Below are 114,595 nucleotides of genomic sequence, written 5' to 3' on the forward strand. Positions count from 1 at the left end.
TGGCGCAGCGGCGCTGTTCGGCGGCGCTGGCGTCTTCGCTGAGGAACGCGAACGGCTCCACCGAGGCTTGCGCGCGCGCGACCGCCTCGCGCACCTGACGGGCGAGGCCGTCGAGTTCGCGCCAGTCGCAGAGTTTGCGTTTCCAGGCCAGCAGGTACGCCGCCAGTTGCGGCTCCTGCGGCGCCAGCGAATAGGCGTGGGCATACGAGGCCAGCGCGCCCTCGGCGTCGCCGACGTCTTCCAGCGCATGGCCCAGCCACAGCGCCATGCCCGGATGCCGCGGCGCGGCGCGGGTGGCCGCGCGCAGGCTGTGCACCGCTTCGTCGCGGCGGCCGAGCATCCATTGCGCGCGGCCCAGTCGCGCCAGCGCTTCGGGATGGCCGGGGCGCAGCTCCAGCGCGCGGCGCGCGGCGATTTCGCCGGATGCGGCGTCGCCGGCGTCGAGTTCGTGTTCGGCCAGCATCACCCAACCCATCGCATCGGCGGGATGGGCGCGCAGGGATTGGCGCAGGGCGACGCGCGGATCGGTCATGGCGCGGGGCTCGGCGCGATCAGGCTTGCGCCAGCGGCAGTTGGTAACGCTGGGTGCCGTCGTAGCGTTGCCAGCCGGCGCTGTCGTAGAGCGCCTGGGCCTGGGCGTTGTCGTGATCGGTTTCCAGCTCCAGGCGCGCGGCGCCGTCGGCGCGGGCGAATTCGGCCGCGGCGTCGAGCAGCGCGCGGGCGACGCCGCGGCGGCGCGCGGTCGCCTCGACGTAGAGATCGTTGAGCACCCACACGCGCGCGGCGCGCACCGACGAGAAGGTCGGATACAGCTGGACGAAGCCGGCGCCGTCGGCGCCGTCGAGCGCGGCCAGCAGCACCGTCGAGTCGCCGCGCCGCAAGCGCTCGCCGATGAAGGCGCGCGAGGCCGCTTCGTCCTGGCGCTGGGTGTAGAAGTGTCGGTAGCGGTCGAACAGCGGCGCGACGAGGTCCAGATCGGCGGCGACGGCGCGGCGGATGGCGAGGCTCATGCGGAAGTCGGCGAGGGCGGGGGAGGGGCCGATTATGGCCGCAGGCCGGGGGCAGCGTCATGACTTGCGACGGCCGATCGGGGCGGGGCGTGCGCGGGCTCTCAGTTCGCGCCGGATGCGGGCGATCTACCTGTAGGAGCGGCGCGAGCCGCGACCGCGGCAACGCAGCTACGCCGAAAGGTTCGCAATGGTTGCGTTGTCGCGGTCGCGGCTCGCGCCGCTCCTACAGGGGGCTGTTGCGACTGCGGACTCGATGGGGCGGTTGTCGCGCCAGCTCGCCGACGCCCGCGACGACGCACTCAACCGGCCGACAAGCGCGCCAATTCGTCGGCCTGATGCTCGTGCACCAAGCGCCCGATCAACCCGTCCAATTCCCCGGCGATCACGTTCGGCAGGTCGTATAAGGTCAGCCCCTCGACCCGGTGATCGGTGATCCGGCCCTGCGGAAAGTTGTAGGTGCGGATGCGCTGGCTGCGGTCGCCGCTGCCGACCTGCAGGCGCCGGTCCTGCGCCTGCGCGGCGGCGGCCTTGGCCGCGGCGGCGTCGGCCAGCATCGCTTGCAGGCGCTTGAGCGCCTTGTCGCGGTTGGCGTGCTGGCTGCGCTCGGTCTGGTTTTCGACCACCACGCCGCTGGGGAGGTGGGTGATGCGGATCGCCGATTCGGTTTTGTTGACGTGCTGGCCGCCCGCGCCGGAGGAACGGAAGGTGTCGATCTTCAAATCGGCCGGATTGATCTCGATCGGCTCGCCTTCCGGCTCCACCGCGATGATCGCCACGGTCGCCGCCGAGGTGTGGATGCGGCCTTGCGATTCGGTCTCCGGCACGCGCTGCACGCGATGGGTGCCGGACTCGAACTTGAGCTTGGAATACGCGCCGCGGCCTTCGACCCGGGCGATGATTTCCTTGAAACCGCCGTGCTCGCCGGGATTGGACGATTCGATTTCGACCTTCCAGCCCTGGCGCTCGGCGTAGCGCGAATACATGCGGAACAAGTCGCCGGCGAAGATCGCCGCCTCGTCGCCGCCGGTGCCGGCGCGCACTTCCAGATACAGGTCGCCGTCGTCGCGCGGGTCTTTCGGGATCAGGTGCGCCATCAGCTCGACGTCGAGCCGCTGCAGGCGGGCCGAAGCCGAGGCGATTTCCTCGTCGGCCAACTCGCGCAGTTCCGGATCGCCGCGCATCGCTTCGGCCGCGCTCAGATCGGCCTTGGCCTGGGTTTCGGCGGCCAGCGCCAGCGCCACCGGTTCGAGCTGGGCGAATTCGCGCGAGAACTTGCGGAAGCGCTCGCTGTCGCCGATCACGCCGGGATCGGCGAGCAGGCGTTCGAGTTCTTCGCGGCGTTCGGCCAGGGCTTCGAGTTTGCGGCGCAGGCTGGGAGTCATTGAGCGGGAAATAGCGGGTAAGAGACAGGAGATGGGAACGGCGCGAACGTCGGCGACGGGAGGTCGCTAACGGTCGTGCAGCGATTCGGCGTCGGCCGATTCGCTCTGTCCCGATTCCGATTCCCGATTCCCGATTCCCGCTCCGCTGGCCGCGGGAAACAGCTTGTCCGCCGCGCGCGCGAGTTCCGGATTGCCGGTCAGCGCCGCTTCGCGCAGCGCGATCGTCGGCGCGTGCAGCAGGCGGTTGGTCAAGGTGTGGGCGAGGAAGTTGAGCACCTCGCCCGGGTCCTGGCCCGCGGCGAGCTGCGCCTGGGCCTTGGCCAGCACTTCCTCGCGCGCGGCGTCGCCGTGATCGCGCAGGCGCTTGATCGGCGCGGTGCGGGTGCTCGCGGCCAGGGTTTCGACGAAGCGCGCGACCTGCAGCTCGACGATGGCCTCGGCCTCGGTCGCGGCCTCGCGGCGGCTGCGGCGGTTGTCTTCGATGGCGCGTTCCAGATCGTCCACGGTGTAGAGGAATACGTCCTTCAGATCGGCCACGTCGGCGGCGATGTCGCGCGGCACGGCCAGATCCAGCAGCAGCATCGGCCGGTGCTTGCGCGAGGCCAGCGCGGCGGCGACCTGCGGCTTGCGCAGGATCGGCTCGCGGCTGGCGGTGGCGCTGAGCACGATGTCGGCTTCGGCCAGATGGCGGTCGAGTTCGCTCAGCGGCAGCGCCACGCCACCGTGGCGGGTGGCCAGGTCCTGGGCGTGGGCGAGGGTGCGGTTGGCGATCAGCAGGCGCTTGGCTTTGGCCTGGACCAAATGGCGCGCGGCCAGCTCGATGGTTTCGCCGGCGCCGACCAGCAGCACCGCCGAGTCTTCGAGCCGGGCGAAGGATTCCTGCGCGAGCCGCACCGCGGCCGAGGCCACCGACACCGGGTTGGCGCCGATGCGGGTGTCGGTGCGCGCGCGCTTGGCGGTCGAGAAGGCTTGCTGGAACAGCCGGTCGAGCTGGCTGCCCAAGGTGCCGGCGCCGCGCGCGGCGGCCCAGGCGTCTTTCACTTGGCCGAGGATCTGCGGTTCGCCCAGCACCAGCGAATCCAGGCCGGTGGCGACCCGGAACAGATGCCGCACCGCGTCGGCGTCGCGATGGCGGTAGAGGTAACCGTGCAGGTCGCCGGCGTCGTCGGGGTGGCTGGCCAGCCAGTCGGACAAGGCGCGGCCGTCGTCGTCGGCGACCGCGTAGATCTCGGTGCGGTTGCAGGTCGACAGCAAGGCCACCTCGCGCACCGGCGCCAGCGCGCGCAGCGCGGCCAGCGCGGCGGGCACCGCGTCGCCGGCGAACGCCACCCGTTCGCGCAGGCTGACCGGCGCGGTTTGGTGGTTGAGGCCGAGGACGTACAGGCTCATGCGGAAGGGCTCACGCGCTCGCGCGCCGACGCTCCGGTCGCGCGCGCCGGGGCCCGCCCGCGGAGGCGGGAAAGTTCCATCGGACGGCGGCGGAGGCGGGACATCGGTTCAGGCGCTTGCGATAAGCTGCGGGCTGCTGAAGGCCGCCATTCTACCGGCCCACTGGTCCCCCCGTGTCTTCTAACGATTCGATTTTCTCGATCGGTCCAATAGACAGTCCCGAAGACAACGCCGACCCCGCCCGCCGCCGCCGCGCGCCCCTGGCCGCCGCGCTGCTGCTGGCGGCCTGCGGCTGGAGCGCGCTGGCCGGCGCCACCGCCCCGACGCCGGCCGCCGGCGCGGTCGCCGAACCCAGCGCCGCCGCGCTCGCCGCGGCCCGCGCCGCGATCCAGGCCGGCGCGGCCAAGGACCCCACCGGCGCCTCGCTGGAATCGCTGTTGGTCGGCGAATTCGCGCTGCAGTCGGGCAAGCTCAACGACGCCTCCGCGGCCTATCTCAAGGCCGCGCGCGCCTCCGGCGACAAGGTCCTGGCCGAACGCGCCACCAGCATCGCCCTGGTCGCGCGCGAGGACGCCGCCGCGGCCGAAGCGCTGGCGCTGTGGCGCAAGCTCGGCGGCCAGGGCAACGTGTTCGCCGCGGCCGAGGCGACCTTGTCGCTGCGCCGCGGCGACGAACGCGCCGCGCTGCGCCAGCTCGACGCGCTGATGACCGCCGCGCCCGACACCGGCTGGCGGCAGGCGCTGGGCGTGCTCACCGCCGGCTCCAAGGATCCCAAGCAAACCGCGCGGATGGTCGAGAAGCTGGTCGACGGCGGCCGTCTGCCCAAGCGCAATCTGATGGCCTGGGTCGCGTTCGGCGGCCTCGCCCAGCGCCTGGACCAGCCCAAGCTGACCGAGCGCATCATCGACGAAGTGGTGCGCCGCTTCCCCGGCGAGCCGCGGGTCGGCCTGCTCCGGGTCAGCCAGCTGCGCGACGAAGGCAAGACCGACGAAGCCACCAAGCTGCTCGCCACCCTGGTGCCGCTGGCCGACACCGACAACAACCTGCGCGCGCTGATCGCCGAGCAGTACGAAGGCCTCAACGATTTCCAGAACGTCGCCGCGGTGCTCGCGCGCGGCGCCCAGGACGACCAGACCTACGCCTTGCGCGCGTCCTACCTGGCCCGCGCCGAGGACAAGGCCACGCTGACCGTGCTGTACGACGAACTGCGCGCCAGCGCGGCCAAGCCCGATCCGGCGCGGCGCCTGCTGCTGGGCCAGCTCGCCGAATATCTGGAGCGCCTGGACGAAGCTTTGAACTGGTACCAGGGTGTGCCCGGCGGCCCGCAGCGCGAGATCGCGCGGCTGCGCGCGGCCAACGTGCTGCACAAGCTCAAGCGCGCCGACGAAGGCTTCGCCGCATTGCGCGCGATCCAGTCCGACGCCTCGGCCGAGGACGACACCCGCCGCGACGCCTACATCCTGGAAGCGAACCTGCGCGCCGAGGACAAGAACGTCGCCGGCGAGAACGACGCCTTCGCCCGCGGTCTCGCCGCGTTCCCCGACGAGCCGGAAATCCTCTACGCGCGCGCCCTGAGCTGGGAGCGCCGCGACGACATCGCCCGCGCCGAAGCCGACTTCCGCCGCATCCTGGTGGCCGAGCCCGACAGCATCGCCGCGCTCAACGCGCTCGGCTACACCTTGGCCGACCGCACCACGCGCTATCAGGAAGCGCTGGAGCTGATCGAACGCGCGCGCACCGCCGAGCCGGACAACGCCGCCATCGTCGACAGCTACGGCTGGGTGCTTTATCGCCTGGGCCGGACCAAGGAGGCCGAAGTCGAACTGCGGCGCGCGCTGACCATGCAGAAGGACGCGGAAATCGCCGCGCATCTGGCCGAGTTGCTGTGGGAAACCGGGCGCCGCGACGAAGCGCGCAAGTATTTCGAGCAGGGCCGCAAGATCGACGCCGACAACCGTTCGTTGCAGCGCGCGCTGAAGAAGTACGGCTTATGAGCGGCGCGCTCGCGAACGGCGCCGCGCCCGGCGGATTCGCGCGCGCCCGCATCGCCGCGCTGGCGGTGCTGGCCGCGCTGCTGACGGCGTGCGCCGGCGCCGGCGTGCGTCCCGGCGCGCCGACGGATCGGGTCGTGCCGGCCGCCGACGCGGCCGAGCGCGAGGCCGCGCGCGTGGCGCGCGTGCGCGCCGCCGCGCAGTGGTCGCTGACCGGCCGCATCGCCGTGTCCAACGCGGGCAAAGGCGGCAGCGGGCGGATCGAGTGGAACCAGCGCGGCGGCGCTTACGAGGTCGCGCTGAGCGCCCCGGTGACCCGCCAGAGCTGGCGCCTGAGCGGCGGCCCCGACGGCGCCCGCCTGGAAGGCCTGGACGGCGGCCCGCGCGCAGGTGCGGACGCCGCCGAACTCCTATTCCAGGCCACCGGCTGGGACATCCCGGTCGCCGCCCTCGGCGACTGGCTGCGCGGCCTGCCGGCCGGCGACGGCGCCGACGCGCGCATCGCCCGTGGCCCCGACGGGCGCCCGCAGTCCATCGTTCAAGGCGGCTGGACCATCGCTTACGAATGGCCGGCCAGCGGCGACTTGCCCGCGCGCCTGGACGCGCGGCGCGACTCGGCGCGGGTGCGGTTGATCGTGGATCAGTGGCAGGGCGGGGCGGTGGCGGCGGCGCCGGCCGTTCGCGGCGCCGGCTTCGACGCGCTCGATCCGCTGCGCCTGCAGATGCTCGCCCTGAACGAAGGCGATCCCGAGGCCGATATGCGCGCCCGCGTCGCGCTCGGCGACCGTCGCCCCGTCGGCCTGGGCGACGGCTGGGGCGGCACTTCGCTGCCGAACTGGGGCGCGCCGCGCTGGGACGGCTCCCACGCCGACCTGGAACTCGGCTATCCCGAGGCGGAGCCGGCGCGGGTGTTGCGCGGCAGCGATACCGATGTCGCGCTCGATCCGGCGCTGCGCGCCCGCGCCGTCGCCTATGCCGCCACCTACAATGCGGCCCTGCGCTGGCACCTGCGGGCGGGCGAGGGCGCTTGGGCGTCCGTCGAGGCCGATTTCCGCTGAACCCTTTCGCTGCCGCCTCGTTCCCGGATCCCGCCGTCCATGCACGACCCCACCGAACCCACCTGGTCGGTTTGGCCCGCCCCGGCCAAGCTGAACCTGTTCCTGCGCATCGTCGGCCGCCGCGCCGACGGCTATCACCTGCTGCAGACCGTGTTCCGTCTCCTGGATTGGGGCGACAGCATCCGCCTGCGGCCGCGCGCCGACGGCCGCATCGTCCGCCACGGCGGCTCGGTGGCCGGTGTGGCCGAGGCCGACGACCTTACCGTGCGCGCCGCGCTGGCGCTGAAAAAAGAAGCGAACTGCGCCCAAGGTGTGGATATCGTCATCGAAAAGCGCATTCCGGCCGGCGGCGGCTTCGGTGGCGGCTCGTCCGATGCCGCGACCGTCCTGGTCGCCCTCGACGCGCTCTGGGGCACCGGTCTGGGCGTCGAAACGCTGGCCCGTCTCGGCCTCGGGCTGGGCGCCGACGTCCCCGTGTTCGTGCGCGGCGACAACGCCTGGGCCGAGGGCGTGGGCGAGGAGCTGCGCCCCGTCGAGCTGCCCCCGGCCTGGTACGTGCTTGCCGATCCCGGCGTCCACGCCCCGACCGCGGCGCTTTTTCAATCGCCTGAATTGACGCGGGATGCTCCGCCCGCGACAATGTCGGACTTCGTTTCGGGTAGACCGCTCGGGAATGCGTTCGAGCCGGTGCTGCGTCAGCGCGAGGCCGCCGTCGAGGCCGCCTTCGCCGCCTTGGCGCGAATCGGTTCGCCACGCCTCACCGGGTCCGGCAGCGGGTGTTTCGTCGAGTTCGCCACGCGCGAATCCGCCGAAGCCGCGCTGACGCAACTGCCGCCGGGCCTGCGCGCCTGGACGGCGGGCGGAGCGCAACGTTCGCCGTTGCGCGCCGCGCTCGAAACCAACCGACGGGGTTGAACCACCGGTTCGCCGCGTCGCGCAGCAAACACCGTGTCACCTCGCGTTCTACAGGTTTCCGCAGGGGCGTCGCCAAGAGGCCCAAGGCACCAGGTTTTGATCCTGGCATTCGTAGGTTCGAATCCTACCGCCCCTGCCATTCGCTGTTCGCGGGAGTAGGGAATGGAGAATCGGGAATCGCCGCGCGGCGATTCCCGATTCTCGATTCCCCATTCCCGAACCGCCCGGTCAGAGCGAAGCGGAGTAAATGACAGTGCAAAACGATCGCAACCTGCTGGTTTTCAGCGGCAACGCCAACCGTCCGCTGGCCGAAGCCGTGTGCAAGGAGCTGGGCATCCGGCTCGGCAAGGCCCTCGTCGGCCGCTTCTCCGACGGAGAAGTGCAGGTCGAGATCGAAGAGAACGTCCGTCGCCAGGAAGTCTTCGTCATTCAGCCGACGAACGCGCCGACGGCCGAGAATTTCATGGAACTGCTGGTGCTGATCGACGCGCTCAAGCGCGCCTCGGTCGCCAACGTGACCGCGGTGGTGCCGTACTTCGGCTACGCCCGCCAGGATCGCCGCCCGCGCTCCTCGCGCGTGCCGATCACCGCCAAGGTCGCGGCCAAGATGTTCGGCGCGGTCGGCGCCGACCGGGTGCTCACGGTCGATCTGCATGCGGATCAGATCCAGGGCTTCTTCGACATCCCGGTCGACAACGTCTACGCCTCGCCGCTGCTGCTCGCCGACATCTGGCGCGCGCACGGCACCGACAACCTGATCGTGGTGTCCCCGGACGTCGGCGGCGTGGTGCGCGCTCGCGCGATCGCCAAGCGCCTGGACGACGCGGACCTGGCGATCATCGACAAGCGCCGCCCGCGCGCCAACGTCGCCACGGTGATGAACATCATCGGCGACGTGTCGGGCAAGACCTGCGTGCTGGTCGACGACATCGTCGACACCGCCGGCACCCTGTGCGCCGCCGCCGCGGCGCTCAAGGCGCAGGGCGCGCAGAAGGTCGTGGCCTACTGCACCCACCCGGTGCTGTCGGGCGCGGCCATCGACAACGTGACCAAGTCGCAGCTGGACGAGCTGGTGGTGACCGACACCATCCCGCTCACCGCCGCGGCCCGGGCCACCGGCCGGATCCGCCAGCTCAGCGTGGCCGAGCTGCTGGCCGAGACGATCCGCCGCATCGCGTTCGGCGAGTCGGTGAGTTCGCTGTACGTCGATTAAGCGGGAAAAGGGAAAGAAGGGAGCGGGGAATGGTGGCTGGCGCGGAGCGCCGAGCCGTTCGGGTTCCCAGCAAGTGCGACAGATTGTTGGAGGTAGGAGGTCGGGTTAAGGCAGTGGGGGCGGCGTGAATCGCCATTCCCTGTTCCCTTTGTTCCCCGTTCCCGCTTCCGAACGCCACTCACCTGGTCGCGGGTGAGTATCCAAACCGCCGCGAGGCGGTCCTAACGCAGTAAAAACAGGTACAAGCAAATGTCCGAACACATCATCAAGGCCACTGGCCGCAAGGTCGAAGGGAAGGGTGCGAGCCGCCGCCTTCGTCATGCCGCCAACATCCCGGCCATCATCTACGGCGGCGCCGCCGCTCCGCAGCCGATCCAGCTCGACCACGAGAAGATCTGGCTGGCCAGCCAGCACGAGTGGTTCTACTCCTCGATCCTGAGCCTGGACGTCGACGGCAAGGTCGAGCAGGTCCTCCTGCGCGACATGCAGCGCCACCCGTTCAAGCAGATCATCATGCACCTGGACTTCCAGCGCGTGGACGCCAACCAGGCGCTGCGCGTGGCCGTGCCGCTGCACTTCCTCAACGAAGACAAGTCGCCGGCCGGCAAGTCCGCCGACGTCGTGGTCACCCACGAGCTCAACGAAGTCGAAGTGTCCTGCCTGCCGAAGGACCTGCCGGAGTTCATCGAGATCGACCTGTCGGGCCTGAAGGTCGGCGACATCGTCCACCTGTCGGAGCTCAAGCTGCCGAAGGGCGTCGAGATCCCCGAGCTGAAGCTGGGCAAGGAACACGACGTCGCCGTCGTGATCGCCAAGCACGGCAAGGAAGAGGCCGAGTCGACCGAGGACGCGCCCGCCGCGGACGTGCCGGCCGCCAAGGTCTCGAAGAAGGACGAAGACAAGAAGTGATCGCCGGCCGGCGCGCCGTAGCCGGCGCGCCGGTCCGCGTTTGCGGACTGTCTTAGTTCATGGCGGGACTGCGCCTGATCGTCGGCCTGGGCAACCCCGGCGCCGAATACACCCGGACCCGGCACAATGCCGGGTTCTGGTTTGTGGACGCCCTGAACGACAAGTTCGGCGGCCGTTTCGGCCTGGAATCCAAGCTGTTCGGCGAGACCTCGAAGATCGAGATCGCCGGCAAGCCGGTGTGGCTGCTCAAGCCCGCCACCTTCATGAACCTCTCCGGCAAGTCGGTCACCGCCGCGCTGCGCTACTGGAAGATCGAGCCCGAGGAGGCGCTGCTCGCGCACGACGAGCTCGACCTCGCGCCCGGCACCGCCCGGCTCAAGTTCGACGGCGGCCACGGCGGCCAGAACGGTTTGCGCGACACCATCCAACTGCTCGGCCACGGCAAGTTCCACCGCCTGCGCCTGGGCATCGGCCACCCCGGCCACAAGGACAAAGTCACCCCGTGGGTGCTCGGCCGTCCCGGCAAGGACGACGAGGCCACGATCCTGCGCGCCATCGACGACGCCATCGATGTGATGCCGTTGGCGGTGCAGGGCAATTTCATGGATGCGATGACGCGGTTGCATACCGCGAAGTGAAGCGAAAGCGGGAATGGGAAGCGGGGAGCGGGGACTGCCAGTTCGCCGCGCCACGATTTCCGGCCTCGCGCGAAAGATTCTTTGGCGGGAGCTGCGAGCTCGCAGCGATACGCGCGGTTCGGTGCGCAGCTCCCATTCCCTGTTCCCCATTCCCTATTCCCGGATCTCCTCCTCATGGGCATCAAATGCGGCATCGTCGGCCTGCCTAACGTCGGCAAGTCGACCCTGTTCAACGCGCTGACCAAGGCGGGCATCGCCGCGGCCAACTTCCCGTTCTGCACGATCGAGCCGAACGTCGGCGCGGTGCCGGTGCCGGATCCGCGCCTCAATGCGCTGGCCGAGATCGTCAAGCCGCAGAAGCTGATCCCGACCGCGGTCGAGTTCGTCGACATCGCCGGCCTGGTCGCCGGCGCGGCCAGCGGGCAGGGCCTGGGCAACAAGTTCCTGGCGCATATCCGCGAGGTCGACGCGATCACTCACGTGGTGCGCTGCTTCGAGCACCCGGACATCATTCACGTCAACAACAAGGTCGACCCGATCGCCGATATCGAGACCATCGATACCGAGCTGGCGCTGGCCGACCTGGAGAGCGTCGAGAAGGCTTACCAGCGCGCCGAGCGCTCGGCCAAGACCGGCGACAAGGAAGCGATCGTGCGTAAGGAGGTCCTCGACCGCGTGCGCAAGGGCCTCGACGCCGGCACCCCGGCGCGCGCGCTGAACCTGTCGGACGACGACAAGGCCGCGCTGCGCGACCTGTTCCTGCTGACGCTCAAGCCGGTCATGTATGTCGCCAACGTGCTCGAGGACGGCTTCGAGAACAATCCGCACCTCGACGCCGTGCGCGCCCGCGCCGTGGCCGAGGGCGCCCAGGTGGTGCCGGTGTCGGCGGCGATCGAAGAAGAGCTCAGCCAGCTCGACGACGCCGACCGCGACACCTTCCTGGCCGACCTGGGCCTGGACGAGCCGGGTCTGAACCGCCTGATCCGCGCCGGTTACGCGCTGCTCGGCCTGCAGACCTATTTCACCGCCGGGGTGAAGGAAGTGCGCGCCTGGACGGTCAAGGCCGGTTCGACCGCGCCGCAGGCCGCCGCGGTGATCCACACCGACTTCGAGAAGGGCTTCATCCGCGCCGAAACCATCGCTTACGACGATTTCATCAAGTACAAGGGCGAGTCCGGCGCCCGCGACGCCGGCCGTCTGCGCCTGGAAGGCAAGGAATATCGCGTCCAGGAAGGCGATGTGTTGCACTTCCGGTTCAATGTTTGAGTAGACTACGCGGCCCCGCTGTCCGCGCCTGAGCGCGCCGGCGGCGGGGGCGAAAAAAATCCCGAAAGTTTTTGTGAAAGTGCGTTGACAAGCTGAAGATCGCACTTCAAAATTACGGGCTCTTCGGAGGGATACCCAAGCGGCCAACGGGGGCAGACTGTAAATCTGCTGGCTTACGCCTTCGGTGGTTCGAATCCACCTCCCTCCACCAGATTGGCCGGTGCGACGATCAGCTTCACCGATACGGCGCAAGGGCAGAGCGGTAAAGTTTCAAGTTCCAACGCTGTAATGGCTGCACGCGGCGCGGGAGTAGTTCAATGGTAGAACCTCAGCCTTCCAAGCTGATGGCGCGGGTTCGATTCCCGTCTCCCGCTCCATTGAACGCAGTCTTCCAGCGCGGCAAAAAAGTTTCGCTCACGTAGCTCAGTCGGTAGAGCACCTCCTTGGTAAGGAGGAGGTCGAAGGTTCGATTCCTTTCGTGAGCACCATCTCCAAGCAGTACCGGCTGCTTTACCAACAGCCAACGCGACACACAGACCAAACACGAGAAGCGATAGCCATGGCCAAGGGTAAGTTCGAGCGCACCAAGCCGCACGTGAACGTCGGCACGATCGGTCACGTCGACCACGGCAAGACCACGCTGACGGCCGCTCTGACCAAGGTCGGCGCCGAGCGTTTCGGTGGCGAGTTCAAGGCGTACGACGCGATCGACGCGGCGCCGGAAGAGAAGGCTCGCGGCATCACGATTTCGACCGCTCACGTCGAATACGAAAGCCCGAACCGTCACTACGCCCACGTGGACTGCCCGGGCCACGCCGACTACGTGAAGAACATGATCACGGGTGCGGCGCAGATGGACGGCGCGATCCTGGTGTGCTCGGCCGCTGACGGCCCGATGCCGCAGACCCGCGAACACATCCTGCTGTCGCGTCAGGTCGGCGTGCCGTACATCGTCGTGTTCCTGAACAAGGCCGACATGGTGGACGACGCCGAGCTGCTCGAGCTGGTCGAGATGGAAGTGCGCGAGCTGCTGAGCAAGTACGAGTTCCCGGGCGACGACACCCCGATCATCCACGGCTCGGCCCGTCTGGCGCTGGAAGGCGACCAGTCGGACATCGGCGTGCCGGCGATCATCAAGCTGGTGGAAGCGCTGGACACCTTCATTCCGGAGCCGGAGCGCGCGATCGACAAGCCGTTCCTGATGCCGGTGGAAGACGTGTTCTCGATCTCGGGCCGCGGCACCGTGGTGACCGGCCGTATCGAGCGCGGCATCATCAAGGTGGGCGACGAAATCGAAATCGTCGGTATCCGTCCGACCCAGAAGACCACCGTGACCGGCGTGGAAATGTTCCGCAAGCTGCTGGATCAGGGCCAGGCGGGCGACAACGCGGGTCTGCTGCTGCGCGGCACCAAGCGTGACGACGTGGAGCGCGGCCAGGTGCTGGCCAAGCCGGGTTCGATCACCCCGCACACCGAGTTCGAGGGCGAGGTGTACGTGCTGTCGAAGGACGAAGGCGGCCGTCATACCCCGTTCTTCAAGGGCTACCGTCCGCAGTTCTACTTCCGCACCACCGACATCACCGGCGCGTGCCAGCTGCCGGAAGGCGTCGAGATGGTGATGCCGGGCGACAACGTGAAGATGGCGGTGACGCTGATCAACCCGGTCGCGATGGACGAAGGCCTGCGCTTCGCGATCCGCGAAGGCGGCCGTACCGTCGGCGCCGGCGTGGTGTCGAAGATCCTAAAGTAATCGCTGTAACCTCGCGGCGGCCGCCAAGGTCGCCGCAAGGCCGCGAACGGCGGGCCGGCCACCCGGTCCGCCTTCGTTATTTAGGGCGCCCGAACACCGCAGGTGTTTCGCGGCGACCGGTTTTCGAAGACAATGGCCGGCCGGCGGTCCAGCCCCTTGAAGGGCGCCGATCCGGACCCGAGATTTCAGACGTACGCCAGTAGCTCAATTGGCAGAGCAGCGGTCTCCAAAACCGCAGGTTGGGGGTTCGAGTCCCTCCTGGCGTGCCACTTACACCGAGCCGGCTCGGACGACCCGGCGACTGGCAAGCCATTGAAAGGGCCGCGCAGGGATGGGCGGGCTTTCGCGAGGGAATCGCCCCGAGAATGAACAGCAAGGCCGAACACCACAAATCCAGCGGCGGCAGCGCCGGCGATCTCGTCAAGTACGTCGTGGCCCTGTTGCTGGCCGCCGGCGGTGTGTTCGCCTACATCTGGTTCGAGAATTGGAGCGGCCCGCTGCGTGCGGGCGTCGTCGTTGCCGGCCTGATCGCCGGTGCCGCCGTGTTCATGCTCTCGGCCAAGGGCATCCAGACCCGCGAATTCCTGTCCGAATCGCGCTTCGAACTGCGCAAGGTGGTTTGGCCGACCCGCGAGGAAGCGCTGAAGACCACTTGGGTCGTCATGATCGCGGTGCTGATCCTGAGCCTGATCCTGTCGGGTTTCGACTGGATCATCCAGGCGGCGGTCAAGTTCCTGCTGGCGCGCTGAGGACGCTGAGGAGATGACCGATTTGAATACGCAAGAAAACAAGCGCTGGTACGTGGTCCACGCCTACTCGGGCTTCGAGAAGTCGGTGGCCCAGGCCCTGCGCGACCGCATCGTCCGCTTCGAGATGACCGACCGCTTCGGCGAAGTCCTGGTCCCGACCGAAGAGATCGTGGAAATGCGTTCCGGCCAGAAGCGCCGTTCCGAGCGCAAGTTCTTCCCGGGCTACGTCCTGGTCCAGATCGCCACTCACGACGAGGCGGGCATTCCCCGCATCGACAGCGAGAGCTGGCATCTGATCAAGGAAACCCCGAAGGTGATGGGCTTCATCGGCGGCACCGCCGACCGCCCGCTGCCGATCCAGGACGCCGAGGCCGACCGTATCCTGCAGCGCGTTCAGGAAGGCGTCGAGAAGCCGCGCCCCAAGGTGCTGTTCGAGCCGGGCGAAATGGTCCGGGTCATCGACGGCCCGTTCGTCGACTTCAACGGCGTGGTCGAAGAGATCAACTACGAAAAGAGCCGCCTGCGCGTCGCGGTGCTCATTTTCGGCCGCTCGACCCCGGTCGAGCTGGAATTCGGTCAGGTCGAAAAGGCCACCTGAGCCGGGCGGGGCGCCCGGTCCGGCCCCGCGGTCGGCCCGCCCACATCGCCTGAAAACCTGATATAGTGTGCGGCTCGCTGCCCGGCAGGGTAGCAGCCACAACCGACCAGCCGCCCCGGAGCACTCCCCGGGCGGCTGTTCGCGCGAGAGAAAACGCGATGCCGGAACGCGCGATTTCCGGCCCGATGGGGAGCCTGCGGTCTAAAGGCGCTAGCACCCGGAGAGCACATCAATGGCAAAGAAAGTAGTCGGCTACATCAAGCTGCAGGTCAAGGCCGGTCAGGCCAACCCCTCGCCGCCGGTCGGTCCTGCGCTGGGTCAGCGCGGCCTGAACATCATGGAGTTCTGCAAGGCGTTCAACGCCGCGACCTCCAAGCTCGAGCCGGGTCTGCCGACCCCGGTCATCATCACGGCCTACTCGGACCGTACCTTCACCTTCGTCACCAAGTCGACCCCGGCTTCGGTGCTGCTGAAGAAGGCTGCCGGCATCACCTCCGGCTCCAAGCGCCCGAACACCGACAAGGTGGGCAAGGTCACCCGCGCCCAGCTGGAAGCCATCGCCAAGCAGAAGGAAGCCGACCTGACGGCGGCCGACCTGGATGCGGCGGTGAAGACGATCGCGGGCTCGGCCCGCAGCATGGGCCTGGTGGTGGAGGGTTAAGACATGGCAATGACTAAGCGCGAAAAGGCCATCAAGGCCGCCGTGGTTCCGGGTAAGGCTTACGCTTTCGACGAAGCCGTCAAGATCGTCAAGAACGCCACCAAGGCCAAGTTCGTCGAATCCGTCGACGTCTCCGTCCGTCTGGGCGTGGACGCGAAGAAGTCCGACCAGCAGGTGCGCGGCTCGACCGTGCTGCCGGCCGGTACCGGCAAGACCGTGCGCGTGGCGGTGTTCGCCCCCGCCGGCGCCAAGGCCGACGAGGCCCTGGCCGCGGGCGCCGAGGCCGTCGGTATGGACGATCTGGCCGAGAAGATGCAGGCCGGCGACCTGAACTACGACGTGGTCATCGCCACCCCGGACGCGATGCGCGTCGTCGGTAAGCTCGGTCAGGTGCTGGGCCCGCGCGGCCTGATGCCGAACCCGAAGGTCGGCACCGTCTCCCCGAACCCGGGCGAAGCGGTCAAGAACGCCAAGGGCGGTCAGGTGCGTTACCGCACCGACAAGGCCGGCATCATCCACTGCACCATCGGCAAGGTCTCGTTCGAAGACGGCTCGCTGAAGGACAACCTGCAGGCGCTGCTGCTCGACCTGATCAAGGCCAAGCCGGCCACCGCTAAGGGCCAGTACCTGCAGAAGGTCTCGATCAGCTCGACCATGGGTCCGGGCGTGATCGTCGATCAGGCTTCGCTGACGCTCAAGTAATCGAATCACAGGAGTGAGCGAAGAGAACCGAGGAGTGAGCGAACAGCCGCATTCGCTCTTACTCGTTTCTCGCTTCTCTCAACTCGCTCCTAGCTTTTTGAGGGCATCGCCGAGGGTCGCCCCGACGCGATAGCCGTCAAAGACCGCAGGCGCGGTCAGCGCATACCGACGACGGGCACGGAAGCTCGACACGGCAAGGAGTCGCCGTCGGTACAGCGGGATCGCTTAATTCGGACTCTTCGGAGCCGGGCCGGCGTAGATGGTGCCCCTGACTGAATTTTTTCAGGAAAGGCCACCACCCGGGATGCCTTCGGGCGTCCCCGGCGACAAGGACCGTCGCCGCCCAGGACCGCAAGCGGCAGGAGCCGCGAGCGGAGTCAATAAGGCTGGGAACCGAGTAAGGACGAGAACGGCGCAGCACCGGCGCAAGCCGCGGCCCCGCCATTCCCCCGTCCCCAATCCCCCTTCCCGGCTTTCGGAGGAGTGCAATGGCTCTCAATCTGTCTCAGAAGCAAGAAGTAGTCGCCGAGCTGGCAGAAGTCGCCGCGAAGGCCCACTCCTTGGTTGCAGCCGAGTACGCGGGCATCACGGTCGGTCAGCTGACCGCGATGCGCAAGAAGGCTCGCGAAACCGGTGTGTACTTGCGTGTCGTCAAGAACACCCTGGCCTCGCGCGCCGTCGCCGGTACCGAATTCGAGTGCGTCCAAGACAAGCTCGTCGGTCCGCTGCTGTACGCGTTCTCGGTGGACGAACCCGGCGCCGCCGGCCGTCTGATCAAGGAATTCGCCAAGGGCAACGACAAGCTCAAGGCTCAGGTCGTCGCCGTGGGCGGTCAGGTTTATCCGGCCAGCCACGTCGAAGTCCTCGCCTCGCTGCCGACCCTCGACCAGGCCCTGGCCATGCTGGCCCGCGTCCTGTCCGAACCCGCCGCGATGTTCGCCCGCGCCGTCAAGGCCGTGGCCGACCAGCAGGGCGGCGGCGAAGTCGCAGCCGAAGCTCCGGCCGAAGCCGAACCGGCGTAATCGCCGCGTCGTCTTCGCGACCGCTTCACTGAACCCGATTCGTAAGATCAAATTTTCCTGAGGTTAAACACAATGTCCCTGTCCAACGAACAGATCGTCGACGCCATCGCCGAAAAGAGCTTGATGGAAGTCATGGAGCTGGTGCGCGCGATCGAAGAGAAGTTCGGCGTCTCCGCCGCCGCTCCGGTTGCCGTCGGCGTCGCCGCCGAAGCCGCCGCTCCGGTCGAAGAGCAGACCGAGTTCACCGTCGTCCTGAAGGCCGCCGGCGACAAGAAGGTCGAAGTCATTAAGGCCGTCCGCGCCATCACCGGCCTGGGTCTGAAGGAAGCCAAGGACCTGGTCGAAGGCGCTCCGCAGAACGTCAAGGAAGCCGTCTCCAAGGACGACGCTGCCAAGATGAAGAAGGACCTCGAAGCCGCTGGTGCGACCGTCGAAGTCAAGTAAGCCGTACTTGCGTCGCCGGTCTGTTTTGGCGACCAACCGAAGGCTGGGGGCGAGAGCCCCCGGCCTTTGGCCGTTGTAGCGGGATCGCGCATTTCGGACCGATTCGAGGTTTTCCGGTCCGCGATCCCGTCGTGAGTTGTCAGTCGGAAGTAGCGGGAGAGGGCGTGCTGGTGCCGGCAATACCAGCGACTTCCCACTGGCAATTTTTGCTTTCAGTCATTAGTCCCCCGAACCGCGGACGCGCGGTTCGCCCGGAAGGCGGCCACGGCGGCCTTCCCGGCCCATTAGCTAATCGAGGCGGTAGCTCACCATGACCACAGCTTCCCAGAACTATTCGTTCACCGAAAAGAAGCGCATCCGCAAGGACTTCGGCAAGCGCAAGTCCATCCTCGAAGTTCCCTTCCTGCTCGCGATCCAGGTCGACTCCTATCGCGAATTCCTGCAAGAACACACCGACCCGGCCAAGCGCGCCGACCGCGGCCTGCACGCCGCGCTGAAGTCGGTGTTCCCGATCTCCAGCTACAGCGGCAACGCCGCGCTCGAGTACGTGGGCTACAAGCTCGGCGACCCGGTGTTCGACGAGCGCGAATGCCGCAACCGCGGCCTGTCCTACGGCGCTCCGCTGCGCGTGACCGTGCGCCTGGTGATCTACGACCGCGAGTCCTCGACCAAGGCGATCAAGTACGTCAAGGAGCAGGAAGTCTACATGGGCGAAATTCCGCTCATGACCGACAACGGCACCTTCATCGTCAACGGCACCGAGCGCGTCATCGTCTCGCAGCTGCACCGTTCGCCGGGCGTGTTCTTCGATCACGACCGCGGCAAGACCCACAGCTCGGGCAAGCTGCTGTACAGCGCCCGCATCATCCCCTACCGCGGCTCCTGGCTGGACTTCGAGTTCGACCCGAAGGACGCGCTGTTCACCCGTATCGACCGCCGCCGCAAGCTGCCGGTCACGGTGCTGCTGCGCGCGCTGGGCTACGGCAACGAGGAGATGCTGAACAAGTTCTTCGAGATCAACACCTTCCACATCATGCCCGAGGGCGTGCAGTGGGAGCTGGTCTCCGAGCGCCTGCGCGGCGAAACCCTGGACTTCGATCTGGCCGACGGCGATCGCGTGATCGTGGAAGCCGGCAAGCGCGTCACCGCGCGCCACGTCAAGCAGTTGGAACAGTCGGGCATCTCGGCCCTGGCCGTGCCGGACGGCTACCTGCTGGGCCGCATCCTCTCGCACGACGTCGTCGACACCAGGACCGGCGAGCCGCTGGCCTCGGCCAACGATGAAATCAACGAAGACCACCTGCAGGCCTTCCGCAAGGCCGGCATCGATCAGGTCGGCACCATCTGGGTGAACGACCTCGACCGCGGTCCGTACATCTCCAACACCTTGCGCATCGATCCGACCAAGACCCAGCTCGAGGCGCTGGTCGAGATCTACCGCATGATGCGTCCCGGCGAGCCGCCGACCAAGGACGCCGCGCAGAACCTGTTCCACAACCTGTTCTTCACCTTCGAGCGCTACGACCTCTCGGCCGTGGGCCGGATGAAGTTCAACCGCCGCATCGGCCGCAAGGAAACCACCGGCGCCTCGGTGCTGTACGACGCGAAGTACTTCGCCGACCGCAAGGACGACGAATCCACGCGCCTGCGCAACGAGCTGGCGGACACCTCCGACATCCTCGACGTCATCCGCACCCTGACCGAGATCCGCAACGGTCGCGGCGTGGTCGACGACATCGACCACCTGGGCAACCGCCGCGTGCGTTCGGTCGGCGAAATGGCCGAGAACACCTTCCGCGTCGGTCTGGTCCGCGTCGAGCGCGCGGTGAAGGAGCGCCTGTCGATGGCCGAGTCCGAAGGGCTCACCCCGCAGGAACTCATCAACGCCAAGCCGGTGGCCGCCGCGATCAAGGAGTTCTTCGGCTCCTCGCAGCTGTCGCAGTTCATGGACCAGAACAACCCGCTGTCGGAAGTCACGCACAAGCGTCGCGTGTCGGCCCTCGGCCCGGGTGGCCTGACCCGCGAACGCGCCGGCTTCGAAGTGCGCGACGTGCACCCGACCCACTACGGCCGCGTGTGCACCATCGAAACGCCTGAAGGCCCGAACATCGGCCTGATCAACTCGCTCGCCGTGTTCGCCCGCACCAACAAGTACGGCTTCCTGGAGACGCCGTACCGCAAGGTCGTGGACGGCAAGGTCACCGACGACGTCGAGTTCCTGTCGGCGATCGAAGAGAACGAGTACGTCATCGCCCAGGCCAACGCGCCGCAGGACGACAAGGGCATGATCACCGCCCAGTTCGTGGCCTGCCGCTTCCAGGGCGAAACCCTGCTCAAGCCGCCGAGCGAGATCCACTTCATGGACGTCTCGCCGATGCAGACCGTGTCGGTCGCGGCCGCGCTGGTTCCGTTCCTGGAGCACGACGACGCCAACCGCGCGCTGATGGGCGCGAACATGCAGCGTCAGGCGGTTCCGACCCTGCGTTCGCAGAAGCCGCTGGTCGGCACCGGCATCGAGCGCGCCGTGGCGCGCGACTCGGGCGTGACCGTCAACGCGCTGCGCGGCGGCGTGATCGAGCAGGTCGACGCCGGCCGCATCGTGGTCAAGGTCAACGAGGAGGAAATCTCCGCGGTGACCGACGCGGGCGTCGACATCTACAACCTGATCAAGTACACGCGTTCCAACCAGAACACCTGCATCAACCAGCGTCCGCTGGTGAAGGTGGGCGACGTGATCGCGCGCGGCGACGTGCTGGCCGACGGTCCCTCGACCGACATCGGCGAGCTCGCGCTGGGCCAGAACATGCTGGTCGCGTTCATGCCGTGGAACGGCTACAACTTCGAAGACTCGATCCTGCTCTCCGAGCGCGTGGTCGAGGAGGATCGCTACACCACGATCCACATCGAAGAGCTGACCTGCTCGGCGCGCGACACCAAGCTGGGGCCGGAGGAAATCTCCGCCGACATCCCGAACGTCTCCGAGCAGGCGCTGAACCGCCTCGACGAGTCGGGCGTGGTGTACATCGGCGCCGAAGTCCGCGCCGGCGACATCCTGGTCGGCAAGGTCACCCCGAAGGGCGAGTCGCAGCTGACTCCGGAAGAGAAGCTGCTGCGCGCGATCTTCGGCGAGAAGGCCTCCGACGTTAAGGACAGCTCGCTGCGCGTGCCCCCGGGCATGGACGGCACCGTCATCGACGTGCAGGTCTTCACCCGCGACGGCATCGAGAAGGACAAGCGCGCCCGTCAGATCGAAGAGTCGGAAATCCGCCGGGTCAAGAAGGACTTCGACGACCAGTTCCGGATCCTGGAAGCGGCGATCTACGACCGCCTGCGCACCCAGCTGATCGGCAAGGTCGCCAACGGCGGCGCCGGCCTGAAGAAGGGCGACACCGTCACCTCGCTGGTGCTGGACGGCCTGAAGCGGACCGACTGGTTCACCCTGCGCATGAAGGACGAGGAAGCGATCGAGGCGATCGAGCGCGCGCAGAAGCAGATCGACGTTCACGCCAAGGAATTCGAACGCCGTTTCGCCGACAAGCGCGCCAAGATCACCCAGGGCGACGACCTCGCTCCGGGCATCCTGAAGACGGTCAAGGTGTTCCTGGCGGTCAAGCGCCGCATCCAGCCGGGCGACAAGATGGCCGGCCGCCACGGCAACAAGGGTGTGGTCTCGACCATCGTTCCGGTCGAGGACATGCCGTACGCCGCCGACGGCCAGACCGTCGACATCGTGCTGAACCCGCTGGGCGTGCCGTCGCGTATGAACATCGGCCAGATCCTCGAAGTGCATCTGGGCTGGGCCGCCAAGGGCCTGGGCCAGAAGATCCAGCGCATGCTGGAGGCGCAGCAGAAGATCGCCGAACTGCGCAAGTTCCTCGACGACATCTACAACCACGACAGCAAGCTGCACGGCCAGCGCGTCGATCTGAAGCAGTTCACCGATGAAGAACTGCTGCGTCTCGCGCGCAACCTGACCGACGGCGTGCCGATGGCGACGCCGGTGTTCGACGGCGCGGCCGAGTCCGAGATCAAGCGCATGCTCGAGCTCGCCGAACTGCCGAGCAGCGGCCAGACCGTGCTGCACGACGGCCGCACCGGCGAAGCGTTCGAGCGTCCGGTGACCATCGGCTACATGCACATGCTGAAGCTGAACCACCTCGTCGACGACAAGATGCACGCGCGTTCGACCGGTCCGTACTCGCTCGTCACCCAGCAGCCGCTGGGCGGCAAGGCGCAGTTCGGCGGCCAGCGTTTCGGCGAAATGGAAGTCTGGGCGCTGGAAGCCTACGGCGCGGCCTACACCCTGCAGGAAATGCTGACGGTGAAGTCCGACGACGTGCAGGGCCGCAACCAGATGTACAAGAACATCGTCGACGGCGAGTACGAAATGGTCGCGGGCATGCCGGAGTCCTTCAACGTGTTGGTGAAGGAAATCCGCTCGCTGGCGATCAACATGGAGTTGGAAGAGAACTGAGGTAGGGGCAGGGAATGAAGGGAGCAGGGAATGAAGGGAATGGTTGCGCATCGCGCAGTCCCCTCAGTCCCTTGTTTCCCCTCTTTCCCGCCCTCGTTTTTCCCCTCGCTTCTCCCCGCCGAATTCCTCCGATTGGAGTAAAGAAATGAAAGACTTGCTCAATCTCTTCAACCAGCAGCGTCCCGCGCTGGACTTCGACGCCATCAAGATCGCCCTGGCCTCCCCGGACCTGGTGCGCTCGTGGTCGTTCGGCGAAGTGAAGAAGCCGGAAACCATCAATTACCGCACCTTCAAGCCCGAGCGCGACGGCCTGTTCTGCGCCGCGATCTTCGGTCCGATCAAGGACTACGAGTGCTTGTGCGGCAAGTACAAGCGCATGAAGCACCGCGGCGTGGTGTGCGAGAAGTGCGGCACCGAGGTCACCCTGGCCAAGGTCCGCCGCGAGCGCATGGGCCACATCGACCTGGCTTCGCCGGTCGCGCACATCTGGTTCCTCAAGTCGCTGCCCTCGCGCATCGGCCTGATGCTGGACATGACCCTGCGCGACATCGAACGCATCCTGTACTTCGAAGCGTACGTCGTCACCGAGCCGGGCCTGACCCCGATGGAACGCGGCAACCTGCTCACCGAAGAGCAGTACCTGCAAGCGCGCCAGGAACACGGCGACGACTTCGAGGCCGCGATGGGCGCCGAGGCGGTCTACGACCTGCTGCGCACCATCGACCTGCAGGCCGAGATGCTGCAGCTGAAGGAAGAGATCGCCTCGACCAACAGCGAAACCAAGCTCAAGCGCCTGACCAAGCGGATCAAGCTGGTCGAAGCCTTCCTCGAGTCGGGCAACCGCCCCGAGTGGATGGTCATGACCGTGCTGCCGGTGCTGCCGCCGGATCTGCGTCCGCTGGTGCCGCTGGAAGGCGGCCGCTTCGCGACGTCCGATCTGAACGATCTGTACCGCCGCGTCATCAACCGCAACAACCGCCTGCGCCGCCTGCTCGAACTCAACGCGCCCGACATCATCGTGCGCAACGAGAAGCGCATGCTGCAGGAATCGGTCGACGCCCTGATGGACAACGGCCGCCGCGGCCGCGCCATCACCGGCACCAACAAGCGCCCGCTCAAGTCGCTCGCCGACATGATCAAGGGCAAGCAGGGCCGCTTCCGTCAGAACCTGCTCGGCAAGCGCGTGGACTACTCGGGCCGTTCGGTCATCGTGGTCGGCCCGACCCTGCGCCTGCACGAGTGCGGCCTGCCGAAGAAGATGGCGCTGGAACTGTTCAAGCCCTTCATCTTCGCCAAGCTGCAGCGCCGCGGTCTCGCCACCACGATCAAGGCCGCCAAGAAGCTGGTCGAGCGCGAAGAAGCGGAAGTGTGGGACATCCTCGAAGAGGTGATCCGCGAGCATCCGGTTCTGCTCAACCGCGCCCCGACCCTGCACCGCCTGGGCATCCAGGCGTTCGAGCCGGTGCTGATCGAAGGCAAGGCGATCCAGCTGCACCCGCTGGTCTGCACCGCGTTCAACGCCGACTTCGACGGCGACCAGATGGCCGTGCACGTCCCGCTGAGCCTCGAGGCCCAGCTGGAAGCGCGCGCGCTGATGATGGCCTCGAACAACATCCTCTCGCCGGCGAACGGCGAGCCGATCATCGTGCCGTCGCAGGACGTCGTGCTCGGCCTGTACTACATGACCCGCGCCCTTGAGAACAAGGCGGGCGAGGGCATGGCGTTCGCCAACGTGGCCGAAGTCAAGCGCGCCTACGACAACCGCGTCGTGCAGCTGCACGCCAAGGTCAAGGTCCGCATCACCGAGACCGTGATCGCCGAGGACGGCACCCGTTCGCAGAAGACCTCGGTGGTCGACACCACGGTCGGCCGCGCGCTGCTGCGCGAGATCCTGCCGGAAGGCCTGCCGTACGCGCTGGCCAACACCGAGCTGACCAAGAAGAACATCAGCCGCCTGATCAACTCCTGCTACCGCATGCTGGGGCTGAAGGACACGGTCGTGTTCGCCGACCGCCTGATGTACACCGGCTTCGGTTACGCGACCCGCGCCGGCGTGTCGATCGGCATCGACGACATGATCATCCCGGGCGAGAAGAAGGGCATCCTGGCCGAGGCCGAATCGGAAGTGCTGGAAATCCAGCAGCAGTACCAGTCCGGTCTGGTCACCGCGGGCGAGCGCTACAACAAGGTCGTCGACATCTGGTCGCGCACCAACGAGCGCGTGGCCAAGGCGATGATGGACGCGATCGGCACCGACACCGTGGCCAACGCCAAGGGCGACATGGTGCCGCAGAAGTCGATGAACTCGATTTACATCATGGCCGACTCCGGCGCCCGCGGTTCGCAGGCGCAGATCCGTCAGCTCGCCGGTATGCGCGGCCTGATGGCGCGACCGGACGGCTCGATCATCGAGACGCCGATCACCGCGAACTTCCGCGAAGGCCTGAACGTTCTGCAGTACTTCATCTCGACCCACGGCGCCCGTAAGGGCCTCGCGGACACCGCGCTGAAGACCGCGAACTCGGGTTACCTGACCCGTCGTCTGGTCGACGTGGCGCAGGACGTGGTCATCACCGAAACCGACTGCGGCACCGTCGAGGGTCTGACCATGACCCCGATCGTCGAAGGCGGCGACGTGGTCGAGCCGCTGCGCGACCGCGTGCTGGGCCGCGTCGTGGCCGAGGACGTGTTCCTGCCGGGCAACGACGAGGAGCCGATCGTCACCCGCAACACCCTGCTCGACGAAGCCTGGGTGCAGAAGCTCGAGGACGCCAGCGTCCAGTCGATCAAGGTGCGTTCGACCATCACCTGCGCCAGCAGCTTCGGCGTGTGCGCGCGCTGCTACGGCCGCGACCTCGGCCGTGGCCACCTGGTCAACCACGGCGAAGCGGTCGGCGTCGTCGCCGCTCAGTCGATCGGCGAGCCGGGCACGCAGCTGACCATGCGTACCTTCCACATCGGCGGCGCGGCGTCGCGAGCGGCGGCGATCGACAACGTCACCGTCAAGACCACCGGTTCGCTGAAGTTCAACAACCTCAAGCACGTCGCGCACGCCGGCGGCCACCTGGTCGCGGTGTCGCGTTCGGGCGAACTGTCGGTGCTCGACCCGCACGGCCGCGAGCGCGAGCGCTACAAGGTTCCCTACGGCGCAACCATCAACTTCCGCGACGGCGCCGAGATCAAGGCCGGCAACACGGTCGCGAACTGGGATCCGCACAACCACCCGATCGTTTCGGAAGTCGCCGGTTTCGTGCGCTTCATCGACTTCGTCGATGGCGTGACCGTGATCGAGAAGACCGACGAACTGACCGGTCTGGCCTCGCGCGAAATCACCGACCCGAAGCGTCGCGGCTCGCAGGGCAAGGACCTGCGTCCGATCGTGCGCATCGTCGACAAGAACGGCAAGGACCTGTCGATCCCGGGTACCGATCTGCCGGCGCAGTACCTGCTGCCGCCGCGTTCGATCGTCAACCTGCAGGACGGCGCGCCGGTCGGCGTGGGCGACGTGGTCGCCAAGATCCCGCAGGAAGCGTCGAAGACCCGCGACATCACCGGCGGTCTGCCGCGCGTGGCCGACTTGTTCGAGGCGCGCAAGCCGAAGGACCCGGCGATCCTCGCCGAGGTCTCGGGCATCGTCAGCTTCGGCAAGGACACCAAGGGCAAGCAGCGCTTGATCATCAAGCAGGCCGACGGTGAAGAGCACGAAGAGCTGATCCCGAAGTACCGCCAGATCATCGTGTTCGAAGGCGAACACGTGGAGAAGGGCGAGACGGTCGTGGACGGCGAGCCGAGCCCGCAGGACATCCTGCGCCTGCTGGGCGTCGAGCCGCTGGCGGTCTACCTGACCAAGGAAATCCAGGACGTCTACCGCCTGCAGGGCGTGAAGATCAACGACAAGCACATCGAAGTGATCGTTCGCCAGATGCTGCGCAAGGTCGAGATCGTCGACGGCGGCGACAGCAAGTTCCTCAACGGCGAGCAGGTCGAGCGTCAGCGCCTGATCGAAGAGAACGCGCGTCTGCTGGCCCGCAGCGAGATCCTGGCCAAGTTCGATCCGGTCCTGCTGGGCATCACCAAGGCCTCGCTGGCGACCGAGTCGTTCATTTCGGCGGCGTCGTTCCAGGAGACCACCCGCGTGTTGACCGAGGCGGCCGTGCGCGGCACCCGCGACAACCTGCGCGGCCTCAAGGAGAACGTGATCGTCGGTCGTCTGATCCCGGCCGGTACCGGTCTGGCGTACCACTCCCAGCGCCGCAAGAACGCGTCGGGTCTGACCGATTCGGAGATGGAAGCGTTGACCGGTTCGGTCAGCGCGGCGGTCGAAGCTCCGGCTCCGGCCGCGGCCGAGACGGTCGCCGGCGACGACGCCGAGTAAGCCGTTCGGGCTCCGGTCCGGCCGTCAGGTCGGGCCGGCGCCGGAAAACCGAGGTCGAAGACAGGGCGGGCAGCGATGCCCGCCTTGTTTTTTGCCCGCGCATCGGCGTTTCGCCCGCGTGAACAGGGCGATGGCATCGGCGTGGGGCTGGCAAGTCTTGCAAAACATGCTAGACTCGCGGATCGGATTGGGCCCTATGGGTCGCATCCCAGATCACGAAATTAGGCACAAGGAGTGCCTAGTGTTCGGCCCAGGGTAGGGCGGGATCATCGAATAAGGAAACGAAACTGCCGCCTCCGGGCGTCGGTTTCGCCTGTTCGCGCTGCCTGCGTTGACGGAAACGTTAAGCGCGGGCTATACTTTTTCGTCTCGGCAGGTCGGGTGGTTTCGGCTTGCCGTTCGTTTCTCACGAAGCGGCCGCCCGGCCCTTAAACAAGAGTTCCAGATGGCAACCATCAATCAGCTCGTCCGCAAGCCGCGGCAGGCGACCACGTACAAGAGCACCTCGCCGGCGCTCGCCAACTGCCCGCAGCGTCGCGGCGTCTGCACCCGCGTGTACACCACGACCCCGAAGAAGCCGAACTCGGCTCTGCGTAAGGTCGCCAAGGTGCGCCTGACCAACGGCTACGAAGTCATTTCGTACATCGGCGGCGAAGGCCACAACCTGCAGGAGCACTCGGTCGTGCTGATCCGCGGCGGTCGCGTCAAGGACCTGCCAGGCGTGCGTTACCACACCGTGCGCGGCTCGCTCGACGCCGCCGGCGTCGCCAAGCGCCGCCAGGGCCGTTCCAAGTACGGCGCCAAGCGTCCGAAGTCCTAATCGCGTCGATGCCCGGCGCGCCCACGGCGCCGCCACCCGCAATCACGCACGTTCAAGAATCACGAGAATAGGTACGCACCATGTCGCGTAAAGGCTCCGCCCCGCAGCGTTCGATCCTGCCCGATCCCAAGCACGGCAGCGAAACGATCGCGCGTTTCATCAATATGGTCATGCAGAGCGGCAAGAAGTCGGTCGCCGAGAAGATCGTCTACGGCGCGATGGACGTCATCGGCGAGAAGAATCCGAACGCCCTCGAGCTGGTCGAGAAGGCCCTGACCAACGTCTCCCCGTCGGTCGAGGTGAAGTCCCGCCGCGTCGGCGGCGCCACCTACCAGGTGCCGGTCGAAGTGCGCTCCTCGCGCCGTATGGCCCTGGCGATGCGTTGGCTGATCGACTCCGCGCGCAAGCGCGGCGAGAGCTCGATGCCGCGCAAGCTGGCCGCCGAGCTGCTGGACGCTTCCGAGAACCGCGGTGCGGCGATCAAGAAGCGCGAAGAGACTCATCGCATGGCGGAAGCGAACCGCGCGTTCGCTCACTACCGCTGGTGATCTAGTCGCCCTGGCGACAGGGTCTTCGCAACATCCGCATGGGATGTTGCCGCGGCGGCACGACAGCCGCCTTGCGAACCGGAGGCCGCCTAAAAGGCGGCGTCCGGCCATCTGGAATTCGAAAACTTACGAGAGGGTCCCGTGGCTCGCACCACTCCCATCGAGCGTTACCGCAACTTCGGCATCATGGCCCACATCGATGCCGGCAAGACCACCACGTCGGAACGCATCCTGTTCTACACCGGCGTCAGCCATAAGATCGGCGAAGTGCACGAAGGTGCCGCGACGATGGACTGGATGGAGCAGGAGCAGGAACGCGGCATCACCATCACTTCCGCCGCGACCACCGCGTTCTGGAAGGGCATGGACAAGTCGCTGCCCGAGCACCGCTTCAACATCATCGACACCCCCGGCCACGTCGACTTCACCATCGAAGTGGAGCGTTCGCTGCGCGTGCTCGACGGCGCGGTGTTCGTGCTGTGCGCCGTCGGCGGCGTGCAGCCGCAGTCCGAGACCGTGTGGCGTCAGGCCAACAAGTACTCGGTGCCGCGCATGGCGTTCGTCAACAAGATGGACCGCACCGGCGCCAACTTCGATAAGGTCGTCGAACAGCTGAAGGCGCGCCTGGGCGCGTACGCCGTTCCGATGCAGGTGCCGATCGGCGCCGAAGACGGCTTCGAGGGCGTGGTCGACCTGCTGAAGATGAAGGCGATCCATTGGGACGTCGCGTCGCAGGGCACCAAGTTCGAGTACCGCGACATTCCGGCCGAACTGCAGGCCAAGTCCGAGGAAGCCCGCAGCTTCATGATCGAAGCCGCCGCGGAAGCCTCGGAAGACCTGATGGAGAAGTACCTGGGCGGCGAAGAGCTGACCGAGGTCGAGATCATCGCCGGTCTGCGCGAGCGCACCCTGCGCGTCGAGATCGTGCCGGTGTTCTGCGGCTCGGCGTTCAAGAACAAGGGCGTGCAGGCCATGCTCGACGGCGTGATCAACCTGCTGCCGTCGCCGTCGGATCGTCCGCCGGTGCAGGGCATCGACGAGAACGAAAAGGAAGACAGCCGCAAGGCGTCGGATTCCGAGCCGTTCTCGGCGCTGGCGTTCAAGATCATGACCGACCCGTTCGTGGGCTCGCTGACCTTCTTCCGCGTGTACTCCGGCGTGCTGAACTCCGGCGACCAGGTGTACAACCCGGTCAAGTCGCGCAAGGAACGCGTCGGCCGCATCCTGCAGATGCACGCCAACCAGCGCGACGAAATCAAGGAAGTCCGCGCCGGCGACATCGCCGCGGCCGTGGGCCTGAAGGACGTGACCACCGGCGACACGCTGTGCGCGCAGGATCACATCATCACCCTCGAGCGCATGGTGTTCCCGGAGCCCGTCATCTCGATGGCGGTCGAGCCGAAGACCAAGTCGGACCAGGAAAAGATGGGCATCGCCCTGGGCCGTCTGGCGCAGGAAGATCCCTCGTTCCGCGTGCGCACCGACGAAGAATCGGGCCAGACCATCATCGCCGGCATGGGCGAGCTGCACCTGGACATCCTCGTCGACCGCATGAAGCGCGAGTTCAACGTCGAAGCCAACGTCGGCAAGCCGCAGGTGGCGTACCGCGAGACGATCCGCAAGTCGGACGTCAAGTCGGACTACAAGCACGCCAAGCAGTCCGGCGGTAAGGGTCAGTACGGTCACGTCGTGATCGAGCTGTCGCCGATGAACGAGAAGGACCGCGCCAACGAGGACGTCGAGAACGATTTCCTGTTCGTCAACGACATCACCGGCGGCGTGATTCCGAAGGAATTCATCCCGGCGGTCGAGAAGGGCCTGCGCGAGACCATCACCAGCGGTCCGCTGGCCGGCTTCCCGGTCGTGGGCGTGAAGGTCAAGCTCGTGTTCGGTTCGTACCACGACGTCGACTCGTCGGAAATGGCGTTCAAGCTCGCCGCGTCGATGGCCTTCAAGGAAGGCTTCCGCAAGGCCGATCCGGTCCTGCTGGAGCCGATGATGAAGGTCGAAGTGGTGACCCCGGAAGAGTACGTCGGCGACGTGATGGGCGACTTGAGCCGTCGTCGCGGCCTGCTGCAGGGCCAGGACGACACGCCGTCGGGCAAGACCATCAACGCGATGGTGCCGCTAGGCGAGATGTTCGGTTACGCGACCACGATCCGTTCGCTGACCCAGGGCCGCGCGACCTTCACGATGGAATTCGACCATTACGCCGAAGCGCCGACCAACATCGCCGAGACGGTCATCAAGAAGGGCGGCTAAGCCGACGCTTGCGCCCCGCGAAGGAAGCCGCCGCTCGCGGCTTCCTTCCGATCCGAATAACGAATCACTGCATTAATTAAAGAGAGACAATCATGGCTAAGGGTAAATTCGAGCGCACCAAGCCGCACGTGAACGTCGGCACGATCGGTCACGTCGACCACGGCAAGACCACGCTGACGGCCGCTCTGACCAAGGTCGGCGCCGAGCGTTTCGGTGGCGAGTTCAAGGCGTACGACGCGATCGACGCGGCGCCGGAAGAGAAGGCTCGCGGCATCACGATTTCGACGGCTCACGTCGAATACGAAAGCCCGAACCGTCACTACGCCCACGTGGACTGCCCGGGCCACGCCGACTACGTGAAGAACATGATCACGGGTGCGGCGCAGATGGACGGCGCGATCCTGGTGTGCTCGGCCGCTGACGGTCCGATGCCGCAGACCCGCGAACACATCCTGCTGTCGCGTCAGGTCGGCGTGCCGTACATCGTCGTGTTCCTGAACAAGGCCGACATGGTGGACGACGCCGAGCTGCTCGAGCTGGTCGAGATGGAAGTGCGCGAGCTGCTGAGCAAGTACGAGTTCCCGGGCGACGACACCCCGATCATCCACGGCTCGGCCCGTCTGGCGCTGGAAGGCGACCAGTCGGACATCGGCGTGCCGGCGATCATCAAGCTGGTGGAGGCGCTGGACACCTTCATTCCGGAGCCGGAGCGCGCGATCGACAAGCCGTTCCTGATGCCGGTGGAAGACGTGTTCTCGATCTCGGGCCGCGGCACCGTGGTGACCGGCCGTATCGAGCGCGGCATCATCAAGGTGGGCGACGAAATCGAAATCGTCGGTATCCGTCCGACCCAGAAGACCACCGTGACCGGCGTGGAAATGTTCCGCAAGCTGCTGGATCAGGGCCAGGCGGGCGACAACGCGGGTCTGCTGCTGCGCGGCACCAAGCGTGACGACGTGGAGCGCGGCCAGGTGCTGGCCAAGCCGGGTTCGATCACCCCGCACACCGAGTTCGAAGGCGAGGTGTACGTGCTGTCGAAGGACGAAGGCGGCCGCCACACCCCGTTCTTCAAGGGCTACCGTCCGCAGTTCTACTTCCGCACCACCGACATCACCGGCGCGTGCCAGCTGCCGGAAGGCGTCGAGATGGTGATGCCGGGCGACAACGTGAAGATGGCGGTGACGCTGATCAACCCGGTCGCGATGGACGAAGGTCTGCGCTTCGCGATCCGCGAAGGCGGCCGTACCGTCGGCGCCGGCGTGGTGTCGAAGATCCTGAAGTGACGATTCGGCCCGTGCGCGCCTAGCGCGCACGGGTTTGCCGAATCGCCATCCCTGCGAAAGCAGGGATCCTGAGACGAGGGCTAACCCCGAAATCTCAGGCGAAAGATCCCGCGGCGGCCTCCCGGCCGCCGCGGCTTTTTCAGGCCAGCCAGCTCCCTGAACGGAGCTGTCGGCCGGTCCGCAATTCCGCAGGGCAGGGGAGTTGCATCGCCCCTATCAATGCGGCTAGAATGCGCGACCACCGTGCCAGCCCCGGTTTCCGGGATGGCGCAACCAGCGAAATGAGGAACAGGACGTCCCTCGTATTCGCCAGACAGGGATATGTCGCACGGCAGCTCCGTACGTTCCGGGCCCGGACTCAAAAGGTCTGCGGCAACCAAGGAACAGTAACGGAGCCATTCGTGCGTTCTGCTCAGTCTGGGGCGGGCCGGGAAGCCGGGCCGCCTTAGCTTTTCCAGGCAAGGAAGCTCCGGGGCGAGGGTGTTGCCCTGGAGTGTTTGCGTTTTCGTGGGGCCGGCGCACCCAGAAGCCGTCCCGTCGCTCTTTCAACCAAGGAATTCCGTTCATGGCGGACCAAAAGATCCGGATCCGGCTCAAGGCGTACGATCATCGTTTGATCGACCGCTCGGCCAGCGAGATCGTCGAAACGGCCAAGCGGACCGGCGCGCAAGTGCGCGGCCCGATCCCCCTGCCGACCAAGATCGAGCGCTACACCGTTCTCGTCTCCCCGCACGTCGACAAGGACGCGCGCGACCAGTACGAGACCCGCACGCACAAGCGCGTGCTCGACATCGTCGACCCCAACGACAAGACCGTGGACGCGCTGATGAAGCTCGAACTCGCGGCTGGCGTTGATGTCCAGATCAAGCTGACCTGAGGCAACCACTATGACCGCGAAGAAGTATTCGTTGGGCATCGTCGGTCGCAAGGCCGGCATGAGCCGTTTCTTCACCGAAGACGGCAAGTCGGTTCCGGTGACCCTCATCGAGGCGACCCCGAACCGCATCACCCAGATCAAGACCGAAGACACCGACGGCTACAGCGCCGTGCAGGTGACGGTCGGCGTGCGCCGCGCCGCGCTCGTCAACAAGCCCGAAGCCGGTCACCTCGCCAAGGCGAAGGTCGAAGCCGGTCGCGGCCTGTGGGAGCTGCGCGTGGAAGCCGACCAGATCGGCGCCTTCGAAGTGGGCGGCGAGATCAAGGCCGACATCTTCAGCGCCGGCCAGCTGGTCGACGTCCAGGGCATCACCAAGGGCAAGGGCTTCCAGGGCACGATCAAGCGCTGGAACTTCCGCATGGGCGACGCGACGCACGGTAACTCGCTGTCGCACCGTTCGCCGGGCTCCATCGGCCAGCGCCAGACGCCGGGCCGCGTTTTCCCGGGCAAGAAGATGTCGGGTCACATGGGCGCCGTCCAGCAGAGCACCCAGCGTCTTGAAGTGGTCAAGGTCGACGCCGAGCGCGGCCTGATCGCGATCAAGGGCGCCGTGCCGGGCGCGCCGGGTGGCGACGTGATCGTCCGTCCCTCGAGCAAGGCATAAGGAGAGATGACGATGGAACTCGCCATCAATAACAGCAGCAAGACTCTGTCGGTCTCCGACGAGATCTTCGGCCGCGAATTCAGCGAAGACCTGGTCCATCAGGTCGTCGTCGCCTATCGCAACGCCGGTCGCGCCGGCACCAAGGCGCAGAAGACCCGTTCGGAAGTCAACGGCACGACCAAGAAGTCGAAGAAGCAGAAGGGCGGCGGCGCTCGTCACGGCGCTCTGACCGCTCCGATCTTCGTCGGCGGCGGCGTGACCTTCGCGGCCAAGCCGCGCAGCTTCGCGCAGAAGGTCAACCGCAAGATGTACCGCGCCGCGATCGCCGCGATCCTGTCCGAGCTGAACCGCCAGGGCCGCATCAAGGTCGTCGAGAGCTTCGACATCGACGCGCCGAAGACCAAGGGCCTGATCGAAAAGCTCAAGAGCCTGGAAGTCGGTCGCCGTCCGCTGATCGTCACCGAAGAGGCCACCGAGAACCTGTATCTCTCGGCCCGCAACCTGCCGTACGTCGAAGTGCGTGATGTCCAGGGCCTGGATCCGGTCGCCCTCGTTGGCGCCGACTCGGTCGTGCTCACCAGCGATGCGGTCAAGAAGATCGAGGAGTGGCTGGCATGAACGACGCCAAGCTCTACAGCATCATCCGCGCGCCGCGCGTGTCCGAAAAGACCGCACGTCTGCAGGAAGTATCCAACCAATACGTCTTCGAAGTCTCGAACGAAGCCACCAAGGCCGACATCAAGGTCGCCGTGGAAAAGCTGTTCGACGTCAAGGTCGAGGCTGTCAATGTGGTCAACGTGAAGGGCAAGAACAAAGCCTTCCGCAACCGCATGGGCCGTCGCGGCGACTGGCGCAAGGCGTACGTGAAGCTGGCCGAAGGCCAGTCGATCGACGTGATGGCCAAGGCCTGAGGAAAGACCCATGGCATTGATGACTTTCAAGCCCACCTCCGCAGGCCGCCGCAACGCGGTCCGCGTCGTGACCCCGGGCCTGCACAAGGGCGCGCCGCACGCGGCCCTGATCGAAAAGCAGAGCAAGACCGGCGGCCGTAACCACCACGGCCGAATCACCACCCGCCACATCGGCGGCGGTCACAAGCAGCACTACCGCATCATCGACTTCAAGCGCGATAAGGAAGGCATCCCGGCGCGCGTGGAGCGGATCGAATACGATCCCAACCGCACCGCGCACATCGCGCTGCTGTGCTACGTCGATGGCGAGCGCCGTTACATCATCGCCCCGAAGGGCCTGAAGGACGGCGATCAGGTCATCGCCGGCCGCGACGCCCCCATCAAGGTGGGCAACACGCTGCCGCTGACCAACGTCCCGGTCGGCACCACCGTGTGCTGCGTCGAGATGAAGCCGGGCAAGGGCGCCCAGCTGGCCCGCGCGGCCGGCGCCAGCGCCTACCTGGTCGCTCGCGAGCAGGGCTACGCCACGCTGCGTCTTCGCTCCGGCGAAATGCGCAAGGTGCCGGTCGAGTGCCGCGCCACCATCGGCGAAGTCGGCAACGACGAGCACAGCCTCGAGAAGCTCGGCAAGGCCGGCGCCAAGCGTTGGCGCGGCATCAAGCCGACCGTCCGCGGCGCCGCCATGAACCCCGTCGACCACCCGCACGGTGGTGGTGAGGCGAAGGCTGGCCAGGGCAACCCGCATCCGGTCACCCCGTGGGGTGTTCCGACCAAGGGTTACAAGACGCGCAAGAACAAGCGCACCACGCAATTCATCGTGCGCGATCGCAGGGGTTAATCGGCCATGGCACGTTCACTCAAAAAGGGTCCGTTCGTCGACCACCATCTCGCGAAGAAGGTGGAGACCGCGGGCAACAACAAGAAGCCGATCAAGACTTGGTCGCGCCGTTCCATGATCCTCCCCGAGATGATCGGTTTCACCATTGCCGTGCACAACGGCAAGAACCACATCCCGGTGCTGGTCAACGAGAACATGGTCGGCCACAAGCTTGGCGAATTCGCTCTGACCCGTACGTTCAAGGGTCATGGCGGCGACAAGAAGTCGGGCAAGTAAGGAGATGACCATGGAAGCGAAAGCCATCCTGCGCACCGCGCGCATCTCCCCGCAGAAGGCCCGCCTGGTCGCCGACCAGGTGCGCGGTCTGTCCGCCGAGCGCGCCGTCAACCTGCTGAAGTTCTCGGACAAGAAGGCTGCTGCACTGATCCGCAAGGTCGTGGAGTCCGCCATCGCCAACGCCGAGAACAACCAGGGCGCCGACGTCGACGATCTCAAGGTCAAGGCCATCATGGTTGACGAGGGTCCCGCACTTAAGCGCTTCATGGCGCGTGCGAAGGGCCGCGGCACCCGCATCCTCAAGCGCACCAGCCACATCACTGTGGTTGTGGGCGCCGGCAAGTAAGGCGGAGTAGACAATGGGTCATAAAGTTCATCCGACCGGAATCCGCCTGGGCATCGCCAAGGATTGGAATTCCAAGTGGTTCGCCAACAAGAAGCAGTACGCCGAATACCTGGCGGCTGACCTGAAGGTTCGCGAAATGCTTCGCAAGAAGCTGGCGCAGGCCGGCATCTCGAAGATCTTCATCGAGCGTCCGGCGAACAACGCCCGCGTGACGATCCACACCGCCCGTCCGGGCGTGGTGATCGGCAAGCGCGGCGAGGACATCGAGAAGCTGCGTAAGGAAGTCAGCAACCTGATGGGCGTTCCGGCGCACATCAACGTGACCGAGGTCCGCAAGCCGGAACTCGACGCGCAGCTGGTCGCCGAATCGATCGCGCAGCAGCTCGAGCGCCGCATCATGTTCCGCCGCGCCATGAAGCGCGCGGTGGGCAATGCGATGCGCCTGGGCGCGCTGGGCATCAAGGTCAACGTCGCCGGCCGCCTCAACGGCGCCGAGATCGCGCGTTCGGAGTGGTACCGCGAAGGCCGCGTGCCGTTGCACACCCTCCGCGCCGACATCGACTACGGCTTCGCCGAAGCCAAGACGACCTACGGCATCATCGGCATCAAGACCTGGATCTACAAGGGCGAAGTGTTCGACTTCGCTCAGGTCGGCCAGGAGAAGCAGGACGATTCGCCGCGCAACGAGCGTGGTGACCGTGGCGACCGCGGCGATCGCGGCGACCGCGGCGATCGCAACGACCGCTCGGGCCGTCCTGCCCGCGAACAGAGGTAATCCGCCATGCTGCAACCCAAGCGAACCAAGTACCGCAAGGTACACAAGGGCCGTAACGAGGGCCTGAGCTGGAGCGGTAACGCTGTCAGCTTCGGCGAGTACGGCCTGAAGGCGACCGCCCACGGCCAGCTGACCGCGCGCCAGATCGAAGCGGCCCGCCGCTCGATCAGCCGCTACGTCAAGCGCGGCGGCAAGATGTGGATCCGCGTGTTCCCGGACAAGCCGATCACCAAGAAGCCGATCGAAGTCCGAATGGGCTCCGGTAAGGGCAACGTCGAGTACTGGGTCGCCCAGATCCAGCCCGGTCGCATGATTTACGAGATCGAGGGCGTTCCGGAAGACGTGGCGCGCGAAGCGTTCCGTCTGGCCGCCGCCAAGCTCTCGGTGACCACCACTTTCGTTACCCGGACGGTGCGCTAATGGAACTCAAGCAACTGCGCGAGAAGTCTGCCGATGAGCTGAAGGCTCATCTGGTCGAACTGCACAAGGAGGGCTTCGCCCTTCGCATGCAGAAGGCCACCGGCCAGCTCGCCAAGACCCATGACGCCCGCCGCGTGCGCCGCGAGATCGCTCGCGTGAACATGCTGCTGGGCGAGAAGAAGTAAGGACCCTGCCATGACCGACAACAAGACAGAGAAGGCTGTGCGCACGGTTGAAGGCCGGGTCGTCAGCAACAAGATGGACAAGACCGTCACCGTGCTCGTCGAGCGCCAGGTCAAGCACGCGCTGTACGGCAAGTACATCCGTCGCTCGACCAAGCTCCACGCTCACGACGCCGACAACGCCTGCAAAGAAGGCGACATCGTGCGCGTGAAGGAGATCGCTCCGCTGTCCAAGACCAAGAACTGGAGCGTGGTTGAGATCGTCAGCCGCGTGGCCGAATAAGAGGAGGCTGAACCATGATCCAGATGCAAAGCTACCTCGGCGTGGCCGACAACTCCGGGGCTAAGGAAGTGATGTGCATCAAGGTGCTCGGCGGCTCCAAGCGCCGTTACGCGCACATTGGCGACATCATCAAGGTCACCGTGAAGGACGCGATCCCGCGCGGCAAGGTCAAGAAGGGCGACGTCTACGACGCCGTCGTGGTCCGCACCCGCAAGGGCGTGCGCCGCCCGGACGGCTCGCTGATCCGCTTCGACGGCAACGCCGCGGTGTTGCTCAACAACAAGCATGAGCCGATCGGCACCCGTATCTTCGGGCCCGTGACTCGCGAGCTGCGCTCGGAGAAGTTCATGAAGATCGTTTCGCTCGCGCCTGAAGTGCTCTGAGCGGAGGAACTAGACCATGAACCGTATCAAGAAGGGCGATCAGGTGATCGTCACCGCCGGCAAGGACAAGGGCAAGAAGGGCGATGTGGTGCGCGTGCTCGGCGACAAGGTCGTCGTGTCGAACATCAACATCGTCAAGCGCCACACCAAGCCGAATCCGCAGGCCAACCAGCCGGGCGGCGTGGTGGAGCGCGAAGCGCCGATCCACATTTCCAACGTCATGCTGTTCAACCCGGCCACCGGCAAGGGCGAACGCATCGGTTTCAAGGTGCTGGAGGATGGACGCAAACTGCGTGTGTTCCGCTCCAGCGGTGAGGCGGTTGACGCCTGAGGAATGCTGAGATGACCACCCGGCTCGAAGAGTTTTACAAGAAAGAAGTGGTTCCCGCGCTGACCGAAAAGTTCGGCTACAAGAACCCGATGGAAGTGCCGCGCCTCGTCAAGATCACGCTGAACATGGGCGTGGGCGAAGCCGCCACCAACAAGAAGATCCTGGAAAATGCCGTTGCGGACATGACCAAGATCGCCGGCCAGAAGCCGATCGTGACCAAGTCCCGCGTGTCGGTGGCTTCGTTCAAGATCCGCGACGGCTGGCCGATCGGCGCCAAGGTCACCCTGCGCCGCGCCAAGATGTTCGAGTTCCTGGACCGCCTGATCAACATCTCGCTGCCGCGCGTCCGCGACTTCCGCGGCGTGTCGGGCCGTTCGTTCGACGGCCGCGGCAACTACAACATGGGCGTGAAGGAACAGATCATCTTCCCGGAAATCGATTTCGATCAGGTCGACGCCCTGCGCGGCATGGACATCGCGATCACCACGACCGCGAAGACCGACGCCGAGGCCAAGGCCCTGCTCGAAGCCTTCCGCTTCCCGTTCCGTAACTGAGGCTAGGATTGAACAATGGCTAAGACCTCCATGGTCAACCGCGACCTCAAGCGGGCCAAGCTGGCGAAGAAGTTCGCGGCGAAGCGCGACGCGCTGAAGAAGATCATCTCCAACGACGCGTCTTCGTACGAAGACAAGATGGACGCGGTGGTCAAGCTGCAGAAGCTGCCGCGCGACTCCTCGCCGAGCCGTCAGCGCAACCGTTGCGCCCTGACCGGCCGTTCGCGCGGCGTCTACCAGAAGTTCGGCCTCGGCCGCAACAAGCTGCGCGAAGCCACCATGCGCGGCGATGTGCCGGGCCTGCGTAAGGCAAGCTGGTAAATCTCTGGTACCATAGCCGGCTTTCCCGGTTTCACCGCCGCGGCCCTCGGGCCGCGGCGGCGTTGTTGAAGTCCGGTAAACGGTTGTAAGTTGCTGTATCTATTACTGAAATTCGCAATCCCGCGGATATCGGTGCTACTCATAGGTGATATTCAATGAGCATGACTGATCCCATCGCCGACATGCTGGTCCGCATCAAGAATGCGGCCGCTGTGCGCAAGCAGACGGTGAAGATGCCTTCGTCCAAGGTGAAGGTGGCCATCGCCGCCGTGCTGAAGGAAGAGGGTTACATCCTGGATTCCCGCGTGACCGAGGTCGCTCCGGGCAAGTCCGAACTCGAAATCTCGCTGAAGTACTACGAAGGCAAGCCGGTGATCGAGCGCCTCCAGCGCTACTCCCGCTCGGGCCTGCGCCAGTACCGCGGCAAGGCCGATCTGCCCAAGGTCCTCGGTGGCCTGGGCGTCGCCATCATCTCCACCTCCAAGGGCATCATGACCGATGCGCAGGCGCGCCAGCAGGGCGTCGGCGGTGAAGTCCTGTGCTTCGTGGCCTAAGGGAGTAATCAAACCATGTCCCGAGTTGCCAAGAAGCCGATCGCCCTGCCGAAGGGCGTCGAAATCAACGTGCAGGCCGATTCGATCGTCGCCAAGGGCCCGAAGGGCTCGCTGACCATCGCCAAGCCCGCCGCGATCAACCTCAAGGTCGAGAACAACGAAGCGGTCTTCGCCACCGAAGACGCCGCGCTGATCCCGCTGACCGGCACCCTGCGCGCCATCGTGGCCAACATGGTCAAGGGCGTGTCGGAAGGCTTCGAGCGCAAGCTCGAGCTGGTCGGCGTCGGTTACCGCGCCGCGATGCAGGGCAAGGACCTCAGCCTGTCGCTGGGTTTCTCGCATCCGGTCGTGTTCCAGGCGCCGGAAGGCATCACCCTCGCGGCTCCGACCCAGACCGAGATCCTGGTCCAGGGCGCGGACAAGCAGCGCGTGGGCGAAGTCGCCGCCAAGATCCGCGGTTTCCGTCCGCCGGAGCCCTACAAGGGCAAGGGTGTGAAGTACGCCGGCGAAGTCATCATCCGCAAGGAAGCCAAGAAGGCTTAACGGGTAGGGCGCCGGCCTCGCGGTCGGCCCCGACAAACCAAGCCTTCAGCTTTCGGAGACCAGAACATGAACAAGAACACCGCTCGCCTGCGTCGCGCCAAGTCGACCCGCTCGCACATCCGCAACCTCGGCGTCGCCCGTCTGACCGTGCTGCGCACCGGTCAGCACCTGTACGCCCAGGTCTTCACCGCCGACGGCTCCAAGGTCCTGGCCACCGCCTCGACCGTGCAGGCCGACGTCAAGGAAGGCCTGAAGAACGGCAAGAACGCCGACGCCGCCGCTAAGGTCGGCAAGCTGATCGCCGAGCGCGCCAAGGCCGCCGGCATCGAGAAGGTCGCGTTCGACCGCTCGGGTTACCGCTACCACGGCCGCATCAAGGCGCTGGCCGAAGCCGCGCGCGAAGGCGGCCTGCAGTTCTGATCCGGCGCGCGCTCCTCGAGGGCGCGCCCGTATCCGGACTTGAAAGCGTGGAGATTCGTCTCCACGCCTTCCGCAGCGAACAGTTTCACCTGCCGACGCAGGGTGCGTCGGGCGCCGTCGCGGATTGCCGCGGCCGGCGTTGCACCCGAAGTACTTCACAACCATAAGCGGCGACGCCGCAAATTCCTTCAATCAACGAGATTATCGAAATGGCAGACGAAAGAGCGCCGCGGGGCCGCGATCGCGATCGCAACCGCGAAGAGATCGACGACGGCATGATCGAGAAGCTGATCGCGGTCAACCGCGTCAGCAAGACCGTCAAGGGCGGTCGCCAGTTCACCTTCACCGCGCTGACGGTGGTGGGCGACGGCAACGGCAAGGTCGGCTTCGGCTACGGCAAGGCGCGCGAAGTGCCGGTCGCGATCCAGAAGTCGATGGAATACGCCCGCAAGGCGATGAACAACGTCGAGCTCAACAACGGCACCCTGTGGCACGCCGTCAAGTCGGGCCACGGTGCGGCGCATGTCTACATGCAGCCGGCGTCGGAAGGTACCGGCGTGATCGCCGGCGGCGCGATGCGCGCCGTGCTCGAAGCGGTCGGCGTCAAGAACGTGCTGGCCAAGGCCACCGGTTCGCGCAACCCGATCAACCTGGTCCGCGCCACCCTGAAGGGCCTCACCGAAATGCATTCGCCGGCCAAGATCGCGGCCAAGCGCGGCAAGAAGGTGGAGGACATCCTCAATGGCTAAGAACGAAGCCGGTACCGGCACCGTCAAGGTGCGTCTGGTCAAGGGTCTGCGTGGCACCCAGTCGCGTCACCGCCTGTCGGTGCGCGCGCTGGGCCTGAACAAGCTCAACGATGTGCGTGAACTCAAGGACAGCCCGCAGGTTCGCGGCCTGATCAACAAGGTTCACTACCTCGTCCAGGTCGAGGAGTAATCATCATGCGTCTCAACACTCTCAAGCCCGCCGACGGCGCCCGTCAGGAACGTACCCGCGTCGGTCGCGGCATCGGTTCCGGCCTGGGCAAGACCGCCGGTCGCGGCCACAAGGGCTCGTTCGCCCGCTCGGGTAAGGGCAAGATCAAGGCCGGTTTCGAAGGCGGCCAGATGCCCATGCAGCGTCGTCTGCCCAAGATCGGCTTCCGCTCGAAGCTGGCCAAGGACACCGCCGAAGTGCTGCTGTATCAGCTGGACAAGCTGGAAGCCGGCGAGATCGATTTCGCCGCGCTGAAGGCCGCCAAGCTCGTTCCGAGCACGGCCAAGCAGGCCAAGATCGTGAAGAAGGGCGAGCTGACCAAGAAGTTCGTGCTCAAGGGCGTGCTGGCTACCGCCGGCGCCAAGGCCGCCATCGAAGCGGCCGGCGGCAAGATCGAGGAGTAACTGACGAATGGCGCGCAGCGGCAACGCAATGGCTGGTATCGGCGGCGGGCTCGGTAAGTTCACCGAGCTGCGTCAGCGTCTGCTGTTCGTCATCGGCGCGTTGATCGTCTATCGCATCGGCAGCTACATCCCGGTGCCGGGTATCAACCCGGAGGCGATGGTCAAGTTCATGGAGACCAAGCAGGGCACCATCGTGGACATGTTCAACATGTTCACCGGCGGCGCCCTGCATCGCTTCAGTCTGTTCGCCCTCAATGTGATGCCGTACATCTCGGCATCGATCATCGTGCAGCTGCTGGTGCAGATCGTGCCCAGCCTGAAAGCCATCCAGAAGGAAGGCGAGTCGGGCCGGCGCAAGATCAACCAGTGGTCGCGCATGGGCGCCATTCCGCTGGCGGTATTCCAGGCCTGGGGCATCGCCGCCGGCCTGCAGTCCAGCGTGGCGCCGGACGGCCTGCCGGTGGTGTACGCGCCGGGCATGGGCTTCATCCTGACCGCGGTGATCGCGTTGACCGCGGGCACCATGTTCCTGATGTGGCTGGGCGAACAGATCACCGAACGCGGCGTCGGCAACGGCGTGTCGCTCATCATCTTCGCCGGCATCGTCGCCGGCTTGCCGGCCGCGGTTCTGCACATGTTCGAGCAGATCCGCAACGGCGATATGAGCGCGATCGCGGCGATCATCGTGACCTTGCTGGTGTTCGGCTTCACCTTCCTGGTGGTCTTCGTCGAACGCGGCCAGCGCCGGATCACGGTCAACTACGCGCGCCGTCAGGGCGGTCGCAACGCCTACATGAATCAGGCGTCGTTCCTGCCCCTGAAGCTCAACATGGCCGGCGTGATTCCGGCGATCTTCGCTTCGAGCATCGTGATGTTCCCCGCCACCGCCGCAACCTGGTTCGCCCAGAGCAACAGCGGTTCGGGTTTTTCCGGCTTCCTCCAGCGGCTCAGCCAATGGCTGGCCCCGGGTGAGCCGGTGCACATGATCCTGTATGCTGGTCTGATCATCGGCTTCGCGTTCTTCTACACGGCGCTGGTGTTCAACTCGCAGGAAACCGCCGACAACCTCAAGAAGTCGGGCGCTCTGATTCCGGGCATCCGTCCGGGCAAGGCGACGGCGGATTATGTGGACGGCGTGCTGACCCGCTTGACCGCGGCCGGCGCGATTTACCTGGTGATCGTCTGCCTCCTCCCGGAGGTCATGCGTACCCAACTGGGCACCTCGTTCTACTTCGGCGGCACCTCTCTGCTGATCGTCGTGGTCGTGGTGATGGATTTCATCGCTCAAATCCAGGCTCATCTGATGTCGCATCAGTACGAAAGCCTGTTGAAGAAAGCGAACCTGAAGGGCGGCTCGCGCGGCGGTCTCGCGCGCGGGTGAGTCAGAACCGGTTCGCGCGCCAGAGTAGCGCGCGGGGCTGAGGGGCAGGGCATCGCTCGTTCAGCCAGTTCCGACTCGTCGCCGGAGCATGGGCACACTCCCCATGCCGGAGCACCGTGGCACCTTCGGGTGCCGCGGGGCTTCCTATTAACCCGAGACCTAGATACAATTTCCAGTTCACTCCGCCGGGATTAATCCGTCTCGGCCGCCAAACCAGTTGGAGATCGCGTTATGGCGCGTATTGCGGGCGTCAATCTGCCTGCCCAGAAGCATGTCTGGGTTGGGCTCCAGAGCATCTACGGCATCGGCCGTACCCGTTCGAAGCAGATCTGCGAAACCGCAGGTGTGACTTCGACGACCAAGATCCGTGACCTGTCCGAGCCGGAAGTCGAGCGCCTGCGCGCCGAGGTCGGCAAGTTCGTGGTCGAAGGCGATCTGCGCCGCGAAATCGGCATCGCCATCAAGCGTCTGATGGACCTGGGCTGCTACCGCGGCCTGCGTCACCGTCGCGGCCTGCCGCTGCGTGGTCAGCGTACCCGGACCAATGCTCGTACCCGTAAGGGTCCGCGCAAGGCCATCAAGAAGTAAGGGGACCTAGACCATGGCCAAGCCGGCAGCAGTCAAGACCAAGAAGAAGATCAAGCGCGTCGTCACCGACGGCATCGCCCACGTCCACGCTTCTTTCAACAACACCATCATCACGATCACCGACCGTCAGGGCAACGCGCTGTCGTGGGCGACTTCGGGTGGCGCGGGTTTCCGCGGCTCGCGCAAGTCCACCCCGTTCGCCGCCCAGGTCGCCGCCGAAAAGGCCGGCCGTGCTGCGCTCGACTACGGCGTCAAGTCGCTGGAAGTGCGCATCAAGGGTCCGGGTCCGGGCCGTGAGTCCGCCGTGCGTTCGCTGAACAACGTCGGTTACAAGATCATCAACATCATCGACGTGACGCCGATCCCGCACAACGGGTGCCGTCCGCCGAAGAAGCGTCGCGTCTGAGGAGCTGAAAGAACATGGCTCGTTATATCGGTCCCACCTGTAAGCTCGCCCGTCGCGAAGGCGCCGACCTCGGCCTGAAGTCGTCGGCTCGCGCCCTCGATTCCAAGTGCAAGCTCGAGCAGAAGCCCGGCCAGCACGGCCCGACCGCCCGCAAGGGCAAGCTGTCGGACTATGCCACCCAGCTGCGCGAGAAGCAGAAGGTCAAGCGCATCTACGGTCTGCTGGAGCGTCAGTTCCGCAACTACTACAAGAAGGCCTCGACCAAGAAGGGCAACACCGGCGAGAACCTGCTGCAGTTCCTGGAAACCCGCCTGGACAACGTCGTCTACCGCATGGGCTTCGCCGTGACCCGTCCGGCGGCCCGTCAGCTGGTTTCGCACCGCGGCGTCACCGTCAACGGCAAGTCGGTCAACCTGCCGTCTTACCAGGTCAAGGCCGGCGACGTCATCGCGCTGTCCGAACGCGCTCAGAAGCAGCTGCGCGTGCAGGAATCGCTGACCGTCTCCTCGCAGATGGATCTGTCGCCGTCGTGGGTGGAAGTCGACAGCAAGAAGTTCAGCGGCGTGTTCAAGGCGGTTCCGGATCGCGCGGATCTGCCGGCCGACATCAACGAAGCGCTGATCGTCGAGTTGTACAGCAAGTAATAGTGCAAGCCTTGCGCCGGATTCTCGCGAATCCGGCGCGCTGTGCACCCCAGGCCGCCGTGGCGCCAGCCGCGGCGGCCGCTCCCTCGATCCGAGGGGGCTCCAAGAGCTAAAGCCTTCCGTCGCCCCCCGGCGAAGGTCATTGGAGACACCGAAACATGACGGTTACCGCCAACCAGGTACTGCGCCCGCGTGGCCCGCAGATCGAACGCCTCGCCGGCAATCGCGCCAAAGTCGTGATCGAGCCGTTGGAGCGCGGTTACGGCCACACGCTGGGCAACGCGTTGCGCCGCGTGCTGCTGTCGTCGATCCCGGGTTTCGCCATCACCGAAGTCGAAATCGACGGCGTGCTGCACGAGTACACCACGGTCGAAGGTCTGGAAGAGGACGTGCTGGAAGTCCTGCTGAACCTGAAGGACGTGGCCATCCGCATGCACACCGGCGAGTCCTCGACGCTGTCGCTGGCCAAGCAGGGTCCCGGCATCGTCACCGCCGGCGACATCAAGACCGACCACAACGTCGAAATCCTCAACACCGACCATGTGATCTGCCACCTGACCAAGGACACGGCGATCAACATGCGTCTGAAGATCGAGCGCGGCTTCGGCTACCAGCCGGCGGCTTCGCGCCGTCGTCCGGACGAAGAAACCCGCGCCATCGGCCGCCTGATGCTGGACGCCAGCTTCTCGCCGGTCCGTCGCGTCGCCTACGCCGTGGAAGCCGCGCGCGTCGAGCAGCGCACCGACCTGGACAAGCTGGTCCTGGACATCGAAACCAACGGCACGATCGACGCCGAGGAAGCCGTGCGCACCGCCGCCGACATCCTCACCGATCAGCTGTCGGTGTTCGGCGACTTCACCCACCGCGACCGCGGCGCGCAGAAGCCGGCCACCAGCGGCATCGATCCGATCCTGCTGCGCCCGATCGACGATCTGGAGCTGACGGTGCGTTCGGCCAACTGCCTCAAGGCCGAGAGCATCTACTACGTCGGCGACCTGATCCAGAAGACCGAGGTCGAGCTGCTCAAGACCCCGAACCTGGGCAAGAAGTCGCTCACCGAGATCAAGGAAGTGCTGGCTCAGCGCGGCCTTTCGCTCGGCATGAAGCTCGAGAACTGGCCGCCGGCCGGGATCGCTTCGCACGGGATGATGGGCTGATAAAGCCCTCGAACCGGGCCGCGCCGCGAGGCGCGGCCCGCGTTCTGTCCGGCGGTACGGATTCGAGCGATACGTTCCGCCGCGATACCCGCTCCAACGCGACACCGCTTCAAAGCAACATCGCTCCAACGCGACACCGATTCAGCACCACTTGCATCACACCGCCGACGGACCACGAAGTCCGCGGCCAGCCGGTCAGGGAAGGCCGGTTCGGACCACCCGCAGTCCAATGCTCCAACGCCTGGATGGCGACAGCGAAGTCCAACCGTCACACCATTCATAGGAATCACCGTCATGCGTCATCAGAAATCCGGCCGTAAGTTCAGCCGCACCAGCGCCCACCGCGATGCCATGTTCACCAACATGGCGGCCTCGCTGATCAAGCACGGCCTCATCCGCACCACCTTGCCGAAGGCCAAGGAACTGCGCCGCGTCGCCGAGCCGCTGATCACCCTGGCCAAGAAGGACGGCGTCGCCAACCGTCGTCTCGCCTTCTCGCGCCTGCGCGACAAGGAAGCCGTCGGCACCCTGTTCACCACCCTGGGCCCGCGTTACGCGAGCCGTCCGGGCGGCTACCTGCGCATCCTCAAGTGCGGCTTCCGCGCCGGCGACAACGCGCCGATGGCCTACGTCGAGCTGGTGGATCGTCCGGAAGCGGCGACCGAGTAAGTCTCCGCCCGCGCCGCATCCGGCGCGACGGACAGCCAGCACACTGGGTCTCGGCCGCGCAGCGGTCGGGGTCCAAGCGAGCGAAAACCCCGGCCGAGAGGTCGGGGTTTTTGTTTTCCGGCGACGGTTACGCCGGCAACGGTTACCACGGTAAAGGTCGCGAACGAGTATCGTCGGACGCGCGCATTCAGGAGGCTTCGGGCAGGCAGGCATCGGTTCGCGATCGGCGATGAGAAAGGCATCGGACGGATCGTCGCAGGCGGCAACTTTCGCGCCGCCGACGCAGTCCATTTGGGGCTGCGGCGCGACGCAGCGTTGTCTCAATTCATGCCGATTGGACATTGGCACGACCCGACCCCGACCCGTATGGTGTGTACATGAACCCCTTCAAAGCCTCCTTCCGGATCCAATTCCTGCTCGGCTTCCTGGCCTGCGCGGGTTTGCTCGCTTACGCCGTCTATCTGCAGTTCTATCAACACCTGGAACCGTGTCCGCTGTGCATCTTCCAGCGCGTGGCCTTCGCCGCGCTCGGGTTGATGTTCCTGCTCGGCGCGATCCACGGGCCGGGCAAGCCGCTGGGCCGCAAGGTCTGGGGCCTGCTCGCCCTGATCGCCGCCGGCGCCGGCATCGCCGTGGCCGGCAACCACGTGCGCCTGCAGCACCTGCCGCCGGATCAGGTGCCGGCCTGCGGCCCGGGTCTGGATTACATGCTCGGCGCCATGCCCATCGGCGGCGTGATCCGCAAGGTCATGACCGGCTCGGGCGAATGCGCCAACGTCGACTGGACCTTCCTCGGTCTGGCGATGCCGGCCTGGAGCCTGATTTGTTTCGTCGTGCTGGCGCTGTGGGCGGCCTACGCCGCGTTCCGTCCGCGTTCGACCAAGTAAGTCCGCCGAACCCGTTTCTTTCGCCACCCATCCCTTCCACCCAACCTCCCACACACCGCGACACCCAACGGAAACCAGCAAATGAGCGCCTCCGATCGCAGCAACCTTCGTGCCGTCAATCTTCCCGCCGACTGGAGCCCGACCTCCTGGCGCGAGCGCACCGCACTGCAGCTGCCGAACTATCCGGACCAGGCCGAACTGGAGAGCGCGCTGGCGGAACTGCGCCATCTGCCGCCGCTGGTGACTTCGTGGGAGATCCTCTCGCTCAAGCAGCAATTGGCCGAGGCGCAGGAAGGCAAGCGATTTTTGCTGCAAGGCGGCGACTGCGCGGAGAGCTTCGACTCGTGCACCTCCGACGTCATCTCCAACCGGCTCAAGGTGCTGCTGCAGATGAGCCTGGTGCTGGTGCACGGCATGCGCAAGCCGGTGGTGCGCGTGGGCCGCTTCGCCGGCCAGTACGCCAAGCCGCGCTCGGCCGACACCGAGACCATCGACGGCGTGACCTTGCCGAGCTACCGCGGCGACATGGTCAACGGCCCGGCCTTCACCGAGGTCGCGCGTAAGCCCGATCCGCGCCGCATGATCAAGGCGCATGCGCGTTCGTCGATGACGATGAACTTCGTGCGCGCGCTGATCGACGGCGGTTTCGCCGACCTGCACCATCCCGAGTACTGGAACCTCAGCTGGGTCGGCCACTCGCCGCTGGCCGACGAGTACCGGCGCATGGTCAACGCCATCGGCGACGCGGTGCGCTTCATGGAGACGCTGTCGGGCAATGAGGTGCACAACCTCAACCGGGTCGACTTCTACACCTCGCACGAAGCGCTGCTGCTGCCGTACGAGGAATCGCTGACCCGGCAAGTGCCGCGCCACTGGGGCCACTTCAACCTCAGCACCCACTACCCGTGGATCGGCATGCGCACCGCGGCGGTCGACGGCGCCCACGCCGAATACTTCCGCGGCATCCGCAATCCGATCGCGCTCAAGGTCGGTCCGTCGGTGACGCCGGACCAACTGCTGCGCACGATCGACCTGCTCAACCCCGAGGACGAGCCGGGCCGGTTGACCTTCATCCACCGCATGGGCGCGACCGCCATCGGCGACAAGCTGCCGCCGCTGCTCGACGCGATGCGCCGCGACGGCCGCCGCGTGCTGTGGGTGTGCGATCCGATGCACGGCAACACCGAGAGCACCAGCAACGGCTACAAGACCCGCCGCTTCCGCAACATCCGCGCCGAGATCGAGAGCAGCTTCGAGCTGCACGCCGCGGCCGGCACCCGCCTCGGCGGCGTGCACCTGGAGCTGACCGGCGAGGACGTGACCGAATGCCTGGGCGGCGCGCGCGAGCTCACCGAGAGCGATCTGGAACGCGCGTACCGTTCGACGGTCGATCCGCGCCTGAACTACGAGCAGGCGTTGGAAGTGGCGATGCTGATCGTGCGCAAGCAGGCGCAGATCGCGGCGCCGGCTTGAGGGATCGGTTGAGTTCGAGTTGAACGAGAAAGCCCGCCGGATGGCGGGCTTTTTCGTTGCGGGCGCTTTGGATTGGAGATCGCGCGATCTTGAGGCGTCGAGGTTTCGATGCAGTCGCTGCGGTGAACGTCGAAAGGCCGACGATCGTTCCGACGAAAGCCGGAGTTCCCGCCGCCGTCATTGCAGCGAGCGGCGAAGTTCCCTCCCCGTCATTCCGGCGAAAGCCGGAATCCATTTCGCCGTTGCTGTTCCGCTGGCTGCCGACAGATGGAAGCAACGGCAAGATCAAAATGGATTCCGGCTTTCGCCGGAATGACGAGGTAAGGGTGGCGGCGCGAGAGTGCGGCTGCGCTGGACCGGAATCTCGCCTTGGGCGCGATGCGGTGCCGCATCGGCCGTTGGCTTCGCCTTGCTGCGATGTTTGAAAGCGCGAGCAACGGCAAGAGCAAAATGGATTCCGGCTTTCGCCGGAATGACGGGGTAGGGGGCGGCGCGAGAGTGTGGCTGCGCTGGACCGGAATCTTGCTTTAGCGGCGATTCGTTGCCGCAGCGGATGTCGGCTTCACCGTGCTGCGATGTTTGAAAGCGCGGGCCACGGCAAAATCAAAATGGGTTCCGGCTTTCGCCGGAATGACGGTTAGAGGGCGTTGGCCGGAATGGTGGGATGGCGCCGAAGACAGAGACGGAGCCGAAGAGGGAGATGGAGCCGAAGGAGAGATGGAGCCGAAGAGAGAGATGGAGCCGAAGGAGAGATGGAGCCGAAGAGAGAGATGGAGCCGAGCCGCAGGCGCGATTGCGCGAAGCCCGCGCCCGATCCGCTTCAAGGACTCAACGTCACCCGATACTTCGGCGCCGTGCGCGCCTGCGCGATCTGCTCGTAGGCGTAGCCCAGCGAGAGCAGCTTGGCGTCGTCCCAGCGCCGGCCCATGAAGACCAGGCCGAGCGGTAGGCCGTGCGCTTCGCCCATCGGCACGGTCAGGCTCGGGTAGCCGGCGACCGCGGCCGCGCCCCAGCTGGAGCCGCCGAAGGCGTCGCCGTTGACCGGGTCGACGGTGAACGCGGGCGCCGTGGCCGGCGCGATCAGCGCGTCGAGCTTGTGCTTCTTCATCAGCGCGTCGATGCCCTGCGCGCCGGCGAGCGAACGCGCCTGCGCGGCGGCCTTGCGGTAGGCGGCGTCGGTCAGCGGGCCTTTCTTCGCCGCCTGCTCGAACAGTTCCTGGCCGAAGAACGGCATCTCGCGCGCGGCGTTGGCGCGGTTGAAGGCGATCAGCTCGTCGAGCGTCTTCACCGGCGCGTCGCTGTCGCGCAGATAGCGCTGCAGGCCGTCCTTGAATTCGTACAGCAGCACCTCGAATTCGGCCGCGTCCCATTTGCCCTGGGTCGGCAAGCGCACGTCGATGACGGTCGCGCCGGCCTCGCGCAGCGCCTTGAGCGTGCGTTGCAGCGCGGCGTCCTGGTCGGGATGGGTCTTGACCCCGGTGCCCTGCAGCAGGCCCAGGCGCGCGCCGTGCAGGGCGTCGGCATCGAGCGCGGCGACGAAGTCCTGCGCGTGCTGGCCGGCGGCGGCTTGGGCGGCGCTGTCGCCGCCGGCTTCGGCGGCGGCGAGGGCGTTGAGCAACTGCGCGGCATCGGCGACGCTGCGCGCCATCGGGCCGGCGGTGTCCTGGCTGTGCGAAATCGGCACGATGCCGGCGCGGCTGACCAAGCCGACGCTGGGCTTGAACCCGACCAACCCGTTCATCGCCGACGGACACAGGATGCTGCCGTCGGTCTCCGTGCCCACGCCGACCGCGGCCAGACTCGCGGCGATCGCCGCGCCGGTACCGCTGCTGGAGCCGCAGGCGCTGCGGTCGAGCGCGTAGGGATTGCGGGTGAGGCCGCCGCGCCCGCTCCAGCCGGAGATCGAGCGGTCGGAACGGAAGTTGGCCCACTCGCTGAGGTTGGTCTTGCCGAGGATCACCGCGCCGGCCTTGCGCAAGGCCGCGACCAGCGGCGCGTCCTGCTTGGGCCGGTGCGTCGCCAGCGCCAGCGAGCCGGCGGAGTTGACCATCGGCGTCGCGTCGATGTTGTCCTTGATCAGCACCGGAATGCCGTGCAGCGGTCCGCGCGGATGGCCGGCCTTGCGCTCCTCGTCGAGCGCGCGCGCTTCGCTCAGCGCGTTGGGATTGAGTTCGATCACCGCGTTGAGCTGCGGGCCGGCGTCGTCGAGCGCGGCGATGCGGTCGAGGTAGGCCTGGGTCAGGCGCGCGCTGGTGAGTTCGCCGCCGGCCATGCGCGCAGCCAGGGTGGCGGTGTCGGTTTCGGCGATGCGCAGCGGGTCGCCGGGCACGAAATCGCGCGGCGCCTGCGCGGCGGCCTTGGCGATGGGCTGCGGCGGCCGCGGCGCGGCGCCGCTGGCGCAACCGGCCAGCGTGCAGGCGCAGGCGAGGGCGAAGGCGAGCGCGCTCGGGCGCGGCGCGAAAGACAGGGCGGGCATGGCCGGTTCCGGGCGACGGAGGAATCGCAGCGAGTATGCCCGCGCCGGCGCCGCGCGGGAGCCGGCCGCGGCGCGGACGGAGGATCGCGCGGCACCGGCGGTCGGAGCGCGCTTTCGTAGCGTGGCGGCGCGCACACCGGGTGAGCCGCAGTGAGCCGCGCGACCGACGAACCCGCACGGCCTACCTGTAGCAGCGGCGCAAGCCGCGACCGCGAACCCACGCCAACGACGAGTCCCGCACGGCCTACCTGTAGGAGCGGCGCAAGCCGCGACCGCGAACCGACGCCAACGACGAGTCCCGCATGGCCTACCTGTAGGAGCGGCGCAAGCCGCGACCGCGAACCCGCACCCACGACGAGTCCCGCATGGCCTACCTGTAGGAGCGGCGTAAGCCGCGACCGCGAACCCGCACCCACGACGAGTCCCGCACGGCCTACCTGTAGGAGCGGCGTAAGCCGCGACCACGAACCCACACCCACGACGAGTCCCGCATGGCCTACCTGTAGGAGCGGCGCAAGCCGCGACCACGAACCCACACCAACGACGAACCCCGCGACCGCGCCGTCACCCCGATGCCGACCCACCCGGCCGAATCCGCCGATACACGAACTCCGGCGCCTCCGCGCGCGATTCGCTCTCCACCAACGCGCGCAACCCCGCATGGTCCGGCGACTTCTCGCACACCGGATCGAGCGTATCCGCGCGCCCGCTCAACGCCAGCGCCTGACACCGGCACCCGCCCCAATCGCGTTCGCGGTGTTCGCAGCCGCGGCAAGGCTCCGGCATCCACGCCGTGCCGCGATAACGGTTGAACGCTTCCGAATCGCGCCAGATCTCGTCCAGGCCGCGCTCGAGCACGCTGTCGAAGCGCAGCCCTTCGATGGTCTCGGCCGCATGGCAGGGCAACACCTTGCCTTCGGGCGTGACGTTGAGAAAACGCTGCGCCCACCCGCCCATGCACGGCTTGGGCCGGCGCGCGTAGTAATCCGGCGTGACGTAATCGATGGTCAGACGCCCGCGCAGCCGCACGCGCGCGGCTTCGACCACGGCGGTGACCGCGTCGAACTGCTCGCGCGTGGGCAACAGCGCGGCGCGGTTCTTCAAACCCCAGCCGTAGTACTGGGTGTGCGCGACTTCCAGCCGCCCCGCGCCGAGTTCCAGCGCCAGTTCGATCATCTCGCCGACGCGCTCGGCGTTGTGGCGATGGATCACCGCGTTGAGCGTCAGCGGCAGTTCCAGTTCGGCGCACCAGCGCGCCAATTCGAGCTTGCGCGCGTGCGCGCCCTGGTAGCCGGCGATGCGGTCGGCGCCGGCGGCGCGGCTGTCCTGCAGGCTCAGCTGCAGATGGTCGAGGCCGGCGTCGAGCAGTTCGATCAAACGCTCGCGGCTCAGGCCGACGCCGGAGGTGATCAGGTTGCAATACAGGCCGTGCGCGCGGGCGTGGCGCAGCAATTCGGCCAAATCCTTGCGCAAGGTCGGCTCGCCGCCGGAGAAATGCGCTTGCAGCACGCCGAGGTCGGCGGCTTGTTCGAGCACGCGGCGCCATTGCGCGGTATCGAGCTCCTGACGCAACCCGACCAGCTGCAGCGGGTTGGAGCAGTACGGACACGCCAGCGGGCAGCGATGGGTGAGTTCCAGCAACACCGCCAACGGCGGCGCGGGCGCGGCGAAGGCGTCGGCCGGGCGCGCGTTCACGACAGCTGCGGCGCGAACGCCAGCATGCGTTTCTCCAGCAAGGTGGAGAACAGGTCGATCACGTCGCCGTAGATCTCGCCGGCGTCGGCGCCGTACTCGCGCGCCAGCGCGGCGACGATGGCCTCCACGTCGGAGCGGCCGTCGACGTGGGTCAGCACCGCGTGGGCGATGTCGTCGAGTTCGAGCACCCGCTCCGGCGCCAGCAACACCCAGCGCTCGCGCGCGCGGTCGTGCTGCAGGCGCACGCCGACCGGAAAGCGCATCACGCTGCCGGCGTCGATGACGGTGGCGGTCATGGCCGCGGCTCCTGCGGGCGGAACGCGCCGGGCGGGACCAGGCGCGGTTCGACGTAGGCCAGATGCAGCGCGTCGAGCATCGACCACAGCACGTCGCATTTGAAGCGCAGCGCGGCTTGCACCGATTCTTGCTGCTCGCGGGTCAGCGCGTGGCGCTTGACGTAGTCCAGGGCGAAGTCGGCGTCCTGCGGCGCCTGATGCAGGCGCGAATCGAAGTAGGCCAGCGCGTCCTTGGACACGAAGTCGTAGTTGGCCAGCATGCCGGCGACGCGCTGGCCGATGATGGTCGGCGCGAACAGTTCGGTCAGCGACGACGCGATCGCTTCGAGCAAGCTGCGTTCGCGCACGAAATGGATATAGGCCTGCACCGCGAAGCGCGTCGCCGGCAGCAGCGCGCGGCCGGATTCGACCAGTTCGCGTTCCAGCCCCAGCGCATCGGTCAGGCGCAGCCAACGGGCGATGCCGCCGTCGCCTTCGCGCTCGCCGTCGTGATCGACGATGCGCTGGCGCCAGACGCGGCGCAGTTGCGGATCCTCGATGCGGGCGAGCAGGGCGGCGTCCTTGAGCGGGATGCAGCGCTGATACTCGAAACGGTTCAACGCCCAGGCCTGGACCTGGCCGCGGTCGAGCCGGCCGCCGTGCAGCAGCGCGTGGAAGGGATGCTGGTCGTGATAGCGCTCGGCGCCGATGGCGCGCAGGCGCGCTTCGAGTTGCTGCGGCGACAGCGGCGCGTCGGTCTGCGCGCGCGCGGGCGCCGCGGCGCGGGCGGCTGCGGCGTTCATAGCGTGAGTTCCATTCCGTCCTCGGCGACTTCCCAGCCTTGCGCGCGCACCCGCGCGCGCTCGGGCGAGGCTTCGTCGAGAACGGGGTTGGTGGTGTTGAGGTGGATGAACAGCTTGCGGCGCACGTCGAGATCGGCGAACGCGCCGAGCGTGCCGGCGTCGTCGTCGCCGTTGCCGCCGTCGATGCTCATATGGCCCATGCGCGCGCCGGTCTTGGCGCCGACGCCGGCGCGCTGCATTTCGTCGTCGCGCCACAAGGTGCCGTCGAAGAACACCAGCGCGGCGCCGCGCAGGCGCTCGCGCAAGGTCGGCGTGAGCGCGGCGCAGCCGGGGATGTAGTAGAAGCGTTCGCGGCCGTCGGAGATTTCCAGGCCGACCGTGTCGTCGTCGTTGCCCTGCAGGCTTTCGCTGCGCGACTCCATGAACAACGGCACCTTGCCCGGCACCGCGAACGCGGTCACGCGCAAGCCCAGCGGCGCGTCGACGCCGTCGATCTCGACCGGCGCCTCCAACGCGAGCGGCTTGCGCGCCACGTAATCGGGATGCAGCGCATCGAAGATCGGATTGAGCGCGAGCAGTTCGAGCACGCGCGCGCTGGCCCACAGGTCGAAGCGCTGGCGTTCGCGCATCGACAGCAGGCCGGCGATGTGGTCGATCTCGCCGCTGCTCAGCAGCACCGCCTCGATCGGCGAGTGGCGCAGGCCGTGGCGCGGCCACAGCGGCGGCAGCGCCAGCACTTGCTGGCGGAAATCGGGCGAGGCGTTGATCAGCAGCCAGCGTTCGCCGTCGGCGCTGACCGCGATGCTGGCCTGGCTGCGGCGCTTGGCGCCGTCCTCTTCGCGCCACGCCCGGCGGCTGCCGGGCGTGTTGCAGTTCCACTGCGGATAGCCGCCGCCGGCCGCCGCTCCGAGCACGAGGATGCGCATCACCGACGGCCCGAAGCGCGGTCCGTGGGGCGAGTGCGCGGCCGCGCGCGCCGGGCGACGGCGGAAGCGGACATGCTCAGAACAGATCGCCGGACGAGTACGAGTTGATTTCGCAACCGCACGGGATTTCGACGATCTTGGGCTTGGACCAGGTCTTCATGAGCGTTCCTCTTGCAGGGGTGGAGGCGCTGGACGCGATGCGAGACGCGCCGTCGCGGCGCGCGGCCGCGACCGATCCACGATACACCCGCGCGCGCCGCGATGGCTGTGATTGGAGGCCGCTACGGACGCGAAGCGCGCCACGAATGCGCGCGCCGTTCAGTGCGGACGTCGCCAACGCGCGCGCGGCCGCGCGGCGCCCGCCGGCGGCGATTTCCCGTTGCGTACCGTTTGCGCAGACATCGCCCGCGCGCCGTTCGATGGCGCGCACATTCCTTACGTATCAGTGACGACGTTTGAGAATGTCGCGGGCGAGAACCCAAACCACGATCACGTTGATTATGAGAACCGCGCTGGCGAGCCAGCCCGGGTGGCGGATCATCGCGAAGATGTCGAACGGCAGGTACAGCGCGGCGCCGACGCAGCCCAGCCACGAGGCCCAGGCCTTGGCCTTCCACAGGCCCCAGGCCTCGAACAGGTGCAGGGCGGCGTAGGCGGACACGATGCCGGCGGCCAGATGCACCGAGCCGGGGCTGATGCTGTGCGCGAGCCAGGCCATCGAGCCGTGCTCGGGGTCCAGGTGGAAGCGGCGGATGAGTTCCTCGATCCAGCGCTGCAGCGGCGCGGGGCCGAGCAGTTCCAGGCCGCTGGCGGCCGACAGGGCGAGCAGGCCCTTGACCGCTTCGACCATGGCGATGACGTGCAGGCCCGGGTGGGCCTTGGGGTCGGCGTTGTAGTGCGCGTCGCCGGGGTTCATCGCGGGCGCGCGCCGGCGGCGGAGCGGGGGCCGCGCGGGCGGGACGTTGCAGCGGGCAGGCGGAGCGGGGGAAGCGGACGCATGCGGCTTGGATCCTCATCGAGCGCCGGGAACTCCGGCCGTGCCGTGCGGGAGCGGCGGTCCCGCGCCCGGCGCGACGTGCCGGATGGGGGAGGCCCGCGACCCCGCGCCGCGCCGGAACGCGGCGGCGGAATCGCAACTCTTGGGGCGCGGGCGCCGCGGTTCAAGCCGGCGGCGTTCGCGGCGGGTCCGGCTCGGCCCCGCGCAGCCCGATTTTGCCGAAACGCGAGGTCGCAGGCGCTGCGCGTCTTCGCGATGCGGGTATCGATGTCCGTTCTAGCCCGGGTATCGGCGCGACCCATCTTGGCGTCGCGCCGCGCCGATGTCCCGTGCCGAACGGGATGCTTCGACGCTTCGCGGCCGGGTTCGGGCGCAACGCGCGCCGCGCCGGCTTCGGTACAAAAAAACAGGGCGCCTCGCGGCGCCCTGTTCGGCTGGCTTACGCGGCGCGCGAGGCGCGCTTGCGGTCGCTTTCGGTGAGGAACTTCTTGCGCAGGCGGATTTCCTTCGGCGTGACTTCGACCAGCTCGTCGTCCTCGATGAAGTCCAGCGCCTGCTCCAGCGTGTACTTGATCGCCGGGGTCAGCTTGATCGCGTCGTCCTTGCCCGAAGCGCGCATGTTGGTCAGCGGCTTGGTCTTGATCGCGTTGACGGTCAGATCGTTGTCCTTGGAGTGGATGCCGATCAGCTGGCCTTCGTACACGTTGTCGCCTTCGGCGGCGAACAGGCGGCCGCGCTCTTCCAGCGGGCCCAGCGCGTAGGCGGGCGTGGCGCCCGGCGCGTTGGCGATCATCACGCCGTTCAGGCGCTTGGCGATGGTGCCGGTTTCCTTCGGGCCGTAATGGTCGAACACGTGGAACAGCAGGCCCGAACCCTGGGTCAGGGTGCGGAACTCGTTCTGGAAGCCGATCAGGCCGCGCGCCGGGATCATGTAATCCAGACGCACGCGGCCCTTGCCGTCGGGCTCCATGTTCTTGAGCTGGGCCTTGCGGATGCCGAGCTTCTCCATCACGCCGCCCTGGTGCTGCTCTTCGATGTCGACCACCAGTTGTTCGATCGGCTCCATCAGCTTGCCGTCGATTTCCTTGATGATGACTTCCGGGCGCGACACGGCCAGCTCGAAGCCTTCGCGGCGCATGTTCTCGATCAGCACCGACAGGTGCAGTTCGCCGCGGCCGGAGACCAGGAACTTGTCCGGGTCGGAACCTTCCTCGACCTTCAGCGCCACGTTGTGCAGGGTTTCGCGCTCCAGGCGCTCGCGCAGCTGGCGGCTGGTGAGGAACTTGCCGCCGCTGTATTCCTTGTGGCCGGCGAACGGCGAGTTGTTGACCTGGAAGGTCATGCTGATGGTCGGCTCGTCCACGGTCAGCGCCGGCAGCGCTTCGGGCGCGTCGAGCGCGCACACGGTGTCGGAGATCGACAGGTCGGTGACGCCGGCGATGGCGACGATGTCGCCGGCCTCGGCTTCCTCGGCCTCGATGCGCTCCAGGCCCATGAAGCCCAGCACCTGCACGATCTTGCCCTGGCGCTTCTTGCCTTCGCGGTCGACCACGCTGACCGGCATGTTCTTCTTGACCTTGCCGCGCTGGATGCGGCCGATGCCGATCAGGCCGACGAAGTTGCTGTAGTCGAGCTGGCTGATGCGCATCTGGAACGGGCCGTCGAGATCGACTTCCGGCGGCGGGACGTGCTTCATGATCGCTTCGTACAGCGGGGTCATGTCGCCCGAGCGCGCGGCGTCGTCGAGGCTGGCGTAGCCGTGCAGCGCCGAGGCGTAGACGATCGGGAAGTCGAGCTGCTCGTTGGTGGCGCCGAGCTTGTCGAACAGGTCGAACACCTGGTCGATGACCCAATCCGGACGCGCGCCCGGGCGGTCGATCTTGTTGACCACGACGATCGGCTTGAAGCCCATCGCGAAGGCCTTCTGGGTGACGAAGCGGGTCTGCGGCATCGGGCCGTCCATCGCGTCGACCAGGATCAGCACCGAGTCGACCATCGACAGCACGCGCTCGACCTCGCCGCCGAAGTCGGCGTGGCCCGGGGTGTCGACGATGTTGATGCGGTTGCCCTGCCAGGTGATGGCGGTGTTCTTGGCCAGGATGGTGATGCCGCGTTCTTTTTCCTGGTCGTTGCTGTCCATCGCGCGCTCGGCCAGCACCGTGCGCTCGGACAGGGTGCCCGACTGCTTCAACAGACAGTCGACGAGGGTGGTCTTGCCATGGTCGACGTGGGCGACGATGGCGATATTGCGCAGGCGTTCGATGGACATGCGAGAGGACGCCGGAAGGCGCCTAGATGTTGGAAGGAAGCCGGCCATTATACGGGGCAAATGCGGCAAACGCCTGTGCGGGCGGGGATTTTTGTTCAGGGGGCTGAGGGACTGAACGGGGGCGCGCCGGGTTTGGGGGTCACCCTGTAGGAGCGGCGTGAGCCGCGACCCGGCGACGCCGGACCGAAACCCGCGAAAAACGCGCCGTTTCCTGGAAACGCTGGCGCCCGGCTCGGATCTCTTCGGGCGATGCGAAAGGCGGGCCCGGCCGGGGGGCGGGGTCTCGGGGCGGCCGTTGCGGTTGCAGGGGCCGGGCTTTGGGCGGTCGCGGCTTACGCCGCTCCTACGGGCTTCGGGCGGGCGGCGCGTCGATCGGCGCTTCGGTACCCTTGTGGATCGGCTCCGCCGCCGCCATCTCGGCCAGCGACGAGTCACCCCCATCCCCATCGCCCCCTCTGGAGCACGTTGCATGAGCCTGATCGCCACTTTCGACACCTCGCGCGGCCCGATCCGCGTCGAACTCGCCGCCGAGAAGGCGCCGCTGACCGTCGCCAACTTCGTCAATCTGGCCCAGCGCGGCTTCTACGACGGCCTGAACTTCCACCGCGTGATCCCGAACTTCATGATCCAGGGCGGCTGCCCCCAGGGCACCGGCACCGGCGGCCCGGGCTACCGCTTCGAGGACGAGACCCGCAACGGCCTGGGCCACCAGCGCGGCGTGCTGTCGATGGCCAACGCCGGCCCGGGCACCAACGGCAGCCAGTTCTTCATCACCCACATCGTCTGCGACTGGCTCGACGGCAAGCACACCGTGTTCGGCAAGGTGCTGGAAGGCCAGGAGATCGTCGACACCGTGCAGCAGGGCGACAAGATCAACTCGGTCAAGATCGAGGGCGACACCGCCGCCGTGCTGGCCGCCAAGGCCGAGCGCGTGGCCGAGTGGAACAAGGTGCTCGACGCCCAGGCGCGTCCGTAAGCCGGTTTTCCGCCGGTCCGTCCGTTCGCCGCGCGCGGCGGACGCGGCGGCGGCGAGGTGTTTCAGCAAAGGCGGCCGTTCGGCCGCCTTTGCCGTTTTCGGGCGGCGCCCCGCGCAGGGGTGGTTCAGCCGATTCGCCGAGTGGCGCGAGTCCAGGCGGTCGAGGCGATCCGCCGCCGCCGTGGCTGATCCGCCGAGGCGCGCGCTGGCGCTCCGCCGCCGCGCTCGTCCCGCCGCCGCCGCCCGCCGGGCGAAGCCGCCGATCCGGCAAGCCCGGCCGCCGCATCGCGCACGCCGGCGGACCGGCCCCGGTGCGGCCTGCGCGTGGCCGGCGCGCCGGCCCGGCGGTGCCGCTGTGCTACCATTTTGCGGCTCGAAGCAGCGGTAATCGCGGCGCTTTCCGCAAGCCGCCGCCCGGCGCCTGCGCGCGCCGCGCCGCTGCTTCCGGCGCCGTCCATCCTCGCTCCGTCGTACACCACCCCACGAGGTTTACACGATGCCCCAGCTCGCCCGGCGCATCGGTCGCGCCAAGCCCAGCGCGATCATGCAGGTTGCCGAAAAGGCCAAGCGGCTCAAGGCCGAAGGCCGCGACATCATCAGCTTCTCCATCGGCGTCCCCAACTTCCTGCCCGGCGATCACGTCTACGCCGCCGTGCGCGAAGCGCTGGCCAAAGACAGCGGCCAGTACGGCAGCAACCGCGGCGCCGACGCGCTGCTGGACGCGTTCATCGAACACATGGGCAAGGTCGGCCTGACCGGCTACGGCCGCGTCAACTGCGCGACCGGCATCGGCGCCAAGCACGTCATCTACAACATCGCCGAAGCGCTGCTCGACGAAGGCGACACCATCGTCTTCCCGACCCCGTACTGGACCAGCTATCTCGACATCGCCGAGATCGTCAACGCCAAGATCGACCTGCTGCCGTGCCCGGCCTCGCAGGACTACAAGCTCACCCCGGAACAGCTCGACGCCGCACTGGCGAAGAAGCCGCGCGTGTTCTTGTTCAACAATCCCTCGAACCCGACCGGCATGGTCTATTCGAAGGAAGAGATCGACGCGCTGGCCGCGGTGCTCGTCAAGTACCCGGACACCTGGGTCATCACCGACGACATCTACAACCGCATGGTGTTCGACGGCCTGGGCTACCACAACTTCGTGCACTCGCGTCCCGAGCTGCGCGACCGGGTGATCTTCATCGACTCGTTGTCCAAGACCTACGGCATGCCGGGTTGGCGCGTGGGCTTCATGGCCGGTCCGGAAGCCGTCGCCCAGGCGGTGACGACGATGAACTCCAACCACATCACCAACGTGCCGGAGATCGTCACCGCCGCCGCGGTCGCCGCGCTGTCGGGCCCGCAGGACGTGCCGACGCAGAAGTGCGCCGAATTCCAGGCCAAGCGCGATCAGGTCATGGCGGTGATGAACGCGATTCCCGGCGTGGTCTGCCCGCGTCCGCAGGGCGCGTTCTACGTGTTCCCGGACATCAGCGTCGCCTTCGGCAAGACCCATCAGCCCAGCGGCCTGAAGATCGGCAACGACATGGACCTGTGCAACGCGCTGCTGGAAACCAAGGGCGTGGCCTGCGTGCCGGGCTCGGCGTTCGGCGAGCCGCGCGCGCTGCGCATCAGCTACACCTGTCCGACCCCGCAGCTGGCCCCCGGCCTGCAGCGGTTCCAGGAGTTCTTCGCCGAGCTCGCCTGAGCCCGGCGAAGCCGCCCGCCCGCGACGAGAAGGACGAGGTCATGCGCGTCACCACCGTGTTGTTCGTCGTGGCCGCGCTCGCCGTGGGTGCGGTCGGCGCCAAGTTCGCCATGAGCGGCGGCCTGCCGCAGCAGTGGTTCGGCTCGCGTCCGGCGCAACTCGCGCCGGACGATCCGCGCCACACCACCGGCGACAAGCGCATCGTCATGCTCGCCGCGCAGTGGTGCGGCTATTGCGAAAAACTGCGCAAGGACTTCGAACTCGCCGAGGTGCGCTACACCCTGATCGACGTCGACACCGAGCAGGGCCAGCGCGCCATGGCCGCGGTCGGCGCGCGCGGCGTGCCGGTCACCATCGTCGGCCAGGACATCGTCTACGGCTACAACCCCGACCAGATCAAGGACAAGCTCGCGCCGCTCGGCTACCGGCTGTAACGGCGCGCGTCCTCCAACTACTAGCGGGCTCCGCGCCCGCCTCAACGTTCACTAGCGAAGGAAACACCTCGATGAAGACTCCCGTCCGCGTTGCCGTCACCGGCGCAGCCGGCCAGATCGGCTACTCGCTGCTGTTCCGCATCGCCTCCGGCGAAATGCTCGGCAAGGACCAGCCGGTGATCCTGCAGCTGCTGGAACTGCCGCTGGAGAAGGCCCAGGCCGCGCTCAAGGGCGTGATCATGGAACTGGAAGACTGCGCGTTCCCGCTGCTGGCCGGCATCGTCGGCACCGACGACGCGGAAGTGGCGTTCAAGGACGCCGACATCGCCCTGCTGGTCGGCGCGCGTCCGCGCGGCCCGGGCATGGAGCGCAAGGACCTGCTGCTGGAGAACGCCAAGATCTTCACCGCCCAGGGCGCCGCGCTGAACAAGGTCGCCTCGCGCAACGTCAAGGTGCTGGTGGTCGGCAACCCGGCCAACACCAACGCCTACATCGCCATGAAGTCGGCGCCGGATCTGCCGGCGAAGAACTTCACCGCGATGCTGCGCCTGGACCACAACCGCGCGCTGAGCCAGCTCGCCGCCAAGGCCGGCGTCGCCGTGGGCGACATCGAGAACCTGATCGTGTGGGGCAACCACAGCCCGACCATGTATCCGGACTACCGCTTCGCCAAGGCCGGCGGCGCGTCGCTGAAGGACAAGATCAACGACGCCGCCTGGAACGCCGACACCTTCATCCCGCAGGTCGGCAAGCGCGGCGCGGCGATCATCGAAGCGCGCGGCCTGTCCTCGGCCGCCTCGGCCGCCAACGCCGCCATCGACCACATCCGCGACTGGGTGCTGGGCAGCGACGGCAAGTGGGTGACCATGGGCGTGCCGTCGGACGGCAGCTACGGCATCCCGGAAGGCGTCATGTACGGCGTGCCGGTGATCACCGCCAACGGCGAATACACCCGCGTGGAAGGCCTGGAAGTCGACGAGTTCAGCCGCAAGGCCATGGACAAGACCCTGGCTGAGCTGGAAGAAGAGCGCGCCGGCGTCGCCCACCTGCTGGGCTGATCGGCTCGCAGCAGCGATGCATGAACGGGGCGGCTTCGGCCGCCCCGTTCGTTTTTGCGAGGACGGATCCGGCGCCGATGCGGCTGCCGCCGCGCGAACGCAGCGGCTCCGATGTTTTCGGGCGGGTAGGCCGCGTCCCGCGAGCGAAGCTTCGGTACGGATGGGTTTTCCGCCGCGACGGGCGCGCATTCCAGGCCCGACGATCGAGGCCGCCGACGCGCGGCCGGAGCGTGTAGGATCGGACCCGCTTTCCACTGGGACTCCTCATGGCCGACGCCGCCCTGCGCCTTCTGATCGCCGACGACCACCCGATGTTCCGGGCGGCGCTGCGCTACGCGCTGGGCGAGATCGCGCCGAACGCGCACGTGGTCGAGGTCGCCAGCCAAAGCGCGCTGGAAGCGGCGATCGGCAGCGGCGAGGCCTTCGATCTGGCCATGCTCGATCTGATGATGCCCGGCGCGATGGGCTTCTCCTCGCTGGTGTACGCGCGCGGCGAACGGCCCGAGTTGCCGGTGGTGATCATTTCCTCCAACGAACACCCGCGCACGATCCGCCGCGCGCAGCAGTTCGGTGCGTCGGGCTTCGTGCCCAAGTCGGCGCCGGCGGCGGTGCTGGGCGAAGCGGTCGGCGCGGTGCTGGCCGGCAACGTCTGGTTCCCGCCGCAGCAGGCCGAGCGCGACGAAGGCGACGCGCAGTTGGCCGACCGTTTGGCGCAGCTGACGCCGCAGCAGATGCGGGTGTTGTTGCGTTTGGCCGACGGATTGCTCAACAAGCAGATCGCTTACGAGCTGTCGTTGGCGGAGAACACGGTGAAGATTCACGTCACCGCGATCCTGCGCAAGCTCGGTTGCCATTCGCGCACGCAGGCCGCGGTGTTGGTGAAGGGGCTGGCGTTGGAGGACGAGGGCGGCGTGCACGATGGGGCGAGCGGGTTGGCGTAGCCGCGTTGCGGGTAGCGTCGTGAGCGAAGGGTCGTGGTCGCGGCTTGCGCCGCTCCTACAGGGCTTCGATGCCGCAACGCAGCGACTGTAGGAGCGGCGCGAGCCGCGACCGCGACACCTCGCTAACGTCGCAACCTCATTCCCCGCGCCCGACCAACCGCGACGCCAACGCCCGCAACGCCGCCGGCTTCAACGGCTTCGGCAGGAAATGCCAATCGCGCTCCGCCGCGCGCGGCCGCAGCGTCGGATCGGCGTCGGCCGACATCAACACCACCGGCGGCAATCGCTTCCACTTGGCTTCCAGCTGCGTACCGAGCTCGAAGCCGGTGCTCTCGCCCAATCGGTAATCGAGCAGCAGCAGATCCGGCGGCGGTTGCGCGTCGGCGTGGGTCAGCGCTTCGGCCGCGCTGGCGGCGCCGTCGGCGAGGCAACCCCAATCGCTCAGCAACCGCAGCGCGGCCTGGCGCGAATGCAGATCGTCGTCGATCACCCAGACCTTGCGGCCGCGCAGCGGCGAATCGGGATCGGCGGTGGCCGCGGCGGGGTGGATCGTCGGCGCGACCGGCGCCGCTTCGGCCTCGGTCTCGCGCGCATACGGCGCCTCGACCGAAAACACGCTGCCGTGCCCGGGCCAGGAGCGCACCGCGACGCGATGGCCGAGCAGGCGCGCCACCCGCCGCACGATCGCCAGACCCAAGCCGGCGCCGCGCTGCGGCGCGTCCGCGCCGGTGTCCAGGCGCTGGAATTCCTCGAAGATCAGCTCGCGCTTGTTCTCGGCGATGCCCGGCCCGCTGTCCCACACCTCGATCCGCACGCCGCCGCGCAGCCGCCGCGCGCCGAGCACGATGCGGCCGTCGCGCGGAGTGAATTGCATCGCGTTGGAGACGAAGTTCTGCAGGATCCGCCGCAGCAGCACTTCGTCGCTGTCGACCCGCACGCGAGTGGGCAGCACGTGCAGGCGCAGCCCGCGCGCCTGGGCGAGGATGCGGAACTGGCTGTCGATGGCGGCGAACACCCGCGCCAGCGGCAGCGCCGCGCGCCGCACTTCCAGCGCGCCGGATTCCAGGCGCGAAATGTCGAGCAGGCTGGAGAGGATGTCGTCCTGCGCCGCCAACGCCGCTTCGATGTGATCGGCCAGCTCGCGCCCCTCGACGTCGTCCACGCGCCGGCGCAGCGACGATAGGTACATGCGCGCGGCGTTGAGCGGCTGCAGCAGATCGTGCACCGCGGCGGCGACGAAGCGGGTCTTGGAGCGGTTGGCGCGCTCGGCCTCGCCCTTGGCCGCCTGCAGGTCGCTGGTGCGCTGTTCGATGCCGCGTTCCAGACTGTCGGCGAGCGTGCGCAGATCGCGCGCGGCCTGCTTGTAGGCGGTGATGTCGGCGTAGCTGGTGACGAAGCCGCCGTCGGGCATCGGGTTGCCGCGGATTTCGATCACGGTGCCGTCGGGGCGCTCGCGTTCGTGCAGATACGGCTGGCCGCGCAGCAGATGATCGAGACGGCGCTTGATCGCTTCTTCCGGATCGGCGCCGAGCAAGCCGCGCTTGGCGTTGAAGCGGATCAGGTCCTCGATCGGCCGGCCGACCTGCAGCAACTCGGGCGGATAGCGGAACAGTTCGCCGTAACGCTGATTCCAGGCGACCAAGCGCAACTGCGCATCGACCACGCTGACGCCTTGCGGCAAATGCTCCAGGCTCTGGCCTTCGCCCATGCTCGCCTGCCGCGCCGCGTGCACGAGGCCGTCCTGCGCGTTGCGCAGCGCTTCGGCGTGGTGTTCGACCATGCGTTCGAGTTCCTGCCGGCTGCGCAGGCGCAGCGCGGCGATGCGGCCGCGCTGGATCAGCAGCAGCGCCACTGCCACCGCCAGCAGCCACGCGCCGGCGGCGACCGCGCGCGCGATCCAGGCGGTGCGGATGCTCGGGGTGACGTCGCGCAGCAGGTGCAAGGTCCAGTCCTCGCGCGCCAGATGCAGCGACTGCCACAGCATCGGCTCGCGCAGGCGCGGTTCGCGCCAGCGCACCACGCGCGCGCCGCCGTCGATTTCGCGCTGTACTTCGAACGCGGCCGGGCGCAGGCGCTGGCTCTGGTATTGGCGGGTCTCGCGCAGTTCGGTCTGCTCAGCCGGCGACAGCGCGTGCAGCATGCGGTAGCGCCACAGCGGCTGCGCCGACAGGAACACCACGCCGTGGTTGTCGCTGAGCAGGACCAGATCGCCGCGTTCGCTCCAGTCCGAGCGGATGTCTTCCAACTCGACCTTCACCGCCACCGCGCCGACCGCGCCGCCGCGCTCGTCGCGCACCGCGCGGGCGATGAAATGGCCGGGGATGCCGGTGGTGACGCCGATGGCGTAGAACTCGCCGGCGCCGCGTGCCATCGCCTGCTGGAAGTACGGACGGAACGCGTAGGAGTAGCCGACGTTGCTGTTGGGCTGGTCCCAGTTGCTCGCCGCCAAGCCGGTGCCGCTGCGGTCGATCAACGTCAGCGTGCTGGTGCGGTTGGCGAAGTTGAGCTGCACCAGCCGCTCGTTGGCGCGCTGGCGCTGCGCGGTGTCGTTGGGGTTGGCGAGCGTGGCGCGCAATTGCGGATCCAGCGACAGCACCGCCGGCATGATCCGGTAACGGTCGATGTGCTGCTCGATCACCTGCGCGCGCTGCGCGAGCAGGGCGCTGGCTTCGCCGGCCTGCCGCTGCAGCGCCTGCGCGTAGGCGATGCGTCCGGCGACCAGCGCCGACAGCAGCATGCCGGCGAGGATCAGGACGATCCAGGCGGCGGTCTGGAGCTGGCGGCGGCGGTGGTGGAGCATGGGGGCGGAAGCGGGGTTGGGGGTAGGGGTTGGGGAACTGAAGGGGCGCGGGTTCGGCGAGATTAGCGGGACTGGGGTGAGATGGCGGTCAATCGACAGCGCGCCGATCGCGACGGACGTGATGCCCGCCGCGCTTCGACATAGCGCGTCGCGCCTCCAGTTCCCCAACCCCTAACCCCCAACCCCGCTTCGGCTTCAGAACTGCACCTGCGCCCGCACCTCCACCACATCCGGATCCGCCGCCAGCAATCCCTTATCCGCCTTCACATGCACGTAGTTGGCCTGGAACTTGAAGTGGGTGGTGAGGTACCAGTTCGCGCCGACGGTCCAATCGCGTTGCTTGCCGCCGGCGATGCCGCCGTCGTCGAGGTCGAGCTGGCCGTAGCGCGCCAGCAGCTCGACCGCGCCATAGCCGTGCGCGGGCTTGATGTTGGCGACGTTGTTGCCGCTGTAGGGCCGGGTTTCGCCGGTGACCACCCAGCTGCCGGTGACGTAGTAGCCGTCGGCGGTGAAATCGCGCTGGCCGTTGTTGCGTTGCGCGGTCGCGCGCAGGTACTCGGCCTGCACCGACCACGGCCCGTCGATCCACAGCGCTTCCAGACCGTTGCGCACGATCTTGTCGGTCTCGCGCAGGCTGCCCGAATCGACCAGCCGCACCGCGGTCAGGCCGTTGAGCGGACGCGCGCGGAAGCGCGCGGCGGGGCCGAAGTAAGCGCCGCGGCCGTCGGTGAAGCCGTGCGGGTTTTCGACCGAGCCGGTCAGGCCCAGATGCAGCACCCGGTCTTTTTCCTTGATCGGCGTCCACACCGCACGCCCGGCGGCGGTGGTGCCCGGGTTGTCGCCCTGCAGGTCGTGGCCGAAGAAATACCCGGCGGTCAGCGCATAGCGCGGCCGTTCGATCGACCACTCCACGCCGGTGCGGCGGCCTTCGAAGATCGCCTGCGAGGCGGCGGACAGTTCCATCATGCTCGCGGTGCGCGAAGCGGCGACGCTCTCCATGCTCACCGGCGTCTTGAAGTAGCCGACGCGGACCTTGCCGTAGTCGGCGCCGAACAGCGCTTTGGTTTCCAGGCGCAGGGCCACGTCGAGCCACAGCTTGGACTCGAAGTCGAACACCGCGGTGAAGTCGTAGACGTCCTTCTTCTTCAGGTTCATGCCGAACTCGCGGCGGCGGTAGTGGCCGTCGTCCTTGAGCCGGGTCGCGGCGGTGCCGTAGCCGTCGCCGTCGAAATCGACGACGTCGTAGGCCCAGTTGGCCGTGGCGGAAATTTCGGTGCCGTCGGAGAAAGCGTATTTGGTCGGCCAGTCGTCGAAGCTGCCGGCGTGGGCGGCGGGCGCGAGCGCGTACAGGGCGAGTGCGAGCGGGGAAGCGGCGAAGGCGAAGCGGGCGTTGCGCATGGTCGGGCTCCAGGTTCGTCGGTGCCGTCCTGGCAGCAGAACTCCGCGCCGGACGCGCGCGGCGTCCGGCTGGGGAAGGGAAGGCGGATCGCGGCGGCCCGCGCGCGGGCCGGCGTTTCAAGCGATGCGGATCAGGCCTTGTCGGCCAGCGGAGCGTGGTGATCCGACGGCAGGTCGGCATCGAGATCGGTCGCGCTCGGCGGATTGAGCAGCTCGCGGTTGAGCTTGTCGCGATCGAGTTCGTTCTCCCAGCGCGCCACCACCACGGTGGCCACGCCGTTGCCGATGATGTTGGTCAGCGCGCGCGCCTCGCTCATGAAACGGTCGATGCCGAGGATCAGCGCGAGGCCCGCGACCGGCACCGCCGGCACCACGTGCAAGGTCGCCGCCAAGGTGATGAAGCCCGCGCCGGTGACGCCCGAGGCGCCCTTCGAGGTCAGCATCGCCACCGCCAGCAAGGTGATTTCCTGGGTGAGGGTGAGCTCCACGCCCAGCGCCTGGGCGACGAAGATCGCCGCCATGGTCAGGTAGATGTTGGTGCCGTCGAGGTTGAACGAATAACCGCTCGGCACGACCAGGCCCACCACCGGCTTGGAGCAGCCCAGCCGTTCGAGCTTGCGCATCAGCGGCACCAGCGCCGATTCCGACGACGAGGTGCCCAGCACCAGCAGCAGTTCGTCGCGGATGTAGCGGATGAAACGGATGATGCTGAAGCCGGTGAAGCGCGCGATCAGGCCCAGCACGATCAGCACGAACAGCGCGCAGGTCAGGTAGAAGCTGCCCATCAGCTTCATCAGCGGGCCGAGCGCGCCGACGCCGAATTCGCCGATGGTGAAGGCCATCGCCGCGCCGGCGCCGATTGGCGCGAGCTTCATGATCATGCTCATGATGCCGAAGAACACCTTCGACAGCGGTTCGAGCAAATCCATCACCTTCTCGCCGGTCTTGCCCATGTGCAGCAGCGAGAAACCGAACAGCACCGCGAGCAGCAGCACCTGCAGCAGGCTGCCGTCGCCGGTGAAGGCGTCGGTGAAGGTCTTGGGGATGATGTGCAGCAGGAAGTCGACCGTGCTCTGCTGCTCGGCCTTGTGCGCGTAGTCGGTGGCCTTGGCCACCAGCGCCGGGTCGAGCTTGGCCGGATCGGCGTTGAAGCCGACGCCGGGCTTGAGCGTGTTGACCACCAGCAAGCCGATCAGCAAGGCGATGGTGGAGACCACTTCGAAATACAGGATCGCCTTGACGCCCACGCGCCCGACTTTCTTGACGTCGGCGACGCCGGCGATGCCGAGCACCACGGTCAGGAAGATGATCGGGCCGATCAGCATCTTGATCAGCGCGATGAAGCCGTCGCCCAGCGGTTTGAGCTTGACCCCGAATTCGGGGAAGAAATGCCCGATCAGGCCGCCGAGGACGATGGCGCCGACCACCCAGAGATAGAAGTGCGAGCCGGATTTTTTCATGGTGGGCGTCGGGCCAAGAGTGAGGGAGAAGGGGCGGGGAGCGAGCGCTCAGTCGCGGTCGATGGTCGAGTGCTTGCGCGTGTCGGGCATCAGCGCGTAAACCAGCAGCGAGCACAAAATGCAGGCGCTGACGTACCAGAAGAAGCCGGTTTCCAGGCCGATCTTCTTGAACCACAGCGCCACCGGCTCGGCGGTGCCGCCGAACAGGGCGACGGTGAGCGCGTAGGGCAGGCCGACGCCGAGCGCGCGGATCTCGACCGGGAACAGTTCCGCCTTCACCACCGCGTTGATCGCGGTGTAGCCGCTGACCGCGGCGAGCAGGATCATGATCAGCCAGAACGCTTCCATCGGCGTTTGCGCGCCGCGGATCCAATGCATCACCGGCACGGTCAGGATCGTGCCGAGCACGCCGAAGGCGATCAGGATCGGGCGCCGGCCGATGCGGTCGGACAGCGCGCCCACCAGCGGTTGCAGCAGCATGTAGACGAACAAGGTGCCGGCGTTGATGAGCGAGGCGGTTTCCTTGTCGAAGCCGGTGCTGATGGTGAGGAACTTCAGCATGTAGTTGGTGTAGGTGTAGAACGCCAGCGTGCCGCCCATGGTCAGGCCGACCACGGTCAGCACCGCGCGCGGATGCTGCATCAGCGTGCGCAGCGAACCTTCGCGGCGCGCCGGCGCATCGCCGGACTTGAGCTTGGCGAAGGATTCGGTTTCCTGCATGTTGCGGCGCAGGTACAGCGCGGTGATCGCGGCGATCGCGCCGATCGCGAAAGGGATGCGCCAGCCCCAGGACTTGAGCTGCTCTTCGCTGAGCACGAACTGCTGCAGCACGATCAGCACCAGCAGCGCGAGCAGCTGGCCCATGATCAGGGTGACGTAGAGGAAGCTCGACCAGAAGCCGCGGTTCTCGCGCGAGGACATCTCGCTCAGATAGGTGGCCGAGCTGCCGTATTCGCCGCCGACGCTCAGGCCCTGCATCAGCCGCGCCAGCACCAGCAGCACCGGCGCGAGCACGCCGATGGTTTCGTAGCCGGGAGTGAAGGTGATGATCAGCGAGCCGGCGCACATCAGCAGCACCGAGCGCATCAGCGCGGCGCGGCGGCCGTGGCGGTCGGCGTAGCGGCCGAACACCCAGCCGCCGAGCGGGCGCATCAGGAAGCCCACGGCGAAGATCGCGCCGGCGTTGAGCGCTTGCGAGATGCGGTCGCCGGAGGGGAAGAAGATATGGGCGAAGTAGAGCGAGAACGCGCTGTAGACGTACCAATCGTAGTACTCGACCAGATTGCCGACCGAGCCGGAGAAGATCGATTTCAGGCGTTGGCCCGGGGGCATGCTCGGGGCCGCGGCCGGGGCCTGGGCGGAAGTAATGGCGCTCACATCGACTCCTATCGCGAAGATCGTGGGGGGAGCGTCGGGCGTCGGTGCGTCGAACGCGTTCGCGGCAGCGCAGCGGGGCGTCCCCACACCCGGCGCCGATGGTGGGCGGCGGGGCGGGGAGGGCCAATAACACCTTAGGGTTAGGCATCGCGGCGGGCACGCCGCGATGCCGCGAAACCGCGGATTCATGCCGCAAAACGAGGGGTTCGGAGCGGTCCGGGCGGGTTAGCCAATTGGTCTTAGGCCGGGGCGGGCGCGGCGCGCGGGCGGCGTCGCCATCAGCGCGTCATCTGCGTTGCCCATGCTTGCGCGGATTTTTGCCCTGCGCCCCCGGAGAGTTTTCGATGAAGCACCCCAACGCCCACGCCGCGCTCGCGCTGGCCATCGCCGCCGCGCTGACCGCCGCGCCCGCTTACGCCGCCGACGACGCGGCCGCCACCGCCGACGCCGCCGGCGAATCCCGCGACGCCACCACGCTCGACGCGGTCTCGGTGATCGGCCTGGGCGAAACCCGGCAGGTGCAGCGGGTCAAGCTGGCCGACATCGAGAAGACCGTGGCCGGCACCAGCCCGCAGAAGATCCTCAACAAGCTGCCCGGCATCTCGGTGCAGTCCAACGACGCCTACGGCGCCAACGAGGAATCGCAGACCATCAGCCTGCGCGGCTTCAACCAGCGCCTGCTCGGCTACACCCTCGACGGCATTCCGCTCGGCGACAACAGCTACGGCAACTACAACGGCCTGGGCATCAGCCGCGCGCTGATCGGCGAAAACCTCGCCGGCGCCGAACTGGCCGCGGGCATCGGCTCGCTCGGCACCGCCTCCACCAGCAACCTCGGCGGCACCTTGCAGTATTTCTCGGCCGATCCGGAAGCCGAGTTCGGCCTGCGCGTGGCTCAAACCTTTGGTAGCGACAGCACTCGCCGCACCTACGCGCGCCTGGACACCGGCGAGCACGGCGGCTTCTCGATGTATCTGTCCGGCTCGCTGCTCAGCGCCGACATGTGGTCGCGCCCGCACGACAACCAGGATCAGAACCAGGTCAACGTCAAGGCGCTCTACACCTTCGGCGACGGCAACCGCATCAGCGCGTTCCTGTCCAGCGCCGAAACCAGCCAGGCCAACTACGCCTATCTGTCCAAGGCGCTGCTCGCGCGCGGCGCGGATTGGGACTGGAACCTGTACAAGCCGGATTGGCAGCGCGCGCTCAACGCCGCGTACTGCGCGCCCAAGCCGTGGCCGGCGAACAAGGCCGGCGACCGCCGCTGCAAGTTCGAATCGCCGGCGGCGACCATCGACGACGCCTACTACGCCAGCCGCGCGCTGCGCACCGACCATCTGGCCGCGCTGGCCGGCGAGTTCAACCTCGGCGAAGGCCTGCGCCTGAACGCGCAGACCTACTACCACGACGACCGCGGCCAGGGCCATTGGTGGTCGCCGGGCAACTGGTCGTACCCGAACACCGCCAAGGAGATTCCGATCTCGATCCGCAGCACCAACTACGGCATCAACCGCTACGGCGCGATGGCCTCGTTGAACTGGGACGTCGGCATCCACCGCCTCCAGGGCGGCGTCTGGTACGAGAGCAACCACCACGACGTGCAGCGCAACTTCTATTTCATCGACGGCCCGGTCAACGACGACCGCTTCCTCAACGATCCCGACCGTCGCCTGTTCTTCCAGAAATACCGCATCACCACCCGCCAGGCCTATTTGCAGGACACCATGAGCCTGCTCGACGGCCGCCTGACCGTGGACGTCGGCGCCAAGAGCACCCAGGTCGACATGCGCGCGACCCAGGTGCCGTCGAAGATGATGGAAGTGCCCAACGCCAGCGGCCGCCTGGAAACCAAGGACCACTTCCTGCCGCAGCTCGGCGTGGGCTACAAGCTCGGCGAAGGCCGCGAAGTGTTCGCCGCCTACACCGAGAACGTCGCCGCCTTCGTCGGCGGCGGCGCGGGCGGCCCGCTGGCGATCAATCAGGCCGCGTTCGACGCGCAGAAGGCCGATCTGAAGCCGGAAGAATCCAAGACCCTGGAAGCCGGCTACCGTCAGGTCGGCGAGACCTATCAGGCCTCGCTGAGCGTCTACAAGGTGCGCTTCGACAACCGCCTGCTCTCGCTCAACCCGTGTTCGAGCATCGAAGCCGGCACGCGTCCGGAGTGCATCACCAAGTTCTTCAACGTCGGTTCGGTCGACAGCTACGGCAGCGAGCTGGTCTTCATCTGGAAGCCGATCGACGGCCTGCAGTGGTACAACGCGCTGTCGTGGAACAAGTCGACCTACGAGGACAACTACATCGACGGCGGCAAGGTCGTGCCGACCAGCGGCAAGCGCGTGGTCGACGTGCCCGACACCATGTTCTCCAGCGAAGTCAGCTACAGCCGCGGCCCGTGGCTGGCCAGCGTCAGCGGCAAGTACACCGGCAAGCGCTACTACACGTATCTCAACGACAACGGCTTCGGCGGCTACACCACCTTCGACGCCGCGCTGCGCTACACCTTCGATGCGATGGGCCCGCTGCGCCAGTGGTCGGTCTCGCTCAACGCCAGCAACTTCACCGACAAGCGCACCGCGAGCAACCTGACCGCGTTCAGCGCTTCGGACCCGCAGGGCAAGACCTACGCCTTCCACGCCAACGCGCCGCGGCAGGTGTTCCTGACCATCGACGCGCGCTTCTGAGGTCCGCGCGGCCGCCGGCGCGAGCCGGCGGCCGCGAGGCCCGACTTGTAGGAGCGGCGTGAGCCGCGACCGCGACAACGCAACTACGCCGGAATTTTCGCGGTGGTTGCGTTGTCGCGGTCGCGGCTCGCGCCGCTCCTACAGGGGGCGTCCGGTTTCGCGTTGGGCTCGGGCGGCGACAAGAGCCGCCGCGCTCACTCCGTCGCGCCTTGCGACCAGCGCGCCACCGCGCGCTGCAACGCACCCTCGTCGCGCACCACCACATGCCGGTAGCGCAGTGCGATCCAGCCGCGTTGCTCCCAGGCCTTGAGCTGCTTGCTCACGCTCTGCCGGGTCGCGCCGAGCATGTTGGCCAGATCGTCCTGCGGCAGCGGCAGATCGATCAGCCGGCCGTGCTCGCGCTCCACGCCGTACACCCGCGCCAGCTCCAGCAGGCGCTTGCCCAGGCGCGCGGCCAGCGGCAGGGTGAGCGCGTCTTCGACGTATTCCAGCGCGGTGCGCAGCTTGCGGCACAGCAGCCGGGTGAAGCCGCGGTACAACTCGGGGTGTTGCTCCAGCAGCGCCAGGAACCGTGCGCGCGGCAGCAACAAGATGTCGCTGTCGCCGGCGGCGCGCGCGTCCTGCGGGCGCGGCTGGCCGTCGAACATCGACACTTCGCCGAACCAACTGCCGGGTTCGAACTGCACGATCAGCATCTCGCGTCCGCTCGCGGTCGGCACGCTCAGGCGGATGCGGCCGGACACCACGCCGTACAAACCCTCGGCCGCGTCGCCGCGCGCGTACAGCAGCTCGCCGTCGCGCAGGCGCCGGCGCACCGACATGGCCTGCAGGTGCGCGACGACTTCGGGCGAGAGGTCGCGCAACCAGGGATCGGCGGGCAGGGGGGGCGAATCGGGCATGGCAGCGGTTTGGCCGGGGACTGCGCCGATTCTGGCGCGTTTCCGGCGGCGCTGCCGGATCTTGGCTTCAGGCGCCGCGGCCGTAGCGTCGCGTTCGAAGCGCAGCGGCCTGGGCGCGAGCGTCGTGACGCCGCCGCGGTAGGGCCGCGTCGCCGTCGCGAACCCGGGCCGCCGCGTCGTGCAGTGGCCCGGCGAAACGAAGCGAGGCCGCCGCGTCGCGCCGCGGCCCGATGAAACGAAACGAGGCGGCCGCGGCCGCCTCGCCTCAACGCCAGTCGATGTGTCCGCGCACCACGTTGCTGACCCGGCCGCCGGACCACACCTCGCCGTCCGCGTCCACGCGCAACTGCAAGCGCGCATCGAAGCCGACTTCGCGGCCCTGGCTGACGGTGTAGCGGCCGTCGCGCCCCGGCAGCGTGTCGTTGTGCTTGAGCCACGCGGCGAGCGTGGCGTTGGCCGCGCCGGACGCCGCGTCCTCGAACTGCGCCGGCGCGCCGACGAAGGCGCGCACGACCAGATCGTAATCTTGGCCGGCATCGGCGCGCGCGAACGCGCACAGGCCCATGGTTTCGGTGCTTTCGGCGAGCCGGCCGATCGCCGCCCAATCGGGCTGGGCGGCGCGCAGCGCGGCTTCGTCGCGCAACTGCGCCAGCCACCAGCGGCGGCCGCCGTCCATCAGCGCCGGCGGCAGCGCGCCCAAGGGCAGATCGCGCAAAGCCGCGCTCAGGCGCGGATCGGCGGCGTCGGCGGTTTCGACCACGCGCGCGCGCGGCGTGCGCACCGCGATCGTGCGCGCGTCGCCGTCGCCGGACACCGCCAGCGGCAGCAAGCCGGCCACGCCTTCCTGCACCAGCACGCCGTCCACCGGCGCGGCGAGGCCGGCTTCCAGCACCACGCAAGCGGTGCCGACGCTGGGATGGCCGGCGAAGGGCACCTCGCGGCGCGGGCTGAACATGCGGATGCGGTAGCTGGCGCCGGGCTGGGTCGGCGGGAACACGAAGGTGGTCTCCGGCAGCCGGGTCCAGCGGGCGATGGCCTGCATGGCGGCATCGTCGAGGCCTTCGGCGTCGAGCACCACGGCCAGCGGGTTGCCGGCGCCGGGGCGGTCGGCGAATACGTCCAGTTGCAGATAGCGGCGTTGCGTCATTTCCAGGGGCGTTCCGTAAGGCCCGTGCAGGTGGCGTACAAGGGCGGGGCCAGGGGGCGGGAGAGGGCGGATCGAGGGGATTTCGACAGGTTGGCGAAAGACTTGCGGGCCGGGCGTTCGGCGGCGGTCGGGTTGGACTAGAATCGGCGGTTCGTGTCCGGCTTGCGGGCCGGCGCCGGTTCCGCGCGGATCGGCCGCCTGCTCGAAGCACGCAATTCTAGGCACGCAAGACCCGCAAGTGTGGAATCCCGCCGCGTCCGTTCATCGGCGCCGCGGGCGGATCGATCTGCCCCGGCCGCATGCCGGGCCCTCTCAAGTGGAATCAGCAATCGAGGAATTCGTGGAGACGCAACAGACAGGCTGGGTGGTGCTCAAGTTCGGCGGTACTTCGGTATCTCGCCGCAACCGTTGGGACACGATCGGACGTCTGGCTGGAAAACGTCTGCGCGAAGACGGCCGCCGCGTGCTGGTGGTGGTCTCCGCGCTGTCGGGCGTCACCAACGAACTGCAGGCTATCGCCTACGCGCCGGTCGGCGAGGACGGCGGCATCGCCGCGCGCTTCGCCGGCTTGGTCGAGCGCCACCGCGGCTTCTGCGCCGAACTCGGCCTCGACCCCGACGCGGTGCTCGGCGAACGCCTGGCGAAACTGGTTGCGCTGGAAACCGATCCGCGCGCCGCGGCGCGCGCGCTGGAGTGGCAGGCCGAAGTGCTGGGCCAGGGCGAACTGTTGTCCTCGACCCTCGGCGCGGCGTACCTGCGCTCGCAGGGCCTCGACTTCGGTTGGTGCGACGCGCGCGAGTGGCTCGACGCGGTGTCGCTGCCCAACGCCAGCGAGTGGGCGCAGCGCTTGTCGGTGAACTGCCGGCATCAGGCCGAGCCGGGCTTCGTCGAACGCTTCAGCGCGCAGCCCACGCAGATGCTGATCACCCAAGGCTTCATCGCCCGCCACGGCGACGGCGGCACGGCGATCCTCGGCCGCGGCGGCTCCGACACCTCGGCCGCGTACTTCGGCGCGCTGCTGAAGGCGCAGCGCGTGGAAATCTGGACCGACGTGCCCGGCATGTTCAGCGCCAACCCGCGCGAAGTGCCCGACGCCCGCCTGCTGGCGCGGCTGGATTACGCCGAAGCGCAGGAAATCGCCACCACCGGCGCCAAGGTGCTGCACCCGCGCTCGATCGCGCCGTGCCGCGACGCCGGCGTGCCGATGGCGATCCTCGACACCGAACGCTTCGACCTGCCGGGCACCCGCATCGACGCCAGCGCCGCGACCGTGCCGGGCGTCAAGGCGATCAGCCGCCGCAACGGCATCGTGCTGGTGTCGATGGAAAGCATCGGCATGTGGCAGCAGGTCGGCTTCCTGGCCGACGTGTTCGAGCGGTTCAAGCGCCATGGGCTCTCGATCGACTTGATCGGTTCGTCGGAAACCAACGTCACCGTGTCGCTGGACCCGAGCGAGAACCTGGTCAACAGCAACGTGCTCGAAGCGCTGTCGGCCGATCTGGCCGAGGTGTGCCGGGTCAAGGTGATCGCGCCGTGCGCGGCGATCACCCTGGTCGGCCGCGGCATGCGTTCGCTGCTGCACCGCTTGTCCGACATCTGGGCCGCGTTCGGCCGCGAGCGCGTGCACCTGATCTCGCAGTCGTCCAACGATCTCAACCTGACCTTCGTCATCGACGAGGCCGACGCCGACGGCTTGCTGCCGCATCTGCACCACGAGCTGATCCGCGGCGGCGCCATGCCGGTGCGCGACGACAGCGTGTTCGGCCCGAGCTGGCGCGAGATCTCCGAAGGCAAGCCGCAGCGCGCCGCGCCGTGGTGGCAGGCGCAGCGTTCGCGCCTGCTGGCGATGGCCGCGGCCGGCACGCCGCGCTACGTCTACGATCTGGCCACGGTGCGCGAACGCGCCCGCGCGCTGATCGGCACCGCCGCGGTCGACCGCTGCTTCTACGCGATGAAGGCCAACTCGCACCCGGCCGTGCTGCGCGCCATAGTCGGCGAGGGCTTCGGCCTGGAGTGCGTGTCGCTGGCCGAGATCGAGCGCGTGTTCCAGGCGCTGCCGCACATGGCGCCCGAGCGCGTGCTGTTCACCCCGAGCTTCGCCCCGCGCCACGAGTACGAAGCCGCGCTCGCGCGCGGCGTGATCGTCACCCTCGACAACGTCGAAGCGCTCAAGCGCTGGCCCGAGACCTTCCGCGGCCGCACCCTGTGGCTGCGCCTGGACCTCGGCCACGGCGAAGGCCATCACGAGAAAGTCCGCACCGGCGGCGTCGCCGCCAAGTTCGGCCTGCCGCTGGCGCGCTTCGACGCCTTCGTCGAGGAAGCGCGCAAGCTCGGCATCCGCATCAGCGGCCTGCACGCGCACCTGGGCAGCGGCATCGACGATCCGCAGCACTGGCGCGGCGTCTACGCCAGCCTGGCCGGGCTCGCCGATAGCGTCGGCACCATCGAGACCATCGACATCGGCGGCGGCTTGCCGGTCGCCTACACGCCCGAAGCGCGCGTCTTCGACCTCGACCTGTGGCGCGCGGGTCTGGACGAGATCAAGGCCGCGTATCCGCGCTACGGCCTGATCATCGAGCCGGGCCGCTACCTGGTCGCCGAAAGCGGCGTGCTGCTGCTGTCGGCGACGCAGGTGATCGAGAAGGACGGCGTGCGCCGGATCGGCTGCGACGCGGGCATGAACGCGCTGATGCGTCCGGCCATGTACGAGGCGTATCACGGCATCCACAACCTCAGCCGCTTCGACGACGCCGACACCGCCGCGTTCGACGTGGTCGGCCCGGTGTGCGAGAGCAGCGACGTGCTCGGCCGCGCGCGGCTGCTGCCGAAGGCGACCGAGGAGGGCGACGTGATCCTGGTCGCCGACGCCGGCGCTTACGGCATGGCGATGGCCAACACCTACAACCTGCGCGCGCTGCCGGTCGAGGAGGTGCTCGGATGAGCGCCGCCCCGAACTTCGCGGCGCTCAAACGCCCGCCGCGCGCGACCGTTTCGATTTCGAGAGTGAACCTGTGAGCGATCAATTCCAACGCGACGCCGTGCGCGCCTTCCGTTTCGTGCGTTGCGGCCTGAACGCCGCGACCGGCGTGGCCGAACTGGTCTACGCCTTCGACGACGGCCCGGAGCTGATCGAAACCGTGACCGTGCCCGGCGCGCCGTTCGCGCTGGACGCGGCGCGCGGCGAAGCGGTCGAACGCGCGCTGCGCCTGCTGCATCTGATCGCCGGCGTCAGCTATTACAAGGCCGCGGTGCCGGACGAGATCCGCATCGATTCCTACGCCATCGACGCCGACACCGCCGCGCTGCTGGAGCTGGTCTACGTCAACGGCCTGGGCGAATTTGCCTACCGCAACGGCTTGAACCTGCACGGCAAGATCCGCTTCCCCGTGCAGGCGCCGGCCGATCCGGCCGCGCCCTCGCTCGGCCTGCGCGAGCACGCGCTGGTCGCCATCGGCGGCGGCAAGGACTCGCTGGTCAGCATCGAAGCATTGCGCGCGCTCGGCGTCGAACAGACCGTGACCTGGATCGGCGGCTCGCAGCTGATCGCCGCCTGCGCCCAGCGCACCGGCCTGCCCACGCTCAATCTCGGCCGCGCGCTGGCGCCGCAGTTGTTCGAATACAACCGCCAGGGCGCCTACAACGGCCACATCCCGGTGACCGTGGTGAACTCGGCGATCATGGCCCTGGCCGCGCTGCTGCGCGGCGTGGACCAAGTGGTGTTCTCCAACGAGCGCTCGGCCAGCTACGGCAGCGTGATCGAAGGCACCGGCGAGGTGAACCACCAGTGGTCGAAGGGCTGGGATTGCGAGCGCGCGTTCGGCGATTACTTGCAGAAGCACGTGGCCGCGGATCTGCGTTACTACTCGTTGCTGCGGCCGTTGAGCGAACTGGCGGTGGCGCGGCAGTTCGCGCGCGGCGACCGTTACGACGCGCATTTCAGCAGCTGCAACCGCAATTTCCACATCCTCGGCGAGCGTCCGGCGAGCCGTTGGTGCGGCGTGTGCCCGAAATGCCACTTCGTGTTCCTGGCGCTGGCGCCGTTCATGACCAAGCCGCGGTTGGTGTCGATCTTCGGCCGCAACCTGCTCGACGATCCGGCCCAGACCGACGGCTTCGACGCGCTGCTGGAGTACCGCAACCACAAACCGTTCGAATGCGTCGGCGAAGGCCGCGAATCGCGCGCGGCGATGGCGGCGCTGGCCGAGCGTGCGGAGTGGCGCGAGGACGCGCTGGTCGAACGCTTCGCCCGCGAGATCCGTCCGCAGCTGGCCGGCGAGGAGCTGCGCATCGAGCCGTTGCTGGCGCTGGAAGGCGAGCACCGCGTGCCGGCCGCGCTGTGGGAGCGTCTGCGTGCGTATTTCGCGGTTTGACGGCCAGCGCGTCGCGCTGTGGGGCTGGGGCCGCGAAGGCCGCGCCGCCTACCGCGCGATCCGCTCGCGTTTGCCGCAACTGGAATTGACGCTGTTCTGTTCGGTCGATGAGGCCGCCGATGCGCGCGGCTTGCGCGACCCGCGTTTGTCGGTGGAAACCCAAGCCAGCGCCGAGCGCTTGGGCGCGTTCGAGTGGATCGTCAAATCGCCCGGGATCAGCCCATACCGCGCCGAGGCGCTGGCAGCGGCGGAGCAGGGCGCGCGCTTCATCGGCGGCACCGCGCTGTGGTTCGGCGAACACGCCGCGTCGCAAGCCGGCGGCCGTGTGGTGTGCGTCACCGGCACCAAGGGCAAGAGCACCACGACGTCGCTGCTGGCGCATCTGCTGCGCGCCGGCGGCCACCGCACCGCGCTGGCCGGCAACATCGGCCTGCCGCTGCTGGAAATCTTGGACGCGCTGGAAGGGCCGCAACCGCCTGAGTTCTGGGCGGTCGAGCTGTCGAGCTACCAGACCGGCGATGTCGGCCTGAGCGGCGCGCGACCCGACGTGGCCGTGGCGCTCAACCTCTTTCCCGAACATCTGGACTGGCACGGCTCGCAGGCGCGTTACGTCGAAGACAAACTGCGGCTGCTGACCGAAGGCCGGCCGCGCATCGCCGTGCTCAACGCGGCCGATCCGGTGTTGTCGGCGCTGCGCTTGCCCGACAGCGAGATCCGCTGGTTCGGCGACGAAGCCGGCTGGCATCTGCGCGGCGACGCGCTGTGGCGCGGCGAACGCGAAGTCATGGACACCGCCTCGCTGCCGCTGCCGGGCCGACACAACCGCGGCAACCTGTGCGCGGTGCTGACCGCGATCGAAGCGCTCGGCCTGGACGCCGCGCCGCTGGCGCCGGCCGCGGCCAGCTTCCGCCCGCTGCCGAACCGCTTGCAGCCCATCGGCGAACGCGACGGCATCGCTTACGTCAACGATTCGATCAGCACCACGCCGCACGCGACGCTGGCGGCGTTGGAGTGCTACGCCGGCCGCCGCATCGCGCTGCTCGTCGGCGGCCATGATCGCGGCATCGACTGGCAAGGCTTCGCCGACGCCATGCGCACGCGCGCGCCGCTCGCTATCGTCACGATGGGCGAAAATGGCCCGCGCATCCACGCGCTGCTCGCAGCGGCAGCGGGCGAGGGCGGCTTCGCCCTGAGCGCGGCCCGCGACCTCGCCGACGCCATGCAGCAGGCCCGCGCCGCGCTCGGCGCGCAAGGCGGCGTGGTGCTGCTGTCGCCGGGCGCGCCGAGCTTCGGCGCGTATCGCGATTACGTCGCGCGCGGCCGGCATTTCGCCGAGTTGGCGGGGTTCGATCCGGATACGATCAGCGCGATCGCCGGCATCGGCATCGCCTGACAGGCAGCTCCCTGTAGGAGCGGCGCGAGCCGCGACCGCGACAGCGCAACGTCCGCGAAGGTTTCGGCGCAGTTGCGCTGTCGCGGTCGCGGCTCGCGCCGCTCCTACAGGTAGCCTTTGCGGCAACGCAGCGTTGAACCGTCACACCGGTTTGCCCGAGCCGCGCTACTCTGCGCCGACCGCCCAACCCGGAGTCTTCGCCATGCGCCGTACCTCCGCCGTCCTGCTGCTCGCCCTATGCGCCTCGCCCGCCTTCGCCGCGATCAAGACCAAGCCGGTGGAGTGGAAAGTCGGCGACGACAGCTTCAGCGGCGTATTGGTCTACGACGACGTCAACGCGATCAAGCGCCCCGGGCTGGTGATGGTGCCCAACTGGATGGGCGTGACCGACAACGCGATCAAGCGCGCCGGCGAGATCGCCGGCGACGACTATGTGGTGCTGGTCGCCGACATGTACGGCAAGAACGTTCGGCCGAAGAACAAGGACGAAGCCAAGGCCGCGGTCGGCAAGGTCTACGCCGACGGCGGCGTGACGATGCGGCAGCGCGCCAGCGCCGCGGTGGCGGCGTTGAAGGCGCAGGACAAGACCGCGCCGCTGGACGCTTCGCGCATCGGCGCGCTGGGCTTCTGCTTCGGCGGCTCCAGCGTGCTGGAACTGGCGCGCACCGGCGCCAACCTCGCCGGCGTGGTCAGCTTCCACGGCGGGCTCAAGGCGCATCTGCCCGGCAACGGGGTCAAGGTCAACGCGCCGGTGCTGGTGCTCAACGGCGCCGCCGACAAATCGGTGCCGAACGAGGACGTGCTCGCGTTCGAGAAGGAAATGGACGACGCCGGCGCCGACTGGCAGCTGGTGAACTACAGCGGCGCGCGGCATTGCTTCGCCGAATCGGAGAACGCCAACAACCCGCCGGAGGACAACTGCCGCTACGACGCGCGCGCGTCCAAGCGCTCGTTCGCGGCGATGCGGGCGTTCTTCGTCGAGCGGTTCGGCGCGCGCGATTGAGGCGCGCGGCGGGCGCTTGGGTTAGAGCCCTGTTGAAGGTGGATGCGTGCGATCCACCTGTAGGAGCGGCGTAAGCCGCGACCGCGACAACGCAGCTAACGCGAACGTTTCGCCGTAGTCGTATTGTCGCGGTCGCGGCTCGCGCCGCTCCTACAGAGGGCAACCGCGGCGACGCGGAGCTGAAACGAATCGGGGCCGGAACCTGCGCGACGACGCAGCCACCGTGGAGGTTTCACCGAGCGTTTGGCCCCTCGCCCAGGCGCGATGTCGCGTCAACGAACGTAAGTCCGCAATCTACCTGTAGGAGCGGCGCAAGCCGCGACCGCGACAACGCAACCACCGCGAACGTTTCGTCGTCGTTGCATTGCCGCGGTCGCGGCTCACGCCGCTCCTACAGCGGCCATTCGCGGCGAGGTGGGGCCAAAACGCATCGGGGCCGGAACCTTTCCCGCAACCTCGCGGAAAACGTCCCGGCCCCGATGTTCCCGGCGCTGCCCGCGCCGAAAAACCTCAGTGATCGCGGCTCACCGCATACCGCGCCAACCCGCGCAGCGCCGCTACGTATTCGTTGTCCTCCAACCCGTCCAACGCCGCCTCGGCCGCGTCGGCGTAGTCCTGCGCGCGCCGACGGCTGTACGCCAGACCGCCGGTCGCGTGGATCGCCGCCAACACTTCCGGCATCGCGTCGCTGTCGCCGTGTTCCACCGCCGCGCGCAGCCGCGCGCGCACGGCTTCGTCGCTGTGGGCGATGGCGTGGATCAGCGGCAGCGTCGCCTTGCCCTCGGCCAGATCGTCGCCGAGGTTCTTGCCCAGGGTCTGCGCGTCGGAGGCGTAATCGAGCACGTCGTCGGCGATCTGAAAGGCATAGCCCAGCGCCATGCCGTAATCGTGCAGGCGCTGCTGCACGGCGCTGTCGCTGCCCGCGAGCAACGCGCCCAAGCGGGTGGCGGCGGCGAACAGCACCGCGGTCTTGCGCTCGATCACGCGCAGGTAGGCCGGCTCGTCGGTGTCGGGATTGCGCACGTGCAGCAGCTGCAGCACCTCGCCCTCGGCGATGCGGTTGGTGGTGTCGGCGAGGATCTTCATCACCTCCAGCCGGTCGAGCTCGACCATCAACTGGAAGCTGCGCGAGTACAGGAAGTCGCCGACCAGCACGCTGGCGGCGTTGCCCCACACCGCGTTGGCGGTCTTGCGGCCGCGGCGCAGGTCGGACTCGTCGACCACGTCGTCGTGCAGCAAGGTCGCGGTGTGGATGAATTCGATGACCGCGGCCAACTGGTGCGCCTGCGGGCCGCGATGGCCGAGCGCGCCGGCCGCCAGCAGCAACAGCATCGGCCGCAGGCGCTTGCCGCCGGCGCCGACGATGTACTCGGCCACCTGATTGATCAGCACCACGTCCGAAGCCAGGCGGCGGCGGATCAGGGCGTCGACCGCTCCCATGTCGTCGCGGGCCAGGGATTGGATGTTCGCCAGGTCGGGGACGGACAAGGTCGTAGCGCTGGAGGGCATGGAGTGGCCGGATCGAGAAAACGGAAAGTATAGGGCTTGGCCGACGGGCATCTCAGCCCGCGCGGAGCGCCCGATGAGGCGCCGTGAGCGGGCGTGAGCGGTCGGTTTCGCTGAACGGGCTGAATTGAATTTCCAAAACACGCTCTTTTTATGTGGTTTTGACGTCTATTTGCGATCTAGGTCGCAGCAGAATTTCACGCGCCTTCTGCGCGAGCACAGCTAATTTCGACCCGAAAACGCACATTTAGTTCGTTGTTTCGACTTGGTTCGAGGTGCGGTCCGGGCGGTTCGGTGTTGCCGGCAGGTGAGGTCAAAAACTGTCGAAATGCGTCAGTTTTGGATCCATCAGGGCTGAAATTGTGCTTCGTCTATCTCACAATCAGTGTGATCGTCATTGAAATAAAGATGTGACGGATGGCACAATATTTGTAGTCCTGTCCTGTAAGGCAGTACGAATCACGTATTGGCGGTAGGGGTTCCAAAACGGAGCTGGATCGGATGCGGTTTCTAGCCGCATCGGATGCGCCTTCGGGGTGGAAGCAAGGGGGGCACGTATGACGTGTCAGAGGTTGAACATCGGTATCCGCACGGATGTCGTTGGTCCTGCCGTCCGCTGGACGGTTTCCTTCCGTAAGTCGCGCAGTGGCCCGACCGGGGCGCGCGGCACGCGGTTCCTGCCGTAACGAAATCGACAGCCGAGCAGTACCGGCTGGAGCGTAGGCGCACGCGCCCGACGCTTCGGCAGGCACCGCCCGACTGACTTCGGCGCACGCGCGCGGCACGCCGCCGCTCGCCGCCGAAGGGAGAGGACCCGCCGAAGCTCGAGCGCCCCCGCGTTCGCAGAGGCACCCGCACTCGTCGTACGCACGACCCGCATGACCAAGGCAAACCCGCAGTAAGCACGTCGACCAGCCGGAAGACGCACGCAGACCCACCGCCGCGAGGCGGCGTCGGCGCGTCCTGGCGCTTACCGAACTCCTGTTTGGGCTACCGCATGAAAATCGCCAACTTCCTCGTCCCGTCCAGCCCATCGCCGCGCACGCGCGATCCCGACGCTGGCCCGCGCAAAACCCGCAGCGGGATGAGGATGTGGTTCGCCGCGGCCTTGGCGCTGGCGACCCTGCCGGCGTTCGCGCAGACCTTCCCCGCGACGCTGAGCAACACCGCGAGCATCTCGCCGCCGGCGAACGTGACCAACGTCGATACGGCGTGTACGAGCAACGGCGGCGTGTTCAACGCCGGCGTGTGTTCCGCGACCGACAACAACACACTGGCGGCGGTCGCGGATCTGACGCTGACCAAGACCAATGGCGTAGCCAGCGTCGACGCGGGCAGCACCACCACCTACACCATCGTGCTGACCAACAACGGTCCCAGCGCGGCCAACGGCACGGTCGTGCGCGATCCCGCCGCGACCGGACTGACCAAGACCAGCGTGACCTGCACGCCGACCGGCACCGCCGTCTGCCCGGCCGTCAGCGTCGCCGCGTTCGAGAGCGGCGTGACCGTCACCGGCCTGCCCTCGGGGAGCGGCCTCACTTTCACCGTCGTCGCCACTGTCACCGCGACCAGCGGCAGCGTCACCAACGCCGTCACCGCGACGCTGCCGCCGAACACCACCGACCCGACCCCGACCGGTACGGTCACCGATACCGACACGGTCAATGCGCTGGCCGATCTGGCCATCACCAAGTCGGTCGCTCCGCCCAGCCCGGCGATCGGCAGCAACGTCACCTTCACCATCACCGTCAACAACAACGTCGGTCCGTCCGACGCCGCCGGCGTGCTCGTCAACGATGCGCTGCCGGCCGGCTATACCTTCGTGTCGTCCACCGCGACCCAGGGCGCCTACAACAGCGGCACCGGCGTTTGGACCGTCGGCGCGCTCGCGCGCAACGCCAATGCGACGCTGACCATCGTGGCCACGGTCAAAGAGACCGGGCCGTACACGAACACCGCCACGGTCAGCGCGGCCACCAGCGACCCGAACACCGCCAACAACACCGCCACCGCGACGCCGACGCCGGTCGCTTCGCCGAGCTGGACCTTGGACAAGGCGACGACCTCCGCGCCGACCCGGGCCGGCGACACGGTGACCTACACCTTCAGCGTCACCAACACCGGCAACGTCACCATCAACAACGTCAGCGTCGCCGATCCGAAGCTGCCGTCGCTGTCGTGCACCATCGCCTCGGTCGCTCCGGGCGCCACCGCCAGTTGCACGCCGAGCGGCAACGTGTACACGGTGACCCAAGCCAACGTCGACGCCGGATCGGTGGTCAACACCGCCACCGCCAGCGGCACGCCGACCAGCGGCACCTTGCCCAATGCCAGCGACACCAACACGGTGACCATCGCCGCGTCGCGTTCGATGACGATCGACAAGACCTCGACCGCGACGACGTACGCGAGCGTGGGTCAGGTGCTGCCGTACAGCTACGCGGTGACCAACACCGGCAACGTGACCATCACTGCGCCGATCTCGGTGACCGACGACAAGACCACGGTGACCTGTCCGGCGCTGCCGGCCGGCGGCCTGGCTCCGGGCCAGACGCTGACCTGCACGGCGAACTACACCGTGACCCAGGCCGATCTGAACGCCGGCAAGGTCACCAACATCGCCAGCGCGACCGACGGCACCACGACTTCGCCGACCGACACGGTCACGATCAACGCGACCCAGACGCGTTCGATGAGCATCGACAAGACCTCGACCGCGACGACGTACGCGAGCGTGGGTCAGGTGCTGCCGTACAGCTATGCGGTGACCAACACCGGCAACGTGACCATCACTGCGCCGATTTCGGTCACTGACGACAAGACCACGGTGACGTGTCCGGCGCTGCCGGCCGGCGGCCTGGCTCCGGGCCAGACCCTGACCTGCACGGCGAACTACACCGTGACCCAGGCCGATCTGAACGCCGGCAAGGTCACCAACATCGCCAGCGCGACCGACGGCACGACCACTTCGCCGACGGATACCGTCACCATCAACGCGACCCAGACGCGTTCGATGAGCATCGACAAGACTTCGACCGCGACGACCTACGCGAGCGTGGGTCAGGTGCTGCCGTACAGCTACGTCGTCACCAACACCGGCAACGTGACCATCACCGCGCCGGTCTCGGTGACCGACGACAAGACCACGGTGAGCTGCCCGGCGCTGCCGGCCGGCGGCCTGGCCCCGGGCCAGACGCTGACCTGCACCGCGAACTACACCGTGACCCAGGCCGACCTCGACGCCGGCAAGGTCACCAACATCGCGACCGCGACCGACGGCACCACGACCTCGCCGCCGGACTCGGTCACGATCAACGCGACGCGCAGCCCGGCGCTGAGTATCGACAAGACCTCGACCGCGACGACGTACACCAGCGTGGGTCAGGTGCTGCCGTACAGCTACGTCGTCACCAACACCGGCAACGTGACCATCACCGCGGCGATCTCGGTGACCGACGACAAGACCACGGTGAGCTGCCCGGCGCTGCCGGCCGGCGGTCTGGCTCCGGGCCAGACCCTGACCTGTACCGCGAACTACACCGTGACCCAGGCCGATCTGAACGCCGGCAAGGTCACCAACATCGCGACCGCGACCGACGGCACCACGACCTCGCCGCCGGACTCGGTCACCGTCAACGCGACCCAGACCCGCGCGATGACGATCGACAAGACCTCGACCGCGACCACCTACGCGGCCGTGGGCGACGTGTTGCCGTACAGCTACGTCGTCACCAACACCGGCAACGTGACCATCACCGCGCCGATCTCGGTGACCGACGACAAGACCACGGTGAGCTGCCCGGCGCTGCCGGCCGGCGGCCTGGCCCCGGGCCAGACCCTGACCTGCACGGCGAACTACACCGTGACTCAGGCCGATCTGAACGCCGGCAAGGTCACCAACATCGCCAGCGCCACCGACGGCACCACGACGTCGCCGACCGACACGGTCACGATCAACGCGACCCAGAATCGTGCGATCAGCATCGATAAGACCTCGACCGCGACCACCTACGCGGCCGTGGGCGATGTGCTGCCGTACAGCTACGCGGTGACCAACACCGGCAACGTGACCATTACTGCGCCGATTTCGGTCACTGACGACAAGACCACAGTGACCTGCCCGGCGTTGCCGGCCGGCGGCCTGGCTCCGGGCCAGACCCTGACCTGCTCGGCCAGCTACACCGTGACCCAGGCCGATTTGAACGCCGGCAAGGTCACCAACATCGCCAGCGCCACCGACGGCACGACCACTTCGCCGACGGATACCGTCACCATCAACGCGACCCAGACGCGTTCGATGACGATCGACAAGACCTCGACCGCGACGACGTACGCGAGCGTGGGTCAGGTGCTGCCGTACAGCTATGCGGTGACCAACACCGGCAACGTGACCATCACCGCGCCGATCTCGGTCGCCGACGACAAGACCACGGTGAGCTGCCCGGCGCTGCCGGCCGGCGGTCTGGCTCCGGGCCAGACCCTGACCTGCACCGCGAACTACACGGTCACCCAGGCCGATCTGAACGCCGGCAAGGTCACCAACATCGCCAGCGCGACCGACGGCACGACCACTTCGCCGACCGATACGGTCACGATCAACGCGACTCAGAACCGCGCGTTGAGCATCGACAAGAACACCACGTCGACGGGCTATGCGGCCGTGGGCGATACGCTGAACTACACCTACCTCGTCACCAACACCGGCAACGTGACCATCACCGCGCCGGTCTCGGTGACCGACGACAAGACCACGGTGACGTGTCCGGCGCTGCCGGCCGGCGGCCTGGCTCCCAGCCAGACCCTGACCTGCTCGGCCAGCTACACCGTGACCCAGGCCGACCTCGACGCCGGCAAGGTCACCAACATCGCCAGCGCCACCGACGGCACGACGACCTCGCCGACCGATACGGTGACCGTCAACGCGACCCAGAACCCCGGGCTGAGCATCGACAAGACCTCGACCGCGACGACGTACGCGAGCGTGGGTCAGGTGCTGCCGTACAGCTATGTGGTGACCAACACCGGCAACGTGACCCTGACCACGGCGATCACTGTGGCCGACGACAAGACCACGGTGACCTGTCCGGCGCTGCCGGCCGGCGGCCTGGCTCCGAGCCAGACGCTGACCTGCACCGCGAGCTACACCGTCACCCAGGCCGACCTCGACGCGGGCGCGATCACCAACATCGCCAGCGCGCGTTCCGGCGCGGTGCAGTCGCTTACCGACAGCGTCACGATCAACGCGAACCAGACGCGTTCGATGACGATCGACAAGACCTCGACCGCGACCACCTACGCGGCCGTGGGCGATGTGCTGCCGTATAGCTACGTGGTGACCAACACCGGCAACGTGACCATCACCGCGCCGGTTTCGGTCAGCGACGACAAGACCGCGGTGACGTGTCCGGCGTTGCCGGCCGGCGGCCTGACCCCGGGTCAGACCCTGACCTGCACCGCGAACTACACCGTCACTCAGGCCGATCTCGACGCCGGCAAGGTCACCAACATCGCGACCGCGACCGACGGCACCACCACGTCGCCGCCCGACTCGGTCACGGTGACCGCGACCCAGACGCGTTCGATGACGATCGACAAGACCTCGACCGCGACCACCTACGCGGCCGTGGGCGACGTGCTGCCCTACAGCTACGCGGTGACCAACACCGGCAACGTGACCATCACTGCGGCGATCTCGGTCACTGACGACAAAACCACGGTGACCTGTCCGGCGTTGCCGGCCGGCGGTTTGGCTCCGGGCCAGACGCTGACCTGCACCGCGAACTACACCGTGACCCAGGCCGATTTGAACGCGGGCAAGGTCACCAACATCGCCAGCGCGACCGACGGCACCACGACGTCGCCGACCGACACGGTCACGATCAACGCGACCCAGACGCGTTCGATGACGATCGACAAGACCTCGACCGCGACGACCTACGCGAGCGTGGGTCAGGTGCTGCCGTACAGCTACGTGGTGACCAACACCGGCAACGTGACCATCACCGCGCCGGTCTCGGTGACCGACGACAAGACCACGGTGAGCTGCCCGGCGCTGCCGGCCGGCGGTTTGGCTCCGGGCCAGACCCTGACCTGCACCGCGAACTACACCGTCACCCAGGCCGACCTCGACGCCGGCAAGGTCACCAACATCGCGACCGCGACCGACGGCACCACGACCTCGCCGCCGGATTCGGTGACGATCAACGCCACGCGCAATCCGGCGATGAGCATCGACAAGACCTCGACCGCGACGACGTACGCGAGCGTGGGTCAGGTGCTGCCGTACAGCTACGTGGTGACCAACACCGGCAACGTGACCATCACCGCGGCGATCTCGGTGACCGACGACAAGACCACGGTGAGCTGCCCGGCGCTGCCGGCCGGCGGTTTGGCCCCGGGCCAGACCCTGACCTGCACCGCGAACTACACCGTGACCCAGGCCGACCTCGACGCCGGCAAGGTGACCAACATCGCGACCGCGACCGACGGCACCACGACCTCGCCGCCGGATTCGGTGACGATCAACGCCACGCGCAATCCGGCGATGAGCATCGACAAGACCTCGACCGCGACGACGTACACGAGCGTGGGTCAGGTGCTGCCGTACAGCTACGTGGTGACCAACACCGGCAACGTGACCATCACCACGGCGATCACCGTGGCCGACGACAAGACCACGGTGAGCTGCCCGGCGCTGCCGGCCGGCGGTTTGGCCCCGGGCCAGACCCTGACCTGCACCGCGAACTACACCGTGACCCAGGCCGACCTCAACGCCGGTAAGGTCACCAACATCGCGACCGCGACCGACGGCACCACGACCTCGCCGCCGGATACGGTCACGGTCAACGCGACTCAGACGCGTTCGATGAGCATCGACAAGACCTCGACCGCGACGACGTACGCGAGCGTCGGTCAGGTGCTGCCCTACAGCTACGCAGTGACCAACACCGGCAACGTGACCATCACCACGGCGATCACCGTGGCCGACGACAAGACCACGGTGAGCTGCCCGGCGCTGCCGGCCGGCGGCCTGGCTCCGGGCCAGACCCTGACCTGCACGGCGAACTACACCGTCACCCAGGCCGATCTCGACGCGGGCAAGGTCACCAATATCGCCAGCGCCACCGACGGCACCACGACCTCGCCGACGGACACGGTGACGATCAACGCCACGCGTAGTCCGGCGATGAGCATCGACAAGACCTCGACCGCGACGACGTACACCAGCGTGGGTCAGGTGCTGCCGTACAGCTACGTCGTCACCAACACCGGCAACGTGACCATCACCGCGCCGGTCTCGGTGACCGACGACAAGACCACGGTGAGCTGTCCGGCGCTGCCGGCCGGCGGTTTGGCCCCGGGCCAGATCCTGACCTGCACGGCGAACTACACCGTCACCCAGGCCGACCTCGACGCCGGCAAGGTCACCAACATCGCGACCGCGACCGACGGCACCACAACCTCGCCGCCGGATACGGTCACCGTCAACGCGACCCAGACCCGCGCGATGACGATCGACAAGACCTCGACCGCGACCACCTACGCGGCCGTGGGCGACGTGCTGCCGTACAGCTACGTCGTCACCAACACCGGCAACGTGACCATCACCGCGCCGATCTCGGTCACCGACGACAAGACCACGGTGAGCTGTCCGGCGCTGCCGGCCGGCGGTCTGGCCCCGGGCCAGACCCTGACCTGCACGGCGAACTACACCGTCATCCAGGCCGACCTCGACGCCGGCAAGGTCACCAACATCGCCAGCGCCACCGACGGCACCACGACCTCGCCGACCGACACGGTCACGATCAACGCCACCCGCAACCCGGCGATGACCCTGACCAAGGCCCAGACCAGCTACGCCGACAACGACGCCAGCGGCACCATCACCATCGGCGACGTGCTGACCTACACCCTGACCGCCACCAACACCGGCAACGTCACCCTCAACAACGTGGTCATCACCGACAGCAAGACCACGCCGTCGAGCTGGAACTGCCCGCCGATGGCGCCGACCGGCGCCAGCGCGGTGTGCACGGTGACCGGTACGTACACGGTCACTCAGGCCGACGCCACCGCCGGCAGCATCGTCAACAACGCCAGCGTCACCTCCACCGAGATCACCACGCCGGTCCCGGCGACCAGCACCACCCAGGTGCAGCGTCGTCCGATCGTGGCGACCAACGACGCCGGCACCGTGACCAACGGCGCCGCCGGCGGCGTGGCCGTGCCGAACGTGCTGGTCAACGACACCCTCAACGGCCAGCCGGCGACGACGTCGACGGTGACGATCAGCCAGGTCTCCACCTCCGATCCGAAGGTGACCGTGGATCCGGCCACCGGCGCGGTGCATGTCGCGCCGGGCACGCCGAAGGGCAGCTACACGGTCGAGTACAAGATCTGCGAAATCGCCGATCCGACCAACTGCACCACCGCCAGCGTCGCGGTGACGGTCGATGCCGCGCCGATCGACGCGGTCGACGACATCGTCGCCACGCCGGTCAACGGCGCCACCGGCGGCACCAACGTGATCAACGTGCTCGGCAACGACACCCTCGGCGGCAGCGCGGTCAATCCGGCCGACGTCAGCGTCAAGCCGAACAGCAACGGCCCGCTGACGGTCAAGGCCGACGGCAACGTCGATGTCGCCCCGGGCACTCCGGCCGGCACCTACACCGTCACCTACCAGCTGTGCGAAGTGCTGAATCCGAGCAACTGCGACACCGCGACGGTCACCATCACCGTGTCGGCGCCGGCGATCACCGCCACCGACGACCCGGCCGGCGGTACCGGCACGACGCCGCAGAACACCCCGGTGAGCACCAACGTGATCGCCAACGACACGCTCAACGGCGCGCCGATCGATCCGAACCTGGTGACCATCACCGTCACCACCGCGCCGGCCAACGGCACCACCGTGGTCAACAGCGACGGCACCATCACCTACACGCCGCGTCCGAACTTCAGCGGCGACGACGTCTACACCTACACGATCTGCGAGAAGCTCAACCCGACCAACTGCGCGACCGCCAAGGTCAACGTGACCGTGCAACCCAATAAGGTCACCGCCAACCCCGACACCGCGCAGACCAACCAGCAGACCCCGGTGACCATCAACGTGATCGGCAACGACACGGTCACCAGCGCGCCGCTGGATCCGGCCTCGGTGACCGTCGTCGGCCAGCCGGCCAACGGCACCGTCACTTGCTCGGCGGGTTCGTGCACCTACACGCCGAAGCAGTTCTTCGCCGGCACCGACAGCTTCACCTACCGCGTCTGCGACACCTCCTCGCCGACGCCGGTGTGCGCGAACGCGACGGTCACCATCAAGGTGATCGCCAACGCGCCGGTGCTGCGACTGGTCAAGACCTCGGCGGTGCGCGAGGTCAAGATCGGCGACCTGGTCCGCTACAGCGTGTCGGTCGAGAACGTCGGCGACTCGCCGGCGGTGAACGCCACCCTGGTCGACATTCCGCCGGCCGGCTTCACCTTCGTCGACAACTCGCTGACCGTGGACGACGACAACAAGAACGGCGTGGTGATCAGCGCCAACCCGCTGCGCATCGGCGGCATCGACGTGGCGATCGGCGGCAAGGCCACCGTGAGCTACTTCCTGCGCGTCGGCGCCGGCGTGGGCAAGGGCGTGCACAAGAACCAGGTCGCCGGTTACGACGACCAGGGCACGAAGATCTCCAACGACGCCACCGCCGAAGTCACCATGGCCGGCGACCCGCTGCTGGAAGACAGCCTGCTGGTCGGCAGCGTGTTCGACGACCGCGACGGCGACGGCTGGCAGGACCCGGCCAAGGCCACCGGCGTGCGCGTGCAGGGCGGCTTCGCTCCCAGCGCCTACGTCGCCGGCTCGACCACCGTCGACCGCGGCGAAGGCCCGGTCGCCGAGCCCGACGCCAGCGCGCCGATGCTGCACGGCATCGCCCTGGGCCGCATCGACGGCCGCGGTTCGGCGGCGGCGCCGACGCGCGAAGTGGTGGTGCGCCAGACCCTGAGCGAACTGGCCTTCACCGACGACTTCGTGCTCACCACCGACGAAGGCACCACCGTGCGCATGGGCGCCGACGGCCGCAGCACGGTCGAACGCACCCGCGGCGACGCGGCCAAGGGTTTGACCGGCCAGGACCTGCAGGTGGTCCGCAACGTCAGCCAGGGCGCGAGCGGTTACGTCGTCTCCTACACGATCCGCAACAACGGCATCGAAGAGCGCGGCATTCCGGGCGTGCGCATCGCGTCGGTGGAAGGTCTGATCATGGAAACCGACGCCTACGGCCGTTACCACCTGGAAGGCATCGACGGCGGCAACGCCGCGCGCGGCCGCAACTTCATCCTCAAGGTCGATCCGGCCACGCTGCCGCCGGGTTCGGTGTTCACCACCGAGAACCCGCGCGTGCGCCGCATCACCCAGGGCATCCCGACCCGCTTCGACTTCGGCGTCAAGCTGCCGCCGGGCGAAGTCTCCGGCGCCAAGTCGGAAACCGACGTGGAGCTCGGCGAGGTGATGTTCGAAGCCGGCAGCGCCCAGGTGAAGGAGAGCTACGCGCCGATGTTCGGCCAGATCGCCACGCGCCTGCGCGACGCCGGCGGCGGCAGCGTCACCGTCACCGCGCAGGCCGAGGAGGAGGCGCTCGCCTTCGCCCGCGCCCGCGCCGTGCAGGCCGCACTGCTCAAGCAGATCGAGGGCGACCCGGCGCTGGCGAGCAAGGTCAAGGTGGATGTGGTCGCCGGGACCGACGCCACGTTGGTGAGTCTGGATCCGGCGATCCGCCTGGGCGAGGTGCTGTTCGACACCGACCAGGCCACGATCAAGCCGCAGTACCGCGCGCTCATCAGCGAAATCGCCAAGACGCTCAACCAGCAGGGCAGCGGCGCCATCGGCGTCGTCGGCCGCGCCGACAAACGCGGCGCCGCCGCCTACAACGTCCAGCTGGGACTGCGTCGCGCCAAGGCCGTGTTCGAAGCGATCTCGGCCGAACTCAAGCCCGAGGTGAGGCAGAAAGTGCGAGTGGATATCACAGACGACACCCAGGCGCCGGTCGGCGTGGGCAACCGCTGAGGACATGGCCATGAAGATCAAGATGAAGCTTCTGGACATGACCCTGATCGGCCTGCTGTCGAGCGGCGTGATTGCCGCCGGCGCCGCCGCCCCCGCCTACGCGCAGAAAAGCGGCCAACCGACCCTGCCGCAACGGCAGGGCGACGGCGGCCGCGCGGGCTCCGTGCCCGTGGACCTGAGTTCGCTCGACAAGCCGGCGCCGGCGCGCGACGGCGCGCCGGAAATTCCGGCCCAGTGCAGCGGCGACGAATGCCGCAGCGACGAAGGCCTGCTGTTCCGCGTGCGCACCCGCGGCGAAGACAAGCCGGTGGTGCAGGGCGACGACGCGGCCGCGTTGCAGGCCAACCGCCGCGTCGATGTGGTGCGCGAGAACGTCGCGCCGGGCGCGGCTAAGATCGCCGGCAAGTTCCAGATCGACCTGCCCAACGGCGGGGTGATCTGGGCCACCGAAGATCCCACCCTCGGCCCGCCCGTGCTCAACGTGCAGAGCGGCTCGACCGCGCCGTTCGAGAACGGCCGCATCACCAAGCCGGTGCGCTTCCACGGCTACACCAACTACGCGTCCTTCATCGACAAGCTGCAGGTCACCGTGTACCGCGGCAGCGACACCGACCTGGTGACGCCGCTGGCGACCATCGACCTGCCGGTGGAAAACGTCGCCGAAAAAGAATGGGACGGCAGCTTGCCGGCGGGCCTCAACCTGCTCGCGGGCGACGAGCTCATCTACATCGCCCGCGCCTACGGCAAGGATGGCGCGTTCGACGAAATCCAGCCGCAGCGCATCCAGTTGCTGAAGCCGGAAGAGTACGAACGCGGCGTGCAGATCCAGCGCGATCAAGTGCAAAAGAGCCTCGGCCAGCCGATCGACGACCGCAACGCCCAGGATCTGGCCATCACCAGCTCGATCTACGGCACCAACGCGATCCGCCTGCAGAACATCCCGGTGTACGGCTCGCGCGTGCGCATCTACGGCCGCGACATCCCGCGCGACAGCCAGATCACCATCAACGATCAGACCTTCCCGATCGATCTGGAACGCAAGTTCGCCGCCGAGTTCCTGGAACCGGTCGGACAACACACCTACGCGGTCAAGATCAAGAACCAGGGCGGCGCGGAGCTGACCAAGAACCTCGATGTCAACGTCACCGGCAAGTACCGCTTCCTGGTCGCGCTGGCCGACGTCACCCTGTCCAAGAACAGCGTCAGCGGCAACATCGAGCCGCTGGCCGCGGGCGACCGCGGCCGCTACGACGACAGCTTCATCAGCGAAGGCCGGCTGGCGTTCTATTTGAAGGGCAAGGTGCAGGGCAAGTACCTGATCACCGCCCAGGCCGACACCCGCGAGAACGAAATCAAGCGGCTGTTCAACGGCTTCTTCGACGCCGACGCGCAGGACATCTTCCGCCGCCTCGACCCGAACCTGTACTACCCGGTCTACGGCGACGACTCCAACACCTACCGCGACGTCGATACGCAGGGCAAGCTGTACCTGCGCGTGGACTGGGACCAGAACCAGGCGGTGTGGGGCAACTTCAACACCGGCATCACCGGCACCGAATACGGCCAGTACAACCGCTCGCTGTACGGCGCGGCGCTGGCGTGGCGCAGCCGCTCGACCACCGTGCTCGGCGACCCGCGCAGCGAACTGCGCGTGTTCGGTTCCGAAGCGCAGAGCGCGCTCGGCCACACCGAATTCCTCGGCACCGGCAACAGCCTGTACATGCTGCGCCACACCGACATCCTGCCGGGTTCGGAAAAGATCACCGTCGAAATCCGCGACGTCAGCACCGGCCGGGTGGAACAGCGCGTCGACCTCAAGCGCGGCGCCGATTACGAAATCAACAACATGCAGGGCCGCATCCTGCTGACCCGCCCGCTGTCGCAGATCACCCGCGAAAACGTGCGCACGCTGACCCGCGACACCCCGCTGGACGGCTACACCCAGCGCCTGCTCGTGGATTACGAATACGTCCCGGCCGGCTTCCAGACCGACGACGTCAGCGCCGGCTTCCGCGGCAAGCAGTGGTTCGGCGATCACTTCGCCGTCGGCGGCACCTACATCGACGAGAACCGCAGCGGCGACGACTACAGCCTCAAGGGCGTGGACCTGACCCTGCAGGCCGGCCGCGGCACCTACCTGAAAGTCGAGAAGACCCGCAGCGAATCCACCGCGGCGCCGCTGTGGTACTCGACCAACGGCGGCATCGACTTCACCCGCGTCAACCCGATCGACGGCCCGCGCAAGGGCGACGCGAACAAGGTCGAAGCGCGCGCCAACTTCAAGGAACTGGGCTGGACCCAGCTCGACTGGAGCGCCGGCGCCTGGTGGCGCGACGTCGATCCGGGCTTCTCGACCTCGCGTTACGACCAAGGCCGCGCCGTGCAGGAATACGGCGCCGAGTTCCTCGGCTACTTCACCGAGACCTTCAGCCTCTACGGCCGCCACAGCCGGCGCGAGAGCGGCGACGAGGCGCTGGAACAGAGCCAGCTGACCATGGACTGGCGCATCACCAACGACGACCAGCTCGGCGCCGAACTGCGCCGCATCCGCGAAGAGCGCGGTGCGGGTGCGACCTCGCCCGACCTCGACGCGATGCTGTTCGCGATGCGCTACACCCACCGCTTCGGCTCCAGCCTGGAGGTCTACGTCGGCGGCCAATACACCGTCGACGACGACAGCGGCCGCTACAAGCGCAACGACCTGGGCACCGTCGGCGCGCGCTACCTGTTCGGCGACCGCTCCAGCGTCAGCGCCGAATACAGCAGCGGCAGCCGCGGCGACGCCGGCAAGGCCGAAGCCGAGTACCGCCTGAGCCCGGACCACACCATCTACGGCGGCTACACCTTCAGCACCGACAGCACCGAACGCGACCCGCTGTTCAACAACGTGCTGCAGACCGGTTGGACCATCGGCCAACGCTGGCGCCTCAACAACCAGACCAACCTCTACAACGAAAGCCAGTTCCTCAAGGACCCGCGCGATTCCAGCGAAGGCATCGCCCACACCTTCGGCATGGACTTCTATCCGGCCGAAGGCTGGAACCTCGGCTTCAGCGTGATGGACGGCGACCTCGACGCGGCCAGCGGCCACATCGACCGCCGCGCCTACAGCCTCAGCGGCGGCCGCACCGACCAACGCACCGACTGGTCGAGCAAGATCGAATACCGCAAGGACAGCGGCGCCGAACGCCGCGAAGCCTGGACCACGGCGAACCGGTTGTTCTACAAGATCAACGAAGACTGGCGCATCGCCGCGCGCTTCCTGTACTCCGACATCAAGGACCAGATCGACGCCACCCGCGGCGCCAAGACCGTCGAAGGCAACCTCGGCTTCGCCTACCGCCCGCACGACAACTCGCGCTGGGCCGCGTTCGGCAAGTACGTCTACCTCTACGACCTCGCCACCATCGGCCAGGAAGGCGGCAACCAATACGACCAGCGCTCGCAAGTGCTGTCGTTCGAAGGCATCTACCGCCTCGACGACAAGTGGGAACTGGCCGGCAAGGCCGCCAGCCGCTGGGGCGACTACCGCATGAACCGCGGCAGCGGCCTGTGGCTCGACAGCCGCGCCGACTTGCTGGCGGGGCAGGTGCGCTACCACCTGATCGCCAAGTGGGACGCGATGGCGGAGTACCGCTGGCTGTCGGTCAAGGACGGCGGCGACCGTCGCGGTTGGCTGGTCGGCGTGGACCGGCAGTTGAGTCAGAACTTCAAGGTCGGCATTGGGTACAACTTCACCGACTTCAGCGACGACTTGACGGATTTGGAGTACGACAACAAGGGGTGGTTCCTCAACCTGGCCGGTTACTACTAATCGGCTGGCAGAGGAATCGTTTTGAAGAAAAAGGCGCCCGAGAGGGCGCCTTTTTTGCCTGCAACTCTAGTTCTGGTGCTGTTGCGCTATGCCTGAGCGAGGATGGACCATCTGCTGCACGTCGGTAAGGCGGGAAATCTTTCTTTCACGGATCTGAAAGAACCAGGCGATGCGATAGGTCAACAAGGTAACTGGGTCGATACCCTCGAACAAAATTACCGTAGACGCTGCATCTACTACGGTGTTGATGACCACGGGGCTCTCCATAGGGAGTTCTACCTCCGAGTTCATCATCCACGCGGCGGCATCCACTATCGCCGACCCGCCGATGTAGACGAAGTCTTCAGAAAAGAACCGGCTATCGACCATGCCGGTCGCCAGCCAGTTCTCGAAGAACTCCAGGGCAACGTTTCGATCACTCACGGCGGCGTCTCGATACTCCAGAGGGTCGGTGGGAGACGATAAGCGATTTGGCGCCGCGATTCGCGCATAGACAAGGATCGCCGGGTGTCTGTCCGCATTCCATCCGCCGCCGGGCAGCGGTGCAGGGCACGCAGGCCAACGTATCATTCCGAAGCCCCTGGAGGAGCGGCGTGAGCCGCGACCGCGAACCTTACGCTCGCCTCGTCCCTTCCACTGCATTCGGATGCTTTCGGCCGCCGACTCGCGCCATTCCCGTAGACGCGGACGCAGCTCGCGCAGCATTTTTTGCGCATTCGATGCGGCAGTGCGCGATGCGCTAAAGAGGGCAGGGAGAAATCGACTGTTGCCCCATTGACAGAGCGATAGCCCGAATAGCAGTCTTGGTGCCAGAGCCTAGAAACTCTTCACACAGCGGTATCCACCTCCGAAAGCGGTGGTTTCCTTACTGAGGAGCACCGCACATGTCTCGAAAGTCTGCGCTCGCACCGGATTACGTCCTGTTGCCGGTCGGCGCGTACCACGGCCTACAGGCGTTCCACGCCGAACTGATCGGCATCGCCCGCGCCATCGACTCAACAGAAACCGACGACCCCGACCAATCGCGCCGCCGCGCCCTGGCCCGCGTGTTCCGCCTCTGGGCCGACCAAGTCCACGGCAACCTCGAAACGATCCGCTCCGACTAAGCCCGTTCAACGCCCACCGGTCGCCGTCCGGCCGGCGGCGACCTTCGGCCCCGCTGCAATCGCAAGTGTTTTTACCTCGCGCGCAAGCCACCACGGCGCAAACGCAAGCCGCCCCGAGTCGCGCGTAGCCCGATCCGTCTTGAGCGCAAGCCGCCGAGTCTCGTCGTCGGCCGGTGCAATCCCGTCGCAAGCCCAAAACAACCGGCCGCAAGACTCAAAGTGTTGCGAGTTCGAGTCCTGTTGCGTTGCGAGCGGGACGAATCGCCTTGCCCGCGACTCTTTTCGAGCCAACCGCAAGGTATTGGACCTTGCGTGCGACCCGCAAAGCCTTGCGGTCGCAAGCTCAGAACCCTTGCGCGCAAGCCCGCCGGCTTGCGCGCGAGCCGGCGTGGCTTGCGCACGAGGCTCACGGCCTTGGCTGCGGGACGAATAGTGTTGCGGTTGGGGTTCGGCAGCTCGCAAGCAGAAACAGTGCGTCGTGACCTTAGTCCGGCCGCGTAGAGAAGAAAGAAGCCCGGAGAGCTCCCTTTTTCGCGCTATTTGCGGTGCAAGTTTGAGTTCAGCCTCGCTACGCTTAGCGCGGATCAGCGATTGCTCGTACTTCAGTGAGTCGAGCAATTTTTTCCTCTCGGATTAAAAAGAACCAGGCGGTGCGATAGTTCAGCATGGTGATGGGCTCTACGCCGTCGAACAAAATTATAGTGGATGCTCCGCTTACTATCGTTTCCAGGATTACTGCGTTCTCAATTGGGAGTTCTACATCCGAGTTCGCCATCCACGTTTCGCTGTCCACTCTCTTCGCAGAGCCGATATAAACAAAGTCTTCGGAAAAGAACTTGCTGTCGACCATCCCGGTCGTCTTCCAATATTCGAAGAAGTCCAAAGCCACGTTTCGATCGTTCATTGCGCAGGGTCCTTTTATTTTGGAGCTGGCTTACTCAGTAGCAAGGGGAAGGCGATAAGAAAAGCAGGGGTCAGAGTGCACTTCCCCTAAGATGATATGCGGAAAATTCTGATCGCGCTGGCGGCTAGTTACCCGCATAGTGCGATCTATTCCCCTGGAGGCGCGATATGCCTCGTCTGCCCCGGATCGATTTGCCCGGTATTCCCCAACATGTGATCCAGCGCGGCAATGACCGTCAGCCGTGTTTCTTCCAGGGAGTCGACTATGTCCGCTATATGGGCGAGTTGAAAGAACTCTCCGTCCGTAGCGGATGCGTTATCCACGCTTACGTGCTGATGACGAATCACGTGCATCTGCTCCTGACGCCGTCGCAAGTGGGGCAGGTGAGTGCGTTGATGCAAGCGTTAGGACGTCGCTATGTGCGTTATGTAAATGACCGCTATGGCCGCACAGGCACGCTCTGGGAGGGGCGCTACAAATCTTGCCCGGTCGACAACGAAACGTACGTACTGAGTTGCTATCGATACATCGAACTCAACCCGGTGCGTGCGGCCATGGTCGCCGCACCCGGGGACTATCGATGGTCAAGCGTTAGATCGAATGCCGAAGGGGTGCATGACGCACTGATCAGGCCGCATCCGTCCTACCTGGGATTGAGTCTGGACGACGACTCCCGACGGAAGGTCTATCGCGAACTTGTAGGAAGTTCGATCACTGCGGAAGAACTGCAGCTGATTCGTCTACGGCTTCAGCGCCAGCATGCGTTGGGCTCCGATCGATTTCGCGAAATGATTGAAGCCCAACTGCAGCGGCTAGCGGGGCCGGCGAAGATCGGTCGGCCGCGCAAGGTGTGTGCGTCCAAGGAGGATGGGGTGGAAAATTCATTCTGACCCATGTCTTCTCTATGTTTTCTCTAAAGAAATATTTCGACGCTAACCTCTCCTGTTCTTCGATTTACTTTGGCCGTGCTAATTACTTTTGCGTCTAGTGGTCGCTCTGACGGGATATAAATCTCAAAAATCCCCTCGTCATCGGTTTCAAACTTACCTAATGTCCAATTGGCTTGCTCCGACTCAGGCGGTTTTGGATGCATGCTAAGTGCCTGTCGCGTTGCTTCGCGTGCAATGGCTTCCATTTCGTTCATGTTCAATAGATTTTTCTTCATTGTCATGGCAAGTGCACTCTGACCCCTGTTTTCTAGCACACTCTGATCCCTATTTTCTGGTGAAGTGGAAAGTGCATTCTGACCCCCTGTTTTCTTTTTCTTTTTCTTTTCCTTGGATTAGCAGTGCTTCGCAGGTTGGCTAGGACTCCGAATCAGACGTTTTCAGGAAGGCTCTCTTAGCCAGACACTCTATTCCGGTTCCTTCCAGATAAAGGCCGCCGGTTACGCCCAGCGGCAACTCTTCGACAAAAGTTCTCATCGAGTCTATCGCCGCAACCCTGAGTGACACAGCACGCTGATTTATTGGCTGCGCCAATGGTCTTTCACTAAGCACGTCATCCAGTGAGCGGGGCACTTCGTACTGCATGACAAAGGTGTCTCCGACCCGCACACCACGACCACTGTTCGGAATACCGACTACGACGAGCCGACCGGACTTGTCCTTCCTCAAATCTTCAACGAAAAACTCAGTCTGCAGACTCATAAATTAGCCTCCACTCCGGGCTCGCCGCAAAAACTCCGCCACTCGAAAAACAGGGGTCGAAAAACAGGGGTCAGAGTGCACGTCCCCACGGTGCGTGCGTCCAATGAAGATGGGGCGGAAAGTACACTCTGACCCCTGTTTTCCTGACCCCTGTTTTCCCCAATGAAGAACCGCGCCTGCAATCTTCGCGGACTACGTTTCTCGGCTTGCTGGCGCATGTCTCGGGCTGTTCGCCTATTGCCTTGACGCTGGCCCGAACGGATTTGAAATGCGGACCACGTGGACGGGCTCCTCTTCAAAAACGCCCGGTATAGACCACTTGCTCTCTCGAAGCTCCCAATCAAGTTGGATTGTTTGCAAGCCCGCAAGAATTTCATCTTTCATATCCACCATTTGTAGCGGCCGTCCCGCGATTCCACCCTTGACGCGACTGGTCGATACATCGATCCATTCCACGTCACGAAGGAGGATCGGCCCGCCCGACACCTCCAAGTAGCCTGCCGTGGGTATCGCGAGAAGCTGTCCCCACCAGCCTTCTTGTGTTGAAGCGTCCTCTCGCCACGTAGCACGAACCCAACAACGAAGTTGCGATACCAAGGCGCATAGCGGGGACCAATACGATGTTTCGTTTTCCACGGGTTTTTCCTTGACGGCTTGGTCGGTAGGTCGAGGGCGCACCGTTCTTCTTCATGTCGCCGAGTAACTCTCCCGCAGCGGCGCTGCGATCAGTCATCGAAATAGGGCAAGGAATAGCCATGCCGCGCCAGCGTTTCTTCGTACACATCCAGACAACCGCGCAAGGTGTCCACGACGAGTTCCAGCGAGTTGTACTCGTGTGGCTGGGTGTCGGGGTCCAGCGCGCTCAGCGCTGTGTTCGCGCGACGGTACAGGCTGTGGAGGGTGTCGCCCTGGAGCACCACCCCCGGAAACGCGCGAGTGGACAGTTTGACGATGGCGGAGTTCGAGGTCGGGTCGAGGAGGTCGACGGTCGTCGTCATGTCTGATCTCGTGGAGGAGCGTCTGGGACCGGCCTCTGAGGCTATCCGATGCCACGGGCGGGGCGCAGGGGGCTTGTCGAGGGGCGGGTAGAAATCGCTGGGCCGTCCGACGACGGACGCGGCCCGGGGGACGGCTGCGGGGCGTGCGTCTCTTCGCGGTGGAGGCCTTATCCCACAGGAAAACAGGGGTCAGAGTGCACTTTCCTAAGATGATATGCGGAAAATCCTGATCACGCCGGCGGCCAGTTATCTGCATAGTGCGTTCAATTTCCCCTGGAGACGCGATATGCCTCGTCTGCCCCGGATCGATTTGCCCGGCATTCCCCAGCATGTGATCCAACGTGGCAATGACCGTCAGCCGTGTTTCTTCCAGGAAGTCGACTATGTCCGCTATCTGGGCGAGTTGAAAGAACTCTACGTCCGTAGCGGATGCGTTATCCACGCTTACGTGCTGATGACGAATCACGTGCATCTGCTCCTGACGCCGCCGCAAGCGGGGCAGGTGAGTGCGTTGATGCAAGCGTTAGGACGTCGTTATGTGCGCTATGTAAATGACCGCTATGGCCGCACAGGCACGCTCTGGGAGGGACGCTACAAATCTTGCCCGGTCGACAACGAAACGTACGTACTGAGTTGCTATCGATACATCGAGCTCAACCCGGTGCGTGCGGCCATGGTCGCCGCCCCCGGGGACTATCGATGGTCAAGCTTTAGATCGAATGCCGAAGGGGTGCATGACGCACTGATCAGGCCGCATCCGTCCTACCTGGGATTGAGTCTGGACGGCGACTCCCGACGGAAGGTCTATCGCGAACTTGTAGGAAGTTCGATCACTGCGGAAGAACTGCAGCTGATTCGTCTACGGCTTCAGCGCCAGCATGCGTTGGGCTCCGATCGATTTCGCGAAATGATTGAAGCCCAACTGCAGCGGCGAGCAGGGCCGGCGAAGATCGGCCGGCCGCGCAAGGTGTGTGCGTCCAATGAGGATGGGGTGGGAAGTGCACTCTGACCCCTGTTTTCTCTGACCCCTGTTTTCTGACCCCTGTTTTCGTTTGTTTTCTTCAATAAACAACAATGTCCCCATTTGGTAGGAGGCCGCAGGGCCAGTAACCTGCACTATATATTTCTAAGAGATCGCACCATGTCGCCGGCTTTCCGGTTGCTGCCTCAATGGTCGCCATTCTCGAGCAATACAAAGCGCTTCCTCTCGCAGCTTCGGAGAAATCATTGGCACCGGAAGTCAGCTTCGATGCTTTCATGACCCGTAAGGACTCCATTGTTTGTTTATAGATATCCATGACGAGAGACTGAATTTGGGGGTCGGCGTCTCGTAATGCGTCAAGAAGAAGATTCCCGTTGAACGGGTCGTCTTGATCCCTATTGGTCGGCAACCAATCCATGTCGGCGGCGATTTTTGCATGACGAGTATCGATGCCCGCTGCGAACACGGAGCTGTCCCATGCCGCTAGATCGCCAATTGGTTGCATACCGGCCTTGCCGGGAAAGGAGCCCGAATTGGAGAACCATCTTATTGCCGAAATTTTCAAAGCGATTTCTTCGATGTTCATTCGGATATCCGGCGCAGATCAGTCAAGGAAAGTGCATTCTGACCCCTGCTTTGGGCTCCGATCGATTTCGTGAAATGATTGAAGGCCAACTGCAGCGGCTAGCGGGGCCGGCGAAGATCGGTCGGCCGCGCAAGGTGTGTGCGTCCAAGGAGGATGGGGTGGAAAATTCATTCTGACCCATGTCTTCTCCATCTCTTCTCTATGTTTTCTCTAAAGAAATATTTCGACGCTAACCTCTCCTGTTCTTCGATTTACTTTGGCCGTGCTAATTACTTTTGCGTCTAGTGGTCGCTCTGACGGGATATAAATCTCAAAAATCCCCTCGTCATCGGTTTCAAACTTACCTAATGTCCAATTGGCTTGCTCCGACTCAGGCGGTTTTGGATGCATGCTAAGTGCCTGCCGCGTTGCTTCGCGTGCAATGGCTTCCATTTTGTTCATGTTCAATAGATTTTTCTTAATTATCATGGCAAGTGCACTCTGACACCTGTTTTCTCGGTTGGCTAGGACTCCGAGTCAGACGTTTTCAGGAAGATTCTCTTAGCCAGACACTCTATTCCGGTTCCTTCCAGATAAAGGCCACCGGTTACGCCCAGCGGCAACTCTTCGACAAAAGTTCTCATCGAGTCTATCGCCGCAACCCTGAGTAACACAGCAAGCTGATTTATTGGCTGCGCCAATGGTCTTTCACTAAGCACGTCATCCAGTGAGCGGGGCACTTCGTATTGCATGACAAAGGTGTCTCCGACCCGCACACCGCGACCACTGTTCGGAATGCCGACTACGACGAGCCGACCGGACTTGTCCTTCCTCAAATCTTCAACGAAAAACTCAGTCTGCAGACTCATAAATTAGCCTCCACTCCGGGCTCGCCGCAAAAACTCCGCCACTCGAAAAACAGGGGTCGAAAAACAGGGGTCAGAGTGCACGTCCCCACGGTGCGTGCGTCCAATGAAGATGGGGCGGAAAGTACACTCTGACCCCCGTTTTCCCGGGTGGAAAGTGCACTCTGGCCCCTGTTTTGCTAGGTCGCTGTAGGCGGTTGATGTCATCGCGAGTGCCTCTCTCGCATCAGCGACGGAGGGGGCTCCAGTGTCCCCGGGGGGACTGTGACCTCGCCCCGAAGTTTCGCGCTCCTGTAGGCCCGGGCGGCTTTGGTTATATCCCAATCTTCATACCCATCCGGCTCTTCATTCAAAATGCTTTCGAGGTTCAGATCGAATAGGAACTTTAGGCTGTCAGGGAGGGCTTTGAAGATTTCGAGAACGTTTTGCGCATCGGCGGCCCTAAAAGCCATGCGGTAAACGTCGCCCTCGCTGAAATCTCCGCTCTTCGATGGCCTTTCTATGCGCCATTGTGCGCAGATTTCGATCACTACGCGGTAGGGTTTTTTGACCTCCTCGCGGATCAGGTTCCATCTTTCCTGTCCGAAAGCATGAATCAGTTCGGCTACCGCCTCGTGGTACAAATCGGGCTCAGTGGCTGCGCGTTCGTAGTAATGATAGATCGCTTCGCCAAGCAAGGAGAGATAGCAGTGAACGTTCTCCGCATCGACTAGCGTGGCGAGTTCTTTATGGAAGTCCGAGGCCGGCTTGGACTTTAGCGCGAGCATTTGCTTTTGATGGATATCGTTCATGATTGGCTCGTGTCGCTGGGTATGGAATGTTGCGAGGGCATCGGGCGAATCACGCAAACGAGCGCGCCGCCATAGAGACCCGGAGGGACGACGATCTCGGCATTCATTCGTCCGTGCAGCGCTTCTTCGACAATCGAGGCGAAGCCGCTTGGGGTATAGAACGAGCGCATGGCCTGACGAGTCGGCAGGATCGCCACGCCGCGTCCTTCGGCGAAGGCTAGATCGATCATTCTCTGTAGTTCGGCAGCCGGTAGAAAACTACGCAGGCATAAAGCGCCGGATTCGATGGCCCGTTTGGCTGCGAAGATGGGAGCGGTCGGTTCGCTCATGCTTTTCATCACTAGTGGTGCGGCGTGCATCGTCATAGATGACATTGACTGTCACGACGACGAAGCTGACTTCCGCAATGGTTCGATGGAAGTCGTTACCAATTCAAAACAACGCCTTCGGAAGTCCACTCCACGTCCTGCGCCAAAATCTCGATGCTGCTTGAATCCCCAACAATCAAGTAATGATTCAACTTCCATTCCTCGGCTTCGGCGGTGCGCCAGTCGGAATTGGCGATCCTGTAGGCACCTGGGTCCGGCGATATTTTCGTTTCATTCCACTCTTCGGCGTACCTTTCCTCCCAGGCGGAAATATCTTCTCCGCTCCTTATGGCGCCACGCACCTCGGACCAGTCGTACTGAGACTCATCGATCACTTCAACGTCCGAGTGTTGGATGTTTCGCAGCACCGAGCCAACATTCTTGAATGTCAGCGCTATGACGTGGTAGCGCCCATGTTCGAGTGTCTGGTCTATGATTAATCCGTCAGCGCCGACAATTACTTGCTCGTTGGTGATTTCATCGCCGGCGTGAGGAATGAACCCGAAAAAGGCAAAGAACTGGACTACCGTATCCCCATCCTCTTCGCATATCAGCTTAAGGCTGGAGAGCGACGGAGATACTGACCACGGGACGTTCAGCGGGATTAGTTTTCTCATGCTCATCTTTGATCCCTCTCCTCTTGCACGGCATTGTCGCCGAGGTGACTGCGTCGAGGAGGGATGTCCAGTTCTTCAGGCTGCGGCAACTTCAAGTCCGTTTTTTGGAGCTCGTCGTTCCAGTGGTCGTACACCGCTCTGTAGATTTCTTCGTAGATAACGCGGGAGCGTCCGGTGCCGACGCCAGCCGGAAGGGCAAATGTCCCATCAGCGTCTTGGGTAAGCCATTCAAAGTTGAATGCCGGATCCGTCATGGCCGTGAGCAAGGTGGATGCCATGGTGCGCTTAACGGGTATGGCGGTGTTTGAGTACCACGGGTCTAGAAAAAAGCTCCGATCCAATAGTTCGCGAAGGGACGCTCGGCTTTCCAGGTCGAATTTTTCGCACAGTTCGCCGACCGTTTCTTCGCGGTCATATGCGTTGATCGGCTCCAGGAAAGTGAGAAGAGTATCGATCTGCTTCCTTGTGTAATTCATGATGTGTGCGCCACCGTGGTGTTTCATCTTCATAATGCTTATTCATGGTGAGCAACTCTCCTGCAATGTTCGGTCGCATTGCAGCGGCATCGCGATCAGCCTTCGAAATAGGGCAAGGAATAGCCATGCCGCGCCAGCGTTTCTTCGTACACATCCAGACAACCGCGCAAGGTGTCCACGACGAGTTCCAGCGAGTTGTACTCGTGTGACTGGGTATCGGGGTCCAGCGCGCTCAGCGCTGTGTTCGCGCGGCGGTACAGGCTGTGGAGGGTGTCGCCCTGGAGCACCACCCCCGGAAACGCGCGAGTGGACAGTTTGACGATGGCGGAGTTCGAGGTCGGGTCGAGGAGGTCGACGGTCGTCGTCATGTCTGATCTCGTGGAGGAGCGTCTGGGACCGGCCTCTGAGGCTATCCGATGCCACGGGCGGGGCGCAGGGGGCTTGTCGAGGGGCGGGTAGAAATCGCTGGGCCGTCCGGCGACGGGGGGCCGGGGGACGGCTGCGGGGCGTGCGTCTCTTCGCGGTGGAGGCCTTATCCCACAAGCGTTTCGGTAGTTTTCCTCCATCGCCCCGGCGGCTGTGCCGACCCACCCCCGGCCCCCCGGCCGATACCCGGGCGAGGGGCTATAATCGACCCTTAGGCCGTCCAAGAACGGCAGTCAGCAAGGAATCCCATGGCACGCGGCATCAATAAAGTCATCCTGGTCGGCAACCTCGGCAACGATCCGGAGACCAAGTACACCCAGGGCGGCATGGCCGTGACCACGATCAGCCTGGCCACCACCAGCGTCCGCAAGGACCGCGACGGCAACAACCAGGAACGCACCGAGTGGCACCGGGTCAAGCTGTTCGGCAAGCTCGGCGAGATCGCCGGCGAGTACTTGCGCAAGGGCCGCCAGGTCTATATCGAAGGCTCGATCCGCTACGACAAGTTCACCGGTCAGGACGGCGTCGAGAAGTATTTCACCGACATCATCGCCGATGAGATGCAGATGCTCGGCGGCGGTGGCGAAGGCGGCGGCGGTGGCGGCGGCGAGCGCCCGGCCCGTTCTTCGGGCGGCGGTGGCGGTGGCTACGGCGGTGGTGGCGGTGGCGGCGAGCGTCAGGCCCGTTCCTCGGGCGGCGGCGGTGGCGGCTACGGTGGTGGTGGTGGTGGTGGCGGTGGGTACGGCGGCGGTCGCGACTCCGGCCAGCGTCGCGAGGCGCCGCCGGCCAAGTCGAACGACTTCGGCGACGATTTCGCGGACGACGACATCCCGTTCTGAAACGCCGCGGCTTCAGCCGCGTCGCGCACGAATTAAAAAAGCGGAGGACGCAAGTCCTCCGCTTTTTTTACGTCTTCTCTTACGTCTTCGTTAGCGCCGCTGCGATTTCTTTACGCGCGCGATCCCGCGTCAGCTTTGCTTGATGAGCCTGCGCTGGCCGATCGAAGCGCTCTTGCGCGCGGTCGGCTTGGCGAGGCCGGGGATGAGGAAATCGGTGACGCTGCGGCCGTACTTGGTCTTCTGGGCCAGCCACCGCGGCATCCGCCCGCGGCCCGACCAGGTGTTCCGCTTGTTGTCCGGGTCGCGATACTTGGGCGCCACCTTGCCGGTCTTGCGCCGCGGGCTGCGCCTCTTGACCGGGTTTTCGGCCGCCGGCCGATCGCCATAGAGCTCTGCGATCGTATAGCCGTGCTGAGCGGCCAGCGCGATCGCTTTCCGACGAACCTCGGCGGCGGGGCGACGGCTGGACAACAACTTCCGCTGCCGCTCCGCGGCGAGCAGCAGGGAGTTCAATTCCGTCAGGCTGAGTTTTTCAAGGTCGATCTTCATGCCGGCCAGGGTCCGGCCAGACCTATCGGCCTGTCAAGCAAGGACATCGATAGCGGTGGGATTGCGCTCCCGGCGCAAACCGGCTGCTGCCAGGCGCCTTGTCGGGGCCGAGCCGGCGCCGGCGGGCGTCTCGGCGGCCGCGTCGAGATGGCGCTGGAGCGCCCGCGGCCGCCTTGCTACGCTCCCGGCCTCGTCGCGCTCGCTCGCTTGGGGATCCCTATGCTCGCTCTGTCGGTCGTCGCCCATCCGAGCCCGATCAGCTTCAGTCACGCGCTCGCCGCGCAGGCCGCCGCGACCTTGCGCGAGGCCGGTTTCGAGGTGCGCGAACACGATCTGTACGCCGAGGGCTTCAACCCGGTGCAGCCGGTGGGCGAAGCGCTGAACACCGCGTCCGACGATGCGCTGGTCGAGCGCCATTGCGAAGAACTCAAGCAAGCCGATCTGATTTTGGTGTTCCATCCGAATTGGTGGAGCCAGCCGCCGGCGATCCTCAAGGGCTGGGTCGACCGCGTATTCCGCTTGGATACGGCCTATGCCTATCCGGAAGGAACCGGGCTCGACGGCGTGCCGGTCGGCTTGCTGCGCGCCCGCGCCGCGTTCGTGTTCAACACCTCCAACACGCCGGCCGAACGCGAGCGCGGCGTGTTCGGCGACCCGCTGGACAGCCTGTGGAAGACCAGCATTTTCGGCTTGTGCGGCGTCGATTCGGTGACCCGGCGCATGTACGGGCCGATGGCGGCGAGCACGGCGGAAGACCGTGCGGGTTGGGTCGGGGACGTGCGCGAATTGGTGGGCGCGGCGGCGGAATCGTTGCGCGGTTGAGGTGGTGCGTCGATGCGGCGTGTCGGTCGAAGACGGCTTCGCGACGAACGGTGCGCGATAAGCGCGCGACGGCCACGTCGAAACGGGTTCCGGCTTTCGCAAGAGCGACGGTTGAAGGATGCGGCGTTTGCGAGTCCGAGCGAGGATGCGGCGTTCGGATGCTCGGACGCACGTCGGTCGCAGCGGTCGCGTTCGATAAAAAGCCGGCCGCATCAGCGGCCGGCCGGGTGAGTGCGGGAACGGCCGCGGATCGTCGCGGCGATGCGCGCGCCGCGTCGGCCCGCTGGGCTCAGCCGCCGAACGGAACCAGGTGGCAGTACTCGACGATCACGGTGTTGCCGCCGGAGTACCACGTCTGCAGCTGGGCATCGCAGCTTTCCTGGCTCGACGCGACGATGTCGGCGTAGCTCCAGGTCAGATAGCGGCCATCGGGGCCGCTGTGCGGATGCAGGTACTTCACCCGCGCGCGCCAATCGCCCGCGGGCTGCGGCGCCGGCGTGGTGCCGATGCCGCCCGGCGGCGCGGCGACGGCGGCGCCGGTCAGGGCCAGGCCCAGGCAGATCGCGGCGAGGCGGAGGGGCGATTGCGTCGTCAATGACTTTTTCATGGATGCTCCGAAGTCCGTGTGGCGATGAGTCGGGCAGCGCGGTCGCTGCTCCGGCGGGCGAAGCGGACGGATGTGCCGGTTCGCGGCGCACCTAAGTCGAACGCAGTTCGGGCCCGGGTTGGACAGGCGAGGGCCGGGTTTCGGATGGACGCGCGGCTGCGGCGTACCAGCGGAGCGCGCGGCGGGTGCGCGGCGGATCCAAGCGCGCCGGTACGCGGCGGCTTGCCCTGGTCGCGGCGGATCGCACCGCGCCGGAGCGGATCGGAGCAATCGACCGACGGCCGATGGCGCCGCTCGAACGGTGTTCCGCATGAGGCGTCGACGTGCGATGCGCAGGCGTGCGCCGATCGCGAGCCGTCGCGCTGCGCGCCTCAGGACAGATCGATGGACCGGCCGGCGACGTGCACCTGCGCGACGCGCAGCTGCGAATCCAGCACGACGATATCCGCCCAGGCGCCGGGTTCGAGCCGCCCGCGGTCGCTCAGGCCCAGGTACTGCGCCGGGAACGCGGACACGCGCCGCGAGGCATCGGCCAGATCGAGCCCGACGTCGACCAGATTGCGCAGCGCCTGATCCATGGTTAGCGCGCTGCCGGCCAGCGAGCCGGTGGCCAGACGCACGCAACCCAGGCATTTGTGCACGCGCTGCGAACCCAGCGCGTATTCGCCGTCGGGCATGCCGGTGGCGGCGGTCGCGTCGGTGACCGCGTACAAGCGCGGGATCGCGCGCAGGGCGAGGCGGATCGCGCCGGGATGCACGTGCTGCAGGTCGGGAATCAGTTCGGCGTATTCGGCGTGGGCGAGCGCGGCCGCGGCGATGCCGGGTTTGTAGTGGTCCACGCCGGTCATGCCGTTGAACAAGTGAGTGAAGCCCGAGGCGCCGGCGCGCAGCGCGGCGAGGCCTTCCTCGTAGGTGCCGGCGCTGTGGCCGAGCTGGACGCGGATGCCGAGCGCGCACAGCGCCGGAATCAGTTCGGTGTGGCGGCCAATTTCCGGCGCCAGGGTCAGCACCCGGATCGGCGCCAGCGCGTGCAGGCGCCGCACCGATTCCAGCGTCGCCTCCACCGTCAGCGGCGGCTGCGCGCCGAGGCGGTGCGGGCTGATGAACGGCCCTTCCAGATGCACGCCGAGTATTTGCGCGGCGTCCGCATCGGGCGCGGCGATGACCTGGGCGAGACCGCGCAGCGCCGCGACGATATCGTCTTCGGCCGCGGTCATCGTGGTGCCGAGCAGGGCGGTGGTGCCGTAGCGCGCGTGCGCGCGGGCGATGGTGCGCGCGACCTCGCCGCCCTGCATCAGATCGACGCCGGCCGCGCCGTGCACGTGCAGGTCGATGAAGCCCGGCAGGACGATGCATTCGTCGCTGGCGCCGGCGACGTCTTCGATGGCGCGGATGCGGCCGTCGAATTCGATGCGCCCGCGGCGCCAGCCGTCGGGAGTGAGGATGCGGCCCTGCAGGGCGCGGAGTTCGGTCAAGGCAGCGGCTCGGCGATGATCGTTTCGATGCCCAGCCGCAGCAGACCCTCGCGGTAGCGGTCGTCGATGCCGGCGTCGGTGATGATGGCGTGGACTTGGTCGAGGCGGGCGATGCGGTGCAGGCTGACCCGGCCGAACTTGGAGGCGTCGGTCAGCACCACGATCCGGCGCGCGCGCTCGACCATGCGGTGGTTGAGGCGGGCTTCGGCCTCGTCGTGGGTGGTCAGGCCGAACTGCAGGTCCAGGCCGTCCACACCGAGAAACAGCGTGTCGAAGCTGTAGGCGTTGAGGCTGGCCTCGGCCTGGCTGCCTTGCAGCGACAGCGACTGCTTGCGCAGCAAGCCGCCGCTGAGCAGCACGTCCACGCCGGGCGCGTTGGCCAGTTCCCAGGCGATGTTGAGGCCGTTGGTCATCACCGTGACGTCGCGGTGGCCGCGCAGGTGGCGGGCCAGGGTCATGGTGGTGGAGCCCGAATCGATGATGATGTTGTCGCCGGCCTGCACCAACTGCGCGGCGCGCGCGCCGATGCGCTCCTTCAGCGGCAGGTTCAGCGCATCCTTCTCATGGATGTCCTGCTCCTGCGGCGGCGTGCGCACCAGGGTGGCGCCGCCGTGGGTGCGCGTGGCGAGGCCTTGCGATTCGATATGGCTGAGGTCGGCGCGGATGGTCACCGCCGACACCTCGAAGCGCTCGACCAACTCGGCGACCTGCACCGAGCCCTGCTCGATCAAGCATTGCAGGATCTGTTGTCGGCGGGAGCGGGTATTGCGCATGGCCATCGGAGTGTCCGCGGAGAAAACCGAAGATTAGCCGTTCGCCGCGGCGACGGCAGCGCGCGCGCCGGCGGCGTTGGCCGAGCAGGCGCGGGCGTATTCGTCCAGGCACAGGCCGATGCGGTGGCGCGCCAGCGCGTCGGGCGTGTTGGCCAGGGCGCCGGCGCGCACGGCGCGGTACTGCTCGGGCAGGTGCTGGCTGAGCAGGACCAACGGCGCCGGGTGCGCGCGCAGGTTGTCGAACAGGCGCTGCACGGCGGCGACCAGGGCCGGTTCGCCCCAGTAATAGCGGCAGCGGTCGCTCAGCGCGTACAGGCGCAACAGATGCAGCTCGCGTTCGTCGCCGTGGTAGTGCTGCTGCCAGTGGCGCGGGTTTTCGAGCATGCAACGTTCCAGCGTCTGCGGCAGGTTCGAGCGTCGTTCCGGCGGCAGCAGCTCGGCCTCGATCGCGGCCAGCGCGAACAGCGCCTCGCGGTAAGCGAAGGTCGCGGCCGGACCGACCTTGAGGATGGCGAAGTGATCGCGCACCAGCGCGTGCAGGCCGTCTTCGCGCTGGTAGTCGGTGGAGTGCGCCTCGAACACGATGCGCGGCTGGCGTTCGAGGAAATCCGCCAACGCGCGCGCGGCGGCCGGATCGTAGTCGTGCACGCTGCTGTGGTCGAAATCGACGCCGGGCTGCACCACCATCGCGATCACCCGTTCCCAGGCGGCGGCCAGATCGGGCGCGGCGAACGCGTCGCGGTGGATCGCCAGCGTCTGTTCGGCGGCCTGCGGCGTGGTCACCGCCAAACCGCCGGCCAGCGAGGCTTCGCCGCCGGGCACCGGCACTTCGGTGCCGATCACGTAGACCGGCGGCGGCAAGCCGTGCGCGGCGGCGGTGCGTTCGGCGATGCGCGCCAGTTCGGCCGAGCGCGCGGCGACGACGGCGTCGGGCAGCGGGGTCGGGTCGTCGGCGCAGGACATGCTGCAGTCGAGGTGGATCTTGTGGAAACCGGCGGCGACGTAGGCTTCGATCAGCACCCGCGCGTGCGCCATCGCTTCCTCGGCCGGGCGCTTTTGCCACGCGTTGGGGCCGAGGTGGTCGCCGCCGAGCACGAGGCGTTCGCTGGGGAAATTTTCTTCGCGCGCGAGCCGCAGCACGTAATCGCGGTACTGCGGCGGCGTCATGCCGGTGTAGCCGCCGAACTGATCGACCTGATTGGAGGTCGCCTCGATCAGCAGCAAGGTGTCGTGGCGGCGCGCCACGTCCATCGCCGCGCGCAGCACCAGCTCGTTGCTGCAGCACACGCTGTACAAGCCGACGTTGCGGCCTTGGCGGTGGGAGGCGATCAGCGATTGCACGGGCGACATGGGCGCAGCTCCAGCGAAGACGGCTTCAGAGGACGAGAAAATCAAGAAAGAGCGAGCAAGGCGGCGCCGCGGGCGCCGCCGGCGTCGCCGAAACGCGGCGGCACGATCGGCGGGACTTGCACGCCGGCGAACAGATGCGCGGACACCGCGGCGGGCAACACGTCGTACAGCGGCGCGTGTTGCGACAAACCGCCGCCGAGCACGATCACGTGCGGGTCGACCGCGAGCACCAGCGCGGCG

General features: G+C 66.6%; 104 protein-coding genes and 5 tRNA genes (2 of these 109 only partly in view). 71 read left to right on the plus strand and 38 right to left on the minus strand.

Features of this window, described 5'->3' with window-relative positions; translation table 11 throughout:
- The 4 genes from J5226_RS10940 to hemA all read right to left on the minus strand — a co-directional run.
- Positions 1–532, minus strand: the 5' end (the start) of a protein-coding gene (locus J5226_RS10940) for a tetratricopeptide repeat protein (RefSeq protein WP_215839931.1). It extends 1,193 nt beyond the left edge of the window; only the first 532 of its 1,725 coding nucleotides appear in the window; its start codon is at positions 530–532; the stop codon falls past the left edge of the window.
- A gap of 19 nt (positions 533–551) precedes the next feature.
- Entirely contained in the window at positions 552–1,010 is a 459-nt protein-coding gene (locus J5226_RS10945; protein WP_215839932.1) for a GNAT family N-acetyltransferase, read from the minus strand.
- 299 nt (positions 1,011–1,309) lie between these two features.
- A complete protein-coding gene (gene prfA / locus J5226_RS10950) occupies positions 1,310–2,392 on the minus strand; it encodes a peptide chain release factor 1 (protein WP_215839933.1) in 1,083 nt (360 codons plus the stop codon).
- A gap of 66 nt (positions 2,393–2,458) precedes the next feature.
- Positions 2,459–3,781, minus strand: a complete 1,323-nt coding sequence (gene hemA / locus J5226_RS10955) for a glutamyl-tRNA reductase (RefSeq protein WP_215839934.1) — start codon at positions 3,779–3,781, stop codon at positions 2,459–2,461.
- A gap of 173 nt (positions 3,782–3,954) precedes the next feature.
- Between hemA and J5226_RS10960 the strand changes: the two genes are divergently transcribed.
- The 54 genes from J5226_RS10960 to J5226_RS11225 all read left to right on the plus strand — a co-directional run bounded on the left by J5226_RS10960 (position 3,955) and on the right by J5226_RS11225 (position 48,724).
- A complete protein-coding gene (locus tag J5226_RS10960; protein ID WP_255323056.1) occupies positions 3,955–5,775 on the plus strand; it encodes a tetratricopeptide repeat protein in 1,821 nt (606 codons plus the stop codon).
- Complete coding sequence (gene lolB, locus J5226_RS10965; protein ID WP_215839935.1) at positions 5,772–6,830, plus strand: lipoprotein insertase outer membrane protein LolB; 1,059 nt, start codon at positions 5,772–5,774, stop codon at positions 6,828–6,830. Before J5226_RS10960 ends, lolB begins: the two co-directional genes overlap by 4 nt.
- A 39-nt stretch (positions 6,831–6,869) precedes the next feature.
- Positions 6,870–7,745 (plus strand): 4-(cytidine 5'-diphospho)-2-C-methyl-D-erythritol kinase, encoded by an 876-nt coding sequence (ispE, locus tag J5226_RS10970; RefSeq protein ID WP_215839936.1) that lies wholly within the window; start codon positions 6,870–6,872, stop codon positions 7,743–7,745.
- 62 nt (positions 7,746–7,807) lie between these two features.
- Positions 7,808–7,884 (plus strand) — tRNA-Gln (locus tag J5226_RS10975).
- 114 nt (positions 7,885–7,998) lie between these two features.
- On the plus strand, positions 7,999–8,958 hold the full coding sequence (locus J5226_RS10980; RefSeq protein ID WP_206410879.1) for a ribose-phosphate diphosphokinase: 960 nt from the start codon (positions 7,999–8,001) through the stop codon (positions 8,956–8,958).
- Between the two features lie 249 nt (positions 8,959–9,207).
- On the plus strand, positions 9,208–9,867 hold the full coding sequence (locus J5226_RS10985) for a 50S ribosomal protein L25/general stress protein Ctc (RefSeq protein ID WP_215839937.1): 660 nt from the start codon (positions 9,208–9,210) through the stop codon (positions 9,865–9,867).
- A 59-nt stretch (positions 9,868–9,926) separates the two neighbouring features.
- On the plus strand, positions 9,927–10,505 hold the full coding sequence (gene pth, locus J5226_RS10990; protein WP_215839938.1) for an aminoacyl-tRNA hydrolase: 579 nt from the start codon (positions 9,927–9,929) through the stop codon (positions 10,503–10,505).
- A gap of 174 nt (positions 10,506–10,679) precedes the next feature.
- The gene (ychF, locus tag J5226_RS10995; protein ID WP_215839939.1) at positions 10,680–11,771 is read left to right on the plus strand and encodes a redox-regulated ATPase YchF; all 1,092 of its coding nucleotides are present in this window, start codon (positions 10,680–10,682) and stop codon (positions 11,769–11,771) included.
- Positions 11,772–11,896: 125 nt separating this feature from the next.
- Positions 11,897–11,982, plus strand: a tRNA-Tyr gene (locus tag J5226_RS11000).
- Between the two features lie 92 nt (positions 11,983–12,074).
- Positions 12,075–12,148 (plus strand) — tRNA-Gly (locus tag J5226_RS11005).
- Between the two features lie 35 nt (positions 12,149–12,183).
- A tRNA-Thr gene (locus tag J5226_RS11010) sits at positions 12,184–12,259 on the plus strand.
- Between the two features lie 71 nt (positions 12,260–12,330).
- Positions 12,331–13,521, plus strand: coding sequence for an elongation factor Tu (tuf, locus tag J5226_RS11015; RefSeq protein WP_215839940.1), 1,191 nt, complete (start codon positions 12,331–12,333; stop codon positions 13,519–13,521).
- Between the two features lie 193 nt (positions 13,522–13,714).
- Positions 13,715–13,790, plus strand: a tRNA-Trp gene (locus J5226_RS11020).
- Between the two features lie 96 nt (positions 13,791–13,886).
- Positions 13,887–14,270, plus strand: coding sequence for a preprotein translocase subunit SecE (secE, locus tag J5226_RS11025; RefSeq protein ID WP_215839941.1), 384 nt, complete (start codon positions 13,887–13,889; stop codon positions 14,268–14,270).
- A gap of 22 nt (positions 14,271–14,292) precedes the next feature.
- Entirely contained in the window at positions 14,293–14,868 is a 576-nt protein-coding gene (gene nusG, locus J5226_RS11030; protein WP_255323057.1) for a transcription termination/antitermination protein NusG, read from the plus strand.
- A gap of 232 nt (positions 14,869–15,100) precedes the next feature.
- Positions 15,101–15,529, plus strand: a complete 429-nt coding sequence (rplK, locus tag J5226_RS11035; RefSeq protein ID WP_057948565.1) for a 50S ribosomal protein L11 — start codon at positions 15,101–15,103, stop codon at positions 15,527–15,529.
- 3 nt (positions 15,530–15,532) lie between these two features.
- Positions 15,533–16,231 (plus strand): 50S ribosomal protein L1, encoded by a 699-nt coding sequence (gene rplA, locus J5226_RS11040; RefSeq protein WP_215839943.1) that lies wholly within the window; start codon positions 15,533–15,535, stop codon positions 16,229–16,231.
- A 488-nt stretch (positions 16,232–16,719) separates the two neighbouring features.
- A complete protein-coding gene (rplJ, locus tag J5226_RS11045) occupies positions 16,720–17,253 on the plus strand; it encodes a 50S ribosomal protein L10 (RefSeq protein WP_215839944.1) in 534 nt (177 codons plus the stop codon).
- Between the two features lie 72 nt (positions 17,254–17,325).
- On the plus strand, positions 17,326–17,697 hold the full coding sequence (rplL, locus tag J5226_RS11050; RefSeq protein ID WP_215839945.1) for a 50S ribosomal protein L7/L12: 372 nt from the start codon (positions 17,326–17,328) through the stop codon (positions 17,695–17,697).
- A 310-nt stretch (positions 17,698–18,007) separates the two neighbouring features.
- Positions 18,008–22,171 (plus strand): DNA-directed RNA polymerase subunit beta, encoded by a 4,164-nt coding sequence (rpoB, locus tag J5226_RS11055; RefSeq protein ID WP_215839946.1) that lies wholly within the window; start codon positions 18,008–18,010, stop codon positions 22,169–22,171.
- Positions 22,172–22,316: 145 nt separating this feature from the next.
- A complete protein-coding gene (gene rpoC, locus J5226_RS11060; protein ID WP_215839947.1) occupies positions 22,317–26,546 on the plus strand; it encodes a DNA-directed RNA polymerase subunit beta' in 4,230 nt (1,409 codons plus the stop codon).
- A 445-nt stretch (positions 26,547–26,991) separates the two neighbouring features.
- Positions 26,992–27,366, plus strand: a complete 375-nt coding sequence (gene rpsL / locus J5226_RS11065) for a 30S ribosomal protein S12 (protein ID WP_064746583.1) — start codon at positions 26,992–26,994, stop codon at positions 27,364–27,366.
- An 80-nt stretch (positions 27,367–27,446) separates the two neighbouring features.
- Positions 27,447–27,914 (plus strand): 30S ribosomal protein S7, encoded by a 468-nt coding sequence (rpsG, locus tag J5226_RS11070; RefSeq protein ID WP_074873725.1) that lies wholly within the window; start codon positions 27,447–27,449, stop codon positions 27,912–27,914.
- 141 nt (positions 27,915–28,055) lie between these two features.
- Entirely contained in the window at positions 28,056–30,176 is a 2,121-nt protein-coding gene (gene fusA, locus J5226_RS11075) for an elongation factor G (RefSeq protein ID WP_215839948.1), read from the plus strand.
- A 92-nt stretch (positions 30,177–30,268) separates the two neighbouring features.
- Positions 30,269–31,459 carry an elongation factor Tu gene (tuf, locus tag J5226_RS11080; RefSeq protein WP_215839940.1) on the plus strand — a complete coding sequence of 397 codons (1,191 nt, stop codon included), beginning with the start codon at positions 30,269–30,271 and terminating at the stop codon, positions 31,457–31,459.
- 565 nt (positions 31,460–32,024) lie between these two features.
- On the plus strand, positions 32,025–32,336 hold the full coding sequence (gene rpsJ / locus J5226_RS11085) for a 30S ribosomal protein S10 (protein ID WP_022968186.1): 312 nt from the start codon (positions 32,025–32,027) through the stop codon (positions 32,334–32,336).
- Positions 32,337–32,346: 10 nt separating this feature from the next.
- Positions 32,347–33,000 (plus strand): 50S ribosomal protein L3, encoded by a 654-nt coding sequence (rplC, locus tag J5226_RS11090; protein ID WP_215839949.1) that lies wholly within the window; start codon positions 32,347–32,349, stop codon positions 32,998–33,000.
- A gap of 12 nt (positions 33,001–33,012) precedes the next feature.
- The gene (rplD, locus tag J5226_RS11095) at positions 33,013–33,618 is read left to right on the plus strand and encodes a 50S ribosomal protein L4 (RefSeq protein ID WP_123647193.1); all 606 of its coding nucleotides are present in this window, start codon (positions 33,013–33,015) and stop codon (positions 33,616–33,618) included.
- Positions 33,615–33,911, plus strand: coding sequence for a 50S ribosomal protein L23 (gene rplW / locus J5226_RS11100; RefSeq protein ID WP_074872133.1), 297 nt, complete (start codon positions 33,615–33,617; stop codon positions 33,909–33,911). The genes rplD and rplW overlap by 4 nt, the downstream gene beginning before the upstream one ends.
- A gap of 10 nt (positions 33,912–33,921) precedes the next feature.
- Positions 33,922–34,749, plus strand: coding sequence for a 50S ribosomal protein L2 (rplB, locus tag J5226_RS11105; RefSeq protein ID WP_215839950.1), 828 nt, complete (start codon positions 33,922–33,924; stop codon positions 34,747–34,749).
- A 6-nt stretch (positions 34,750–34,755) separates the two neighbouring features.
- The gene (gene rpsS, locus J5226_RS11110) at positions 34,756–35,025 is read left to right on the plus strand and encodes a 30S ribosomal protein S19 (protein WP_207525729.1); all 270 of its coding nucleotides are present in this window, start codon (positions 34,756–34,758) and stop codon (positions 35,023–35,025) included.
- A gap of 10 nt (positions 35,026–35,035) precedes the next feature.
- On the plus strand, positions 35,036–35,371 hold the full coding sequence (gene rplV, locus J5226_RS11115) for a 50S ribosomal protein L22 (protein ID WP_215839951.1): 336 nt from the start codon (positions 35,036–35,038) through the stop codon (positions 35,369–35,371).
- 13 nt (positions 35,372–35,384) lie between these two features.
- A complete protein-coding gene (rpsC, locus tag J5226_RS11120) occupies positions 35,385–36,146 on the plus strand; it encodes a 30S ribosomal protein S3 (protein WP_057948550.1) in 762 nt (253 codons plus the stop codon).
- A 6-nt stretch (positions 36,147–36,152) separates the two neighbouring features.
- Positions 36,153–36,566: a 50S ribosomal protein L16 gene (gene rplP / locus J5226_RS11125; RefSeq protein WP_057948549.1), complete on the plus strand. Its 414-nt coding sequence runs from the start codon at positions 36,153–36,155 to the stop codon at positions 36,564–36,566.
- Positions 36,566–36,751, plus strand: a complete 186-nt coding sequence (rpmC, locus tag J5226_RS11130) for a 50S ribosomal protein L29 (protein WP_057948548.1) — start codon at positions 36,566–36,568, stop codon at positions 36,749–36,751. The genes rplP and rpmC overlap by 1 nt, the downstream gene beginning before the upstream one ends.
- 10 nt (positions 36,752–36,761) lie before the next feature.
- On the plus strand, positions 36,762–37,031 hold the full coding sequence (rpsQ, locus tag J5226_RS11135) for a 30S ribosomal protein S17 (RefSeq protein ID WP_057948547.1): 270 nt from the start codon (positions 36,762–36,764) through the stop codon (positions 37,029–37,031).
- A gap of 14 nt (positions 37,032–37,045) precedes the next feature.
- Positions 37,046–37,414, plus strand: coding sequence for a 50S ribosomal protein L14 (gene rplN / locus J5226_RS11140; protein ID WP_031373826.1), 369 nt, complete (start codon positions 37,046–37,048; stop codon positions 37,412–37,414).
- 16 nt (positions 37,415–37,430) lie between these two features.
- On the plus strand, positions 37,431–37,745 hold the full coding sequence (rplX, locus tag J5226_RS11145; protein ID WP_057948546.1) for a 50S ribosomal protein L24: 315 nt from the start codon (positions 37,431–37,433) through the stop codon (positions 37,743–37,745).
- An 11-nt stretch (positions 37,746–37,756) separates the two neighbouring features.
- Positions 37,757–38,299 carry a 50S ribosomal protein L5 gene (gene rplE, locus J5226_RS11150; protein ID WP_057948545.1) on the plus strand — a complete coding sequence of 181 codons (543 nt, stop codon included), beginning with the start codon at positions 37,757–37,759 and terminating at the stop codon, positions 38,297–38,299.
- 15 nt (positions 38,300–38,314) lie between these two features.
- Positions 38,315–38,620, plus strand: a complete 306-nt coding sequence (rpsN, locus tag J5226_RS11155) for a 30S ribosomal protein S14 (RefSeq protein WP_215839952.1) — start codon at positions 38,315–38,317, stop codon at positions 38,618–38,620.
- Between the two features lie 155 nt (positions 38,621–38,775).
- Complete coding sequence (rpsH, locus tag J5226_RS11160; RefSeq protein ID WP_040390006.1) at positions 38,776–39,174, plus strand: 30S ribosomal protein S8; 399 nt, start codon at positions 38,776–38,778, stop codon at positions 39,172–39,174.
- Between the two features lie 15 nt (positions 39,175–39,189).
- Complete coding sequence (gene rplF, locus J5226_RS11165; RefSeq protein WP_215839953.1) at positions 39,190–39,717, plus strand: 50S ribosomal protein L6; 528 nt, start codon at positions 39,190–39,192, stop codon at positions 39,715–39,717.
- Between the two features lie 66 nt (positions 39,718–39,783).
- Positions 39,784–40,137, plus strand: a complete 354-nt coding sequence (gene rplR / locus J5226_RS11170) for a 50S ribosomal protein L18 (protein WP_215839954.1) — start codon at positions 39,784–39,786, stop codon at positions 40,135–40,137.
- 209 nt (positions 40,138–40,346) lie between these two features.
- Positions 40,347–40,886, plus strand: a complete 540-nt coding sequence (gene rpsE, locus J5226_RS11175; protein ID WP_215839955.1) for a 30S ribosomal protein S5 — start codon at positions 40,347–40,349, stop codon at positions 40,884–40,886.
- The gene (rpmD, locus tag J5226_RS11180) at positions 40,879–41,076 is read left to right on the plus strand and encodes a 50S ribosomal protein L30 (RefSeq protein WP_057948539.1); all 198 of its coding nucleotides are present in this window, start codon (positions 40,879–40,881) and stop codon (positions 41,074–41,076) included. Before rpsE ends, rpmD begins: the two co-directional genes overlap by 8 nt.
- Complete coding sequence (gene rplO, locus J5226_RS11185) at positions 41,076–41,519, plus strand: 50S ribosomal protein L15 (protein WP_215840394.1); 444 nt, start codon at positions 41,076–41,078, stop codon at positions 41,517–41,519. Before rpmD ends, rplO begins: the two co-directional genes overlap by 1 nt.
- Before the next feature lie 7 nt (positions 41,520–41,526).
- The gene (gene secY / locus J5226_RS11190) at positions 41,527–42,900 is read left to right on the plus strand and encodes a preprotein translocase subunit SecY (protein ID WP_215839956.1); all 1,374 of its coding nucleotides are present in this window, start codon (positions 41,527–41,529) and stop codon (positions 42,898–42,900) included.
- A gap of 231 nt (positions 42,901–43,131) precedes the next feature.
- On the plus strand, positions 43,132–43,488 hold the full coding sequence (rpsM, locus tag J5226_RS11195; RefSeq protein ID WP_064747304.1) for a 30S ribosomal protein S13: 357 nt from the start codon (positions 43,132–43,134) through the stop codon (positions 43,486–43,488).
- Between the two features lie 13 nt (positions 43,489–43,501).
- Positions 43,502–43,894 carry a 30S ribosomal protein S11 gene (gene rpsK / locus J5226_RS11200; protein WP_057948535.1) on the plus strand — a complete coding sequence of 131 codons (393 nt, stop codon included), beginning with the start codon at positions 43,502–43,504 and terminating at the stop codon, positions 43,892–43,894.
- A 14-nt stretch (positions 43,895–43,908) separates the two neighbouring features.
- A complete protein-coding gene (rpsD, locus tag J5226_RS11205; RefSeq protein ID WP_215839957.1) occupies positions 43,909–44,538 on the plus strand; it encodes a 30S ribosomal protein S4 in 630 nt (209 codons plus the stop codon).
- 158 nt (positions 44,539–44,696) lie between these two features.
- Positions 44,697–45,695: a DNA-directed RNA polymerase subunit alpha gene (gene rpoA, locus J5226_RS11210; protein ID WP_207525719.1), complete on the plus strand. Its 999-nt coding sequence runs from the start codon at positions 44,697–44,699 to the stop codon at positions 45,693–45,695.
- 294 nt (positions 45,696–45,989) lie between these two features.
- Positions 45,990–46,364 (plus strand): 50S ribosomal protein L17, encoded by a 375-nt coding sequence (gene rplQ, locus J5226_RS11215; RefSeq protein ID WP_215839958.1) that lies wholly within the window; start codon positions 45,990–45,992, stop codon positions 46,362–46,364.
- A gap of 377 nt (positions 46,365–46,741) precedes the next feature.
- Entirely contained in the window at positions 46,742–47,251 is a 510-nt protein-coding gene (locus tag J5226_RS11220) for a disulfide bond formation protein B (protein WP_215839959.1), read from the plus strand.
- Between the two features lie 81 nt (positions 47,252–47,332).
- Entirely contained in the window at positions 47,333–48,724 is a 1,392-nt protein-coding gene (locus J5226_RS11225) for a 3-deoxy-7-phosphoheptulonate synthase class II (RefSeq protein ID WP_215839960.1), read from the plus strand.
- A gap of 820 nt (positions 48,725–49,544) precedes the next feature.
- Here J5226_RS11225 and J5226_RS11230 read toward each other — a convergent pair.
- From J5226_RS11230 to typA, 8 genes are all read right to left on the minus strand, one after another.
- Positions 49,545–51,200, minus strand: coding sequence for an amidase (locus J5226_RS11230; RefSeq protein WP_215839961.1), 1,656 nt, complete (start codon positions 51,198–51,200; stop codon positions 49,545–49,547).
- 564 nt (positions 51,201–51,764) lie between these two features.
- Positions 51,765–52,895 (minus strand): pyrroloquinoline quinone biosynthesis protein PqqE, encoded by a 1,131-nt coding sequence (gene pqqE, locus J5226_RS11235; protein ID WP_215839962.1) that lies wholly within the window; start codon positions 52,893–52,895, stop codon positions 51,765–51,767.
- A complete protein-coding gene (pqqD, locus tag J5226_RS11240; protein WP_215840395.1) occupies positions 52,892–53,158 on the minus strand; it encodes a pyrroloquinoline quinone biosynthesis peptide chaperone PqqD in 267 nt (88 codons plus the stop codon). Before pqqD ends, pqqE begins: the two co-directional genes overlap by 4 nt.
- A 29-nt stretch (positions 53,159–53,187) precedes the next feature.
- Entirely contained in the window at positions 53,188–53,973 is a 786-nt protein-coding gene (gene pqqC, locus J5226_RS11245) for a pyrroloquinoline-quinone synthase PqqC (RefSeq protein ID WP_215839963.1), read from the minus strand.
- Positions 53,970–54,899 carry a pyrroloquinoline quinone biosynthesis protein PqqB gene (gene pqqB, locus J5226_RS11250; RefSeq protein WP_215839964.1) on the minus strand — a complete coding sequence of 310 codons (930 nt, stop codon included), beginning with the start codon at positions 54,897–54,899 and terminating at the stop codon, positions 53,970–53,972. Before pqqB ends, pqqC begins: the two co-directional genes overlap by 4 nt.
- Positions 54,900–54,975: 76 nt before the next feature.
- Positions 54,976–55,329 carry a pyrroloquinoline quinone precursor peptide PqqA gene (pqqA, locus tag J5226_RS11255; RefSeq protein WP_215839965.1) on the minus strand — a complete coding sequence of 118 codons (354 nt, stop codon included), beginning with the start codon at positions 55,327–55,329 and terminating at the stop codon, positions 54,976–54,978.
- 12 nt (positions 55,330–55,341) lie between these two features.
- The gene (locus J5226_RS11260; protein WP_215839966.1) at positions 55,342–55,815 is read right to left on the minus strand and encodes a DUF2127 domain-containing protein; all 474 of its coding nucleotides are present in this window, start codon (positions 55,813–55,815) and stop codon (positions 55,342–55,344) included.
- Between the two features lie 520 nt (positions 55,816–56,335).
- Positions 56,336–58,165, minus strand: coding sequence for a translational GTPase TypA (gene typA, locus J5226_RS11265; protein WP_215839967.1), 1,830 nt, complete (start codon positions 58,163–58,165; stop codon positions 56,336–56,338).
- Positions 58,166–58,634: 469 nt separating this feature from the next.
- Here typA and J5226_RS11270 point away from each other — a divergent pair, with 469 nt between their 5' ends.
- The 5 genes from J5226_RS11270 (at position 58,635) to J5226_RS11290 (ending at position 63,276) form a co-directional block, all read left to right on the plus strand.
- On the plus strand, positions 58,635–59,141 hold the full coding sequence (locus tag J5226_RS11270; protein ID WP_215839968.1) for a peptidylprolyl isomerase: 507 nt from the start codon (positions 58,635–58,637) through the stop codon (positions 59,139–59,141).
- Positions 59,142–59,637: 496 nt separating this feature from the next.
- A complete protein-coding gene (locus J5226_RS11275) occupies positions 59,638–60,843 on the plus strand; it encodes a pyridoxal phosphate-dependent aminotransferase (RefSeq protein ID WP_215839969.1) in 1,206 nt (401 codons plus the stop codon).
- 41 nt (positions 60,844–60,884) lie between these two features.
- Positions 60,885–61,277, plus strand: coding sequence for a glutaredoxin family protein (locus J5226_RS11280; RefSeq protein ID WP_215839970.1), 393 nt, complete (start codon positions 60,885–60,887; stop codon positions 61,275–61,277).
- 71 nt (positions 61,278–61,348) lie between these two features.
- Positions 61,349–62,335 (plus strand): malate dehydrogenase, encoded by a 987-nt coding sequence (locus J5226_RS11285; RefSeq protein ID WP_215839971.1) that lies wholly within the window; start codon positions 61,349–61,351, stop codon positions 62,333–62,335.
- A 266-nt stretch (positions 62,336–62,601) separates the two neighbouring features.
- A complete protein-coding gene (locus tag J5226_RS11290) occupies positions 62,602–63,276 on the plus strand; it encodes a response regulator transcription factor (protein WP_215839972.1) in 675 nt (224 codons plus the stop codon).
- A gap of 136 nt (positions 63,277–63,412) precedes the next feature.
- Here the strand turns inward: J5226_RS11290 and J5226_RS11295 are convergent, their stop codons facing one another.
- From J5226_RS11295 to J5226_RS11310, 4 genes are all read right to left on the minus strand, one after another.
- Entirely contained in the window at positions 63,413–66,076 is a 2,664-nt protein-coding gene (locus tag J5226_RS11295; protein WP_215839973.1) for a PAS-domain containing protein, read from the minus strand.
- 195 nt (positions 66,077–66,271) lie between these two features.
- Complete coding sequence (locus tag J5226_RS11300) at positions 66,272–67,474, minus strand: porin (protein ID WP_215839974.1); 1,203 nt, start codon at positions 67,472–67,474, stop codon at positions 66,272–66,274.
- 131 nt (positions 67,475–67,605) lie between these two features.
- Positions 67,606–68,934, minus strand: a complete 1,329-nt coding sequence (locus tag J5226_RS11305; protein ID WP_215839975.1) for a dicarboxylate/amino acid:cation symporter — start codon at positions 68,932–68,934, stop codon at positions 67,606–67,608.
- Between the two features lie 48 nt (positions 68,935–68,982).
- Positions 68,983–70,311, minus strand: coding sequence for an MFS transporter (locus tag J5226_RS11310; protein ID WP_255323058.1), 1,329 nt, complete (start codon positions 70,309–70,311; stop codon positions 68,983–68,985).
- Positions 70,312–70,655: 344 nt separating this feature from the next.
- Between J5226_RS11310 and J5226_RS11315 the strand changes: the two genes are divergently transcribed.
- On the plus strand, positions 70,656–72,992 hold the full coding sequence (locus J5226_RS11315; protein ID WP_215839976.1) for a TonB-dependent receptor: 2,337 nt from the start codon (positions 70,656–70,658) through the stop codon (positions 72,990–72,992).
- 194 nt (positions 72,993–73,186) lie between these two features.
- Here J5226_RS11315 and J5226_RS11320 read toward each other — a convergent pair whose 3' ends face one another.
- Together J5226_RS11320 and J5226_RS11325 are read right to left on the minus strand one after the other, a co-directional pair.
- The gene (locus J5226_RS11320) at positions 73,187–73,891 is read right to left on the minus strand and encodes a Crp/Fnr family transcriptional regulator (protein ID WP_215839977.1); all 705 of its coding nucleotides are present in this window, start codon (positions 73,889–73,891) and stop codon (positions 73,187–73,189) included.
- Between the two features lie 265 nt (positions 73,892–74,156).
- Positions 74,157–75,038: a PhzF family phenazine biosynthesis protein gene (locus J5226_RS11325; RefSeq protein WP_215839978.1), complete on the minus strand. Its 882-nt coding sequence runs from the start codon at positions 75,036–75,038 to the stop codon at positions 74,157–74,159.
- Positions 75,039–75,378: 340 nt separating this feature from the next.
- Between J5226_RS11325 and J5226_RS11330 the strand changes: the two genes are divergently transcribed.
- The 4 genes from J5226_RS11330 (at position 75,379) to J5226_RS11345 (ending at position 81,804) form a co-directional block, all read left to right on the plus strand.
- Complete coding sequence (locus J5226_RS11330) at positions 75,379–77,979, plus strand: bifunctional aspartate kinase/diaminopimelate decarboxylase (RefSeq protein ID WP_215839979.1); 2,601 nt, start codon at positions 75,379–75,381, stop codon at positions 77,977–77,979.
- A gap of 70 nt (positions 77,980–78,049) precedes the next feature.
- A complete protein-coding gene (gene murL / locus J5226_RS11335) occupies positions 78,050–79,408 on the plus strand; it encodes a UDP-N-acetyl-alpha-D-muramoyl-L-alanyl-L-glutamate epimerase (protein WP_255323059.1) in 1,359 nt (452 codons plus the stop codon).
- On the plus strand, positions 79,389–80,801 hold the full coding sequence (gene murD / locus J5226_RS11340; RefSeq protein ID WP_215839980.1) for a UDP-N-acetylmuramoyl-L-alanine--D-glutamate ligase: 1,413 nt from the start codon (positions 79,389–79,391) through the stop codon (positions 80,799–80,801). The genes murL and murD overlap by 20 nt, the downstream gene beginning before the upstream one ends.
- Positions 80,802–81,003: 202 nt before the next feature.
- Positions 81,004–81,804 carry a dienelactone hydrolase family protein gene (locus tag J5226_RS11345; RefSeq protein WP_215839981.1) on the plus strand — a complete coding sequence of 267 codons (801 nt, stop codon included), beginning with the start codon at positions 81,004–81,006 and terminating at the stop codon, positions 81,802–81,804.
- 510 nt (positions 81,805–82,314) lie between these two features.
- On the opposite strand, the gene J5226_RS11350 is transcribed toward J5226_RS11345, so the two are convergent.
- A complete protein-coding gene (locus J5226_RS11350; protein WP_215839982.1) occupies positions 82,315–83,313 on the minus strand; it encodes a polyprenyl synthetase family protein in 999 nt (332 codons plus the stop codon).
- 994 nt (positions 83,314–84,307) lie between these two features.
- Between J5226_RS11350 and J5226_RS11355 the strand changes: the two genes are divergently transcribed.
- Positions 84,308–94,378, plus strand: coding sequence for an Ig-like domain-containing protein (locus tag J5226_RS11355; protein WP_215839983.1), 10,071 nt, complete (start codon positions 84,308–84,310; stop codon positions 94,376–94,378).
- Positions 94,379–94,388: 10 nt separating this feature from the next.
- A complete protein-coding gene (locus J5226_RS11360) occupies positions 94,389–98,192 on the plus strand; it encodes a hypothetical protein (protein ID WP_215839984.1) in 3,804 nt (1,267 codons plus the stop codon).
- 66 nt (positions 98,193–98,258) lie between these two features.
- Here the strand turns inward: J5226_RS11360 and J5226_RS11365 are convergent, their stop codons facing one another.
- Positions 98,259–98,615 (minus strand): hypothetical protein, encoded by a 357-nt coding sequence (locus tag J5226_RS11365; RefSeq protein ID WP_215839985.1) that lies wholly within the window; start codon positions 98,613–98,615, stop codon positions 98,259–98,261.
- Positions 98,616–99,076: 461 nt separating this feature from the next.
- On the opposite strand from J5226_RS11365, the gene J5226_RS11370 reads away from it, so the two are divergent.
- A complete protein-coding gene (locus J5226_RS11370; RefSeq protein ID WP_215839986.1) occupies positions 99,077–99,298 on the plus strand; it encodes a hypothetical protein in 222 nt (73 codons plus the stop codon).
- 574 nt (positions 99,299–99,872) lie between these two features.
- On the opposite strand, the gene J5226_RS11375 is transcribed toward J5226_RS11370, so the two are convergent.
- Positions 99,873–100,202 carry a hypothetical protein gene (locus J5226_RS11375; protein WP_215839987.1) on the minus strand — a complete coding sequence of 110 codons (330 nt, stop codon included), beginning with the start codon at positions 100,200–100,202 and terminating at the stop codon, positions 99,873–99,875.
- A gap of 167 nt (positions 100,203–100,369) precedes the next feature.
- Between J5226_RS11375 and J5226_RS11380 the strand changes: the two genes are divergently transcribed.
- Positions 100,370–101,092 (plus strand): transposase, encoded by a 723-nt coding sequence (locus J5226_RS11380; RefSeq protein WP_215839988.1) that lies wholly within the window; start codon positions 100,370–100,372, stop codon positions 101,090–101,092.
- A gap of 23 nt (positions 101,093–101,115) precedes the next feature.
- On the opposite strand, the gene J5226_RS11385 is transcribed toward J5226_RS11380, so the two are convergent.
- From J5226_RS11385 to J5226_RS11395, 3 genes are all read right to left on the minus strand, one after another.
- Positions 101,116–101,373 (minus strand): hypothetical protein, encoded by a 258-nt coding sequence (locus J5226_RS11385; RefSeq protein WP_215839989.1) that lies wholly within the window; start codon positions 101,371–101,373, stop codon positions 101,116–101,118.
- Between the two features lie 133 nt (positions 101,374–101,506).
- A complete protein-coding gene (locus J5226_RS11390; protein ID WP_215839990.1) occupies positions 101,507–101,851 on the minus strand; it encodes a hypothetical protein in 345 nt (114 codons plus the stop codon).
- 725 nt (positions 101,852–102,576) lie between these two features.
- Positions 102,577–102,849, minus strand: coding sequence for a hypothetical protein (locus tag J5226_RS11395; RefSeq protein WP_215839991.1), 273 nt, complete (start codon positions 102,847–102,849; stop codon positions 102,577–102,579).
- Between the two features lie 286 nt (positions 102,850–103,135).
- Between J5226_RS11395 and J5226_RS11400 the strand changes: the two genes are divergently transcribed.
- Complete coding sequence (locus tag J5226_RS11400; protein WP_215839992.1) at positions 103,136–103,858, plus strand: transposase; 723 nt, start codon at positions 103,136–103,138, stop codon at positions 103,856–103,858.
- A 52-nt stretch (positions 103,859–103,910) separates the two neighbouring features.
- Here the strand turns inward: J5226_RS11400 and J5226_RS11405 are convergent, their stop codons facing one another.
- From J5226_RS11405 to J5226_RS11440, 8 genes are all read right to left on the minus strand, one after another.
- Positions 103,911–104,417: a hypothetical protein gene (locus J5226_RS11405; protein WP_215839993.1), complete on the minus strand. Its 507-nt coding sequence runs from the start codon at positions 104,415–104,417 to the stop codon at positions 103,911–103,913.
- Between the two features lie 210 nt (positions 104,418–104,627).
- Positions 104,628–104,858 (minus strand): hypothetical protein, encoded by a 231-nt coding sequence (locus J5226_RS11410; RefSeq protein WP_215839994.1) that lies wholly within the window; start codon positions 104,856–104,858, stop codon positions 104,628–104,630.
- Positions 104,859–104,920: 62 nt separating this feature from the next.
- On the minus strand, positions 104,921–105,265 hold the full coding sequence (locus J5226_RS11415; RefSeq protein WP_215839995.1) for a hypothetical protein: 345 nt from the start codon (positions 105,263–105,265) through the stop codon (positions 104,921–104,923).
- Positions 105,266–105,465: 200 nt separating this feature from the next.
- Positions 105,466–106,053, minus strand: a complete 588-nt coding sequence (locus J5226_RS11420; RefSeq protein WP_215839996.1) for a hypothetical protein — start codon at positions 106,051–106,053, stop codon at positions 105,466–105,468.
- Positions 106,050–106,382, minus strand: a complete 333-nt coding sequence (locus J5226_RS11425) for a hypothetical protein (RefSeq protein ID WP_215839997.1) — start codon at positions 106,380–106,382, stop codon at positions 106,050–106,052. The genes J5226_RS11420 and J5226_RS11425 overlap by 4 nt, the downstream gene beginning before the upstream one ends.
- Positions 106,383–106,477: 95 nt before the next feature.
- Positions 106,478–107,044, minus strand: coding sequence for a hypothetical protein (locus J5226_RS11430; RefSeq protein ID WP_215839998.1), 567 nt, complete (start codon positions 107,042–107,044; stop codon positions 106,478–106,480).
- The gene (locus J5226_RS11435) at positions 107,041–107,547 is read right to left on the minus strand and encodes a hypothetical protein (RefSeq protein ID WP_215839999.1); all 507 of its coding nucleotides are present in this window, start codon (positions 107,545–107,547) and stop codon (positions 107,041–107,043) included. The genes J5226_RS11430 and J5226_RS11435 overlap by 4 nt, the downstream gene beginning before the upstream one ends.
- Positions 107,548–107,609: 62 nt before the next feature.
- Positions 107,610–107,882, minus strand: coding sequence for a hypothetical protein (locus J5226_RS11440; protein WP_215840000.1), 273 nt, complete (start codon positions 107,880–107,882; stop codon positions 107,610–107,612).
- Between the two features lie 306 nt (positions 107,883–108,188).
- Between J5226_RS11440 and ssb the strand changes: the two genes are divergently transcribed.
- Positions 108,189–108,779: a single-stranded DNA-binding protein gene (gene ssb / locus J5226_RS11445; RefSeq protein WP_215840001.1), complete on the plus strand. Its 591-nt coding sequence runs from the start codon at positions 108,189–108,191 to the stop codon at positions 108,777–108,779.
- Positions 108,780–108,908: 129 nt separating this feature from the next.
- Here the strand turns inward: ssb and J5226_RS11450 are convergent, their stop codons facing one another.
- A complete protein-coding gene (locus J5226_RS11450) occupies positions 108,909–109,328 on the minus strand; it encodes an H-NS histone family protein (protein WP_215840002.1) in 420 nt (139 codons plus the stop codon).
- Positions 109,329–109,547: 219 nt separating this feature from the next.
- Here J5226_RS11450 and J5226_RS11455 point away from each other — a divergent pair, with 219 nt between their 5' ends.
- Positions 109,548–110,150, plus strand: coding sequence for an NAD(P)H-dependent oxidoreductase (locus J5226_RS11455; RefSeq protein ID WP_215840003.1), 603 nt, complete (start codon positions 109,548–109,550; stop codon positions 110,148–110,150).
- 289 nt (positions 110,151–110,439) lie between these two features.
- On the opposite strand, the gene J5226_RS11460 is transcribed toward J5226_RS11455, so the two are convergent.
- The 5 genes from J5226_RS11460 to J5226_RS11480 form a co-directional block, all read right to left on the minus strand.
- Positions 110,440–110,757 carry a hypothetical protein gene (locus J5226_RS11460; RefSeq protein WP_215840004.1) on the minus strand — a complete coding sequence of 106 codons (318 nt, stop codon included), beginning with the start codon at positions 110,755–110,757 and terminating at the stop codon, positions 110,440–110,442.
- A gap of 371 nt (positions 110,758–111,128) precedes the next feature.
- Positions 111,129–112,232, minus strand: a complete 1,104-nt coding sequence (gene nagA, locus J5226_RS11465; protein ID WP_215840005.1) for an N-acetylglucosamine-6-phosphate deacetylase — start codon at positions 112,230–112,232, stop codon at positions 111,129–111,131.
- Positions 112,229–113,005 (minus strand): DeoR family transcriptional regulator, encoded by a 777-nt coding sequence (locus J5226_RS11470; RefSeq protein ID WP_215840006.1) that lies wholly within the window; start codon positions 113,003–113,005, stop codon positions 112,229–112,231. The genes nagA and J5226_RS11470 overlap by 4 nt, the downstream gene beginning before the upstream one ends.
- A 33-nt stretch (positions 113,006–113,038) precedes the next feature.
- Complete coding sequence (locus tag J5226_RS11475; protein ID WP_215840007.1) at positions 113,039–114,355, minus strand: D-tagatose-bisphosphate aldolase, class II, non-catalytic subunit; 1,317 nt, start codon at positions 114,353–114,355, stop codon at positions 113,039–113,041.
- 41 nt (positions 114,356–114,396) lie between these two features.
- On the minus strand, positions 114,397–114,595 hold the 3' end of the coding sequence (locus J5226_RS11480) for an ROK family protein (RefSeq protein WP_215840008.1). 734 nt of this gene lie beyond the right edge of the window; 199 of the gene's 933 nt are visible here — the last part of the coding sequence; the start codon falls outside the window, past its right edge — the gene reads right to left on this strand; the stop codon is at positions 114,397–114,399.

It is taken from the genome of Lysobacter sp. K5869 (assembly GCF_018847975.1).
Taxonomy (GTDB): domain Bacteria; phylum Pseudomonadota; class Gammaproteobacteria; order Xanthomonadales; family Xanthomonadaceae; genus Lysobacter.

What these genes read in the sequence shown, in the direction of transcription:
- J5226_RS10945 (WP_215839932.1), bottom strand. Translation starts at nt 1,010, where the DNA reads ATGAGCCTCGCCATCCGCCGCGCCGTCGCCGCCGATCTGGACCTCGTC.
- prfA (WP_215839933.1), bottom strand. Translation starts at nt 2,392, where the DNA reads ATGACTCCCAGCCTGCGCCGCAAACTCGAAGCCCTGGCCGAACGCCGC.
- hemA (WP_215839934.1), bottom strand. Translation starts at nt 3,781, where the DNA reads ATGAGCCTGTACGTCCTCGGCCTCAACCACCAAACCGCGCCGGTCAGC.
- lolB (WP_215839935.1), top strand. Translation starts at nt 5,772, where the DNA reads ATGAGCGGCGCGCTCGCGAACGGCGCCGCGCCCGGCGGATTCGCGCGC.
- ispE (WP_215839936.1), top strand. Translation starts at nt 6,870, where the DNA reads ATGCACGACCCCACCGAACCCACCTGGTCGGTTTGGCCCGCCCCGGCC.
- J5226_RS10985 (WP_215839937.1), top strand. Translation starts at nt 9,208, where the DNA reads ATGTCCGAACACATCATCAAGGCCACTGGCCGCAAGGTCGAAGGGAAG.
- pth (WP_215839938.1), top strand. Translation starts at nt 9,927, where the DNA reads ATGGCGGGACTGCGCCTGATCGTCGGCCTGGGCAACCCCGGCGCCGAA.
- ychF (WP_215839939.1), top strand. Translation starts at nt 10,680, where the DNA reads ATGGGCATCAAATGCGGCATCGTCGGCCTGCCTAACGTCGGCAAGTCG.
- tuf (WP_215839940.1), top strand. Translation starts at nt 12,331, where the DNA reads ATGGCCAAGGGTAAGTTCGAGCGCACCAAGCCGCACGTGAACGTCGGC.
- secE (WP_215839941.1), top strand. Translation starts at nt 13,887, where the DNA reads ATGAACAGCAAGGCCGAACACCACAAATCCAGCGGCGGCAGCGCCGGC.
- rplK (WP_057948565.1), top strand. Translation starts at nt 15,101, where the DNA reads ATGGCAAAGAAAGTAGTCGGCTACATCAAGCTGCAGGTCAAGGCCGGT.
- rplA (WP_215839943.1), top strand. Translation starts at nt 15,533, where the DNA reads ATGGCAATGACTAAGCGCGAAAAGGCCATCAAGGCCGCCGTGGTTCCG.
- rplJ (WP_215839944.1), top strand. Translation starts at nt 16,720, where the DNA reads ATGGCTCTCAATCTGTCTCAGAAGCAAGAAGTAGTCGCCGAGCTGGCA.
- rplL (WP_215839945.1), top strand. Translation starts at nt 17,326, where the DNA reads ATGTCCCTGTCCAACGAACAGATCGTCGACGCCATCGCCGAAAAGAGC.
- rpoB (WP_215839946.1), top strand. Translation starts at nt 18,008, where the DNA reads ATGACCACAGCTTCCCAGAACTATTCGTTCACCGAAAAGAAGCGCATC.
- rpoC (WP_215839947.1), top strand. Translation starts at nt 22,317, where the DNA reads ATGAAAGACTTGCTCAATCTCTTCAACCAGCAGCGTCCCGCGCTGGAC.
- rpsL (WP_064746583.1), top strand. Translation starts at nt 26,992, where the DNA reads ATGGCAACCATCAATCAGCTCGTCCGCAAGCCGCGGCAGGCGACCACG.
- rpsG (WP_074873725.1), top strand. Translation starts at nt 27,447, where the DNA reads ATGTCGCGTAAAGGCTCCGCCCCGCAGCGTTCGATCCTGCCCGATCCC.
- tuf (WP_215839940.1), top strand. Translation starts at nt 30,269, where the DNA reads ATGGCTAAGGGTAAATTCGAGCGCACCAAGCCGCACGTGAACGTCGGC.
- rpsJ (WP_022968186.1), top strand. Translation starts at nt 32,025, where the DNA reads ATGGCGGACCAAAAGATCCGGATCCGGCTCAAGGCGTACGATCATCGT.
- rplC (WP_215839949.1), top strand. Translation starts at nt 32,347, where the DNA reads ATGACCGCGAAGAAGTATTCGTTGGGCATCGTCGGTCGCAAGGCCGGC.
- rplD (WP_123647193.1), top strand. Translation starts at nt 33,013, where the DNA reads ATGGAACTCGCCATCAATAACAGCAGCAAGACTCTGTCGGTCTCCGAC.
- rplW (WP_074872133.1), top strand. Translation starts at nt 33,615, where the DNA reads ATGAACGACGCCAAGCTCTACAGCATCATCCGCGCGCCGCGCGTGTCC.
- rplB (WP_215839950.1), top strand. Translation starts at nt 33,922, where the DNA reads ATGGCATTGATGACTTTCAAGCCCACCTCCGCAGGCCGCCGCAACGCG.
- rpsS (WP_207525729.1), top strand. Translation starts at nt 34,756, where the DNA reads ATGGCACGTTCACTCAAAAAGGGTCCGTTCGTCGACCACCATCTCGCG.
- rplV (WP_215839951.1), top strand. Translation starts at nt 35,036, where the DNA reads ATGGAAGCGAAAGCCATCCTGCGCACCGCGCGCATCTCCCCGCAGAAG.
- rpsC (WP_057948550.1), top strand. Translation starts at nt 35,385, where the DNA reads ATGGGTCATAAAGTTCATCCGACCGGAATCCGCCTGGGCATCGCCAAG.
- rplP (WP_057948549.1), top strand. Translation starts at nt 36,153, where the DNA reads ATGCTGCAACCCAAGCGAACCAAGTACCGCAAGGTACACAAGGGCCGT.
- rpmC (WP_057948548.1), top strand. Translation starts at nt 36,566, where the DNA reads ATGGAACTCAAGCAACTGCGCGAGAAGTCTGCCGATGAGCTGAAGGCT.
- rpsQ (WP_057948547.1), top strand. Translation starts at nt 36,762, where the DNA reads ATGACCGACAACAAGACAGAGAAGGCTGTGCGCACGGTTGAAGGCCGG.
- rplN (WP_031373826.1), top strand. Translation starts at nt 37,046, where the DNA reads ATGATCCAGATGCAAAGCTACCTCGGCGTGGCCGACAACTCCGGGGCT.
- rplX (WP_057948546.1), top strand. Translation starts at nt 37,431, where the DNA reads ATGAACCGTATCAAGAAGGGCGATCAGGTGATCGTCACCGCCGGCAAG.
- rplE (WP_057948545.1), top strand. Translation starts at nt 37,757, where the DNA reads ATGACCACCCGGCTCGAAGAGTTTTACAAGAAAGAAGTGGTTCCCGCG.
- rpsN (WP_215839952.1), top strand. Translation starts at nt 38,315, where the DNA reads ATGGCTAAGACCTCCATGGTCAACCGCGACCTCAAGCGGGCCAAGCTG.
- rpsH (WP_040390006.1), top strand. Translation starts at nt 38,776, where the DNA reads ATGAGCATGACTGATCCCATCGCCGACATGCTGGTCCGCATCAAGAAT.
- rplF (WP_215839953.1), top strand. Translation starts at nt 39,190, where the DNA reads ATGTCCCGAGTTGCCAAGAAGCCGATCGCCCTGCCGAAGGGCGTCGAA.
- rplR (WP_215839954.1), top strand. Translation starts at nt 39,784, where the DNA reads ATGAACAAGAACACCGCTCGCCTGCGTCGCGCCAAGTCGACCCGCTCG.
- rpsE (WP_215839955.1), top strand. Translation starts at nt 40,347, where the DNA reads ATGGCAGACGAAAGAGCGCCGCGGGGCCGCGATCGCGATCGCAACCGC.
- rpmD (WP_057948539.1), top strand. Translation starts at nt 40,879, where the DNA reads ATGGCTAAGAACGAAGCCGGTACCGGCACCGTCAAGGTGCGTCTGGTC.
- secY (WP_215839956.1), top strand. Translation starts at nt 41,527, where the DNA reads ATGGCGCGCAGCGGCAACGCAATGGCTGGTATCGGCGGCGGGCTCGGT.
- rpsM (WP_064747304.1), top strand. Translation starts at nt 43,132, where the DNA reads ATGGCGCGTATTGCGGGCGTCAATCTGCCTGCCCAGAAGCATGTCTGG.
- rpsK (WP_057948535.1), top strand. Translation starts at nt 43,502, where the DNA reads ATGGCCAAGCCGGCAGCAGTCAAGACCAAGAAGAAGATCAAGCGCGTC.
- rpsD (WP_215839957.1), top strand. Translation starts at nt 43,909, where the DNA reads ATGGCTCGTTATATCGGTCCCACCTGTAAGCTCGCCCGTCGCGAAGGC.
- rpoA (WP_207525719.1), top strand. Translation starts at nt 44,697, where the DNA reads ATGACGGTTACCGCCAACCAGGTACTGCGCCCGCGTGGCCCGCAGATC.
- rplQ (WP_215839958.1), top strand. Translation starts at nt 45,990, where the DNA reads ATGCGTCATCAGAAATCCGGCCGTAAGTTCAGCCGCACCAGCGCCCAC.
- J5226_RS11220 (WP_215839959.1), top strand. Translation starts at nt 46,742, where the DNA reads ATGAACCCCTTCAAAGCCTCCTTCCGGATCCAATTCCTGCTCGGCTTC.
- J5226_RS11225 (WP_215839960.1), top strand. Translation starts at nt 47,333, where the DNA reads ATGAGCGCCTCCGATCGCAGCAACCTTCGTGCCGTCAATCTTCCCGCC.
- J5226_RS11230 (WP_215839961.1), bottom strand. Translation starts at nt 51,200, where the DNA reads ATGCCCGCCCTGTCTTTCGCGCCGCGCCCGAGCGCGCTCGCCTTCGCC.
- pqqD (WP_215840395.1), bottom strand. Translation starts at nt 53,158, where the DNA reads ATGCGCTTTCCGGTCGGCGTGCGCCTGCAGCACGACCGCGCGCGCGAG.
- pqqC (WP_215839963.1), bottom strand. Translation starts at nt 53,973, where the DNA reads ATGAACGCCGCAGCCGCCCGCGCCGCGGCGCCCGCGCGCGCGCAGACC.
- pqqB (WP_215839964.1), bottom strand. Translation starts at nt 54,899, where the DNA reads ATGCGCATCCTCGTGCTCGGAGCGGCGGCCGGCGGCGGCTATCCGCAG.
- J5226_RS11260 (WP_215839966.1), bottom strand. Translation starts at nt 55,815, where the DNA reads ATGAACCCCGGCGACGCGCACTACAACGCCGACCCCAAGGCCCACCCG.
- typA (WP_215839967.1), bottom strand. Translation starts at nt 58,165, where the DNA reads ATGTCCATCGAACGCCTGCGCAATATCGCCATCGTCGCCCACGTCGAC.
- J5226_RS11270 (WP_215839968.1), top strand. Translation starts at nt 58,635, where the DNA reads ATGAGCCTGATCGCCACTTTCGACACCTCGCGCGGCCCGATCCGCGTC.
- J5226_RS11275 (WP_215839969.1), top strand. Translation starts at nt 59,638, where the DNA reads ATGCCCCAGCTCGCCCGGCGCATCGGTCGCGCCAAGCCCAGCGCGATC.
- J5226_RS11280 (WP_215839970.1), top strand. Translation starts at nt 60,885, where the DNA reads ATGCGCGTCACCACCGTGTTGTTCGTCGTGGCCGCGCTCGCCGTGGGT.
- J5226_RS11285 (WP_215839971.1), top strand. Translation starts at nt 61,349, where the DNA reads ATGAAGACTCCCGTCCGCGTTGCCGTCACCGGCGCAGCCGGCCAGATC.
- J5226_RS11290 (WP_215839972.1), top strand. Translation starts at nt 62,602, where the DNA reads ATGGCCGACGCCGCCCTGCGCCTTCTGATCGCCGACGACCACCCGATG.
- J5226_RS11295 (WP_215839973.1), bottom strand. Translation starts at nt 66,076, where the DNA reads ATGCTCCACCACCGCCGCCGCCAGCTCCAGACCGCCGCCTGGATCGTC.
- J5226_RS11300 (WP_215839974.1), bottom strand. Translation starts at nt 67,474, where the DNA reads ATGCGCAACGCCCGCTTCGCCTTCGCCGCTTCCCCGCTCGCACTCGCC.
- J5226_RS11305 (WP_215839975.1), bottom strand. Translation starts at nt 68,934, where the DNA reads ATGAAAAAATCCGGCTCGCACTTCTATCTCTGGGTGGTCGGCGCCATC.
- J5226_RS11315 (WP_215839976.1), top strand. Translation starts at nt 70,656, where the DNA reads ATGAAGCACCCCAACGCCCACGCCGCGCTCGCGCTGGCCATCGCCGCC.
- J5226_RS11320 (WP_215839977.1), bottom strand. Translation starts at nt 73,891, where the DNA reads ATGCCCGATTCGCCCCCCCTGCCCGCCGATCCCTGGTTGCGCGACCTC.
- J5226_RS11325 (WP_215839978.1), bottom strand. Translation starts at nt 75,038, where the DNA reads ATGACGCAACGCCGCTATCTGCAACTGGACGTATTCGCCGACCGCCCC.
- J5226_RS11345 (WP_215839981.1), top strand. Translation starts at nt 81,004, where the DNA reads ATGCGCCGTACCTCCGCCGTCCTGCTGCTCGCCCTATGCGCCTCGCCC.
- J5226_RS11350 (WP_215839982.1), bottom strand. Translation starts at nt 83,313, where the DNA reads ATGCCCTCCAGCGCTACGACCTTGTCCGTCCCCGACCTGGCGAACATC.
- J5226_RS11355 (WP_215839983.1), top strand. Translation starts at nt 84,308, where the DNA reads ATGAAAATCGCCAACTTCCTCGTCCCGTCCAGCCCATCGCCGCGCACG.
- J5226_RS11360 (WP_215839984.1), top strand. Translation starts at nt 94,389, where the DNA reads ATGAAGATCAAGATGAAGCTTCTGGACATGACCCTGATCGGCCTGCTG.
- J5226_RS11370 (WP_215839986.1), top strand. Translation starts at nt 99,077, where the DNA reads ATGTCTCGAAAGTCTGCGCTCGCACCGGATTACGTCCTGTTGCCGGTC.
- J5226_RS11375 (WP_215839987.1), bottom strand. Translation starts at nt 100,202, where the DNA reads ATGAACGATCGAAACGTGGCTTTGGACTTCTTCGAATATTGGAAGACG.
- J5226_RS11380 (WP_215839988.1), top strand. Translation starts at nt 100,370, where the DNA reads ATGCCTCGTCTGCCCCGGATCGATTTGCCCGGTATTCCCCAACATGTG.
- J5226_RS11385 (WP_215839989.1), bottom strand. Translation starts at nt 101,373, where the DNA reads ATGACAATGAAGAAAAATCTATTGAACATGAACGAAATGGAAGCCATT.
- J5226_RS11390 (WP_215839990.1), bottom strand. Translation starts at nt 101,851, where the DNA reads ATGAGTCTGCAGACTGAGTTTTTCGTTGAAGATTTGAGGAAGGACAAG.
- J5226_RS11395 (WP_215839991.1), bottom strand. Translation starts at nt 102,849, where the DNA reads ATGACGACGACCGTCGACCTCCTCGACCCGACCTCGAACTCCGCCATC.
- J5226_RS11400 (WP_215839992.1), top strand. Translation starts at nt 103,136, where the DNA reads ATGCCTCGTCTGCCCCGGATCGATTTGCCCGGCATTCCCCAGCATGTG.
- J5226_RS11405 (WP_215839993.1), bottom strand. Translation starts at nt 104,417, where the DNA reads ATGAACATCGAAGAAATCGCTTTGAAAATTTCGGCAATAAGATGGTTC.
- J5226_RS11410 (WP_215839994.1), bottom strand. Translation starts at nt 104,858, where the DNA reads ATGAACAAAATGGAAGCCATTGCACGCGAAGCAACGCGGCAGGCACTT.
- J5226_RS11415 (WP_215839995.1), bottom strand. Translation starts at nt 105,265, where the DNA reads ATGAGTCTGCAGACTGAGTTTTTCGTTGAAGATTTGAGGAAGGACAAG.
- J5226_RS11420 (WP_215839996.1), bottom strand. Translation starts at nt 106,053, where the DNA reads ATGAACGATATCCATCAAAAGCAAATGCTCGCGCTAAAGTCCAAGCCG.
- J5226_RS11425 (WP_215839997.1), bottom strand. Translation starts at nt 106,382, where the DNA reads ATGAGCGAACCGACCGCTCCCATCTTCGCAGCCAAACGGGCCATCGAA.
- J5226_RS11430 (WP_215839998.1), bottom strand. Translation starts at nt 107,044, where the DNA reads ATGAGCATGAGAAAACTAATCCCGCTGAACGTCCCGTGGTCAGTATCT.
- J5226_RS11435 (WP_215839999.1), bottom strand. Translation starts at nt 107,547, where the DNA reads ATGAAGATGAAACACCACGGTGGCGCACACATCATGAATTACACAAGG.
- J5226_RS11440 (WP_215840000.1), bottom strand. Translation starts at nt 107,882, where the DNA reads ATGACGACGACCGTCGACCTCCTCGACCCGACCTCGAACTCCGCCATC.
- ssb (WP_215840001.1), top strand. Translation starts at nt 108,189, where the DNA reads ATGGCACGCGGCATCAATAAAGTCATCCTGGTCGGCAACCTCGGCAAC.
- J5226_RS11450 (WP_215840002.1), bottom strand. Translation starts at nt 109,328, where the DNA reads ATGAAGATCGACCTTGAAAAACTCAGCCTGACGGAATTGAACTCCCTG.
- J5226_RS11455 (WP_215840003.1), top strand. Translation starts at nt 109,548, where the DNA reads ATGCTCGCTCTGTCGGTCGTCGCCCATCCGAGCCCGATCAGCTTCAGT.
- J5226_RS11460 (WP_215840004.1), bottom strand. Translation starts at nt 110,757, where the DNA reads ATGAAAAAGTCATTGACGACGCAATCGCCCCTCCGCCTCGCCGCGATC.
- J5226_RS11470 (WP_215840006.1), bottom strand. Translation starts at nt 113,005, where the DNA reads ATGCGCAATACCCGCTCCCGCCGACAACAGATCCTGCAATGCTTGATC.
- J5226_RS11475 (WP_215840007.1), bottom strand. Translation starts at nt 114,355, where the DNA reads ATGTCGCCCGTGCAATCGCTGATCGCCTCCCACCGCCAAGGCCGCAAC.